Raw genomic sequence first — 113,451 nt, forward strand, 5'->3', positions numbered from 1 at the left:
GCTGAGCTGATCAACCCGCGCAAAGGTTCACCGACCAGTTATATCGCCAAATACGTGAGCAAGAATATCGACGGGCGCGGACTGTCGGATGAAATCAGCGCCGAAACCGGCAAGTCACTGCGCGACAGCGCGGAGAACGTGGGCGCATGGGCGTCACTTCATCGTGTTCAGCAGTTCCGCTTCTTTGGCATTCCTGGCCGCCAGGCTTACCGGGAACTACGCCTGCTTGCCGGTCAGGCGCTGAGAAATCAGAGCGATAAAAAAGCCGGTGCGCCGGTGCTTGAAAACGCGCAGCTGGACGCCGTGCTGGCCGCTGCAGATGTGGGCTGCTTTGCCACCTACATCATGAAACAGGGCGGCGTGCTTGTTCCGCGCAAACATCACATTGTCAGAACCGCTTACGAGCTTAACGATGAGCCTACCCCTTACGGCGATCACGGCACCCGCATTTATGGCATCTGGTCCCCGTTAGTGGCGGGCCGCATCTGCACGCACGCAACGAAATGGAAAATGGTCCGTAAGGCCGTTGACGTTCAGGAGGCGACAGCCGACCAGGGCGCTTGCGCCCCTTGGACTCGTGGCAATAACTGTCCCCCTGATGAAAAACTGTACATTTCAGGGGGCAATCCGGTATCTGTTGAACCTATAGAACTAGGTGAAACGCCTCTGTATGTCCCGGCAGACTTCGACAATATGACCAGAAAACAGCGCCGGGATCTGCTCGCGCGTCTTCGGGTGGTTAAGCCGCGCCAGAAGAAGAGTTATAAGCAGGTAATTGGCGATGTTCAGCAGGCTGATCTTGTTGCAGAGCTGAAAACGAGGGGCTTTACCGGTGAAGATACTGAAACAAATCTGCTTCTGTGCGGAGGCAGTCTCAATTCAGGCGCGGGGATGCGCATTTTTTACCAGAACGGACGGCTGCAGGAAGATGATAAATGGAGTCAATGGATCTGAACTAAGAAAGCTGCCATAAGCGAAGCCGTTAGTCAGGAGAAAGCAAGCCTTTATCTAATCAAAATAACAGGTTGGCACCACTAAAAACCTTACATTTCGTTTTCAGATTAGGTCCGATTGAATGAAAAAACATTTCACATTTCGTAACGCATCTAATACTGTATGGTTATACAGTCTTTAGAGTAAAGGGAGGGTTAGATGGACACTCAAGATTTGGCACCGATAAACCGCAAGATGGCTTGCGTTCAGTTCATTGCTGAGGTGTCGCTTATAGCGAATTGCAAGCCATCTGACATGAAATTAGCGATGAGTATCATCGCTGAGTTAGCGCATTCGAGCTGTGAAAAAGTCCCTGACGACGAGATTTTTTACGCTGCGGAATAGCATGAGTCCACAGCCAAGCATATTGATAACGTTGCTGGCGACAAAATTTATTTTTGGCGCTGGCAAGGTTGAACAACGAGTACCGCGAGGCGTTAGGCTATGGCCGGAAGCGATTCGAATTACCAGGTAGTTTACCGGGGCGAAAGCCTGACTGATTATGCGCCTGGCGGATTAGTTTTCTTTCAGCGGCCTAAAGAGAACGGTGGCGGCTTCTGGTTAGGCCGGACTTATGATGGTGTCTTCTGGCTTGAGATTTCTGCCCCTGTCTCTCTTTCGCAGGGTCTGCTTTATCTGCAGGCGCTACAAAATTCTGTCGCGGCCGATACAAAAATCACTGAGCCAGATAACAACCTGCCCCTGTTCTGACTCTTTGCAGGTGAGTGCATGTCTATGCTGCATGAATCCGCATGATCCCAAAAGGATCGTTTACCCTTTGGCCCGCCAGAACTGGCGGGCTTTTGTTTAGGTCATGCAGGTGCATGAAAACCACTCCATAAAGCGGGCAGGCGTGGCGGGGCTACGAGCGCGCGCAAAGATGTAATTTTTTATTGCTTGTTGTTATTTCTTTATGCAATTAGAATCCTCCGATTCAAAAACATAAGGATATCTCATGGAAATCATCACTCACGTTATTAGTTTCTTAGCTGGCGCTGGTGTTAGCTGGGCCTTAACTTTCACTATTTATAGTTACAAACTGAAATTAGTTAATATGAATCAAAACTCACCTACTCAAAACGATAACAAGGTTAAAAACGGTAGTGTTGTAGGTAGAGATCAAACTAATTCTCATTGAGGGAGTGATGAATGTGTTTAGCAAGCCCACGCAATCTAATAACCGTGTTCAAAACGGAAGCGTCGTTGGAAGAGATCAAAAAAATTACAATACCCATATCTATCGTAGCCCCAACCGAAGCTTGGAAAGACTTTATGGTAGGCTTTCAGAGGAAGTAGAAGTACAAGAAGGCGGAAATCTTGAGTTTAGCGATAAACTAAAACATTACTTCGCAAGCGATACCAATCCTGACGTTAGAGGTTTGGAAAGCAAACTTAATGATAGTCAAAGGGATGATTTGTTATTTTTCGCTCAAGATTTAAAAGAGAAAGCTTTTAAGCTTATTCTTAAAAGCCAATCTTCAAAGACAGCTCAGGAGATATATGCCATAATTTTAGATAAAATTCACACTGACTTTATGTTAAAGGTCAGGCCGTTAATTCAGTGTGATGAAGATCGGAATGTGGTTGATGAAAAAATATCATTAATGCTCGAAAGTATTAGTGATATGTTAGGCGATAATTTGCTAGAATTAACTGAGAAGGATCTTTTAGGTCTTCTTTATTTTCTCGGTGGTAATTGCCATGTAAGGTGGGACAAATGTTAGTATATCATCCAGCTTATGATGCATATCATTGCCTTTTTAGAATGATGTCAATCATTGAAAGGGTTGATGAAGTAGAAATAGACAAATTAAAAATGCTCGATTTCTATATTTTATTCCCATCTTTATTAAAATTAGTAAGAATGCCTAGGCAGTTTATTAAGGTAAAAAAGGATGCGGAAAGGATTAGAAATGAATATCATGACCCACTTAATCCTGTCGTGACCTTTAAAGATATGAAGCATATACAAGAGGCGGCTATAAAATGCATGCTAGCTGCTGGATACATTGATGCTGAATTTTACGGTGAAGGCGTTGTCAAACGTTCAAGTAAAATAATACCTTTAAATTTAAAGTCAAAAATGGACGAATTTATTAAGGATAGAGAACCTTTCTCTTCTTTCATAATTAAAAAGTTAGCCAAATTTCACCTAGTCGGCCCCGATGGATTGAAATCAAGAACACAATTAATGGAATATCGATATGACATATCTTAAACCCACTCTAATTGTCAATGAATTGGCAGTATTTCAAAACGGTCATGTAGCTTATAAATGCACTTTTCATAAAGGTGTTAACATTATTCGTGGTCGTAATAGTTCGGGGAAAACGACAATCATGGATATGCTGGCTTTTTCTTTGGGTGCTGAAAATATCAGATGGAAACCGCAAGCATTAAAGTGCACCATGACCTTGGTCGAGGTTTTATTAAATGACAATATTGTATGCTTGAAGCGTGAAATCTCTGCAGATCCATTAAGACCAATGTATATTTTTTGGGGCGGCATGGATAAGGCTTTAAATGCTGGGGTACATGATTGGGAACTATATCCTTTCAAAAGATCTGAAAACAAAATTAGCTTCACACAAGCTATATTTAATGCTCTTGATCTCCCTTTGGCACAAGGTGCAGGCTCATCGAATCTAACATTGCATCAGGTCCTGCGTGTGCTTTACGCCGATCAGCCTTCAGTTCATAGTCCTATATTTAGATTCGACAAGTTTGATAATGCTTTAACCCGCGAAACAGTTGGTGGTTATCTCTGTGGAGTTTATAATGATGAACTCTATAATGCGCAACTTGAGCTAAGAGAAACTGATACAGAGTTATCTAAAAAGGTATCAGAACTCAAGAGTATATTTAATGTTCTTGGACGTTCAGGACATGCGCCTGACATGCAAGGAATTGATGCCAGAATAGCAGAACTTACTGATCTCAGAGAAATTGAAAGTAAAAAAATAATCAATAGCAATAAAATAGAAGTAAAAAAAGAAGATAATTCTTTATCTGATTTAAGAGGTCAGCTTAATTCTGCCAAAACAGAATATTCAGATGTTAAAAGCAAAATACAATCTTTGGAATTTGAAATATCAGATTCTGAACTATTTATTCAAGAGCTTGAAGAAAGATTAAAAAACCTTGAGCAGTCTGGAGAGACTCGTGGTGTATTTGACAGCATGCATTTTGAGTTTTGCCCTAGTTGCCTTACAAAAATTAGTTCTCTAAATGAAAAGCATAGCTGTCATTTATGCAAATCAGAAGAACAAGATGACAAAGCCAGCAATCAACTTTTACGCATGAAAAATGAACTGGCGCTGCAAGTTCGTGAATCTAACCAATTAATGGTCAGAAGGCGCGAACAATTAGTCAAGCTCAAAAGAGAATTGCCATCATTAGAAAGCACTTTGAAAAGACTGGAGCAAGAGTTTTTCCAGAAGTCTAGTTATTGGGAATCTCCAATTGAAGCTGCAGTAGGTGAAATTTATCGTAGAATTGGCAGTTTAGATGAAGAAATTAAAACTGCATATGAAAATAAAAAACTAATAGTGGTAATTAATGAACTTCAAGAGCAGCGCGATAATCTTCAAAAAGAAAAAAACAGATTAGATGATTTAATTAAGCTTTATGAAAAGAATGAAGAAAGACTTAAAGAAAGTATCTATTCTTCAATTAGCAACATCACCAAAGAGTTGTTGCAGGAAGATTTACCATTGCAACGAGAATTCATTGATCCTGAAAATGTGGAATTTAGTTTTACAGATAACGCAGTATATGTGAACGGGAGCAGGAATTTCTCCGAAAGCTCGGCAGTGGTTCTTCGTCATATATTCCACTTAGCATTGCTTTCTGCGAGTATTGAACATCCTTCGATGAGATTACCAAGATTTTTAATGTTAGATGGTATTGATGACGGTGGTATGGAGAAAAGCAGAAGCCATAACTTGCAGGATGTTATTATTCGCGAATGTTCTCATTTTGAATGTGATTATCAATTGATTTTTGCAACCTCTGAGATTAACCCCAAATATCAAGAGAGCGAGTATGTTGTAGGTGAATATTATGAGCCAGGTGTAAATTACTCTTTAAAAGTCATGGCCTAAAAGAAGGCCGGGATTACCGGCCTTAATTAGACTAAATCATATGGTGAAAATTTAATAACATCTTCTCCCAACCATTCATTCAGCTCTTCAAAGCGCCTTTGCAATGGGATGAGCTCGTTGCGCACAAACACTTTGCTGGCCTTTTCAATGTCACCGAACCCGCCCGTGTTGCTGGGGATAATCCCCATCAGTTGAGGCGGCACGCGATGTACGGCCAGCATGTCATCGCGGCTCACGTTTTTGATGTTCAGGAATTCATCCTTCGCCGCCACCTCAGACAGCGGGATGATCTGGATGCCGTCCTTTTTCCCGTTCGGGCTGTACATAAACAGGTTACGGAAGTTGCCAGGGCCCTTAGCGCATTTCATGGCGCCGCGGATATTGTCCACGTCCTGCTGGCTCTGCGCCGGGTCGGTCATATACATGATAAAACCCGCATGGCTGCCGTTGAGGTAATACTTGCGGCGGAACAGCGTAGCCGACTCGTTCAGCAGCGCCGACGGGATGGCAGACAGGTAGCCCGGCAGGCCGTAAATCTCCTGATTGATGTCCGGCTCCATCAGGTGGAAGACACTGCCCTTCTCAAACTCATATGGCTCCGTGTTGATGCCATAGTGCGCATACCAGTAGGTATCAAGGTCCAGGCCGCGCCGGGTGAACTTCGCCAGCGACGGCTCCAGCTTCAGCACGTTACCGAGACGGCTGGTCCGCTTCTCCAGGTAGGCATTGCCGAAAATAAGATAATCCAGCGCAAAGCGGCTGAACGCCTGCTGACTCAGCAGCGGGTGCGGGATAAAGGTACTTGCCAGAATATTACACTTAACGCTGATGGGTGAGCTGTGATGCACTGCGGCGCGAAACGTGCGCGCCAGCCCGTCAACGCTCACGGGCGGTTCATACCAGCGATCATTGATAACGCACTCCACGTAGTCCAGCAGTTCGCGGCGGTCCAGCACCGGGATCGGGTCGCCAAAGGTAAACACCTCCGACGCTGCCCCGCTGGTCATGTTATCCGGCTGCGGCACGGGCTGCGTGCGGGTGCGGTTCCTGCGTTTGCTCATCAGTAAATCTCCACAATGTTCTGCGTGTGTGCCGCCTGTCCCTGCAGCGGCTCGTTTGCCAGCGCGTGCATGGTCGCCCAGGCCAAATCGCCGTGGCTGACTTCCTCGCTGCGGCTGGTTTCATAGGTCGGACGGTTGCCGCTGGCCGTGGTGGCCTTGCGGATAGACATAAACGACTGCGCAATGTCGAGGTGGCTGGCGTCAAACTCCAGCCGCCCGCTGGCGATGGTGTCGTAAGCCTTCAGCACCAGGGCGTTCTTCACGTTGGGGTTATATACAAACTCTTTTACCTGCGGGAAAAACGTTTTGACGTTCTCATACACGCCCAGCCCGACGCCGGTGGAGTCGATGCCGATATAGGTGACGTTATACTGCTGCGTCAGCGTCCTGATGGCGTCAGCCTGCGCCCGGAAGTCCATCCCGCGCCACTGGTGACGCTCAAGGATGCGGAACTTACCGCCCGGCACGGCGGGCGGCGCCATGACCACGCACCCGGCGCTGTCGCCGTTCTGCGTGCCCTTCGCCGGGTCATAGCCGATCCAGACTTCCTTCCAGCCAAACGGGCGCAGTGCCAGCGCCTCAAAGTCGGTCCAGACTTCCCAGCTGTCCACCATGCACTTCTGCAGCATGGCCAGCTGGAAGACCGACGCCAGATCGTCCATAAAGACGCACATCAGCAGGTTCTGGTAATCCTCCGGGCTGTAGCGCGTGCGCAGCTGCTCCAGGTCAAACAGGTCACAGCCGCCACGCACCGCATCTTCAACGGTGACGATCTGGCGAAACTGACCGTCTTCACAGAGGCGGCCGGCGGCCAGTGACTGATGGCTGAGGTCGATATCAACCCGGTCCGCTTTGGCCCGGCCTTTGTTGAACTGCGAACCGGACCAGAACGGATAGGCGCTGTGGGTGAGGCTGGAGGGCGTGGAAAAGTATGTTTCGCGCCATTTCTTGTGCAGCGCCATGCCGGACGCCACTTTCTGCAGTTCCTGAAACTTGGGAATCCAGAAATATTCATCCAGGTAAAGATTGCCGTGATAGCTCTGCGCGGTGCGGGCGTTGGTGCCTAAGAAGTACAGGCACGCGCCGTTACTTAGCGTCATCGGATCGCCCTTCAGGTCTACGTCAACCTCGCGGGCAAATTCGATAATGTACTGTTTAAAGACGTGCGCCTGCGCCTTACTGGCCGACAGGAAAATCTGATTGCGCCCGGTGGTCAGCGCATCGATCAGCGCCTCGCGGGCAAAAAAGAATGTCGCCCCGATCTGGCGCGACTTCAGCAGGTTGCGGACCGAATATTTATTTCCGGCCTCCCACCACTGGCGCTGGTAGCCGAACATCGAGCCGTGGAAAACTTCCTGCAGCTTCTCGATCTGTTCGTCGCTGAACAGATTCTTTTCTGGGGGCTTGCGCGGGCCTTTGTTCCGGTTCTCCACGTTGGGGTTAAGGTCCGCTTCGTTGCCGCCGTTGCTAAACTTACCGATCCGGGCGTGGCGCTCAGACTGGCGCGCCAGCAGGTCAATTTCTTTAAAGTCTTTCCCTTCCTTCTGCTCCTTCATGATGAGCTGGCAGTAACGTGCGGCGGTGGTCAGCTGCATCTGATCCAGCGGGCCGTAGTCGCCCCACTTATCGCGCTTCTTCCAGCTGTGAACGGTTGCGGGTTTTTCTCCCAGCATTTCAGCAATGCGGGCGATGCGGTATCCCTGAAAGTACAGCAGTAAAGCCTGCCTGCGGGGATCGAGGTCGTCGGGGGCGGGTGTCATGTTCATGCAGCCAAAATACGGCCCCGCCGCCACCTTTTCTGCTGCCCCTCATTGTGTGGTTTCCCGCACAACGTCCGCGCGTTGTTTCGATACCCCTGCCGCCGCAAACATAGGGCCTCACAGAGTTTTACTGACCGGAGCCTGGACAATGGCAAAGAAAGCAAAGCGTTTTCGTATCGGGGTGGAAGGTGCCACCACGGACGGGCGCACCATCGAGCGCAGCTGGCTTGAACAGATGGCGGCAAATTACAGCCCTGAGCTGTACACCGCCGTGATCAACATGGAGCACATCAAGGGCTATACGCCTGACAGCCCGTTTCGCCGCTTTGGTGTGGTAGAAGCGCTGGACGCAGAAGAAATCAGCGACGGCCCGCTGAAGGGCAGGCTGGGGCTGTATGCCGTGATTAACCCGACGGATGAACTGGTCACGCTGACCGGTGCCATGCAGAAAACCTTCACCTCTATGGAAATCCGCCCGGAGTTTGCGGACACCGGCGCGGCCTATCTGATTGGCCTGGCCGTGACCGACGATCCGGCCAGCCTCGGCACCGAAATGCTGCAGTTCAGCACCAGCGCCGGGGCGAACCCGCTGGCAAACCGCAAGCAGCATCCTGACAACGTTTTCTCTGCCGCTGAGGAAACCCTGATCGAGTTTGAGGACGTGGCAGACGAAAAGCCCGCCCTGTTTGCCCGCATAAAGGCGATGTTCAGCAGACAGCAGCAGACCGACGCGGCCCGCTTCAGCGACGTGCATCAGGCCGTGGAGCTGATTGCCACGGAGCAGCAGGACCTGAGCGCGCGCCTTGAAACGGCACTGAGCGAACAGGCTGACAGCCTGAAATCACATTTCAGCAGTGCGCTGGGTGAGGAAGTGCTGAAGCGCGAACAGCTGCAGGCGGACTTCACCGAACTGCAGCAGCAGCTGAGCCGGGAAGATGGCCGCCAGCAGGTCCGCCCGCGCACGCCGGGTAACGGCAGCGGCGGCGAAGTGCGCACCGACTGCTGATACAGCGGCGGCAAACCTTTTTAACGAACAGAGAAAGCAGAGCGATGAAAAATACTACCCGTTTTAAGCTGAATGCTTACATGTCGGTGCTGGCAGAAATCAACAAGATTGACCTGTCCGCGCTGAACAGCAAATTCACCATTGAGCCGTCCGTGTCGCAGACGCTGGAAAGCAAAATTCAGGAGTCGTCCGCGTTCCTGCAGGCCATCAACATCATGCCGGTCAGTGAGCAGAGCGGTGAACGGCTGGGGCTGGGGATCGGCACCACCATTGCGGGCACCACCGACACCACCCAGCAAGAGCGCGAACCGACCGACCCGACTTACATCGACGGCGACGGCTACAAATGCACGCAGACCAACTTTGACACGGCGCTGCCTTATTCAAAGCTGGACATGTGGGCGAAGTTCAGCGATTTCCAGGTGCGCATCCGTGACGCCATCGTGAAGCGTCAGGCGCTGGACCGCATCATGATCGGCTTCAACGGCCTGAAGCGTGAGAAAACCTCCAACCGCGTGCAGAACCCACTGCTGCAGGACGTGAATATCGGCTGGCTGGAGAAAATCCGCCAGGAAAAACCGGCGCAGGTGCTGGGCCAGCACATCGGTGACGACGGCAAAGTGGTATCGGACAAAATCACCGTCGGGATCGGCGGCCTGTTCCGTAACCTGGACGCGGTGGTGATGGGCGCGGTGTCAGAAAAAATCGGCGTGCAGTACCAGGACGACACCGAACTGGTGGTGATCTGCGGACGCCAGCTGCTGGCTGACAAGTATTTCCCGCTGGTCAATCAGAGCCAGCCAAACACCGAAGCACTGGCCGCTGATCTGATCATCAGCCAGAAGCGCATCGGTGGCCTGCAGGCGGTGCGCGCGCCTTACTTCCCGGCCAATGCGCTGCTGATCACCCGCCTGGATAACCTGTCCATCTACTGGCAGGAAGAGACGCGTCGCCGTTCCATCATCGACAACCCGAAACGTGACCGCATCGAAAACCTTGAGTCGGTTAACGAGGCCTACGTGGTCGAGGACTACGACTGCACCTGCCTGGTGGAAAACATCGAGCTGCTGGAGCAGGAGCCGGAAAAAGCGCCGGGTGAGATGAGCGACGCGGAAATCGCACGTATCGCCGCCGTAGCGGCCAGCGTGGTCAAGTCCATGAGCGGCTCGGACAGTTCAGCCGCCAGCGCGGAAACCACGCAGACCGGTGATGCCGGTGATGGCAGCAAAGGCGGAGCGTAACCCGTGACCAACCCTTTCCGCGCGCATACGCGCTTTATTCAGGCACAGGAGGCCGCCCGGTCGGGCGGCAGTGGCCGCAGCACAAAGAGCTATGACCTGATGCTGCTCCAGCTGAACGAAGACCGCCGCCGCCTAAAGGGCATTCAGTCCAACGTCCGTAAGGCCGAAATCAAGGTGGAGGTGCTGCCGAAGTACGCCGCCTGGGCTGAGGGCGTGCTGAGTGCTGACGGCGCGCAGCAGGACGACGTGATGATGTACGTGATGCTCTGGCGCGTTGACGCCGGTGACTATGCCGGTGCGCTCGCGATTGGTCGCCATGCGCTGAAGCACGGCTGGACGATGCCGCTGGGACACCGCACCACCGCAACGGTGCTGGCTGAAGAAATTGCCGACGCGGCAAAGGCCGCCGTGCTGGCGAAGACGCCGTTTGATCCGGCCCTGCTGCTGGAGGCGCTGGAAGCTGTGGACGCACACGACATGCCCGATCAGTCACGCGCCCGTCTGCACAAGTCCATCGGCTGGGTGCTGACGGAAAGCAGCCCGGCGTCCGCGCTGAACCATCTGAAGCGCGCCCTGCAGCTGGACGAGAAGTGCGGCGTTAAAAAAGACATTGAACAGCTGGAGCGGAAGATCCGCAACGCCAGCTGATAACCGGACGTGCCCACGCGCGGGGCGGCACGGGGTGGCGACAGGCAGCGCCGCATCAAAACCCCGTCCACCGCCCACCTATTCAGGAGAAACAGAACGATGGAATTTATCGCGCCACAGAAGGCGACGGGAACGCCGGACATTATCCCCAACAACTCATTCTGGCCCGACGTTGATCTGGCGAAGTTCCGCAGCGTCATGCGCGTTGACGGCACCGTGACGCCGGAGCGTCTGCGGCAGGTGGTACTGACCGCGATGGCGGAGGTTAACGCGGAGCTTTACCCGTGGCGTGAGCGGCAGGAGCTGGCCGGGCGTAACAGTCTGGCCGACGTTCCGGCGGAGCGTCTGGCCGGTGTGAGCGTGCGGCTGCATCACTATGAAAATGCGGTGTGGTGCTGGACCCGCGCGGTGCTGAACGAGCGTTATCAGGATTTTGACGCCACCGCTGCCGCAGCGAAGCGCGGCGAAGAACTGAATGATGCCAGCGGCGATCTCTGGCGTGATGCGCGCTGGGCCGTCAGCCGCGTGCAGGACATGCCGCACTGCACCGTGGAGCTTATCTGATGAAGGTGCGTGCGCAGCAGTATGACACGGTGGACGCACTCTGCTGGCGTCACTGCGGGCGCACGCAGGGCATGACGGAACAGGTGCTGCAGGCAAATCCGGGGCTGGCGGAGCACGGTCCCCTCTTACCGCACGGGCTGGAAGTGGAGCTGCCGGACGTGACAGCGACGGCCACCGTCCAGGCCGTCCAGCTTTGGGACTGAATCATGTGGGAAAAAATCAGCACCTTTATGACCTGGTGTATTGCGGTGGTGATGGCGTGGCTGGGCGGCATGGACCTGAAAGACGTGTCCACCGTGGCCGGTGTGCTTATCGGCCTGCTGATGGCGCTCATCAGTTGGTACTACAAACACAAAACCTACCAGCTGCTGGCAAGCGGGCGCATTACGCGGAGGGAGTATGAATCTGCAGACCGTTAAACGCTGCGCCGTGGGCGTGGTGCTGGCACTGGCTGCCACGATGCCCGGTTTTCAGCAGTTGCACACCTCTGTGGAGGGGCTGCGGCTGATTGCCGATTATGAGGGCTGCCGCCTGCAGCCGTACCAGTGCAGCGCGGGAAAGTGGACCGACGGGATCGGCAACACGTCCGGCGTGGTGCCGGGTAAATCCATCACGGAGCGGCAGGCGGCGGGGAATTTCATCACCAACGTGTTGCGCACTGAGGCGGCACTGGCGCGCTGCGTGGCGGTTTCCATGCCGCAGCAGGTTTATGACGCGCTGGTGTCGCTGGCGTTCAACGTGGGAACCGGCAACGTGTGCGGCTCCACGATGGTGGCGCTACTGAAAAAGGGTAAATGGCGCGAGGCGTGTTATCAGCTGCCGCGCTGGGTGTACGTGAAAGGCGTCTTTAATCAGGGGCTGGATAACCGGCGCGGGCGTGAACTGGCATGGTGCCTTAAAGGAGTCTGAGATGCAGATGGTAAAAAAATGGTGGTTTACGGCGTTACTCACCGTCCTGCTGACGCTGGTCAGTATCAATAATGGCAGCTTTGCGGGCTATCCGCTGGCGGCCCTGCTCTGGGCGGAGTTTATAGCCTGGGCTTTCATCGGTTTTTCCGGGCTGTGCTGCGCCGCCACGCTGACCGGCGGAGAGCGTAAGCGGACGTTTGCCTGGCTGCTGAGGTTTGCGCAGCTGGCTGACCGCGTGCCGCTCAGGTGGTATCACCGCGTGATCGTCGCTCTGGTGATGTGGACAGCAGGATGGCAGCTGGCGGTTCTCATGAGCATGAATGCTCTGTTTTATCGCTGGATGATCAGGCCAGAGCTGAAGCGGGTAGCGGCATGACGCGCGCACTGGCGGCCATCGTGCTGATCCTGCTGGTATTCGCTGGCGTGCAGTCTTACCGGCTGAGCAGCGCCCACGGCAGGATCGATGCGCAGCAGACCACCATTGCGGGCCAGGGCAAAAAGCTGAGCCAGAAAAACAGCCAGCTGATCGCCCTTAACATTCTGACGCAGACCAGCAGCCAGGCGCAGACGCAGCTTTACGCCGCCGCCGAACGCAACGGCCAGCTGCTGCGCGACCGGCAGCGAAAGATTGAGGAGCTGAAACGTGAAAATGAAGACCTGCGCCGCTGGGCTGATGCCGCTCTGCCTGATCCTGTTGTCCGGCTGCGCCAGCGACCGGCCCTCTCAGGAGGTGAATCTTACCGTGAGTGGCTGTCCGAAAATCACCCGCTGCCAGCTGGACCCGGCAGCACCGCGCACTAACGGCGACCTTGTGGCCCTGCTGGACGAAACGGAAGCCGCCTGGGCGGCGTGTGCCGGTAAGGTTGATACCATCATCAGCTGTCAGGAAAAAGACGATGAACAAGCCGCAGTCCTTACGCAGCGCCCTGAATAAGTCGGTCCCTTATGTGGCCGACAACCCGGACCGCCTGCACCTGTTCGTGGACAGCGGGCAGGTGGTTGCCACGTCTGCCCCGTCCCTGTCGTGGGAATATCGCTACACGCTGAACGTGGTGATCACCGACTTCACCGGCGATCAGAACCTGCTGATGGCCCCGGTGCTGTTGTGGCTGCGGGAAAACCAGCCCGACGCGCTGCAGAACAGCGAAGAGCGCGAAAAGCTGTTTTCGTTTGAGGTGGATATTCTGGCAAACGACCGCTGTGACATCAGCATGGATCTGAAACTGACAGAGCGCATTGTGGCAACGACGGTGGATGGTAAAACCAGCATTGAGGCGGTGCCGGAACCGGACGTGCCGGAGGAAGTCTGGACGGTGAAACGTGGCTGAACTGCATGAAGTGGATGCCTGGCTGGCGGCGCTGCTGTCGCAGCTGGAACCGGCGGCACGGAAAAAGATGCTGCGCGAGGTGGCGCGCGACGTGCGCCGGATTCAGCAGGCAAACATCACCGCGCAGCGTTCCCCGGACGGCACCGCATGGGAACCGCGCCGCGTAACAGCCCGCAGCAAAAAGGGGCGCATCCGTCGCGGCATGTTCGCAAAAATGAAAACGGCAAAGTATCTGAAGGCGCAGGCGAGCACAGACGCCGCAGAGGTGGCCTTTGTTCCGGCGGTACAGAAGCTGGCCCGCGTCCATCACTACGGCCTGCGGGACCGGGTAAGCCGTCACGGCCCGGTGGTGAAATATGCGGAACGTCCGCTGCTGGGCGTGAATGACGATGTAGAAAGTATGGTGCGACAGATACTTCTGAGATTTTTAAATGACTAAAGTCTTTCTAAAAAACTGCGTGCTTTCCCATGATTAATTTCATCCTGTATTGCTCTTCCCGCCCCATCAGCCGAAGGGTAAATATCAGCCGCACTGAAGCCAGCTTTATAAAGTAAGCGGAAAGCCTCAGAGGCTTCAGTAACAGGCAGTGTATACTTAAAAAATATTGGGTGACATAGGTCAGAGGTTAATTCATGCAAGCTGGTTATAGTCGTATTTCCACCTCTTTTCCCATTATTCGGGTGTATAGTAAAAAGGCCGTACTGTGCAGCAAGATGTGGGCTTATCGAGCCTGCAGAAGTGTGAATTTTTATTTGAGAATGTAGCCCTAGCTGTTCAGTATTCAAAGCCCATAAAGCCAGCTTACTTTCCTTATTCCACTCGCGGTGATTGGCTAAGCACGAGCTTACAGCGAAATATAAAGCTGTATATGCGAGTCGCGTCCAGTCCAATAACCTTGTAGGAACGCCATGATGTTGAGCCATTGCCATTAAATCTAATAACTCTGGGTTAGGCCATAATGACGGATTGATGAACCATTTACTTTGGTTATCTAAATCTAAGTTAAGACTTCGAAAAGATTGACTGTCACCGGGAATACTTACTCCTATCCGATCACAGGCTTTAACGAAAGAGTTTAATAATAAAAGTTCATTTGCCACGATGTCGTTTGACTTAGGTTCCCCTCCCATAAAAATACGAGCTGAAAAATCTCTGAGCACAGATGGTATTAAACCCCATGTCGCGTCAGCTTGCCCCCTGTAAACAATATCATCAACACAATTAGGATCAATTTTTTGAGTTGGGGAGAGTGCATCCCAAAGTTTTTTTGCGTCATTAAATTCACGCAATTCATAAGTGCTGTAGTTTCGCTTTTCCATCTGCATAGCCTCATCAAAAAAGCCTTTGTATCAGATGCCACACAAATACTCACGATCCCTTTTACCTGTGACTAATGCCAGTCTTTAGACATGAACGAAAAACTCACCGAAATCATGCGCCTTATCACCAACCTGATCCGCACCGGCACCGTGTCCGAAGTGGACCCGGTGAACTGGCTGTGCCGGGTGAAAACGGGCGACCTTGAAACCAACTGGATTAACTGGCTCACTCTGCGCGCCGGTAGCACCCGCACATGGTGGCAGCCCACCGTCGGGGAACAGGTTGTGCTGCTGAGCCTGGGCGGCAATCTTGAAACCGCGTTTGCGCTGCCCGCCATTTATTCCGAAGCCTTCCCGCCGCCCGACTATTCAGAAGACGGCACCACCACCGTGTTTAAGGACGGCGGCTGGTTCCAGTACGAGCCGGAAAGCGGCCAGCTGCTGATAAAAAATATCAAAAGCGTGCGCATTGAGGCGGCAGATGGCATTCAGCTGATAACCGACGCGCTGGGGATAGAAGCCAGCCAGACGCGGATCAACAGTGACACCACGATGAACGGCGACGTGACGCAGGGTGGCGGCAAGATGAGTTCAAATGGCGTGATTGCTGACAAGCACGCACACGACAAAGTGAAAGCCGGTGGCGACATTTCAGGAGAACCAGTGTGATGTATCTCGGCATGAACCGCGACACCGGCAAAGCCATTACCGACATCGATCACATACGGCAGAGCATACGCGACATCCTGATCACCCCGGAAGGCAGCCGCCTTGCCCGGCGTGATTACGGTTCGATGTTGTCCGCGATGATTGACTGGCCGCAGAACGATGCCACCAAACTGCAAGTAATGGCTGCCACCTATACCGCACTGAGCCGCTGGGAGCCACGCATCCGGCTGGCCTCGGTAAACATCACGCGCAATGCGGACGGCTCTATGCAGGTAGATCTGACCGGCCAGCGTGATGACGGTTCGGCGGTTGCTATGTCTGTGCCAGTGGGGGTGAACAGTGGCGGTAATTGATCTTTCCCAGCTGCCTGCGCCGCAGATTATTGAGGTGCCGGACTTTGAAATGCTGCTGGCAGAGCGTAAAGAGGCGCTGATTGCGCTTTATCCGGCGGATGAACAGGCCGCCATGCGCCGCGTGCTGGCGCTGGAGTCCGATCCGATTGTTAAAAGCCTGCAGGAGAGCGTCTACCGGGAAATTCTGCTGCGCCAGCGCATTAATGAGGCGGCGCAGGCGGTGATGGTGGCTTACGCCATTGGCAGCGATCTGGACCAGATGGCCGCCCGCAATAATGTGCAGCGCCTCACCGTTACCCCTGCGAACCCCGACGCGGTGCCGCCGGTGGATGCGGTAATGGAGTCAGACGACGCGCTGCGCGTGCGCGTGCCGGAGGCGTTTGAGGGGCTGAGCGTGGCCGGACCAACGGGCGCGTATGAGTTTCACGCTAAAAGCGCCGATGGCCGGGTGCAGGACGTGTCCGCCATCAGTCCGTCACCGGCGACGGTGCTGATCACCGTCCTGAGCCGTGAGGGCGACGGAACGGCGGCAGCGGATTTGCTGACTACAGTGGACACCGCGCTGAACGCAGACAGCGTGCGCCCGGTGGCCGACCGCGTGACAGTTCAGGGGGCGACCATCCGCAGCTACAGCGTGAAGGCCAGGCTGCACCTGTTCGACGGCGTGGCCGCCGGTCCCTGCCTTGAGGCGGCAAATGCGAAGCTGGCCGATTACCTGACCGAGCAGAAAAAGCTGGGCCGCAGCGTGCGGCGTGAGTCTTACGGGGCGGTGATGCGCGTGGCCGGTGTGGACTGGGTGGAAATCACCGAACCGGCGCAGGACATCATCATGGACCGCACGCAGGCAGGCTACTGCACCGGCACGGATGTGTCCGTAGCGGGCGATCAGGGGGTGACATGAGCAACAGCAGCCTGATGCCACCCGGTTCGTCTGCGCTTGAGCGCCGCCTGGCAGAAGCCTGCAGCGGCATTTCCGGGCTGAGCGTGCCGCTGCGCGACTTATGGAACCCGGCCACCTGCCCGGTGAGTTTTCTGCCCTATCTGGCGTGGGCGTTTTCAGTAGACCGCTGGGACGAAAGCTGGGCGGAAAGCGTCAAGCGGCAGGTGGTCGGCGATGCGTTTTACATTCATCAGCACAAGGGCACCATCAGCGCCATCCGCCGCGTGGTGGAGCCTTTCGGCTTCCTGATCCGCGTGACCGAGTGGTGGAAAACCAGTGAGCTGCCCGGCACGTTCCGGCTGGACATCGGCGTGCAGGACCAGGGCATAACCGAAGAAACCTATCAGGAACTGGAGCGGCTGATCAGCGATGCCAAACCCTGCAGCCGTCACTTGCTGGGGATGTCCATCAATTTGCAGGTCAGTGGCGAAACGCGGATAGCGGCGGCCAGCTATGACGGTGATGACCTGACCGTTTACCCGTACACCCCGGAACTTATCTCCGTCAGCGGCGCATTCTATGGCGGCGCGGCGGTTCACGTTATTGACCTGATGGAAGTGGGACCATGACACAAAAATACTATGCGATTGTAACCAGCCAGGGCGCCGCAAAGATTGCCAATGCTGCCGCGCTCGGCACAAAACTGAATATTACCCATATGGCAGTGGGTGACGGTGGCGGTACGCTGCCGACGCCGAATGCCAGCCAGACAAAGCTGGTTAACGAGGTGCGCCTCGCGGCTATCAACACATTAAGCGTAGATCCTGCGAATGCTAACCAGGTTATTGCCGAACAGGTGATCCCGGAAAATGAAGGTGGATTCTGGATCAGGGAGATGGGCCTGTTTGACGCCGATGGAACACTGATTGCGGTATGTAACACGCCGGAAACCTACAAGCCCGCGCTGCAGGAAGGCAGTGGCCGCACGCAGACCGTGCGCATGATCCTTATTGTGAACAGTACTGACGCGATTACCCTGAAAATTGACCCGTCCGTGGTGCTGGCAACGCGGCAGTACGCTGATAGTAAGGTCAGTCAGGCGGTGATCGAGGTCAGGCAGTACGCTGACGATCTGATGGCTAAACATCTTGCCGCCGCTGACCCGCACAAGCAGTACGCGCCAAAAGAAAGCCCGGTATTCACTGGCACGCCAAAAGCGCCTACGCCCGCCACGGGTAACAGTTCAACGCTGCTTGCCACAACGGCTTTTGTGCAGGCCGCTATTGCGCAGCTGGTAGCATCTTCCCCGGAGGCGCTGGACACGCTGAACGAACTGGCGGCGGCGCTGGGTAACGATCCGAATTTTGCCACCACAATGACCAATCAGCTTGCGGCGCGCGCGCTGCTTGCGGGTAACGTTAATCAGCAGTTTTCTGTCAAAGACGCCTCCGCAGATGGACATGCAGTTAATCGCGGGCAAATGAACACTGCACTGGCTTTGCGCGCCCTGCTGGGCGGTTCGGCATCCCAAAAGTTCCTTGTGATGAGTGCGCCCACGGATGGCAGCGCCGCCGTGCCGGTTTCGCTGCTGAATGACGGACTGAGTAAAAAAGCCAACGTAAATGGCAATGACCAGACAGATTTTTATGTGCGCAATAACGGCGAAACAAACGCCGCTGTAAGCAATGCCCGCCTGAGTTACGTTCTGGGAGGCTATGCCTATAAGGGCGGTGACGCTGGTCAGGGTTTTGCCGTGGCGGGCGGTACAGGAGCAAACAGCGCCGTTGCTTACGGGCAGTTTCAGGCGGGCACTAACGGAAACGGCGCATGGATTAAGCTGCCGAACGGCGCGCAGTGGTGCCGTCAGAACCTGAGTATACCGGCAAAGACCAACGTCATCTGGACATACCCGGCAGGCTTTACGGCCCCGCCGGCCATATTCATAACCGGCATCAACGGCGATCCGGCGGTATGGTCAACGGGCGTTGGCGCGGGCAACGCCGGTATCTATAACAACAACGATTCGGCCCTTAACGTTAACCTTCTGGCTATCTGGTGATGAGCATGAGTGAACATGATAAGTTTTCAGCTGAGCCGCGTGAGGCGGACCAGGTTCAGCCTTTTGAGAATCGTTACTTTGTATCGGTTAACGCAGAGCAGTACGTTGACGCCATGATGATTGCCTTCAGCCAGGCCGATGCGGAGAACTATTCAGCCATGGAGCTGGCAGAGCTGACGCTGGCGCAGTTTGAATCTGTCGGGCAGGATTCCCAGCTTATCAATGGCGAGATTGTGAAGGGCATGCCCATGATTGCTGAACTCAGCACGCAGGCGAAGCAGGCCATCCTTAACGCACGTCTGCGCGAAGCTGCGCAAAAAGTGCAGGTGCTGCAGGATGCAGTTGATCTTGAAATGGCAACGGATGAGGAAAAGACGCAGCTGACGGCATGGAGAAAATACCGCGTAATGCTGAGTCGTGCAGATGCGGATACTCAATCGCCGGAAGAATGGCCGCAGCCGCCAGGCTGACAGCGACAGCGCCCGGAGGGGCGCTTTTTTTCAGCCTTACCTTGTGTGATTCGCCACACAATGCCCGACGGGTGCGCCCGCCCCCGCGACCTTTCACCATAGCGGAACCCCTTCACAGGAGAACCGCCACATGGCAGATGATTATCACCACGGCGTGCGCGTTGAGGAAATCAACGAGGGCACCCGAACTATTACTACCGTCAGCACCGCGATTGTGGGGCTGGTCTGCACCGGCGACGACGCCGACGCGGCCACCTTCCCGCTGAACCGCCCGGTGCTGTTAACCGACGTACACACCGCCAGCGGCAAAGCCGGGGAATCCGGCACGCTGGCCCGCTCACTGGACGCCATTGCGGATCAGTCGAAACCCGTCACCGTCGTTGTGCGCGTGCCGCAGGGCGAAACCGAAGCGGAAACCACCGCCAACATTATCGGCGGCGTGACCGACGGCCAGCGCACCGGCATGAAGGCGTTGCTGGCTGCGCAGTCCGTCTGTGGCGTAAAGCCCCGCATTCTGGGCGTACCGGGCCACGACACAAAAGCCGTTGCCACCGAGCTGCTGAGCGTGGCGCAGGATCTGCGCGGCTTTGCCTACCTGTCCGCGTACGGATGTAAAAGCGTTGAAGAGGCGATTGCCTACCGTGCCAACTTCAGCCAGCGCGAAGGGATGCTGATCTGGCCTGACTTCATCAGCTTTGACACCGTGCTGAAGGCGGACGCGACGGCCTACGCCACCGCCCGCGCGCTGGGGCTGCGCGCCAAAATTGACGAGCAGACCGGCTGGCATAAGTCCCTGTCAAACGTGGGCGTGAATGGCGTCACCGGCATTTCAAAAGATGTCTTCTGGGACCTGCAGAACCCGGCCACCGATGCGGGCCTGCTGAACCAGAACGACATCACCACGCTGATCCGTAAAGACGGCTTCCGCTTCTGGGGTTCCCGCTGCCTCAGTGATGACGCGCTGTTTCAGTTTGAGTGCTACACCCGCACCGCACAGGTGCTGATGGACACGATGGCAGAAGCGCAGATGTGGAGTGTTGACGGTGCGCTGAACCCGTCGCTGGCCCGCGACATCATCGAGAGCATTCGCGCGAAGCTGCGCAGCCTGGTGAATCAGGGCTATCTGATTGGCGCGGACTGCTGGCTGGATGAAAGCGTGAACGATAAGGACACGCTGAAGGCGGGCAAGCTGCTGATTGATTACGACTACACGCCGGTGCCCCCACTGGAAAACCTGCTGCTGCGTCAGCGCATCACTGACCAGTATCTGGTCGATTTCAGCAGCCGCGTCAGCGCGTAAGGAGACGGAAAGATGGCATTACCCCGCAAACTCAAGCACCTGAACGTGTTCAACGCAGGCAACAACTGGCAGGGGCTGGTTGAGTCCGTGACGCTGCCGAAAGTTACCCGCAAGTTTGAAAAGTATCGCGGCGGCGGCATGGCCGGTGCGGTGGATATCGACATGGGCCTGGACGACGGCGCGCTGGATACGGAGTTCACCGTGGGTGGCACCGAAGCGCTGCTGTTTAAGCAGCTTGGCACCGAAACCGTGGACGGCATTCAGCTGCGCTTTACCGGCTCCATTCAGCGCGACGACACCGGCGAAGTGCAGGCGGTCGAGCTGGTCACGCGCGGACGCTATAAGGAGCTGGACTCAGGCGAATGGAAAACCGGCGAATCCAGTACCACCAAAGTGTCGGCAACCAACAGCTACGCAAAGCTGACCATCAACGGTGAAGTGGTTTACGAGATCGACATCGTGAACATGCTCCACATCGTGGACGGTAAGGACCTGATGGAAGCGCACCGCAACGCGCTGGGCCTGTAATCACACCGGCAGGCGCTGCGCCTGCCGCTTATCTCTCTTATTAAACGGAATCGCATCATGACAGACAAAACTGCACCAAACGAAAAGGCCGTCGAGCTGGACACCCCGATCCTGCGCGGCAAAACCGAAATCACCTCCGTCACCGTGCGCAAGCCGCAGTCCGGCGCGCTGCGCGGCACCCGCCTGCAGGCATTGCTGGACATGGACGTGAACGCACTGATCACCGTGCTGCCGCGCATCACCACCCCGGCGCTGACCACGGCGGAAATTAACGAAATGGACCCCGCAGATCTGGTGAGCCTGTCGGTAGAGGTGGTCACTTTTTTGCTGAAGAAGTCGGTCCTGTCGGATTTAGCGACGGCCTGACGGTAGACGATCTGGTGGCGGACATTGCCACCGTCTTTCACTGGCCGCCCTCCGTTACCGAATCCATGACGCTGACCGAGGTGCTGGAGTGGCGGCACAAAGCAATCCTGCGACATGGGGCCAGCGATGAGTGATAAAAATCTGCGTCTGCAGGTCGTGCTGGGCGCGGTCGATAAGCTGACGCGCCCCTTCCGCATCGCCCGAGACAGCACCCGTGAGCTGGCTGGCACGCTGCGCGACACCCGCAACACCCTGAAAGAGCTGGACGCGCAGGCCGGGCGTATTGACGGCTTTCGTAAAACCCGCTCACAACTTGCCATCACCGCTAACAATCTCAAGGCCGCCCGCGAAGAAGCGGCGCGGCTGGCCGTGCAGTTTACGGAAACAAACAGGCCCACAGCTGCACAGGCCCGCGTGCTGGAGCAGGCAAAAAAACGCGCCAGCCAGCTGCAGCAGACTTACAACGGGCTGCGCCTGTCGGTGCAGCGTCAGCGTGAGGCGCTGGGCGCTGCCGGTATCGACACGAAGAAACTGAGTCAGGCACAGCGCGAGCTTAAAAGTCAGGCTGACGAGGCGCGCGCCGCGATTGACCGGCAGCAGCTGTCGCTTAAAAAGCTGGGAGAACGGCAGGCAAAGCTGAGCGCGGCACGTGAGCGATATTCCCGTTCGCTTGAGGTACGCGACCGCGTGGCCGGTGCCGGTGCGGCAACGTCTGCCGCCGGGCTGGCAATGATTGCGCCCGTTGCCGCCGCCGTAAATTCATCAGCAGACATGGAAGACGCCATGAAGGGCGTGGCAAAGCAGGTTAACGGACTGCGCGACGACAAAGGAAATCGTACAAAACAGTTCTATGACATGCAGGCCGCCATCAAGGCCGCCAGTGAGCAGCTGCCGATGGAAAACGGCGCGATTGACTACGCCGCGCTGGTTGAGGGCGGCGCGCGCATGGGTGTGACCAACCAGAACGATTCTTACGAGGATCAGAAGCGTGATTTGCTGGCCTTTGCCACCACGGCGGCGAAAGCGTCAACCGCGTTTGAGCTGCCCGCCGGTGAGCTGGCCGAAGGGCTGGGCAAGATTGCGGAGCTGTATAAAATCCCCACGCGCAACATCGAGCAGTTGGGCGACGCGCTGAACTACCTGGACGATAACGCCATGTCCAAAGGTGCAGACATCATCGACGTGCTGCAGCGTATGGGCGGCGTGGCCGACAGAATGAACTTCCGTCAGGTAGCGGCGCTGGGTTCCACCTTCCTGACGCTGGGGGCCACCTCTGAGATTGCGGCCAGTTCTGCTAATGCCATGGTGCGCGAACTGTCTATAGCCACGATGCAGAGTAACCGGTTTATGGACGGCATGGACCTGCTGAAGCTGGACCCGGCAAAGATTGAAAAGCAGATGACCACGGACGCGATGGGCACCATCATGCGCGTGCTGGAAAAGGTTAAAAAGCTGCCGGACAGCAAGAGAGTGCCCGCGCTGACGATGCTCTTTGGCAAGGAGTTCGGCCCTGCAGCGGCAAAGCTTGTCAATAACATGCCAGAGCTGCGCCGCCAGCTGGCGCTGACGCAGGGGGATGCCGCAAAGGGTTCGATGCAGAAGGAGTCTGACATCAATAAGGACTCGCTTTCTGCGCAGTGGATGCTGACTAAAACCGGCGTTTCCAACACCATGAGTGGCCTGGGCGATTCGCTGCGAACGCCGCTGATGGACATCATGAATCTGGTGAAGAAAGTCACCGGCATGACCCGCCGCTGGGTGGAAAACAATAAGGAGCTTGCAGGAGCACTGGTTAAGGCTGCTGCAGTCATATCAGTAATTGTGCTGGCGCTGGGTACGCTCATGATCGGCCTTGCAGCTGTGCTGGGGCCGATGGCGCTGCTGTGGCTCAGCTTTAACGTGCTGGGGATAAAAGCGTTCAGCGCATTCGGATTAATAAAAAGCGCCATCGGCATAGTGGGTAAAAGTGTGCTGTGGCTGGGGCGGCTGATGTTCGCAAACCCGATCCTGGCCGTTATCGGACTGATTGCCACCGGGGCGCTGCTTATCTGGCAGAACTGGGACACGCTAGGCCCGAAACTTGCCGCGCTGTGGGATGGTATCAGCACAAAGGTCAGCAGTGTCTGGACCGCGATCCGCACCTACATCACCACCAAATGGGATGAGATTGTTTCCGATGCGAAAGCGTTGCCCGCGCGTTTTCAGGAGGCGGGTTCACAGATGATTGACGGTCTGATGGCGGGCATCAGTCAGAAGTGGGACGCCATCAAAAACAAGCTGTCTTCACTGACCGACTACCTGCCGGACTTTCTGAAGCCTGGCGGCGATAAGTCCGGCGCACCGCAGCTGCCGCGACCGGCAACAGTAAAAGCAGGTAGTGGTGTATCCCTGCCGCCGGGCGGATTCCCCGGATTTGCGGGCATGTACGACAGCGGCGGCTTTATTCCGTCCGGCCAGTTCGGCGTGGCTGGTGAGAACGGGCCGGAGCTGGTTAGCGGTCCGGCGAACGTGACCAGCCGCCGGAGCACTGCACGGCTGGCAGCACTGGCGGCGCTGACGCTGGGTGGTGCCGGAGCGACGGCGGAAGCGAAGCCGCTGCACCCGCTCAGTCTGCCGGTACAGGCGTACCGGCAGGAAGCACCGCGCATGAGTGGCATCGCTACACAGGGAGCTGCACCGCAGATTCACGCCTCCTTCACCATCGTGCAGCAGCCGGGGCAGAGCCAGCAGGATCTGGTTGATGAAGTGATGCGCAGGCTTAAAGCAGAACAGAGTAAGGCTGAGGCGCGGGAGCGCAGCAGCTACCGCGACAGAGGGGGATTTGACGAATGATGATGACGCTGGGCTTATTTGTTTTCATGCTGAAAACGGTTCCCTATCAGGAGCTGCAGTATCAGCGCAGCTGGCGCTTTCCCTCAAACAGCCGCGTGGGCTTCAGGCCGTCGCTGCAGTTTTTAGGCCCGGACAACGACACGCTGACCCTTTCCGGCGTGCTGCTGCCAGAGATTACCGGCGGAAAGCTGTCGCTGTTCGCGCTGGAGCAGATTGCGGAGCTGGGCCGCGCCTGGCCGCTGATTGAAGGAAGCGGAACGATTTACGGCATGTTCGTGATCGAAAGCCTTAATCAGACTAAAGCAGAATTCTTCAGCAGCGGCGTGTGCCGCCGCATTGAATTCACGCTGACGCTGAAGCGCACCGATGAATCGCTGGGTGAGATGTTTGGCAGTCTCAGCGATCAGCTGTCTGCGATGCAGGGCGCAGCAGCCAGCGCCGCCGGTAAGCTGGGCGCGGCTGCAGGAGGGTTATTCTCATGATGTTCAGCCCTTGGATTAACGGCCAGCAGAACTCCCCCGCATTCCGCCTGACAATGGACGGGGCAGACATCACGCAGAAGCTGGAAAAGCGTCTGCTGAGCCTGACGCTCACGGACAACCGGGGCTTTGAGGCGGACCAGCTGGACATCGAGCTGGACGACGCGGACGGCCAGCTGCAGCTGCCGCGCAGGGGCGTCATGCTCTCACTGTCGCTGGGCTGGCAGGGAGAGGCGCTTTTTCCGAAAGGCAGCTATACGGTAGACGAAATCGAGCACAGCGGCACGCCTGATCGGCTGACACTGCGGGCACGCAGCGCGGACTTCCGACAGACGCTTAACACGAAGCGGGAGAAGTCCTGGCACAAAACCACTGCGGGCGAAATTGTCCGGGACATCGCCGGGCGCCATAAGCTGAAGGCGGCAATGGGGGAAGACATGGCGGCAACAGAAATTGACCACCTTGATCAGACCAACGAATCAGACGCCAGCTTTGTGATGCGCCTGGCTAAACAGTGTGGCGCGGTGGCCTGCGTCAAGGACGGTAATCTGCTGTTTATCCGGCAGGGCCAGGGTAAAACGGCAAGCGGTAAGGCGCTGCCGGTGATCACTCTTCAGCGCAGGGACGGGGACAGCCACCGCTTCACCGTGGCGGACCGCGACGCTTATACCGGCGTTATCGCCAGCTGGCTGCACACACGCGAACCGACAAAGAAGCCGGTGGCGAAGGTGAAGCGCAGGAGACGTAAAGCCCCGGTTAAGAAGAAAAAGGAACCGGAAGCGAAGCAGGGGGATTACCTGATCGGCACAGATGAAAACGTGCTGGTTTTAAGCCGCACTTATGCGAACCGGGGCAATGCAGAAAGGGCAGCCAAAATGCAGTGGGAGCGCCTGCAGCGTGGTGTGGCAACCTTCTCGATCCAGCTGGCGAAAGGACGCGCTGAGCTTTACACGGAAATGCCGGTCAGAGTGAGCGGCTTCAAACAGCAGATAGATGAAGGGGAATGGATCATTACAACGCTGACGCACAGCCTGAGCGCGGACAGCGGATATATTACTAATATTGAACTCGAAGTAAAAATCGAGGACTCCACATTGCAATAGCAATATTAATTATCCTTTTGGATAATATGAAGGTATGATCAAGCTAAATAATCAACAGGGCGAATCCTAAATGATGAATTGTCCAAAGTGCTCTCATGCTGCACACACTCGTAGCAGTGTTGTGCTCTCTGAGAACACAAAAGAACGTTACAATCAGTGCCAGAACATAAACTGCGGATGTACTTTCAAATCACTGGAAACCGTAACAGATATAATTATGTGTCCAGGCAGAGTAAATCCAGTACCGCCCCACCCTGCCCGTGGAGGCCATAAAAAATCCCAAGGCCAACTCTGGCTCTAACCCGCTTCGGCGGGTTTTTTAATGCCTACGACTGACTACAAGAATAAACCTGCGTAGCCAATCCGTGGACAAGGCACATAAAAAAGGGGCTGGCATCACGCCAACCCCTTGTTTGCTATTAACTTTTAGATGTCGCGTTAGCGATACCTTAGTTAAGACGCTCTTTAATACGAGCAGACTTACCAGTACGCTCACGCAGGTAGTACAGTTTGGCTTTACGCACAGCGCCACGACGTTTAACAGCGATGCTGTCAATAACCGGCGAGTGAGTCTGGAATACACGCTCAACGCCTTCGCCGTTAGAAATTTTGCGAACAGTGAATGCAGAGTGCAGACCGCGGTTACGAATAGCGATAACCACGCCCTCGAATGCCTGCAGACGTTTTTTAGAACCTTCAACGACCCATACTTTCACTTCCACGGAATCACCCGGGCGGAAGGAAGGTACGTCCTGTTTCATCTGCTCTTGTTCAAGTTGCTTGATAATGTTGCTCATAATTAAATCTCATATCCTGGGTAAACTGATAGTCGGGGAAGATTACTCTTCCGCATCATCGTTTTGTTGCTGCTGATGTTCACGCTTGAACTCATTCAGCAACCTTGCTTGCTCTTCAGTCAGAGCCAGGTTTTCCAGAAGTTCAGGTCTTCTCAGCCAGGTACGGCCTAGCGACTGCTTCAGACGCCAGCGGCGAATATCGGCATGGTTGCCTGACAGTAATACTGCCGGAACCTCCATGCCCTCTAACACTTCAGGTCGGGTATAGTGCGGACAATCCAGCAAACCGTCCGAGAACGAATCCTCATCGGCTGACGCCTGTTTGCCAAGTACGCCGGGAATAAACCGGGCGACTGAGTCAATCATCGCCATTGCCGGCAGTTCCCCGCCGCTGAGAACGTAATCACCGATTGACCACTCTTCGTCAATTTCGGTCTGGATTACGCGCTCATCAATACCTTCATAACGGCCGCAGACAAGAATTAACTTGTTGCATGCCGCCAGTTCACAAACGCCCTGTTGGTCCAGTTTGCGACCCTGAGGTGAAAGATAAATCACCCTGGCACCTTCACCTGCCGCTGCTTTCGCTGCGGAGATGGCATCCCGTAAGGGTTGTACCATCATCAGCATCCCCGGTCCGCCACCGTAAGGACGGTCGTCCACGGTACGGTGCCGGTCGTGCGTGAAGTCACGCGGACTCCAGCTCTGAATGCTGAGCAGACCGTTTTTTACAGCCCGGCCAGTTACCCCGTAATCGGTAATAGCGCGAAACATTTCTGGAAACAGGCTAATAACACCAATCCACATTGTATTCGCCGTTACGTTACCGTTCGATTCGGAGATCAAAAACCAGGATCCCAATCTACCTCAATGACGCCAGTAGAGAGATCGACTTTCCTGATAACCTGTTCATCAAGAAACGGAATTAACCGCTCCTGAACACCGAATGCATCTTTCAGGTTTGCCTTAACGACGAGAACGTCGTTCGAGCCGGTTTCCATCATATCGATGACTTTACCCATCTCGTAGCCTTCGAGGTTAACCACCTGGCAGCCCATAAGGTCTTTCCAGTAGTAATCGCCCTCTTCCAGCGATGGCAACTGCGTCGAGTCAACCTGAATTTCGCAATTGGTTAACTGAGCCGCCGCATCCCGATCGTCAATGCCTTTGACTTTGATGATCAGGTCCTGATTGTGGTGCTTCCAACTTTCCAGTTCGACCTGCTGCCATTTACCGGCGCGCTGGATGAACCAGGGTTGGTAGTCGAAGATGCTTTCAGCGTCTTCAGTGGAGGAAAACACTTTGAGCCAGCCGCGAATACCGTAGGCGGCTCCCATCTTACCCAATACGATTGGGTTAACAGGAGGCTGTGCGGCAAGTTGTCTGCTCATGCTCACCACCGTGACAGATTAAGCTGCTTTCTTTGCTTCTTTGACCAGCGCGTTAACGCGATCAGAAAGCGTTGCGCCCTGGCCAACCCAGTGCTCGATACGATCCATATCAAGACGCAGTGCTTCAGCCTGACCAGATGCGATCGGGTTGAAGAAACCAACGCGCTCGATGAAACGACCGTTGCGTGCATTGCGGCTGTCAGTGACGACGACCTGATAGAACGGACGCTTTTTAGCGCCGTGACGTGCCAAACGAATTGTTACCATAACATCCTCTTCAGTTAATAAAACACCCGGCCCCCATCGAGGAACGGGGTCCGGGTGCTATATAAAAAGCCCGAAAATTTTACTCATTTTGGCGCAAAAAGCAACCTAAACCGCGTCCTTCCAGGCTTTTTTGTGGAACACTTAGCGACCAGGGAAACCTGGCGGCATCATACCTTTCATGCCGCGCATCATTTTCGCCATGCCGCCCTTCTTCATTTTCTTCATCATGCGCTGCATGTCGTCGAACTGCTTCAATAAGCGGTTAACGTCCTGCACCTGCATGCCCGAGCCGTTCGCGATGCGACGCTTGCGCGAGCCTTTAATGATTTCCGGCTTCTCGCGCTCTTTGCGGGTCATCGAGTTGATGATCGCCTCCATGCGCACCAGCACCTTGTCATCCATCTGTGACTTCACATTGTCAGGCAGCTGCCCCATACCGGGCAGTTTCCCCATCAGGCTGGCCATGCCGCCCATGTTGCGCATCTGCTTCAGCTGCTCAAGGAAGTCATTAAGATCAAACCCGTCACCGGTCTTGAGCTTCTTCGCCAGCTTCTCAGCCTGATCGCGGTCAACCTTGCTTTCGATATCTTCGATCAGAGAGAGAACGTCGCCCATGCCGAGGATGCGTGACGCGATACGGTCCGGATAGAACGGCTCAAGCGCATCGGTCTTCTCACCGACACCCATAAATTTAATCGGCTTGCCGGTGATGTGACGAATCGACAGCGCCGCACCGCCGCGGGCATCACCGTCGACTTTGGTCAGGATAACCCCGGTCAGCGGCAGCGCTTCGTTAAAGGCTTTTGCGGTGTTTGCCGCATCCTGACCGGTCATGGCATCGACCACAAACAGGGTTTCTACCGGCTTAACCGCGGCATGCACCTGCTTGATCTCTTCCATCATCGCTTCGTCGACGTGCAGACGACCGGCGGTATCCACCAGCAGAACGTCGTAGAACTTCAGACGCGCTTCGCGCAGCGCATTGTTAACGATGTCGACCGGCTTCTGGCTGAGATCGGAGGGGCAGAAATCCACGCCGACCTGCTGAGCCAGGGTTTCCAGCTGTTTGATCGCCGCCGGGCGATAGACGTCGGCAGAGACCACCAGCACTTTCTTTTTATGCTTTTCGCGCAGGAATTTACCCAGCTTACCGACGCTGGTGGTTTTACCGGCACCCTGAAGGCCCGCCATCAGCACGACCGCAGGCGGCTGAGCGGCCAGGTCCAGCGCATTGTTTTCCGCACCCATCGCCGCAACCAGCTCGTTACGAACGATTTTGATAAACTCCTGACCCGGCGTCAGGCTTTTGTTCACATCATGGCCGACCGCGCTCTCTTTCACACGGTTGATGAAGTCACGCACCACCGGCAGCGCAACGTCGGCTTCAAGCAGCGCCATGCGCACTTCACGCAGGGTCTCTTTAATGTTCTCTTCAGTCAGCCTTCCGCGGCCACTGATGTTTCGCAGGGTTTGCGACAAACGATCGGTTAAATTATCAAACATGGTCTCTCACTTAAAAAGATCGCGAGGCGCCTGATCGGCAGAATGCGGCGGATTATAACACGAAGCCCCGGCGATCTCTGCAATTGCCCCTCAGATCGTTTGGAGCCTGCTCCGGCTGGCGCTATACTGCCTTTTTCCTTATCTGACTGAACCTGAAAGGATCTATGTTCGTTTTCGCGATAGTGGCGCTGTTCGCCTACTCCTTAAGCCTTGCCCTGATCATTCCCAGCCTGCTGAAGCGTCATGGCGGCTGGCGGCGAATGGCGATGATCTCTGCCTGTGTGGCGCTGATCACCCATGCGGTTGCCCTGCAGCAACGCATCTTCGCCATTGATAGCGGACAGAACTTAAGCCTGCTCAATATTGGCTCGCTGGTCAGCCTGCTGATCTGCGCCATCATGACCATCGTGGCGTCACGCAATCGTGGCTGGCTGCTGCTGCCGATCGTCTACAGCTTCGCGCTGATTAACCTCGCCTTCGCCACCTTTGTTCCCAATGCGTTCATCACGCATCTGGAAACCACGCCGGGCATGATGATCCACATTGGCCTGTCGCTGTTCGCCTATGCGACGCTGATTATCGCCGCGCTCTATGCGCTGCAGCTGGCATGGATCGACTACCAGCTGAAAAACAAGCGCCTGGCTTTTACGCAGGATATGCCGCCGCTGCTGACCATCGAACGTAAGATGTTTCACATCACCCAGGTGGGCGTCGTGCTGCTGACGCTGGTGCTCTGCACCGGGCTGTTCTATATGCAGGATCTCTTCAGCGCTGAAAACGTCGATAAAGCCGTTCTCTCAATCATCGCGTGGTTTGTTTATATCGTTTTGCTCTGGGGGCACTATCATGAAGGGTGGCGTGGTCGCCGCGTCGTCTGGTTTAACTGCAGCGGTGCGGTGCTGTTAACCATGGCCTACTTCGGCAGTCGCATCCTCCAGCATCTGCTTGTCCCTGTCTCTCGTTAAAAAGGAAGTTCTGCGTTGGAACATGTTTCAACCACCACGCTGATTATCATTCTCTGCGTCATGGTACTGGTTTCTGCCTGGTTTGCCGGGTCGGAAACCGGGATGATGACCCTTAATCGCTATAAGCTGCGCCATCAGGTCAAGAACGGCAGCCGTGCCGCACGCCGGGTTGAAAAACTCCTGCGTCGTCCTGATCGTCTGCTCAGCCTGGTCCTGATTGGCAATAACCTCGTTAATATTTTAGCTTCCGCACTGGCCACCATTGTCGGCATGCGCCTGCACGGCGACGAAGGGGTCGCGATCGCCACCGGTATCCTGACCTTTGTGGTGCTGGTCTTCGCTGAGGTGCTGCCGAAAACCGTGGCCGCCCTCTACCCTGAACGGGTCGCCTTTCCCAGCAGCCTGCTGCTGGTGCCGATGCAATACATCATGCTGCCGCTGGTCTGGCTGCTCAACTCGATTACCCGTCTGCTGATGAGAATGGTGGGTATCCGCACCGAGGGAGCCATCAGCTCGGCGCTGAGCAAGGAGGAGCTGCGCACCATCGTCTATGAGTCGCGGAGTCTGATGTCACGCCGTAACCAGGATATGCTGCTGTCGGTGCTCGACCTGGAGAAGGTCAGCGTGGATGACATCATGGTGCCGCGTAACGAGATTGTGGGCATCAACATTAACGATGACTGGAAATCCGTGGTGCGTCAGCTGAGCCACTCCCCGCATGGCCGCATTGTGCTGTTTCGCGACTCGCTGGATGACTGCGTCGGTATGCTGCGGGTGCGCGAAGCCTGGCGCATGATGACCGAGAAAAAAGAGTTCACCAAAGAGACCCTGCTGCGCGCCGCCGATGAGACCTACTACATCCCGGAAGGCACGCCGCTCAACACCCAGCTGGTGAAGTTTCAGCGCAACAAAAAGAAAGCGGGCCTGGTGGTGGATGAGTATGGCGACATCAAGGGACTGGTGACCATCGAAGACATTCTGGAAGAGATCGTGGGTGACTTCACCACCTCAATGTCACCGTCGCTGGCCGAAGAAGTGATGCCGCAGAATGATGGCTCGGTCCTGATTGAAGGCAGCGCAAACGTGCGCGAAATTAATAAAGCCTTTAACTGGCATCTGCCGGAGCAGGAGGCGCGCACCATCAACGGCATGCTGCTGGAAGCGCTGGAGGAGATCCCGGCTATCGCCACCCGGGTGCAGATCGGCCACTACAACGTCGATATTCTCGACGTGCAGGACAATATGATTAAGCAGGTGCGCATCACGCCGAAGACACCGCTGAAGAAATCGGTCGGTTCCTGAAGCCAAAAAAAACGCCGCAATCGTCATGATGCGGCGTTTTTTATTGCGGAATCGCGAACTAGATCTGCAGAGCTTTCAGCTTTTCGGCTGGCAGTTTCAGATCCTCGTTGCGGTTGACGCCAATCTCATGCGCCAGCACATTGCGGGCGATCTGCTGCGCTTCATCCAGTGAGTGCAGCTTGTAGCTGCCACACTGGTATTCATTCAGTTCCGGGATCTGGTTCTGATCTTTTACTTTCAGAACGTCTTCCATCGCCCCTTTCCACGCTTTTGCGACGCGCTGCTCGTCCGGTGTACCAATCAGGCTCATGTAGAAGCCGGTGCGGCAGCCCATTGGCGAGATATCAACAATCTCCACACCGTCACCGTTCAGGTGATCACGCATGAAGCCGGCAAACAGATGCTCCAGCGTATGGATGCCACGCTCGGTGAGGATATCAATGTTCGGGCGGCAAAAACGCAGGTCAAAAACGGTAATCGTATCGCCATGCGGAGTCTTCATGGTTTTGGCAACGCGAACGGCCGGTGCGCCCATGATAGTGTGATCAACGGTAAAACTGTCCAGTAGTGGCATACGTCACCTCCTGTTCTGAGAATTTTTTTTAAAACGATGAAACTTTTCTGTTCGCCCAACGTCTGAATATATGAAAGACGCGCATTTGTTATCATCATCATCCCTGACAACAGAGATGTTAATTTGGCCACATTGATGTGGCCTTTTTCTTTTCTACCCTTCCCGGCTCGCCAGATACGCTTCAAAATCCAGCTTATCGCTCGCTTCCAGCTGCTGCTGTGCCGCGACTGATTCCTGCGCCTGACGCGTGAAATCGTCTTCCGTCAGGACTTCCAGCGGCTCTTCACAGAGCAGATGCGCATACTGTTCTGCCAGTGCTACGCCGGTGCCGGTAACACCGTTGTCCTTCATCGCCTGAAGGATACGCGCCGAGTAGGTTAGCTCAGGATCGTCAAACGATGCTACCAGTTGATCGCAGACCTGCTGATATTCCGTGCTGTCCTGATTGTGACTGTCTAAGACTTCAGCAACGCGGCGCAGATCGGCAAACAGGGTTTTACCCACTTCGACCAGCGAATGTTCCGCTTCGCCACAGCCCACCGCAATTTTCTGCCCCGGTTTACGCCCTTCCAGCACGACCCGGTTCCAGTTTTTACGGGTACACTGCAGCTCATCCGCGCTCATTTCCGGCGCGTCGGCCAGCGTACACCAGATCAGGAACAGGTCGAGGAAGCGAACCTGATTCTCATCGACTCCAATGGCAGAGAACGGGTTGATATCCAGCGAACGCACTTCGATATACTCAATCCCGCCACGCAGTAGCGCATCAGACGGCGCTTCACCCGAGCGCGTCACGCGCTTCGGCCGGATCGGCGCATAGAGTTCGTTTTCAATCTGCAGCACGTTGGTATTCAGCTGCAGCCAGTTGCCGTCTGCATCTTTTGTTCCCATCGCCGCATACTCTTCGGAGGGCGTCCTGATCGCTTTCTTCAGCGCCGTGACATAGCCTTCCAGTGAGTTAAAGGTGATACCGAGCGCGCTTTGCGACTTATTGGTATAGCCCAGATCGCTCAGACGCAGCGAGGTGGCGTAGGGCAGCCACATCGTGTCTTTGTCATTGGTTTCAAACGGCAGCGCGCTCTCACGGCCCTGCAGGAAGCTGGAGCTGATGGCCGGTGATGCGCCAAACAGATAGGGGATCACCCAGCCGAAGCGATAATAGTTACGGATCAGGCGCAGATAGCCCGCGGAGATCGTCTCTTTTCCGCTTTCCTGATCTTTCACGTCAGCCCACTCCTGCCAGAACGAGAGCGGCAGCGAGAAGTTATAGTGAATGCCGGAGATGGTCTGCATCAGCGCGCCGTAGCGGTTTTTCAGCCCTTCGCGGTAGAGCGTTTTCATCTGCCCGATATTGGAGGTGCCATACTGCGCCAGCTCGATATTATCGGCATCGTCGATCACACAGGGCATACTGAACGGCCACATGCGCTCATCGCCCAGTTCGCGGGCAACGTGACGATGGATATCACGCAGAAATGCCAGCATATGATCAATGCTGTGGTCGACGGGCGTGATAAATTCCAGCAACGTTTCGGCGAAATCGGTGGTGATCCAGTCATGTTTCAGCGCCGACCCCAGAGAGTCCGGGTGGCCGCTTTTTGCCAGTTCGCCATTTGCCTGCACACGCAGCGTTTCACGCTCGATGCCACGGCCAATACCTTTAAGGGCATTGGGATGCGCCTCCAGCCAGGAGAGCGCTTTAGATACGTCCGGGATCACATTCCCCCCCGCTGTGATAATAATTTATTTTTGTTCAGCATAATGTTAACCGTAGCCTCGAATCTGTGCGAATCAATGCCACCATTCCAGCCCCTGTAATGTGGCAGTCGCGATAACGATATAACGCAGTGTCTTGCCGACAGCGAGAAACAGCATCGCGGGCAGCCAGGCGAAACGTAACCAGCCTGCGAGCACGCAGAGCAGATCACCTATCACCGGCAGCCAGCTGAATAACAGTGCTGCGGGTCCCAGTCGGTGCAACCACGTCATTGCTGTGTCATGCCATCGCCCCTGACGTTTTAACGGCAGTAAGCGACCAATAATAATGTTGGTTAAGCCGCCCAGGGTGTTTCCCAGTGATGCGGCCAAAAGCAACCCGTAAACTGATGTCTTTTTTGCTATCAGAAATGCGATCAGTAGTGCTTCTGAACTTCCTGGCAGGAGCGTTGCACTTAAAAAGCTACTGCCGAACATCGAGGCCAGGGTGAAGATGTCACTCACAGTAAACGGACATCCACCACGGCCATGCCTGCTGCTTTTGCTGCCTGGATACCAAAATCGGCATCCTCAAACACCACACAGCGTGCCGGTGCCACGCCCAGTAATTCGGCGCAGCGTAAAAAGGTTTCCGGCTCGGGTTTGTGATGTTTTACGTCGTCAGCACCGACCACGGCCGAAAACAGCGCACGCACACCCAGCTGCGTCAGTAACGCCTCTGCCATGCTATGTTCGCTTCCGGTCCCTACCGCCATCGGACGACGCCCGTGATACGCTTTTGCCACCTCCAGCAGAGGCAGCGGTGTCACGTTGTCCAGCAGCATCGCTTTCACTGCCGCTGTTTTTTCTGCGGCGAGAAGACGGGGGTCGAGTGACGACTGATTGGACTCAATGATGAACTGCGCAAGCCGCCAGGCGGGCGCGCCATTGAATTCGATGATACGGGCTTCATCCAGCGTCAATCCATAACGCGCCAGTACCTGACGCCACGCTTTTCGATGGGTTGGCTCGGTATCCAGAATGGTGCCGTCCATATCGAAAATCAGGGCGTCATATTGATCGTACATTGTCACTCCGGACGTTCACCAAACGAGACATTACTTTAGCCTAATGTGGACAGGTTGTCGCCAGGGTGGATGAACAGCAAATGCTTTGAAAGCATTAACAATTTTTCTTTTCAGATAAAGGTGATCGTCTGCGCCCAGCCATAACAGTACGAATTTGCAGCGATTTTTTGACAATCTTTTCAGCGCCGCACGCCATAAGACGGGCAGGAAGAGCAAAACCAGATAGGTTATCGCAGCAGGCAGGCGTCATTATCCGCTTAAGTCCGGGTGATGGATCAATGGCAGCCATCGGGGAGAAAAGCCCTGCCGGCAAAGCCAGTGGGAAGCTGAGTGAGAGAGATTTCAGGTTATCTCTGCGACGCTGGCTGCGCATGATATTGCGGCTGGAAAGCCGGTCTGTAGCTCAGGCGCTGAGACGGCATGGTGCACCGGGTATGACTGAAAGCAGAATGACTCAGCCTGCGCTTCGCCCTGCGGGCCGTTGCTGATGCAACGTTATCCTCCTGAGTGCTACCTGAACGCGGATTGCGTTATGACCCACTGAGGGGGTGATCATAAGGGAGAATATGGTGCATCCAGGAGGATGACTCCGCTTACGCTTCGCCCTGCGGGCCGTTGCTGACGCAACGTTATCCTCCTTAGCACGATCTGAACGCGGATTGCGTTATGACACACTGAGGGGCTGATCATAAGGGAGAATATGGTGCATCCAGGAGGATGACTCCGCTTACGCTTCGCCCTGCGGGCCGTTGCTGACGCAACGTTATCCTCCTTAGCGCGATCTGAACGCGGATTGCGTTATGACACACTGAGGGGCTGATCATAAGGGAGAATATGGTGCATCCAGGAGGATGACTCCGCTTACGCTTCGCCCTGCGGGCCGTTGCTGACGCAACGTTATCCTCCTTAGCGCGATCTGAACGCGGATTGCGTTATGACACACTGAGGGGCTGATCATAAGGGAGAATATGGTGCATCCAGGAGGATTCGAACCTCCGACCGCTCGGTTCGTAGCCGAGTACTCTATCCAGCTGAGCTATGGATGCATTGAGGGGTGTAGCTTTTTATGGACTGACAGAAAGTAATCTGAGGATGATACGAAGAATGGTGCATCCAGGAGGATTCGAACCTCCGACCGCTCGGTTCGTAGCCGAGTACTCTATCCAGCTGAGCTATGGATGCATTGAGGGTGTAACTTTTTATGGACTGACAGAAACCAACCTGAGGATGATACGAAGAATGGTGCATCCAGGAGGATTCGAACCTCCGACCGCTCGGTTCGTAGCCGAGTACTCTATCCAGCTGAGCTATGGATGCATAAATCAAATTCTTGTACAACGCAGGGTGCTGACTACTCACCATGAAGGAATTGCTAGTTCGCTTTGTTTCTTTCTTTTCGATGGTGCATCCAGGAGGATGACTCAGCTTACGCTTCGCCCTGTGGCGCCGTTGCTGATGCAACGTTATCCTCCTTAGTGCGGTCTTAACGCGAATGCGTTATGTCACACTGAGGCACTTCGCCATACCCGAAAATATGGTGCATCCAGGAGGATTCGAACCTCCGACCGCTCGGTTCGTAGCCGAGTACTCTATCCAGCTGAGCTATGGATGCATCGAAAATGGCGGTGAGGGAGGGATTCGAACCCTCGATACAGCTTTTGACCGTATACTCCCTTAGCAGGGGAGCGCCTTCAGCCTCTCGGCCACCTCACCTTACGCTTTCTTTCGAACCGTGCTTCTGAACTTGTTTCTGCTCATCGGCACTGCGTGGCGCACATATTACTTTCCCGGACTTTTAAGTCAAACAATTTTTCCAAAACTTTTTTCGATTGCACAAATCACACACAATCGGGACAAAATGACGGCAAAAAGAGTGAATTATCAACACTGAAAGCAGGTCGTGTTGGCAAAAATGCGACGTGAAGAGGAGAAGGAAAGGCAGGAATTTTGCAGAAAGCGGTAGCGCCTCGCACAGGTGCGAGGCGCTGAATCCGTTAAACGCTGGTTTGTTGCGTTTTTTCAGCCTGGATGCGCTGATAGATCTCTTCGCGATGCACAGAAACCTCTTTCGGCGCGTTAACCCCTATACGAACCTGGTTACCCTTCACACCCAGTACCGTTACAGTTACCTCATCACCGATCATGAGGGTTTCACCAACTCGACGAGTTAGAATAAGCATTCTTTGCTCCTTGAAAGATTAAAAGAGTCGGGCTTGTACAGGCACCCGGCATTATCCATCATTTAACGCTGCACATTGGCTGTGAGAATGACACCTATGCGCATCGATGCGCCAATACATTCTGCTGATAGTTAGTTTAGCCGAAATACACTACATCAACCTGACTTTGTCATTTGCTGCTCTGGCACTGTATTAAAAAGCGCCGGAACCGGGGTTCTGACGCTTCATACAATGCTTTATTCTATTTCATTACAGGCGGCTGTTGACCCAGCTCTCTACCCCTGCCAGAGCGCCTTTAAGCGCCTCAGCATCATTACCACCCGCTTGCGCCATGTCAGGACGACCACCGCCCTTCCCGCCCACCTGCTGGGCCAGACCGGCAATCAGTTCGCCCGCTTTAACGCGGTCAGTCAGATCTTTGGTCACGCCCGCAATCAGCGACACTTTGCCGTCTGCCACGGTTGCCAGCACGATAATCGCAGACCCCAGTTGATTCTTGAGATCGTCCACCATGGTACGCAACATTTTAGGTTCGACATTGCTGAGCTCACTGACCAGCAGTTTCGCGCCCTTCACATCAACAGCCTGGCTGCTCAGTGAAGCACTCTCCTGCGCGGCCTGTTGATCGCGCAGTTGCTGCAACTCTTTCTCCAGCGCACGGACATGATCGACCAGACCACGCACCTTCTCGTTCAGATTGCTGCTGTTCGCTTTGACCAGCTGCGCCAGATCGTGCAGCTGGCTGCTCTGCGCATTGACCTGGGCCAGCGCAGCTTCACCGGTAATCGCTTCAATACGACGAATACCGGCCGCTGTGCCTGATTCAGCCTGAATGCGGAACAGACCAATATCACCGGTCCGTGCAGCATGGGTTCCCCCGCACAGCTCAACAGAGAAATCACCCATAGTCAGAACACGTACGCGCTGGTCATATTTCTCGCCAAACAAAGCCATCGCACCTTTAGACTTCGCCGCGTCGAGATCCATCACTTCCGTTTCTACCGGCAGGTTGCGGCGGATCTGTGCATTGACAATATCTTCGACCCGGCGAATCTCCTGAGGTTTCATCGCTTCGAAGTGCGAGAAGTCAAAACGCAGATATTTGTCGTTAACCAGTGAGCCTTTCTGAGCCACATGTTCGCCCAGAACCTGACGCAATGCGGCGTGTAATAAGTGGGTCGCAGAGTGGTTCAGGCGGATACGCGCACGACGTGCCGCATCGACCTGCGCCTCAAGGCGATCACCGATACGCAACTGCCCTGCGGCCAGCTTACCGACATGACCGATGGCCTGACCATATTTTTGTGTGTCCTGAACGCTAAATTCAGCATTCTTCCCTTTCAGCAACCCGGTATCGCCAACCTGACCACCCGACTCACCATAGAAGGGGGTTTCATCCAGCACAACGACGGCATCCTGACCGGCGGTCACTTCATCCACCGCCTCGCCAGCAACATAGAGCGCTTTCACCGTGGCCGCTAAATCAAGCTGCTCGTAACCTTCAAAGGAAGAGGCCGCGTCAATGCGGATTACATTGCTGTAGTCTGCGCCGAAGCCACTCGCTTCACGCGCGCGCTGGCGCTGCTGATCCATCGCCTGCTCAAAGCCCGCTTCGTCGATTTTCAGGTTACGTTCGCGGCAGACATCCGCCGTCAAATCAGCCGGGAAGCCAAAGGTGTCGTAGAGACGGAAGACGATTTCGCCATCCAGCGTGTCGCCCTGCAGTTTTTCCAGCTCGTCATCCAGCAGCGCCAGTCCGCGTTCCAGCGTACGGGCAAACTGATCCTCTTCGCTTTTCAGCACCTGCTCAACCTGAGCCTGCTGACGCTGCAGCTCTTCACCCGCGGCACCCATAACCTCGATCAGCGGCGCAACCAGCTTGTAGAAGAATGCCTCTTTGGCGCCCAGCATGTTGCCATGACGCACCGCACGACGAATGATACGACGCAGCACGTAGCCACGGTTCTCGTTCGACGGGATTACGCCATCCGCAATCAGGAATGCGCAGGAGCGGATATGGTCAGCAATCACGCGCAGTGATTTATTGCTGAGATCGGTCGCGCCGGTCACCTTCGCGACAGCCTGAATCAGTTTCTGGAACAGGTCGATTTCATAGTTTGAGTTGACGTGTTGCAGAACGGCGGAGATACGCTCAAGGCCCATTCCGGTATCAACCGACGGTTTTGGCAGCGGCAGCATGGTGCCATCCGCCTGACGGTTGAACTGCATAAAGACGATGTTCCAGATCTCGATGTAGCGATCGCCATCCTCTTCCGGGCTGCCTGGCGGGCCACCCCAGATGTGATCGCCATGATCGTAGAAAATCTCGCTGCACGGGCCACAAGGGCCGGTGTCGCCCATCTGCCAGAAGTTATCTGACGCGTAGGCGCTGCCTTTGTTGTCGCCAATGCGAATGATGCGCTCACGCGGCACACCAATTTCGTTCGCCCAGATATCAAAGGCTTCATCATCGGTTTCATAAACCGTCACCCACAGGCGCTCTTTTGGCAGGCTGAACCACTGTTCGCTCGTCAGCAGTTCCCAGGCAAAACCAATCGCCTCTCTCTTGAAGTAATCACCAAAGCTGAAGTTACCCAGCATTTCGAAGAAGGTGTGGTGGCGGGCGGTGTAACCGACGTTTTCAAGATCGTTGTGTTTACCCCCTGCGCGAACGCAGCGTTGCGACGTGGTCGCACGGGTATAGTCACGTTTGTCCTGACCGAGGAACACATCTTTAAACTGGTTCATCCCGGCGTTAGTAAACAACAACGTTGGATCGTTATTCGGTACGAGGGAGCTGCTGGTTACAACCTCATGTCCCTTGCTATGAAAAAAGTCGAGAAACGCCTGACGGATCTCAGCAGTGCTCTTGCTCATATATGTCCTGGAATCACGCTAACGAACGTTCCCTCCGATCGGCGCAGCCACTTTTCGTGGTGCCTGACCAGAGGAACAAAAAGTGGGAATAAGATAAAATTTCTTCAGTGGGAAGTAAAATTACATCGGCTTTTAGTCATCAAAATTTCTGAAAACAGACTGGATATCCTCGCTCTTAAAGCCCTTCGATTGCAGATAGCGCAGCACTTTCGCTTTCTCTTTCCACTCAGTGGGTAGCGGATGGCCAAATTTTCTCTCCGCCATCTGTGCCGCTCTCGCCGCCCAGTCAACCTCTGTCTCCTCCATCGCGAGGTCAATCGCCTCGCGATCAATACCTTTCTGGGCCAGCTCAAGGCGCACGCGCTGTGATCCCAGACCTTTGCGGCTTCGGCTCTGAATAAAACGTTCGGTAAAACGTTCGTCGTTCAGCCAGCCACTCTCCTGACACCAGTCCAGCACCTGCTCCAGCAGATCGTCGGGGATAATTTCGGGCTCTTTCTTTTGTGCCCATGCGGCACGCTGAGCAGACTGTTGCAGCTTACGCGCCAGTTCGGCACGGCTGTGATCGCGCTGACCCAGAATGCGCATCGCGCGGTCAAGCAGGCGGGAGTAAGAGACGACGTCAGGTTGAGCCTGAGGCTGTGAAGATTCAGTCATACTGCGCTCCTTGTACAAACAGAGAGGAGATTATGGCGACAGAACAGGACAGAGGAAAGGCGGAAAAGGACACTGAGGAGGCAAAAACAGCGGGAGAGGCTTTCGCCTCTCCCGCTGTTGTGATTAGAAGTCTTCGTTCGCTTCGCTTTCGGCGTTTTCGATGTCAGCAGATTTATCCGCTGCCACTTTTTCATCCGCGCCGTTGAGCAGCATCTCACGCAGCTTCATATCAATCTCGTTTGCCACAGCAGCATTCTCTTTCAGGAAGTTGCTCGCATTCGATTTACCCTGACCAATCTTGTCGCCGTTGTAGCTGTACCACGCACCCGCTTTTTCGATCAGCTTGTGCTTGACGCCCAGGTCAACCAGCTCGCCATAGGTGTTGATCCCTTCGCCATACATGATCTGGAACTCAGCCTGTTTAAATGGCGCAGCGATTTTGTTTTTCACCACTTTCACGCGGGTTTCACTGCCGACCACGTTATCGCCCTCTTTAATCGCACCGATACGGCGGATATCGAGACGGACAGAGGCGTAAAATTTCAGTGCGTTACCACCGGTAGTAGTTTCCGGGTTACCGAACATCACACCAATTTTCATTCGGATCTGGTTGATGAAGATCAGCAGGGTGTTTGACTGCTTCAGGTTACCCGCCAGTTTACGCATCGCCTGGCTCATCATACGTGCCGCGAGGCCCATGTGTGAGTCACCGATTTCACCTTCGATTTCCGCTTTCGGCGTCAGCGCAGCAACGGAGTCGACGATGATGACGTCAACGGCACCGGAACGCGCCAGAGCATCACAGATTTCCAGCGCCTGTTCACCGGTATCGGGCTGTGAGCAGAGCAGGTTTTCGATATCCACGCCCAGCTTCTTGGCGTAGACCGGATCCAGCGCATGTTCCGCATCGATAAAGGCGCAGGTTTTACCCTTACGCTGTGCCGCCGCAATGACCTGCAGGGTCAGCGTGGTTTTACCGGAAGACTCCGGTCCGTAGATCTCAACGATACGGCCCATTGGCAGACCGCCAGCCCCTAACGCGATATCCAGCGACAGCGAACCGGTCGAGATGGTTTCCACATCCATTGAGCGGTCTTCACCCAAGCGCATGATGGAACCTTTACCAAATTGTTTCTCAATCTGGCCCAGCGCGGCAGCTAAAGCCTTCTGTTTGTTTTCATCAATCGCCATTTCAACTCCTAATCAAGCCGGGTAAACACGCACTCAGTTGGTGCCTGCACTCTTTCTGTTGCCGACAATTATACTGTATAGTCATACAGTATCAAGTTTAATTTGTCAGAAATTCGCCATACAGTGTCTGCAGGGCCCACGCCACCGACTGGCGGCGGACGGCATCACGATCGCCGCTGAAATGCTGCAGAAAAGTCAACACGTTATCCTGCGGCCCGGCAAAGCCAAACCACACCGTACCTACCGGTTTTTCTGCACTGCCGCCATCCGGGCCGGCAATGCCGCTGACCGAGATTGCGTAGTCGGCACGGGCAGCCTCGCGGGCCCCCAGCGCCATCTCGCGCACCACCACTTCACTGACTGCGCCAGCCTGTTCCAGCGACGCCGCCTGAACGTTTACCAGCTGCTGTTTCGCCTCATTACTGTAGGTCACAAACCCGCGTTCGAACCAGGCGGAACTGCCGCTGATATCGGTAAACACCTTGGCAATCCATCCGCCTGTACAGGATTCCGCACAGGTGACAGTGGCATTGCGCTGCTTCAGTTGCTCCCCTATCCGGGCGCTGAGCGCCTGCAATTGCTGATCGTCCATTGCATCTCTCCGTTTAGCTGTGGGTTGAAGGTGGTGCAGAAAGCGCACTTTTTCAAGGTCATCCGCCACGATTGCGCTATTTTTGCGGCAGACTTTCCACCGCGCTTACCGTTTTTTCACCGCAATCATAAAAAGACGCGGAAAGGCGAGCAGAACCTGGCCATCCGCCTGAGCAGGATAGGCGGTGACAAGACGCTGATGATAATCGGCCAGAAAGGCGCGCTGTCCGGCCTCATCCAGGCTCGCCAGAAATGGTCTGAGGCCGGTGGCCCGCAGCCAGCTGATAATCGCCTGCGCATCGGCCATGACGTGATAATAGGTGGTGCGCCAGATATCGACCTCACAACCCGCCTGCGTCAGCAGATCGTAATAGTCACCCGCGGAGAGCAGCTGCGTGCACTCAGCGGCCTCTGCGTTGATCAGTGGCCGCCAGCGCGCTGATGCCGCCACCTCGCGCATCAGCCGATGCGAAGGCTCCTGCAGATTATCCGGCATCTGCACGGCCAGCACACCGCCGGGTGCCAGCTGAGCAACCAGATGAGGGAATAGCGTGGAGTGATTATCCAGCCATTGCAGTGAAGCGTTGGCATAAACCACCTGCTGCGGGGCATCCGCCTGCCAGCTACGGATATCGGCCTGAACAAAGCGACACCGCGGCAGGCGCTCTCTGGCCTGCGTCAGCATCGTCGCTGAACTGTCGAGCCCGGTGATCTGTGCCAGCGGCCAGGCGTCAGTAAGCAGTTCAGTGCTGTTACCCGGCCCGCATCCCAGATCGGTAACCCGCTCGACCTGCTCCATCGTGATGCGCGCCAGCAACTCCCGGGCCGGACGGGTTCGTTCCGCTTCAAATTTACGATACAGCACGGGATCCCACTCTTTCATCATGACCTCTCACCAGGTTATCAGAGACATCTGCTTAGTCAGACGGATGAAAAGCGAAAAAGTGCAGACCTTTACCGATTATCGTGGCGTTACGGCGCGGGAAAGAGAGAGGGGCTGCACGGCAGGCGGGATGACTGGAACTAAAACCGTACTGAACACAGCGGGCGCGTCCCTGCCCCCCCCGATCTCAGTTCTTTTTCACAAACTCAGACTTCAGTTTCATCGGGCCAAAACCGTCGATTTTACAATCGATGTTGTGATCGCCTTCGACCAGACGAATACTTTTCACTTTGGTGCCAATCTTCAGCGATGAGGAGCTGCCCTTCACCTTGAGATCTTTAATCACCGTTACGCTGTCGCCATCTGCCAGCAGATTGCCGTTGGCATCACGCACTTCCAGTGTGGCGTTGCTGTTGTCGCCTTCTCCCGCGGTCCAGATATGACCGCAGGAGGGGCAGTTAAGGTTATCGCCATCTTGCCAGGTGTAATCGGCGTGACAGGCTGGGCAGGCAGGTAAAGACATAACGACTCCGGAAGTATCAGCGGCGCGGTGGCCTGAAAAAGGGCGTCATCATATAACCTTACAGTTAATAAGGACAGCCTTTATAACAGACCGCCCTGCCGTGCCTTGCTCACCGCCTCGCCCAGCTGCCACACCGCCATCGCATAATGGGTGCTGTGGTTGTAGCGGGTGATCACGTAGAAATTGGGTAAGCCGTACCAGTACTGATAGCTGGTGCCCAGATCGAGGCGCAGCAGGCTGACCTGATCGTTTCCATCCAGCGAACCCTGCGGTGACAGGCCGGAAGCCGCCAGCATGCTCACGCTGTAGCGGGTTTTAAAGCCATCTTCCAGCATCGGCGCCTGGCCGCTGGCCGGAACCGCCACATTTTCGCCGCTGCGCCAGCCATGCTTCTGGAAGTAGTGCGCCACACTGCCAATGGCGTCCACCGGATCCCACAGGTTGGCATGACCGTCGCCGTTGAAATCAACCGCATAGTCATTGTAGGAAGAGGGCATAAACTGACCGTAGCCCATTGCCCCGGCAAACGAGCCTTTCAGCGCCAGCGGATCATCCTGCTCTTTACGCGACATCAGCAGAAAGGTCTCCAGCTCGCTGCTGAAGTAGGCGGCGCGGCGCGGATAGTTAAACGATAAGGTCGCCAGCGCATCCAGAATGCGGGTTTTGCCCATCACACGACCCCAGCGGGTTTCCACGCCGATGATGCCGACAATAATTTCCGGCGGTACCCCATAGACCTGCTGCGCGCGTTGCAGCGCATCCTGATACTGATTCCAGAATGCCACGCCGTTCTGCACGTTGTCCGGGGTGATGAACTTGTTGCGATAGCGGATCCAGGCGCCGTTAGGACCCGGCGCAGGCGTGTAGCTCGGCGCCTGACGATCCATCAGCCGCAGCACGTAATCCAGTCGTTTTGCCTGCCCGATGATGTTGTGCAGCTGCTGACGATCAAAGTCATGCTTCTCCACCATCTTATCGATGAACTGTTCGGCTGCCGGATTACCGGCGAAGTCACCAGACATCGCCTGTCCGCTGTGCGCCGGCTGCAGTAAAAAACCGCCCTGCGGTGCAGGCAGCATCTTCTGCTGTGAAGGAACTTCAGGTTTGCTGCTGCAGGAAGCCAGAAGCGGAATAAACGCAAGAAGGGCTAACTTGAAACGCATCGGTTATCCATAAACGAGGGGTGAATTCAGATGCGCTAATAGTAGACGTTCAGGACCATGACATACAGGTCAAAATCTTAAAAAAACGTCAATGAGGGGAGCGGTCACGATGGCCGCGGGGGAGGGTTTTTCCCGCGGCCAGGCTGCGTTTAGCGGCGGTTTCGCACCAGCTGATAGCGGCGGGTCAGATACTCAACCGGCGCGCTCCAGATGTGCACCAGGCGGCAGAACGGAAAGAGCAGGAACAGCGTCATTCCCAGCACCATGTGGATGCGATAGATCAGCGCCACCCCGTCCAGATGCTGAGACGCACCCGCGTGGAACGTCACCACCGCCTGCGCCCAGCCCACCAGCTTCATCATTTCACTGCCGTCCGGATGCTGAGCGGAAAAAGGGATGGTCAGCAGGCCCAGCGTGGCCTGCGCCACCAGCAGTGTGATGATCAGAATGTCACCGACGCTGCTGGTGGCGCGCACCCGGGGATTGGTCAGCCGGCGCTTCAGCAGCAGCGCCCCACCCGCCAGGGTCATTGCACCGAACAGGCCACCGGCGATCATCGCCAGCTTCTGCTTCACATCGATCGGCAGAAAGGATTCATACATCCAGTGCGGCGTCAGCATCCCGACGGCATGACCAAAGAAGATACCGATGATGCCGATGTGGAAGAGGTTGGAGGCGAGGCGCATCCCCTTCTTGTCCAGCATCTGGCTGGAACCGGCGCGCCAGCTGTACTGCCCGTAGTCATAGCGCAGCCAGCTTCCCACCAGGAAGACCGTCCCGGCGAGATAGGGGTAAATATCGAAGAAGAAGGTGTTGATAAAATTCATGCTGATTCTCCAGTGGTACGCGCCGTGGCCGCGGCGATATCCAGATACTGCGGCGTGACCGCAGCGGCGAAGCGACGCTGATGCATCGCCTGCTGCGCCGGGACACAGCCCTGTTCGCCGAGAAATTTAATCTGCTCCTCTTCCCAGACGGCATCGAGCGCCGCCGGGGTGTCGTCGCGTGCCTCCTGCGCTACCTGCGGTTTCAGCGCCGCAGCATCCACTGCGCTGCCGGAGAGCGCCAGCAATGCCGCGAAAAGGTCGGCGTAAGGACTCTGTCGCGCCTCAAGGCGGGCGGTCAGCAGTGCCAGAATCGGTACGATGTCATCCAGCCCCTGACGGGCGTCCTCATCGCTTTTGCAGGCGAGATACTCAAGGTAAAGCGGCAGATAGTCGGGCAGCTCTTTGCTGTCCAGCTCCAGACCGTCGGCGCGATACTGTTCCAGCAGATCGACCATCGCCTGACCGCGGTCGCGTGACTCCCCGTGCACATGTTCAAACAGCAGCAGCGAGGTGGCGCGGCCGCGATCGAACAGTTCGCAGTAGTCAGCCTGCACGTCGAGCAGAGGCCGGGCGCAGAGCTGCTGAATAAAGTCTGCCAGCCGTGCGCGCTGCGGCTCGCTGAGTTCGCAGGCGCTATCCAGCGCCTCCGTCAGGTCGCGGGCGTGGGTAAAGAGCGCCTCGTCCGGGTAGTCGAGCAGGCGCGACACAATACGCAGCGTGATCATGAGGCATCCTCCGGGCGCGTCGTCTTCTTACCGATGTCGATAGCATCAATACGGCGGCTGTTGAACAGGTTAAATTTGCTGTCGCTGCCGCGGCAGCCATCGCCAAAGCTGAAGCCGCAGCCCTTGCTTTCCGGGAAGGCTTCGCCTGCCAGTTCGCGATGGCTGGAGGGCACCACAAAGCGATCCTCATAGTTTGCGATCGCCAGATAGCGGTACATCTCCTGCGCCTGTGCTTCGGTCAGGCCGACCTGCTCCAGCGCCCGGATATCCCGCTCTCCCTCCACGCTTTCCGCGCGCTTGTAGTGACGCATCGCCAGCATCCGCTTCAGCGCCATCAGCACCGGCGCGGTGTCACCGGCGGTCAGCAGATTCGCCAGATACTCAACCGGAATCCGCAGGCTTTCTACATCCGGCAGCACGCCGGTGTGCGCCAGCGCGCCGCCATCTGCCGCCGACTGAATCGGTGACAACGGGGGCACATACCAGACCATCGGCAGCGTACGGTATTCAGGATGCAGCGGCAGCGCCAGCTTCCACTCCATCGCCATTTTGTAGACCGGCGAGCGTTGCGCCGCATCGATCACGCTCTGCGCGACGCCATCTTTCAGCGCCTGGGCGATCACCACCGGATCGTTGGGATCAAGGAAGATATCCAGCTGGCTCTGATAGAGATCCTTCTCGTTTTTCGCAGCGGCCGCCTGTTCGATCCGGTCGGCGTCATAAAGCAGCACACCGAGATAACGGATCCGGCCGACACAGGTTTCCGAGCAGACGGTGGGCTGACCCGCCTCGATACGCGGATAACAGAAAATACATTTTTCTGATTTGCCGCTTTTCCAGTTGAAGTAGATTTTCTTGTAGGGACAGCCGGTCAGGCACATCCGCCAGCCGCGACATTTATCCTGATCGATCAGTACGATGCCATCTTCGCCGCGCTTGTAGATTGCGCCGCTCGGACAGGTCGCCACGCACGCCGGGTTAAGACAGTGCTCACACAGGCGCGGCAGATACATCATGAAGGTGTGCTCGAACTGGCCGTAGATCTCCTTCTGGATGTTGTCGAAGTTCCTGTCCTGCGAGCGCTTGGCAAACTCGCCGCCGAGGATCTCTTCCCAGTTCGGGCCGTTCTCGATCTTTTTCATCCGCTGACCGGTGATCAGCGAGCGCGGGCGGGCGATCGGCTGATGTTTACCGGCGGGTGCCGTGTGCAGATGCTGATAGTCAAAATCAAAGGGTTCATAGTAGTCATCCAGCGCAGGCACGTCAGGGTTGGCGAAGATCTTCGACAGCAGGCCGACGCGGCTGCCCATGCGCGGCTCCAGCCTGCCGTTGATCTTACGGATCCAGCCGCCCTTCCACTTCTGCTGATCTTCCCAGGCGTGCGGATAGCCGACGCCCGGCTTGCTTTCCACATTGTTAAACCAGGCATATTCCATGCCTTCGCGGCTGGTCCAGACGTTTTTACAGGTTACCGAGCAGGTGTGGCAGCCGATACATTTGTCGAGGTTCAGCACCATGCCGACCTGTGAACGAATTTTCATGGTTTTACCTCCTGCTGGCTGCCCTGGCAGGCATCGTTGCCCTCGCCATCTAACCAGTTAACGTTGTTCATTTTTCTTACCACCACAAACTCATCGCGGTTAGAGCCGACGGTGCCGTAGTAGTTAAAGCCCCAGGAGAGCTGCGCATAGCCGCCGATCATATGCGTCGGTTTCGGGCAGGTACGCGTCACCGAGTTATGGATCCCGCCGCGCTGGCTGGTGATCTCCGAGCCGGGGATATTCACGATGCGCTCCTGCGCGTGGTACATCATGGTCATTCCGGCCGGAATACGCTGGCTCACCACCGCGCGGGCGGTCAGCGCCCCGTTGGCGTTGAACGCCTCGATCCAGTCGTTGTCCGCAATGCCCAGTTCGCGGGCGTCATCTTCACTCATCCAGACGATCGGTCCGCCGCGCGACAGCGTCAGCATCAGCAGGTTGTCGCTGTAGGTTGAGTGAATGCCCCACTTCTGGTGTGGCGTCAGGAAGTTCAGCGCTTTCTCCGGGTTACCGTTGGGTTTGCTGTTCAGTAACGGTTTCGCCGCGCGGGTATCGACAGGCGGACGATAGACCATCAGGCTCTCGCCAAAGGCGCGCATCCACTCATGATCCTGATAGAGCTGCTGACGGCCGCTCAGCGTACGCCACGGGATCAGCTCATGGACGTTGGTGTAGCAGGCGTTATAGGAGACATGCTCATCTTCCAGACCAGACCAGGTCGGGCTGGAGATAATTTTGCGCGGCTGCGCCTGGATGTCGCGGAAGCGGATCTTCTCATCTTCCTTGTTCAGCGCCAGATGGGTGTGATCGCGGCCGGTGATCTCGCCCAGCGCCTGCCAGGCTTTTACCGCCACCTGCCCATTGGTTTCCGGGGCCAGCGCCAGAATCACCTCTGCCGCATCAATTGCCGTGTCGATATTGGGCTGACCCGCTGCCGGGCCTGCCGCTTTGACATAATTGAGCTGCTTGAGGAAATCGACCTCTTTGCAGGTGTTCCAGCTGATACCTTTGCCGCCGTTACCCTGGGTTTCCAGCAGGGGTCCCAGGGAGGTGAAGCGTTCCCAGGTCGCCGGATAGTCGCGCTCCACCACCATGATGTGTGGTGCGGTTTTGCCGGGGATCAGGTCACACTCGCCCTTTTTCCACTCTTTTGCGTCAAACGGCTGCGCCAGCTCCGCAGGCGAGTCATGCAATACCGGCAGCGTGACGACATCGGTTTCCACCCCCAGATGGCCCGGGCAGAGATCGGAGAACGCTCTGGCGATGCCTTTATAGATCTCCCAGTCACTTTTCGACTCCCACGCCGGATCAACAGCGGCTGACAGCGGATGAATAAACGGATGCATGTCCGAAGTATTCATGTCGTCCTTTTCATACCAGGTCGCAGTGGGCAGCACGACATCGGAGTAGAGGCAGGTACTCGACATACGGAAGTCGAGGGTGACCACCAGATCGAGTTTGCCTTCGGCCCCCTGCTCCTGCCACTCCACCTCTTCCGGCTTCTCGCGGCCCTGCTGGCCTAAGTCTTTACCCTGAATGCCATTTTCAGTGCCCAGCAGATACTTCAGCATGTACTCATGGCCTTTACCTGACGAGCCAAGCAGGTTGGAGCGCCAGACAAACAGGTTACGCGGGAAGTTCTGTGGATCGTCCGGCTGCTCGGCCGCAAAACGTACGGTGCCCTGCTTCAGGCTCTCTACGGTGTACGCCAGCGGCGACTGTCCGGCCGCTTTCGCCCGTGCCGCGATGTGCAGCGGGTTGACGTTAAGCTGTGGCGCGGAGGGCAGCCAGCCCATGCGTTCGGAACGAACGTTGAAGTCGATCAGGCTGCCGGTGTAGCGGCGCTTATCCGCCAGCGGTGACAGCAGCTCCTCTGTCGCCAGGGTTTCATAGCGCCACTGGCTGGAGTGGTTATAGAAGAAGGAGGTGCTGTTCATCTGGCGCGGCGGACGCTGCCAGTCGAGGCCAAAGGCCAGCGGCGTCCAGCCGGTCTGCGGACGCAGTTTCTCCTGGCCGACATAGTGCGCCCAGCCACCGCCGCTCTGACCGACACAGCCGCAGAAGATCAGCATGTTCATCAGGCCACGGTAGTTCATGTCCATGTGATACCAGTGGTTCATACCGGCACCGACAATGATCATCGAACGACCGCGGGTCTTTTCGGCGTTTTCGGCGAATTCGCGGGCAATGCGGATAATGTTCTGACGGGAGACGCCGGTGATCTGCTCGGCCCAGGCCGGGGTATAGGCCTTGATCTCATCGTAGCTCTGCGCGCAGCTGGCATCCTCCAGGCCGCGATCCAGGCCGTAGTTGGCCAGCGTCAGGTCGTAGACGCTGGTGACCAGCGCCTCACTGCCATCCGCCAGCTGCAGCCGTTTCACCGGCAGCTTATGCCGCAGAATCTCATCCAGGGCAACGCTGTTGAAATGCTCGCGGGTGATGCCGCCAAAGTAGGGGAAACCGACCTCAACCACCTCGTCGTGGCTGCCGAGCAGGCTGAGCTGCAGCTCCACTTCCTGCTGTGTCAGGCCATCGCGCTGCTCCAGATTCCATTTGCCCTTCTCGCCCCAGCGGAAGCCGATAGAGCCCTGCGGCGCAACCAGTTCACCGGTCGCCTGGTTCAGCGCCACGGTTTTCCATTCCGGGTTATTTTCCTGACCGAGTCCATCCACCAGATCGCTGGCGCGCAGCTGACGGCCTGCGGCATAGTAGCCTCCCTCACGCGGCTCCAGCAGCACCAGCATCGGCATGTCGGTATAGCGGCGCACGTAGTCGCGGAAATAGGTGACTTCACGGTCAAGATGAAACTCTTTCAGCATGACGTGGCCCATTGCCAGCGCCATCGCGCTGTCGGTGCCCTGCTTCGGATTCAGCCACTGGTCGCACAGCTTGGCGACTTCGGCATAGTCCGGCGTGATCGCCACGGTTTTGGTGCCTTTGTAGCGCACCTCCGTAAAGAAGTGCGCATCCGGGGTACGGGTCTGCGGCACGTTTGAACCCCAGGCCATGATATAGGAGGAGTTATACCAGTCGGCCGACTCCGGCACGTCGGTCTGCTCACCCCAGGTCATGGGTGACGCAGGTGGCAGATCGCAATACCAGTCGTAGAAGCTCAGGCAGGTGCCGCCAATCAGAGAGAGGTAGCGCGCGCCTGCGGCGTAAGAGACCATCGACATCGCCGGGATGGGCGAAAAGCCCATGATGCGGTCCGGGCCAAAGGTCTTCGCGGTGCAGATGTTGGCGGCGGCGATCATCTCGTTGACCTCCTGCCAGCTGGAGCGGACAAAGCCTCCGCGTCCCCGCGCCTGTTTGTAGCTGCGGGCTTTCTCCGGGTTGCTGATGATGGACGCCCAGGCGTCAACCGGATCGCGGTGCTGCGCTTTTGCTTCCCGCCATAGCTGGATTAGCTTCTTACGCATCAGCGGATATTTCAGGCGGTTCGCGCTGTAGAGATACCAGGAGTAGCTGGCTCCGCGTGGACAGCCACGGGGTTCATGATTGGGCAGATCGGGCCGGGTGCGCGGATAGTCGGTCTGCTGGGTCTCCCAGGTGACCAGTCCGTTTTTCACATAGATTTTCCAGCTGCATGAGCCGGTGCAGTTCACGCCGTGGGTTGAGCGCACGATTTTATCGTGCTGCCAGCGGCTGCGGTAACCCTCTTCCCAGTCGCGGTTACTGTTGAGCGTCTGGCCGTGCTGGCCGGAAAAGGGCTCGGCCAGCTGTTTGAAATAACGAAATCGATCAAGAAACTTGCTCATCCGGAATACTCCTGAAGGCCTGGTATGACATTGCTGACTCTGTATCTGTCGCGACACAGAAAGGAAAATGGTGCCGGTGCGCCACACCGGCCTTGTTGTTATCAGGCGCGCGCTTTTCGCCCGTAAACCAGCCAGGTCACCGCGATGCAGCAGAGATAGAAGACCAGGAAGATTTTCATTGCGCCGGCAGGTGAGCCGGTCATAGCGAGCGACAGGCCAAAGGTCTGCGGGATAAAGAAGCCGCCCAGCGCACCGATCGCAGAGATAAAGCCCAGCGCCGCCGAGGTCTCGGTTGCCGCTTCACGCTGAGCCAGCGCATCGTCACCGCCTTCGGCTTTGATGCGTTCCAGCGTCAGTTTGCGGAAGATGACCGCAATCATCTGATAGGTAGAGCCGCTGCCCAGACCGGAGGTCAGGAACAGGCCCATAAAAATGGCGAAAAAGGCGATGAACGAGCCTTCGTGTCCGTCACCCGGCAGCGTCAGGAACAGCAGCGCGGCAAACAGCGCCATCAGCACGTAGTTGATCAGGGTGACGCGCGTACCACCAAAACGGTCAGAAATGATGCCGCCTGCGGAACGCGCCAGCGCGCCGATAAACGGCCCGAAAAAGGCGTAATGCATGATCACCACGCCAGGGAACTGGGTTTTGGTCAGCATGGCAAAACCGGCAGAAAAGCCGATAAAGGATCCGAACGTCGCCAGATAGAGCAGCGCCATCACCCACAGGTGCGGCCGTTTCAGCACTGGCAGCTGTTCACGCAGCGAAGATTTCGCCGCCGCCAGATCGTTCATGCCAAACCAGGCCGCGAGTGTGCCGACCGCCAGGAACGGCACCCAGATCCAGGCGGCGTTTTCCAGCCAGATACTCTCACCGGCGACGGTAGCGTGGCCTTTATCCGCAAACGCAAAAATCGCGCAGGAGATCGCCAGCGGTGCGACGAACTGCATCACGCTGACGCCGAGGTTGCCCAGCCCGCCGTTGATGCCCAGCGCGCCGCCCTGATGGGCTTTGGGGAAGAAGAAACTGATGTTACCCATGCTGGAGGCGAAGTTTGCGCCGCCGAAGCCGCACAGCAGGGCAATTACCATAAACGTTGCGAAGGAGGTCTGACTGTCCTGCACGGCGAAGCCGAGCCACAGGCAGGGGATGATCAGGATACCGGTACTGAAAGCGGTCCAGCGGCGTCCGCCGAAGATGGGAATGACGAAAGAGTAAGGCACCCGCAGCAGCGCCCCGGAGACAGAAGGCAGCGCGGTCAGCAAAAAGAGCTGTTCTGTGCTGAAGTTAAAGCCAACTTTATTCAGGTTAACCGCAACGGTGCTGAACAGCATCCAGACGCAGAAGCCCAGCAGCAGGCAGAACACAGAAATCCACAGATTACGGCTGGCGATACGTTTACCACGCGCCTGCCAGAACGCTTCATTTTCCGGCTGCCAGTCCTGAATTAAGGCGCCGCGCGTCGGGGTTTGCAAAGGGGCGGATTGGGTCATAACTCTCTCATCAGCAGAATAATAATTGTGCATATCCTGCGTATACGGCCTGGCGGCTTGCTTGATACAAATCAACGGCAGAGCAGGTTGCCCGCGCACGGCCGCTCCGGCTCATCCCGGTTAAGTAGCAGTCAGAAAAGCGATAACCCTTATAAATCATAAGGTTTAAACACACCTGACAGTGCTGTCCGCGAAAAGAGGGTCAGATGGAAATAAAGGAGTAGTCCTTTGGGGGTATGTGGCCTCCCTGCTTCCCCGTTAAAATAGGCCTCGTCGTCTGCGCGACGCTGGCGGTCTGACAGAAACAGGAGAGATTGTGACGGCTGAGAAATACACGCTCTTATTGATTGACGATCATCCCATGCTGCGTAGCGGGCTGAAGCAGCTGATGGCACTGGATCCGCGACTGCAGGTGGTGGCCGAAGCCGGTAACGGCACCGAGGGGCTGGCGCTGGCTCAGCAGCACGATCCTGACCTGATCCTGCTCGATCTCAACATGCCCGGTCTGAACGGTCTGGATGTCCTGACGCAGTTACGCGAAATGGCCCTGTCCGGTCGGGTGGTGGTGTTCAGCGTCTCAGATAACGAGGAGGATGTCGTCAGCGCACTGAAGCGCGGCGCTGACGGATATCTGCTGAAAGATATGGAGCCGGAAGCCCTGCTGAAAGCCCTGTATCAGGCGGCGGCCGGTCAGATTGTCCTGAGTGAAGCGCTGACGCCGATTCTGGTTGCCCGACTGCGTGAAGCGCAGCCTGCGCGGCCGCGCGACATCAGTCAGCTGACCCGGCGTGAACGGGACATTCTGCAACTGATCAGTGACGGGATGACGAACAAAGCCATTGCCCGCAAACTGGCGATCAGCGAAAGCACCGTCAAGGTTCACGTCAAATACCTGCTGAAGAAGATGAACCTCAAATCCCGGCTCGAAGCCGCTGTCTGGGCGTTGCAGAACGGGCTGCACTGACCGGGACCACGCCCTGAAGCAATCCTGTGGCGGTCTGGCCCGCTGAATGGCGGCATAAACCGCGAGCCGTCTCGCAGCAATCGCGCAGGGAGGTGAAAACCGCGACTTTTCTGTCGCCAGCCGCCGCCACATTTGCCAGGATGCCTGTCAGGTTTCACCCGGTCAGGATCGCAGCACCGCGTCAGGCTGGCATATGCCCTGCCCTATTCGTTATCATCGGGTCATCCTGCGCGCCGACGCTAATCCCTTTCGGTTTCATGGGCGTTGACCGCCAGAACTTTACCGCAGCAAAGATGAGTTAAAACCTTATGCAAGAGCCAACCGAAAAGGACTTTCCTTCTCATACGCCAATGATGCAGCAGTACCTGCGCCTCAAGGCAGAGCATCCTGACATTCTGCTGTTTTACCGGATGGGTGACTTCTACGAGCTGTTTTATGACGACGCTAAGCGCGCCTCACAACTGCTGGAGATCTCACTCACCAAACGCGGTGCATCCGCAGGTGAACCGATTCCGATGGCTGGTGTGCCCCATCATGCGGTTGAAGGCTATCTGGCTAAGCTGGTGCAGCTGGGTGAATCGGTTGCCATCTGCGAACAGATCGGCGATCCGGCGCTGAGCAAAGGGCCGGTTGAGCGCAAAGTGGTGCGCATCGTGACCCCCGGCACTATCAGTGATGAGGCGCTGTTGCAGGAGCGGCATGACAATCTGCTGGCGGCGATTGTGCAGAGCCCGCGCGGTTTTGGCTACGCCACTCTGGACATCAGTTCAGGCCGCTTTCGCCTGAGCGAACCCGCCGATGCCGAAACCATGGCGGCCGAGCTGCAGCGCACCAATCCCGCGGAGCTGCTCTACCCCGAAGATTTTCAGGCGATGTCACTGATCGACCAGCGACGCGGCCTGCGCCGCCGTCCGCTGTGGGAGTTTGAGATCGATACCGCGCGTCAGCAGCTTAATCTGCAGTTCGGCACCCGCGATCTTAACGGCTTCGGCGTGGAGAGTGCGCACCTGGGACTGAGCGCGGCGGGCTGCCTGTTGCAGTATGCCAAAGATACGCAGCGCACCACGCTGCCCCATATCCGCTCACTCAGCATGGAGCGGCAGCAGGACAGCATTATCATGGATGCCGCCACCCGCCGTAATCTGGAGATCACTCAGAACATGGCAGGCGGCACCGACAATACCCTGGCGGCCGTGCTGGATAAAACGGTCACGCCAATGGGAAGCCGGATGCTGAAGCGCTGGCTGCATATGCCGCTGCGTGATGTGGAGACGATCACCCAGCGCCAGGCGTCGATTGCCGAGCTGCAGAACCTCAGCGAAGCACTGCAACCGGTGCTGCGTCAGGTTGGCGACCTGGAGCGTATTCTGGCTCGTCTGGCTCTGCGCACCGCCCGCCCGCGCGATCTGGCCCGTATGCGTCACGCTTTCCAGCAATTGCCGGAACTTAACCGGCTGCTGGCCGATGTGCAGGCTCCTCTGCTGCAGAAGCTGCGTACCCGCATGGGCGAGTTTGCCGCACTGCGCGAGATGCTGGAGCAGGCGGTTATCGAGTCACCGCCGGTGCTGATCCGCGACGGCGGCGTAATTGCCCCCGGCTACAACGCGGAGCTGGATGAGTGGCGCGCGCTGGCCGATGGTGCCACCGACTACCTCGACAGGCTGGAGGTCCGTGAGCGCGAGAAGCTGGGGCTGGATACCCTGAAGGTCGGATTTAACGGCGTACACGGCTATTACATCCAGGTCAGCCGCGGGCAGAGCCATCAGGTTCCGATGCACTATGTACGCCGTCAGACGCTGAAAAATGCCGAGCGCTACATCATTCCGGAACTCAAGGAGTATGAAGACAAAGTCCTCACCTCCAAAGGCAAAGCCCTGTCGCTGGAAAAAAGTCTCTATGAGGCGCTGTTCGACCAGCTGCTGCCCCATCTTGAAGATCTGCAGCTGAGTGCAGCGGCGCTGGCTGAGCTGGATGTGCTAAGCAACCTGGCGGAACGCGCCTGGACGCTTAACTATTGCCGTCCGGTATTACAGGATAAAGCCGGGATTAAAATCAGCGGCGGTCGCCATCCTGTGGTTGAACAGGTGCTGAAAGAGCCGTTTATTGCCAACCCGCTGTCGCTGGCGCCTCAGCGCAGGATGCTGATTATTACCGGGCCCAATATGGGCGGTAAAAGTACCTATATGCGGCAGGCGGCGCTGATTGCGCTGATGGCCTGGACGGGAAGTTTTGTGCCCGCCGATGAGGCGCTGATTGGCCCGCTGGACCGCATCTTTACCCGCGTCGGGGCGGCTGATGACCTGGCCTCCGGCCGTTCGACCTTTATGGTAGAGATGACGGAAACCGCCAACATCCTGCACAACGCCACCGAAAACAGTTTGGTGCTGATGGATGAGATTGGCCGTGGCACCTCAACCTATGACGGTCTGTCGCTGGCCTGGGCCTGCGCCGAGAACCTGGCCAACCGCATCAAGGCCATGACGCTGTTTGCTACGCACTACTTTGAGCTGACCACCCTGCCGGAAAAAATGGAGGGCGTCGTCAACGTCCATCTGGATGCCGTCGAGCATGGAGAGACGATCGCCTTTATGCACAGCGTACAGGATGGCGCGGCGAGTAAGAGCTATGGTCTGGCCGTGGCCGCGCTGGCTGGCGTGCCCAAAGAGGTGATTAAGCGGGCGCGGAACAAGCTGAAGGAGCTGGAAACGGTGTCCGGCCACGCCGCGTCCTCGACCGTGGATGGGTCTCAGCTGCCGCTGCTGGTTGAGGAGACATCGCCTGCCGTAGAGGCGCTGGAAGCACTGGACCCGGATACGCTGACACCGCGTCAGGCTCTCGACTGGATTTACCGTCTTAAGTCGCTGGTCTGACACTCTGCCGCGCCGCCATGCGGTGCGGTTCTTCCCTGCTTTCCGCCTTCCGATCACGTCTCACTTTTCCGCAGGCATAAAAAAAGCGGTGGTTTTCACCACCGCTTTTCGCGTCAGTCAGCCGAATGGCTTAGTGACGATTATTCACGAAAGAGTGCTTCAATGTTGAGGCCCTGCGCCTGCAGGATTTCGCGCAGACGGCGCAAACCTTCAACCTGAATCTGACGTACACGCTCGCGGGTTAAGCCGATTTCACGACCCACATCCTCCAGCGTTGCAGCTTCATAGCCTAACAGGCCGAAGCGACGTGCCAGCACTTCACGCTGCTTGGCGTTCAGTTCGAACAGCCATTTGACGATGCTTTGTTTCATATCATCGTCCTGCGTGGTGTCTTCCGGGCCGTTGTCTTTTTCATCGGCCAGAATATCCAGCAGCGCTTTCTCAGAATCTCCGCCTAACGGCGTATCGACTGAGGTGATGCGTTCGTTGAGACGCAACATGCGGCTTACATCATCAACCGGTTTATCCAGCTGCTCAGCGATCTCTTCCGCACTCGGCTCATGGTCAAGCTTGTGGGAAAGTTCACGCGCAGTACGCAGATAAACATTCAGTTCTTTCACGATGTGAATCGGCAGACGAATGGTACGGGTTTGATTCATGATCGCCCGTTCAATAGTCTGACGAATCCACCAGGTGGCATACGTTGAAAAACGGAACCCGCGCTCCGGGTCAAATTTCTCAACGGCGCGAATCAGACCGAGGTTACCTTCTTCAATCAGGTCCAGCAGGGCTAAACCACGATTGCTGTAACGACGGGCGATTTTTACCACCAGGCGTAAGTTACTTTCAATCATACGGCGACGGGAAGGGATATCACCCCGCAATGCACGGCGAGCGAAGAACACTTCTTCCTCTGCCGTTAACAACGGAGAATAGCCAATCTCCCCAAGATAGAGCTGCGTCGCATCTAAGACACGCTGCGTCGCACCCTGTGATAGCAACTCTTCTTCCGCTACGTCGCTATCACTGGCTTCGTTTTCAACGAGAGCCTTCTCGTCAAAAATTTCAGCTCCGTTCTCATCGAATTCCGCGTTCTCATGTAACTCGTTTACTTTCAGCGTATTCTGGCTCATAAGCGGCTCCTACCCGTGATTCCAGGGCAGAACATAAAGCTGTTGTGTTCTGCCGGATTATCGCTGCGGTAAATAACGCAACGGGTTTACGGATTTCCCCTTGTAACGAATTTCAAAATGTAATCTGACTGAACTGGTTCCGGTGCTACCCATGGTAGCGATCTTTTGCCCCGCCTTAACTTCCTGTTGTTCCCGGACCAGCATTGTATCGTTGTGGGCGTAGGCGCTCAGGTAATCATCATTGTGTTTAATGATGATTAAATTACCGTAACCCCGGAGTGCGTTACCTGCGTACACCACGCGTCCTGAAGCCGTGGCAACCACAGATTGTCCGCGTGTCCCGGCGATATCGATGCCTTTATTGCCACCTTCGGCGGCAGAGAAGTTATCGATAATCTTCCCATCAGTCGGCCAGCGCCAGCTTCCGACCGGCGTTGAACTGTTGGTTGTGCTGCTAACCGTAGGGGGTGCGGTAATCACTGGAGCTGTTGTCGTTGCAACATTTGCTCCTTTCGAAGGCAACAGTTTGCTGCCACCCGAAGTTCCCGAATCATCAGAATACGTAATAACAGGTTGCTGTGCAACAGCAGGAGATTTAATTTGTGGTGCCGCCGGAACCCCGCCCTGCGTTGCATCAGCAGCGGTAATGGAATTTCCACCGGTAATCGGCTGGCCCGACCCATTTCCAATCTGTAAAGTCTGTCCGACATTCAGGCTGTATGGCGCAGGAACGTTGTTGCGCTGGGCTAAATCGCGGAAATCGTTGCCGGTAATCCAGGCAATGTAAAACAATGTGTCTCCGCGCTTAACGGTATAAGTTTCACCGGAGTAGCTACCCTTGGGAATATTCTGGTAACTGCGGTTGTACACTATACGGCCATTCTGCGTCTCAACATTATTGCTGGCACTAATCATTCCACCGCTGGCTGGGGCAGATGCTGAATTTCTGCTTAACATTTGTCCCTGAGTGGGTGCGGCAGGAATACCACCCGAAACCTGGCCTCCGCCCGACTGGCTATTCAGCATGCCGCCATCATCGCCGACGCGACTGATGGGCGCCTGAGAATTGTCGCCAGAGCTGCATCCTGCCAGCCAGAAACCTACCAGTGAAAGAGCCGCCAGACGGCGTAACTGAAAAAGTGTGCTTCCCGTGCTCATTAATCCCCCGTGATGGCAGCGCTGTTCTGTGTGTTTCACTGTACCTGCCAGCAGAATGCTCTGCATGGCGCGGTAAAATCTGCGTTTTTATTGAATAAACCGGATAGTAACAACATCAGCTACGTGGTGCCATGAAACAGTTGTGAAGAAATACGTAGAAGGTCAGGCCAGATCGCCCTGTACCAGAGGCACAAAACGCACCGGCTCGATGATCTCCTCCACGACATCTTCACCCTGACGACGCAGGCGCTTCAGTACCTGCTGATCCTCGCCAACCGGCAGCACCATAATGCCGCCTTCTGCCAGTTGTGCTATCAGCGCAATCGGAATTTCCGGCGGTGCCGCCGTGACGATAATGGCATCGAACGGGCCACGCGACGGCCAGCCCTGCCAGCCATCGCCGTGGCGGGTGGAGACATTATGCAGATCCAGCTGCTTGAGACGGCGTTTAGCCTGCCACTGCAGCCCTTTAATGCGCTCCACGGAATAGACGTGATCGACCAGATGGGCCAGAATCGCCGTCTGATAGCCGGAGCCGGTGCCAATCTCCAGCACCCGCGAATGCGGATTTAGCGCCAGCAGTGCGGTCATTCGCGCCACCATATAGGGCTGAGAAATCGTCTGTCCGGAGCCGATAGGCAGAGCAACATTGTCCCAGGCTTTGTGCTCAAACGCCTCGTCGATAAAACGCTCACGCGGCACGTCACTCATGGCCTTCAGCAGATTTTCATCGTCGATGCCCTGCTGACGCAGTTGTGACAGCAATGTCTCGATACGCCGGTTCACCATGCCAGGTTTACCTCAGCTTTGGTCAGCCAGTCGCTGAGCACATCCTGCGCGCTGTGCGCCGTTAAGTCGACGTGCAGCGCGGTGACAGACACGTAGCCCTGATCCACGGCGGCGAAATCCGTATCCGGCCCCGCATCCAGCTGTTCGCCGGGCGGGCCAATCCAGTAGAGGGTATTGCCGCGCGGATCCTGCTGGGCAATCACCTGATCGGCAGGATGACGGCTGCCGCAGCGCGTAACGCGGATGCCTTTAAGCTCTGCCAGTGGCAAATCGGGAACGTTGATATTGAGAATACGGCCCGTGCGCAGCGGTTCATGGGTCAGCGCCCTGAGGATGGCGCAGACCACCGCCGCCGCCGTCGCGTAGTGCTCGTGGCCGTTCAGCGACACCGCAATGGCCGGTAAGCCAAGATGCCGCCCCTCCATCGCGGCCGCCACCGTGCCGGAGTAGATCACATCATCACCCAGATTGGGACCGGCGTTAATGCCTGACACCACAATATCGGGACGCGGCTGCATCAGTGCATTCACCCCCAGATAGACACAATCGGTCGGCGTGCCCATCTGAACCGCGATATCGCCGTTTTCATGGGTAAAGGTGCGCAGAGGCGTTTCCAGGGTTAATGAGTTCGAGGCACCGCTTCGGTTACGATCGGGGGCAACCACCTGCACGTCAGCAATCTGCCGCAGGGCTTTCGCCAGAGTCTGAATCCCTGGCGCATGAATGCCGTCATCGTTGCTGAGCAATATCCGCATTTCGTTCTGACCTTTTTTTATTCGACTGGTCGCTGTAACTGAACCTGTCTGAACGGCATGGCGACAGGTGGGACATGGACAGCGATTTTTGCATTCTAGCGAGGCACGCGAGGAAGTGGTAGGCGTAAATCACAGGACGACGGGGGTTTGCCGCAACATTACCCACACAGCGGGTCAGGTTGCGGCAATGCTTATTCATCAGGCTGGTCGGGCGAGTCCGCGTAAGTCAGCAGTTCCCGGACAACGCTGGTGGCAAAGCTGCCGGCGGGCAGCCAGAACGCCAGCGCCAGTGTCGCCGCATCCTGCCAGTGCCACTGCATATCGCGCGGCACCACCAGCATCGCGCGGCGTGCGGCGTCCACTTTCTCGCGTTCGAGCAGTCCGGTCAGCAGCGTGGCATCCGCCAGTGCCTGCTGTTCAAAGGCCAGCGCCTCCGCCTGCGGGCCTGGCTCGCCCCGCCCCGGCAGCGGCGCGGTAATGCGCAGCTCATGCTGGTTGACCCGGCGCTGCGACTCAGCCAGCTCATCGGGCTGGGCGACAAACCAGCTGCCGCGCCCGGTCAGCTGCAGTGCATCGCCGTTGAGCACCTGAGTCAGTCCACCCTGCTGCTGCAGACGTGCGCTGGTCACCTGATTAAACAGCGCACTGCGCGCGACAGAGAGCATCAGGCTGCGTTTGTTGCGGTCGCGCAGGGTGATCTCATTGCGCGCCCACTTCTGCGCCATCGCGAGATTGTTACCACCGCGACCAAAACGCTGCTCACCGAAATAGTTCGGCACGCCCGCCGCGCAGATCTGCGCCAGCCGGGTTTCAACGGCATCACGGTCGCTGATTTCACGAATGACCAGCCGGAAGGCGTTGCCTGCCAGCGCACCGATGCGCAGCTTACGCTTGTGACGTACCGCCTGCAGAATCTCTACGCCTTCCAGCGCGAAACCGCGCAGATCGGGCATGGTATTGCCTGGCAGACGAAAACAGAGTGTCTGCTCTGTTACCGCGTGGCGGTCTTTCATTCCGGCATAGCTGAGATCGCGCGCAGGTACGCCAAGATATTTTGCCAGCGCTTCCGCCACGAAGCGGGTGTTAGCCCCCACTTTCCGGATGCGCACCAGCAGATGCTCACCTTCCCCATCCGGGCCATAACCCAGATCTTCCACCACCACAAAGTCTTCCGGCTTCGCCTTGATGACGCCAGAGGCGGCGGGCGCACCGTGCAGGTAAGTCAGATTCATTGGCTGTCTGCTTTCAACAGTAAGGCCACCGCCTCGCAGGCGATCCCTTCACCGCGCCCGGTAAAGCCCAGCTTTTCGGTGGTGGTGGCTTTCACGTTGACCGCATCCATATGGCAGCCCAGATCTTCTGCAATATTGATTCGCATCTGCGGCACATGCGGCAGCATTTTAGGTGCCTGCGCGATAATCGTGACGTCCACATTGCCGATGCGATAGCCTTTGGCTTCGATACGACGCCAGGCCTCGCGCAGCAGGCCCCGGCTGTCCGCGCCTTTAAAGGCGGGATCGGTGTCGGGAAACAGTTTGCCGATATCGCCCATCGCGACGGCCCCCAGCAGAGCGTCAGTGAGCGCATGCAGCGCCACATCACCATCCGAATGGGCGATAAAACCGTGCTCAAATGGGATCCGCACACCGCCAATCACTAACGGACCTTCTCCGCCAAAGGCGTGAACGTCAAAACCGTGACCGATACGCATCATGCGCTCTCCTTTAATTGAATCTGACTGAGATAAAATGCCGCCAGCGCCAGATCTTCTGGCCGGGTGACTTTGATGTTATCGCTGCGTCCGCTGACCAGCAGCGGATGGTAGCCACAGTACTCCAGCGCCGAGGCTTCATCGGTGATGGTGGCACCTTCGGCCAGCGCCCGCGTCAGGCAGGCGGTAAGCAGCGCATGCGGGAAGAACTGCGGCGTTAAGGCGTGCCAGAGGTCATCGCGTTCCACCGTGTGGGCGACCGCCGCTTTGCCCGGCTCGCCCCGTTTCATGGTGTCGCGCACCGGCGCGGCCAGAATGCCGCCGACGTGACTCTGCTGACGCACATTCAGCAGTTGCTGAAGATCGTCGGGATGCAGGCAGGGACGCGCGGCGTCATGGACCAGCACCCACGCGGAACCCTGAGCGGCCTGTAAGCCAGCCAGCACCGATTCAGCACGCGTCTCACCGCCCGTCACCCGGAGCACACGCGGATCCTGGGCCAGCGGCAGTGAACTGAAGTACTGATCGTCGGGGCTGAGGGCGACAATAACCTGTCGGATAGCAGGATGGGAAAACAGACGGGCAATGCTGTGTTCCAGAAGGGTGTGCTGACCAATCGTCAGATACTGCTTCGGACAGGTTGCCTGCATGCGGCTGCCGATCCCGGCAGCGGGCACCACGGCAATCACATCCGCAAGGGAGGCCAGAGTGTTCATGTTTTATCGTTGTTGGTTTTGCGCAGAGAGTTGCGCGTTGCGTTTGTTCTGGTCAGGCACCAGACGATAGAAAGTCTCACCGGGCTTAATCATGCCCAGTTCATTGCGTGCACGCTCCTCGATCGCTTCCGAGCCGCCATTGAGATCGTCAATTTCGGCAAACAGCTGATCGTTGCGCGATTTCAGTTTGGCATTGTTTGCCTGTTGCACCGCGACATCATCATTGACGCGCGTATAGTCATGGATGCCATTTTTCCCCAGCCACAACGAATATTGCAGCCAGCCAAGCAGCACCAGTAACAGTAACGTCAGTTTTCCCATCCCGCCCCCTAAAAACGGCCCAATCATCCCATAACTTTGCACAGGACTCCACACCAGCGGCGAAAATGGCGCGCTTTGCGCTGTGTCTGCGCAAAATATGAATCAGTGCCGATTCTTAGGGAAAAGATTTGTAACCTGCCGATGCGTTTGCACATCAGTGCAGGCGGAGAGAGGGCTTACCAGCCGGAGAGAAAAGAGAACATCAGCCAGAAGAGCGTGACCACGATAATCACCGTGGCGAGCGCAGCCCAGAGCCACTGACCGCTGAGCAGCGTGTTCAGTGCAATACCTGTGACCACGGCGACCGGCAGCAGCGCCAGAAAGAATGGCCAGGTATAAAGAAAGAAAAACAGCGTGTTAGAGCCGAACAGCAGGAAAGGGATCGCCAGCGCGCACCAGTAAGCGAGAAAGCCGATCACGCCGCCCGGCAGCAATGAGCGCGGCTCATCACGGGAGGCGTCATCTTTACGGGCGAGCATTGGGGTAATGTTCTGCATAGGCATCCTGTTGGAGCGAGGGCGGCAAATCAGAAGCGATCTGCCGCTGTCTCTTCAGGATCTGATGATATCGCGGTCGCGCAGCAGGTCTAACAATTGGGCCGCCAGTTTTGTAACCAATTGTTCGCCATCCAGCTGGATTTCCGGGCGGTCCGGCGCCTCATACACGCTGTCGATTCCGGTGAAATTACGCAGCTCGCCGGCACGCGCTTTCCGGTACAACCCTTTGGGATCGCGCGCTTCACACACCGCCAGCGGCGTATCGACAAACACCTCGATAAACTGCCCCGGTTCCAGCAGATCGCGCACCATCTGCCGCTCGGCGCGATGCGGCGAGATAAAGGCCGTCAGCACTACCAGCCCGGCATCCACCATCAGTTTCGCCACTTCGCCGACCCGCCGGATATTCTCTTTGCGGTCATCATCGCTGAAACCGAGGTCACGGCAGAGGCCGTGACGCACGTTATCACCGTCCAGCAGATAGGTGCTGACGCCGATGCGATGCAGCGCCTGCTCCAGCGCGCCCGCAACGGTCGATTTACCCGAGCCAGACAGCCCGGTAAACCACAGCACCACCCCCTGATGGCCATGCTGCTGCTCGCGTGAGGCGCGGGTCACCGGATGATCATGCCACACCACGTTCTCATCATGCACGGCCATTACTGACCGCCCAGCAGATCACGCGCATTCCAGTGCGGGAAGTGGCGGCGCACCAGCGCATTCAGTTCCAGTTCAAAGGCGCTGAACTCACCGCTGTTAACCGGCGCATCCAGGTGCGGCTGATGGATCATGCCAGCCCCGACGGTGACGTTGCTCAGGCGATCGACAAAGATCATGCCGCCGGTTACCGGGTTCTGCTGATAGCTGTCGAGCACCATCGGCTCATCAAAGGTGATCTCAACGCGACCGATGCCGTTCAGCGGCAGCGCATCGACCTGATGTGTCTCCAGCGAGTTGATCTCAACCTGATGCAGCACCTTTTCCACCCGGCCACGGCTCTTCTTACCGGCGATTTTCAGGTCGTAGCTCTGACCGGCCTGCAGCGGCTGCTCTGCCATCCAGACCACGTCAACGCTGGCCGACTGAACCGCCGTCAGCGTTTCACCAGCGTCAACCAGCAGATCGCCGCGGCTGATATCAATCTCATCCTGCAGCACCAGCGTGATCGCCTCGCCAGCGCCCGCTTCCTGCAGATCGCCATCAAAGGTGACGATGCGCGCAACGGTGGACTCGACGCCGGAAGGCAGCACTTTCACACGCTGTCCCACCTGCACGCTGCCCGACGCCAGCGTACCGGCATAGCCACGGAAATCCAGGTTCGGACGGTTGACGTACTGCACCGGGAAACGCATTGGCTGATGATCGACGACGCGCTTCAGCTCCACGGTTTCCAGCACATCCAGCAGCGTCGGGCCGCTGTACCACGGCATGGTCTGGCTGGCAGAGGCGACGTTGTCCCCTTCCAGCGCCGACATCGGCACAAAGCGGATGTCGAGATCCTCCGGCAACTGGGCCGCAAAATCGAGGTAATCCTGTTTGATCTGTTCGAAGCGTTCCTGGCTGTACTCCACCAGATCCATCTTGTTGATCGCCACGACCAGATGTTTGATCCCCAGCAGCGTCGAGATAAAGCTGTGACGGCGGGTCTGATCCAGCACGCCTTTGCGCGCGTCGATCAGCAGGATCGCCAGGTCACAGGTTGAAGCGCCGGTCGCCATGTTACGGGTGTACTGCTCGTGGCCCGGCGTGTCGGCGATGATAAATTTACGCTTTTCGGTTGAGAAGTAGCGGTAGGCCACATCGATGGTAATGCCCTGCTCACGCTCCGCCTGCAGGCCATCCACCAGCAGTGCCAGATCCAGCTTCTCACCCTGGGTGCCGTGACGCTTGCTGTCGTTGTGCAGCGAGGAGAGCTGATCTTCATAGATCTGACGGGTGTCATGCAGCAGACGACCGATCAGGGTACTTTTTCCATCGTCCACGCTGCCGCAGGTCAGAAAACGCAGCAGGCTTTTGTGTTGCTGCGCGGTCAGCCAGGCTTCAACGCCGCCCTGGTCGGCAATCTGTTGTGCAATTACGGTATTCATCTGGCGTCTCCTTAGAAATAACCCTGACGTTTTTTCAGTTCCATCGAACCGGACTGATCGCGATCGATCACGCGGCCCTGACGCTCGCTGGTGGTGGAAACCAGCATCTCTTCGATGATCTCCGGCAGCGTCTGCGCCTCCGACTCTACGGCGCCGGTCAGCGGCCAGCAGCCCAGCGTACGAAAACGCACCATCCGTTCGGTGATCTCCTCGCCCGGCTGCAGGTTGATGCGATCGTCATCGATCATCATCAGCATGCCATCACGCTCCAGCACCGGACGCGGTGCGGCGAGATAGAGCGGCACGATCTCGATGTTTTCCAGGAAGATGTACTGCCAGATATCCAGTTCGGTCCAGTTCGACAGCGGGAAGACGCGAATGCTTTCGCCTTTGTTGATCTGACCGTTGTAGTTGTGCCACAGCTCAGGACGCTGGTTTTTCGGGTCCCAGCGGTGGAAACGGTCGCGGAAGGAGTAGATACGCTCTTTCGCGCGAGACTTCTCTTCGTCACGACGTGCGCCGCCAAAGGCCGCATCAAAACCATATTTGTTCAGCGCCTGCTTCAGCCCTTCGGTCTTCATGATGTCCGTGTGTTTGGCACTGCCGTGGACAAAGGGGTTGATCCCCATCGCCACGCCTTCCGGGTTGCGGTGAACCAGCAGCTCTGCGCCCATCGCCTTCACGGTGCGGTCACGGAATTCGTACATTTCACGGAATTTCCAGCCGGTATCCACATGCAGCAGCGGGAATGGCAGCGTGCCGGGGTAGAAGGCTTTGCGCGCCAGATGCAGCATGACGGACGAATCTTTACCGATGGAATACATCATCACCGGATTGCTGAACTCCGCCGCCACTTCGCGAATGATATGGATACTCTCCGCCTCCAGCTGACGCAGATGAGTGAGTCGTTTTTGGTCCATGATTTTCCCTCAAGCCAGATTGACAACGGCGGACTCGCGAGTCCCCTGCTGTGCCGAATGTTTAAACCAGGCGAGTTGCCCGTGCAGATTGACCACCTCTCCAATCACCAGCAGCGCCGGAGTGGGTGCTGAGGCGGCCAGCGCCTCAAGTTGTTCTAAGGTGCCGGTCAGCACCTGCTGATCCTGGCGGGTACCGCGGCTGATGACCGCTACCGGCGTGGATGGCGCACGACCGTGCGTGATTAACGCTTCGCTGATCGCGGCCGCCTTCACGGTACCCATATAGATCGCCAGCGTCTGACGCGCACGCGCCAGCGATGGCCAGTCGATGTCATGCCCGTCCGGGCGGCAGTGACCGGTGATAAACATTACGCTCTGCGCGTAGTCGCGATGCGTCAGCGGAATACCGGCATAGGCCGTTGCGCCTGCGGCGGCCGTAACGCCCGGCACCACCTGGAAGGGAACACCCGCCTGCTGTGCCGCCTGCAGCTCTTCGCCACCGCGGCCAAAGATAAAGGGATCTCCCCCCTTGAGCCGCACGACCCGCTTACCCTTAAGCGCCAGGGAAACCAGCAGCTGGTTGATCTCGTCCTGCGGCAGCGTATGGGCGCTGGCGCGTTTGCCGACGCAGATGCGGTCGGCATCGCGGCGCACCAGATCCAGCACCTCTTCACTGACCAGATGGTCATACAGCACCACGTCGGCCAGCTGCATCACCTGCAGCCCGCGCAGCGTCAGCAGGCCGCTGTCGCCCGGGCCCGCGCCCACCAGGAAGATCTCGCCCTGACGGGTGGGTTCGGCCTGAAGTTCACGATCCAGCGTCTGTTTCGCCTCTTCCACATTGCCGGCGGACATCTGGCTGGCAAACTGCCCCTCAAAGGCGCGTTCCCAGAAGCGGCGACGGTCAGACATGCGGCTGAAGCGCTGTTTGACCTTATCGCGCCAGAGTCCGGCCACCTCCGCCATCTGTCCCAGACTGGCGGGCAGCAGCGTTTCGATTTTTTCGCGCAGCATACGGGCCAGCACCGGTGCGGTGCCGCTGGAGGAGATCGCCACCACCAGTGGTGAGCGGTCAACAATCGAAGGGAAGATAAAGGTGCATTTCGGCTGGTCATCGACCACGTTGACCAGCTTATGCCGCGCATTAGCGGCTTCGAAAACCCGGGTATTGAGTGCGTTATCGTCGGTGGCGGCAATCACCAGAAAGACGTTATCCAGCTGGGCCGGATCAAATTCTGTCGCCACCCACTCCAGCGCCTGCTCATCCAGCAGTGCCTGCAGTTCAGGGCAGAGCTCACGGGACGCGATCTGAATATGCGCGCGCGCGCGGCGCAGCAGTTCAATTTTACGCGCCGCAATATCTCCACCGCCGACAACCAGAACCGGGCGGCCAGAGAGATCGGCAAAAAGAGGCAGATAGTTCACGTTAACCCTGATGTTTTAACTTTGTATTAACGGGACTATACGTCGCGGGGTTCAGGCAGATGAAATTACGAATTGGAATGAGTAGTTACCGAATGGAATAAAGCCCCCGCAAAGCACAGAACAAATTGATCTTAAGAGATGAAATTTAATGGCTTTTTCGTGAAACAGTTCACAGATTCAGGCGCCCCGGCGCCTGGCCAAAAGCAGATAAGTGCCAGCAGTAATAGCACGCCGTGCTGAGCGGCGGCCTCAGCGCCCGAATCCACTCACCAGATAGCGGAACAAAAGGAGTATAATGCGTCCGGCGTGACGGGCCGTGACCCGCACACAGCACGGCTCCCGGATAACGAAAAAAAAGGATGCACTATGTTTTGTTCCCTCCGCTTGAGGGTAGCGACAGTTTTGTTTGGCGCACTCATTTCTCCGCTGGCGCTGGCGCTGCCAGCCGGTCAGTTTGCCGAGCAGCAGGTCCGGCACATCGCCACCCTCTTCCCCGGCCGGATGAGCGGCAGCCCGGCGGAGCTGATGGCAGCGGACTATCTGCAGCAGCAATTCTCCGCACTGGGTTATCAGACTAATACCCGGCAGTTCAACACCGGCTACAGGTGGCAGGAGGATGACGGCACGCAGCGCTGGCATAAGCTCACGGCCACCTCGGTCATTGCCGCACGCGCAGGCAGCGTGCCGCAGGAAATCCTGATCGTGGCGCATCTCGATACCTGGACGCCGCAAAACAGCAGTCAGGCCCGCCGTAACCTGGGCGGCTTACGCCTGCAGGGTGTCGACGATAACGCCTCGGGCCTGGGGGTGATGCTGGAGCTGGCCCAGCAGCTGAGCCATAAACCGCTGCACTACGGCATACGCTTTGTGGCGCTGAGCGCCGGGGAGTCGGACCTGCACGGTATGGACGATTATGTTGCGCGGATGAGCGCGCGTGAAAAGAAAAACACGCTGCTGGTGATCGATCTGAACAGCCTGATCACCGGCGATCATCTCTATTTCAACAGCGGCATGAACACGCCACGCGTCGTGCGCAAGCAGACCAGCGAACGCGCGCTGGTGCTGGCGCGTCAGCAGGGTATCCCGGCGGCCAGCTATCAGATCAGCCACAACGATTTTAAAGGCCCGAATGCCTTTGACCGGGCGGGCTTCCCGTTGATGGATGTGACCGCCAGCAACCGGGCGCTGGGTAACAAAGATGGCGGTATACAGCGTCATCGCAGCCGTCACTTTCCGGATGGCGTCACCCGTCATCAGACCGATCTGGATAACCTGAGCTATCTTGACCGCTGGCTGCCGGGCCAGATAGCGTTGCGAACCCGCGACAGCGTGCGCGTGCTGCTGCCGCTGATCAGCGAACTGGCCAACCCCAAAGTGTAAGGATCTGACATGTACGTGGTCTTTCTGAACTATGTTCGTCCGGTTGAGGAGGTGGAAGCCCTGCTGGCCCCCCATATTGACTGGCTTGACCGCTATTTTGCGGCAGAGGTGTTTATCGCGGCAGGCCGCAAAGATCCGCGCACCGGCGGTATGCTGCTGGTCAGGGATATCGAACGGGAGCGGCTGGATGCGATTCTGGCGGAAGATCCGTTTGTCGCCGTGGCGCAGTATGAGGTGACGAAGGTTAATGTGACCCGGTCAGCGGACGCCTTTGCCGCACTAAGCGGAATTTAGCGGCGAACGGCCATGCGTCGGGCGCAGGGCCGTTCAGGGCTTCTCTCCCGTAGCGGGAGAGAAGCGCAGCATCACCCTTCGTGCAGGCCGCACTCGCGTTTCAGCCCGAAGAAGCGCGTCTCCTCCTCTGCCATACCCGGTTCCCACTTGCGGGTGGTATGGGTATCGCCCACGGAGAGATAGCCCTCATCCCACAGCGGATGGTACTTCAGCTTGTGCTGCTCCAGATACTGATGAATCTGACGGTTGTCCCAGTCGATGATCGGCAGCAGCTTAAAGACGCCACGCTGCACGCCCAGCACCGGCAGATTGGCCCGGCTGCCGGACTGATCGCGGCGTAAGCCGGCAAACCAGGTCTGCGCACCCAGCGTCTCCAGCGCGCGGTTCATCGGCTCAACCTTGTTGATCTCGTTATATTTCTCAATCCCCTCTACGCCCTGCTCCCACAGTTTGCCGTAGCGCGCTTCCTGCCAGGCCGGTGAGGTGTCGGCGCGGAAAACTTTGAGGTTGAGATTGAGCTGGTCGGCCAGCTCATCAATAAAACGATAGGTCTCCGGGAAGAGATAGCCAGTGTCCGTCAGGATCACCGGGATATTGGGCTGCTGACGCGTCACCAGATGCAGCGACACCGCGGCCTGAATCCCGAAGCTGGACGAGAGCACATAGGCACCCGGCAGATTCTCCAGCGCCCAGCTGACCCGCTCTTCCGCTGAGGCTTTCTCCAGCTGCGCATTGGTCGCGGCCAGCGCCATTGCGCGCTGGACCTTAGACATCGCATTCAGTGCGGCGAGGTCGGGCTGACTCATTTTGCTTCCTCCCAGAAATCGCGTGCCGGGTCCAGCACCGGCGCAACAATGCCTGCGCGGATGGTGAAGTCACCAAAGCCTTCCGCGGCCTGGCGTTCGGTGGCCCAGCGTCCCACCAGCTCATCAATGGTGGCGAGAATTTCGCTTTCGTTAATGTTTTCCCGATACATACGGGGGATGCGCGTCCCGATGCGGTTACCGCCCAGGTGCAGGTTGTAACGCCCCGGCGCTTTACCCACCAGGCCCAGCTCTGCCAGCATGGCACGGCCACAGCCGTTAGGACAACCGGTGACGCGTAACACAATGTGCTCATCACCCACACCATGCGCATGCATAATCTCTTCGACTTTGGTCACGAACGCAGGCAGGAAGCGCTCAGCTTCCGCCATCGCCAGCGGACAGGTCGGGAAGGCCACACAGGCCATGGAGTTTTCACGCTGCGGCGTCACCTGCTCCATCAGACCATGTTCACGGGCAATCGCTTCAATCGTCGCTTTTTCACTTTCCGGCACGCCTGCCACAATCAGGTTCTGGTTGGCGGTCAGGCGGAAATCGCCCTGATGGATTTTCGCAATTTCCGCAATCCCGCTTTTCAGCGGACGGCCCGGATAGTCGAGCAGGCGGCCGTTTTCGATAAACAGCGTCAGGTGCCATTTATTGTCGATGCCTTTAATCCAGCCAATGCGATCGCCACGGGTGGTGAACTCATAGGGGCGGATCGGTTCAAAGGTCACGCCTGCGCGCTTCTCGACTTCCGCTTTAAAGGTTTCGACGCCAACGCGCTCCAGAGTGTATTTGGTCTTAGCGTTTTTACGATCGGTACGGTTACCCCAGTCGCGCTGCGTCGTGACGACCGCGGCGGCCACATCCAGGATCTTCTCTGCCGGGAAGTAGCCAAACTCACTGGCGGTGCGGGCATACGTAGCTTTGTTGCCGTGCTCAATTGACAGCCCGCCACCGACCAGCAGGTTAAAGCCTGTCAGCCTGCCCTGCTCGGCCACGGCGACAAAGTTCAGATCGTTGGCGTGCAGATCCACATCGTTATGCGGCGGGATCACGACGGTCGTTTTGAATTTACGCGGCAGATAAGTTTCGCCGAGGATCGGCTCCTCATCGGTGGTCGCGACTTTTTCCTGATCCCACCAGATCTCCGCATAGGCGCGGGTGCGCGGCAGCAGATGCTCAGAGAGCTTCTTCGCCCACTCATACGCTTCCTGATGCAGCTCTGACTCCACCGGGTTTGAGGTACAGAGCACGTTACGGTTCACGTCGTTGGCGGTCGCCAGCGCATCCAGCCCCACTTCGTGCAGCATCTGGTGCGTCGGCTTCACGTTCTTCTTCAGAATACCGTGGAACTGAAAGGTCTGACGGTTCGTCAGACGGATGCTGCCATAAATCGTTTTATCGGTGGCGAATTTGTCGATAGCCAGCCACTGCGTTGGCGTAATGATGCCGCCCGGCAGACGGCAGCGCAGCATCATGGCGTGACGCGGCTCCAGCTTCTGCTCAGCGCGCTCGGCACGGATATCGCGGTCATCCTGCTGGTACATGCCGTGAAAACGGATTAGCAGGAAGTTATCGCCGGTAAAGCCGCCGGTCAGGCCCTCTTCCAGATCTTCTTTAATAGTGCCACGCAGATAGTTGCTCTGCTTCTTCAGACGCTCGGCATCTGACAGTTTGCCTTCTACAACCAGCGGTCCAGGGTGTTTATCGCTCATTAGTAAACGTCTCGCTGATAACGGCGCTCAATGCGCAGCTCACTTAAAAATTCGTCGGCCGCTTCACGATCCATTCCGCCGTGTTCGACCACCACATCCAGCAGTGCCTGCTCGACGTCTTTTGCCATACGATTTGCGTCACCGCATACGTAAAGGTGTGCGCCCTCTTCAATCCAGCGCCACACTTCCGCCCCTTTCGCGCGGATCTTATCCTGAACGTAAATCTTTTCGGCCTGATCGCGTGACCAGGCGAGGTCGATGTGGGTCAGCAGACCATCCTTCACATATTTCTGCCACTCCACCTGATAGAGGAAGTCCTCCGTGAAGTGCGGATTACCAAAGAATAGCCAGTTTTTACCGCTGGCACCGTCGTTGTCGCGCTGCTGCATAAAGGCGCGGAACGGGGCGATGCCGGTGCCCGGGCCGATCATGATCACGGGTGCATCCGGATTGGCTGGCAGGCGGAAATTGTCGTTGTGTTCGATAAAGACGCGGACCTCGCCCTCTTCTTCGATGCGATCGGCCAGCCAGGTGGAGGCCCCGCCGCCGCGCTGACGACCTTCGATATCGAAGCGAACGGCACCGACGGTGATGTGCACTTCGCTGTCGGTTTCCGCCTGGGATGAGGCGATAGAGTAGAGTCGCGGCGTCAGCGGACGCAGCAGCGTGGTCAGCTGTTCAGCGGTAAGTTCAGCCGGGGCCAGACGCACCATATCCACGATCGGATAGCGCTGCGCATACTGCTGCAGGCGCGCTTTATCATCCACCAGCGACAGCAGCTCCGCATCTTTCGACAGCTGAGCATACTGCGCTACGATCTGTGCGGTGTTCACCGTCAGTTCAAAATGTTTCTGCAGCGCCTCTGCCAGCGGCAGCGTGACACCATTCACCGCGACCGGCTCATCGCCTTTCAGCCAGACCAGTTCCAGCAGTTCGCTGACCAGCGCCGCATCGTTTTCATACCAGACGCCCAGCGCATCGCCAGGCTGGTAGCGCAGACCCGAGTCGCCCAGATCGATTTCGATATGGCGCACATCTTTGTCGGAATCACGGCCGGTGATCTTCTGGTTCACCGCCAGGCTTGCGCTGAGCGGTGACTCTTTGCTGTAAGGGCTGGTGGTGACTTCGTTGACGCTGCCTGCGGCGGTCGCCGTCGCCTGGGCGGGCGATTCGGCGGGCACCCGCTGTTTCAGGATCGCCGTCAGCGCGCTGCGCCAGGCGATGGCCTGATCCGCATACTCGACATCGGCATCGACCCGATCCAGCAGACGCTCGGCGCCCAGCTCGGCCAGGCGGCTGTCGAAATCCTTGCCTGCCTGACTGAAGAATTCGTAGGAGGTATCACCCAGGCCAAAGACGGCAAAGGCCGCACCCTCCATTTTTGGTGCCTTCTTCGACATCAGGAATTTATGCAGCGCCACCGCCTCTTCCGGCGGCTCGCCTTCACCCTGGGTGGAGGTCACGACGACCAGCAGCTTCTCCTGGCCAATCTGTTTGAACTTGTAATCCCCGGCATTCACCAGGCTGACGTTCAGCTTCGCGGCCAGCAGGTCATCGCGCAGCTGCTCAGCCAGTCGGCGGGCATTGCCCGTCTGCGAGGCGGAGAGCAGCGTAATGGCTGGCGCTTCGACCGCGGCGGGTGGAGGGCTGGCGACGGCGCTGCCCGGGGTCTGTTCCACCCGGCCCCAGAAATAGCCTGACAGCCACGCCAGTTGAGTCGGGGAATAATCTGTCGTCGCCGCCTGTAAGCGGGCGAGTTGTTCCGGGGAGAGCGGAAGCATTGAACCAGGTGCCTGAGTCGTCATCGCGTAAAAAATTCCAGTATCAGAAGTCCGGACCGTAAATGGCGGAAGAGTACGTAGGTTACCGGGCTGTATATTAGCGATTAAATACACCTTCGACATATCAAATAACCAAAATGACTAAGTGGTTTTCCAGATAGGCCTAATCGCTAAAAGTGGTAATTAAAGCGGTGATATATCAGTTAATTAGCTGGGCACCCGCAGGCGGTGCGGCGGGAAAAGAGACGCTTTGTGCTATGCGGGTGCGAAAAAAGCGCTAATCAGGTAGAATCCAGCGGTTTTTAAATGTCTGAGAACCACTATGTCTACCACCCTGTTTAAAGAGTTCCAGTTCGAAGCCGCGCACCATTTACCGAATGTGCCGGCCGGACACAAATGTGGCCGTCTGCACGGTCACTCGTTCCTGGTTCGTCTGGAGATCACCGGCGAAGTGGATGCGCATACCGGCTGGGTAATGGATTTTGCTGAATTAAAAGCGGCGTTTAAGCCGGTCTATGATCGGCTGGATCACTACTACCTGAATGAGATTCCCGGCCTGGAAAATCCCACCAGCGAAGTGCTGGCCAGATGGATCTGGGATCAGATGAAGCCGCAGCTGCCGCTGTTAACCGCGGTTATGATCAAAGAAACCTGCACTGCAGGCTGCGTTTACCGCGGCTAACCCTGTCGGATCGAAGTTTTCGATCCGACACGTCCCCTCTCCGCTTCCGCTCACCTTAGGTTTAGCTCCCCGGCGCGCTGCCGCAGGGTCAGGCAATATTGAGATATTTGTGGGTCTGCATCGACAGACGCCAGTTGCGGGCAATGCAGGTTTCAATGCAGAGCCGGGTGGCATCCTCTTTGCGGCTGATCGGCTGTAACGCGATGATGCGCGCTTTGGCATCCTTGACGCCTGCCAGCAGCTGATCCAGCGCTTCCACATCCCGCTCGCGGGCGACCGGATGTTTGATCTCATCGGCCCGGCTCAGCGCCTGATCCAGCACGTCGTAGCCACCGCGCATGTTGACCTTTGGCGAGACGGTCACCCAGGTCTGTTCGGAACAGTGGATCGCATGCGTGCCGCTGGTTTCGATCTGACACTGAAAACCCTGCTCTTCCAGGGCTGTGGTCAACGGACGCAGGTCGTAGATCGCCGGTTCACCGCCGGTGATGACCACATGCCGGGCCGTCCAGCCCTGCTCTGCGATGGCGCGCAGCAGCGTCGTCGCGTCGGCGTCGCCCCAGGCATCGCTTTCCACCGTTTTAATCAGAATATCGCCCAGCGACGTTTCCCGATCTGCCCGCTTTTCCCAGGTATGTTTGGTATCGCACCAGCTGCAGCCTACCGGGCATCCCTGCAGGCGAATGAAGATAGCAGGCACGCCGGTGTAATAGCCTTCGCCCTGCAGCGTCTGGAACATTTCGTTAATCGGGTAGAACATTATTTACTCACCTGGAGAAATCGGGGCGCTGATTATGGCAGATTTGCCGCGCAGCTCAACCACGCGTCGTGCTTTTTCTCTGCGCCGGGCAGAACAGAGAAAGGCGCGTTAAGACGGCGGACAGGCGCAATGCGCAGCGGAGGGAGAGGCGTTCTGCGCAGGGAACTGGGCGGGCGGGCAGAGAGGCCGCGTCTGGCCGTTGGCTGAGGGCGTTCTTCTCTGCATCATTACCGCCGCCAACAAAAAGCCCCGCACGGGGCGGGGCTTTCAGCATCTGTGATGCCGCGTGAAGCGACATCAGCAGGGGTCATTACTGACCTTTAACTTCTTTCAGACCGTTGAATGGCGCTTTAGAACCCAGCGCTTCTTCGATACGGATCAGCTGGTTGTACTTGGCAACACGGTCAGAACGGCTCATTGAACCGGTTTTGATCTGGCCTGCAGCCGTACCGACCGCCAGGTCAGCGATGGTCGCATCTTCGGTTTCGCCTGAACGGTGAGAGATCACAGCGGTGTAGCCTGCATCTTTCGCCATTTTGATCGCAGCCAGGGTTTCGGTCAGAGAACCGATCTGGTTGAACTTGATCAGGATGGAGTTAGCGATACCTTTTTCGATACCTTCTTTCAGGATTTTGGTGTTGGTGACGAACAGGTCGTCACCCACCAGCTGGATTTTGTCGCCCAGAACTTTGGTCTGGTAGGCGAAGCCATCCCAGTCAGATTCGTCCAGGCCATCTTCGATAGAGACGATCGGATACTGTTTAGTCAGATCTTCCAGGAAGTGGGTGAACTCTTCTGAAGTGAAAGCTTTACCGCCTTCACCGGCCAGAACGTATTTGCCATCTTTGTAGAACTCAGATGCCGCACAGTCCATCGCCAGGGTGATATCTTTGCCCAGCTCGTAGCCTGCAGCTTTTACCGCTTCTGCGATAACGGCCAGCGCTTCGGCGTTGGAACCCAGGTTTGGCGCGTAGCCACCTTCGTCACCAACAGCGGTGCTCATGCCTTTGCTTTTCAGCACTTTTGCCAGGTTGTGGAACACTTCAGAACCCATGCGGATGGCTTCTTTCACGTTTGCCGCGCCAACCGGCTGGATCATGAACTCCTGGATGTCGACGTTGTTGTCGGCATGTTCGCCGCCGTTGATGATGTTCATCATTGGCAGTGGCATAGAGTATTTGCCTGGGGTGCCGTTCAGTTCAGCGATGTGCTCATACAGCGCCTGGCCTTTAGAGGCTGCAGCGGCTTTCGCGGCGGCCAGTGAAACGGCCAGAATGGCGTTAGCACCGAAGTTAGATTTGTTCTCAGTACCGTCCAGGTCGATCATGATCTTATCGATGTTCGCCTGATCTTTCGCGTCTTTGCCTTTTACCGCTTCAGCAATCGGACCGTTTACTGCAGCAACGGCTTTAGTTACGCCTTTGCCCAGGAAACGTGATTTGTCACCGTCACGCAGTTCCAGCGCTTCGCGTGAACCGGTAGAGGCACCTGATGGCGCAGCGGCCAAGCCAACAAAACCGCCTTCCAGATGCACTTCAGCTTCAACAGTCGGGTTACCACGTGAGTCGATAATTTCGCGACCGATGACTTTTACGATTTTGGACATTACGATTTTCCTCAGTACAAGTTAGTCAATCCTAAGACAAGCAACGCGCGAAAAGTTCGCGCGCTGCCTGTGAAACTTACTTCGCTAAACGCTTCTGATGCTCATGCGCGGCTTTCACAAAGCCGGCAAACAACGGATGGCCATCGCGTGGGGTCGAGGTAAACTCCGGGTGGAACTGGCAGGCTACAAACCAAGGGTGGTTCGGGATCTCAATGATCTCGACCAGCTGATCGTCGCCAGAACGACCCGCCACACGCAGACCGGCTGCTTCAATCTGCTTTAACAGCATATTGTTGACTTCATAGCGGTGACGATGGCGCTCAACGATGGTATCAGAGCCGTAGAGCTGGCGAACCTGGCTGCCCGGCGTTAACTGACACTGCTGGCTGCCCAGACGCATGGTGCCGCCCAGATCGCTCTGCTCGCTGCGGACTTCGACGTTGCCATCTTCGTCACGCCATTCGGTGATTAACGCCACCACCGGGTATTTACAGTCTGGCACAAATTCCGTGGAGTTGGCGCCCGGCATCCCGGCGACGTTGCGGGCGAACTCCATCAGCGCGACCTGCATGCCCAGGCAGATGCCGAGGTAAGGCACGTTGTTTTCACGGGCGTACTGCGCGGTCATCAGCTTGCCTTCCACCCCACGGTAACCGAAGCCACCCGGGATCAGAATCGCATCCAGATCTTTCAGTAATTCGACACCGCGTGATTCAACATCCTGCGAATCGATCAGCTTGATGTTGACGGTCACCCGGTTTTTCAGGCCGCCATGCTTCAGCGCTTCAATCACAGATTTGTAGGCGTCAGGCAGCTCAACATATTTGCCCACCATACCGATGGTGACTTCACCGCCCGGATTGGCTTCTTCGTAAATCACCTGCTCCCACTCGGCCAGGTTGGCTTCCGGTGCGTTCAGATTGAAACGCTTGCAGATGTAGTCATCCAGGCCCTGTGATTTCAGCATGCCTGGGATCTTGTAGATGGAATCCACGTCTTTCAGCGAGATTACCGCTTTTTCAGGGACGTTACAGAACAGGGCGATTTTGGCGCGTTCGTTGGCCGGAACGGCACGATCGGAACGGCAAATCAGCACGTCAGGCTGGATACCAATCGACAGCAGCTCTTTTACCGAGTGCTGGGTCGGTTTGGTTTTCACTTCACCCGCCGCCGCCATGTAAGGCACCAGTGTCAGGTGCATATACATTGTGTGTTCGCGACCCACATCAACGGCCATCTGGCGAATCGCTTCCAGGAACGGCAGCGATTCGATATCCCCTACCGTGCCGCCGATTTCGACCAGCACCACATCATGACCTTCGCCGCCTTCAATGATGCGCTCTTTAATGGCGTTGGTGATGTGCGGGATAACCTGAATGGTGGCGCCCAGATAGTCGCCACGACGCTCTTTGCGCAGGACTTCGGAGTAGATGCGGCCAGTGGTGAAGTTGTTACGGCGCGACATTTTGGTACGGATGAAGCGCTCATAGTGACCCAAATCCAGATCGGTTTCGGCGCCGTCGTCGGTGACGAACACTTCACCGTGCTGTGTCGGGCTCATGGTGCCTGGATCCACGTTGATATACGGGTCCAGCTTCATGATGGTCACGTTCAGACCACGGGCTTCGAGAATGGCTGCGAGGGAGGCTGCGGCAATGCCTTTACCCAGAGAGGAAACGACCCCGCCGGTCACAAAAATATAATTCGTTGTCATGCTGAACCTGAGAGTTTAGGTTTAAAGACGGTGGAATAACCAGGACGGGAAAACAGTATACTGGAAACCGCTATCAGCCACAATTGATGAATCACAGCCATCCTCCAACGCATTGCTACGGCTAACATAGCGGATAGCCGTTGCCTAAATGTTGACGTGCGTCACAAAGTTGCCTCCGCGCTGAATCGAGTAAGCGCGAACGGCGACTTTATGCACAGCGCTGGAATAATCAGCGCTTCTCGTCTGATTTCACCTGCTGCCAGGCGGCTTCCATCTGCTCCAGCGTGGCGCCCGGCATCGCCAGCCCCTGGGCTACGATGATCGCCTCGACCTGGCGGAAGCGGCGCTCAAATTTGTCGTTGGCTTTCTGCAGCGCGGTTTCCGCTTTACTGCCCAGATGCCGCGACAGGTTAACGGTCGCGAACAGCAGGTCGCCGATCTCCTCCTCCAGCTTCTCACTGTCCACCACGCTCTGCTGCGCCTCGTGCATCACCTCATCGATCTCTTCATGCACCTTCGCCACCACCGGCCCCAGCGTGCTCCAGTCGAAGCCGACGTTGTGGCAGCGTTTCTGAATCTTGTGGGCGCGCATCAGCGCGGGCAACGCTTTCGGGATATCGTCCAGCGCCGAGTGCTGGGCTTTGTCCGCCCGTTCAGCGGTTTTAATCGCTTCCCAGTTTTTCAGCACCTCATTGCTGGTTTCAGCCATGGCATCGCCGAAGATGTGCGGATGACGGCGCTCCAGCTTGTCGCTGATGGCGTGACAGATATCTTCAAAGTTGAAGCGATCCTGTTCGTTCGCCATCTGCGCATAGAACACCACCTGAAACAGCAGATCGCCCAGCTCACCGCGCAGATCGTCAAAATCTTCGCGCTGAATGGCATCCAGCACTTCATAGGTCTCTTCCAGCGTGTAGGGGGCGATGGAGGCGAAGGTCTGTTCGCGATCCCACGGACAGCCCTGCTGCGGGTCGCGCAGGGTTTTCATGATGCCAAGCAGGCGATCAATAGCGTTCATTTCAGGCGGGTCCTTAACGTGTCAGATCGGGGGCGAAGCGCGAGGCGGCGAGAGCCGGACGCTGAATCGCGTCCGGCTCTCAGGCAGAGCAGATAACACCCGCGCAACCTCGTCCAGCCGGTTGCTCCGCTGGCTGCCACTCAGTGCAGGCGACGGGCGTCAATGATATCAGAGACCTGATTCAGGCGCGCAAGCACCCGCCCCAGGACCTGATGGTTGTAGATCTCGATATCCATGTCGATGGTCGCCAGCTGCTTGCGGGTATCGCTGCGGCTTGAGACGCCCAGAACATTGACTTTCTCGTTGGCGAGAATCGTCGTGATATCGCGCAGCAGACCGCTGCGATCGTTGGCGGTGACGCGCACCACCAGCGAGTAGCCGCTGGAGTAGCTTTCGCCCCACACCGCATCGACAATACGCTCCGGTGCATGGGAGATAAGCTCCGCCAGCTGGTCACAGTCGGCGCGGTGAATTGAGATCCCGCGCCCCTGGGTGATAAAACCGACGATGTCATCACCGGGGATCGGCTGGCAGCAGCGGGCGATGTGGTGCATCAGATTGCCCACGCCCTCTACCACGACACGCCCGCTCTCTTTGCGGGCCGAAGGGGTATGCGCTTTCTGGGTCAGCTGACGCAACGCTTCGCGATCTTCCTCTTCGGCGCTTGGCTTGTTCAGCTTCGCCTGCAGGAAGTTGACCATCTGGTTCAGGCGGATATCGCCGCCGCCGATCGCCGCCAGCAGCTCCTCCAGCGAGGTCACGTTGTAGCGCGGCAGCAGCAGTTTTTCCGCTTCGCGCAGGCTGATATCCAGCTGATTCAGTTCGTTGTCCAGAATCTGACGGCCGGCGACAATGTTTTTGTCGCGATCCTGCTTGCGGAACCAGTTATGGATCTTCGACCGCCCACGGCTGGTGGTGATATAGCCCAGATTCGGATTGAGCCAGTCGCGGCTTGGATTCGGCTGCTTTTGCGTGATGACTTCGACCTGGTCGCCCATCTGCAACTGATAGGTGAACGGTACGATGCGGCCACCGATTTTTGCACCGATGCAGCGGTGCCCGATGTCGCTGTGAATGTGGTAGGCAAAGTCGAGCGGGGTCGATCCCGCCGGCAGATCCACCACGTCGCCTTTCGGGGTAAAGACGTAGACCCGGTCATCAAACACCTGACTGCGGACCTCTTCCAGCAGCTCGCCGGAGTCGGCCATCTCCTCCTGCCAGCTGATAAGCTTACGCAGCCAGGCGATCCGCTCTTCGTGACCGGCGGCGCCGCGCGCGCTGCTGGAGGTCGGCCCCTCTTTATATTTCCAGTGCGCCGCCACGCCCAGTTCGGCATCTTCATGCATCTGGCGGGTACGGATCTGGATCTCCACCGTTTTGCCCTGCGGTCCTAACACCACGGTGTGGATCGACTGATAGCCATTGGGCTTCGGGTTGGCGACGTAGTCGTCGAACTCGCTCGGCAGATGGCGATAGAGCGTATGCACCGTACCCAGCGCGCCGTAGCAATCCTGCAGGCGGTCAGCCACGATGCGCACCGCCCGCACGTCAAACAGCTCGTCGAAGGCCAGCGACTTCTTCTGCATCTTGCGCCAGATGCTGTAGATATGTTTCGGACGGCCATAGACTTCGGCGCGGACGCCCTCTTTGGCCATCTCTTTACGCAGGTTATTGACGAAGTTTTCGATGTACTGCTCACGGTCGATCCGCCGCTCATGCAGGAGCTTCGCGATGCGCTTATATTCGTCGGGATGGAGGTAACGGAAGCAGTAATCTTCCAGCTCCCATTTGAGCTGGCCGATCCCCAGCCGGTTAGCCAGGGGCGCATAGATATTGGTGCTCTCTTTGGCGGCCAGCACCCGCTCATCTTCCGGCGCATCTTTCATTTCGCGCAGGTTCATGATGCGTTCGGCCAGCTTCAGCACCACGCAGCGGAAATCTTCCACCATCGCCAGCAGCATACGGCGGACATTATCCACCTGTTCAGACGCCATGGAGTCGTTATGGATGGCTTTCAGCTGACGGATAGCGTCCATGTCGCGCACGCCATGGACCAGCGAGACGATGCCTTTGCCGACGGCAGTTTCCAGCTCCTCTTCACTGACCACTTCATCGTTAGCCAGCGGGAAGATCAGCGCCGCACAGAGGCTTTCGATATCCATGCTGAGCATCGAGAGGATTTCTACCATCTCAATACCGCGCCACAGCAGCAGCGACTGATCGGGATGGTCCTGCGTCTGCGCTTCGCAGTAGCGCCAGGTCTCAGCAAGGCGTTGACATGATTGCGGGTTGGCAATACCGAGACTGGCGATCCACTGGTCGAGGGCGAAATCCCCCTCAGTATTTAAATGCGCACTTCTGACCGCAACCATAACCTCTCCTGCACAACGACATACATCGCTTATGTTTTTCTGAACAGCACCATGGATTCGAGATGGCGGGTATGTGGGAACATATCCAGCATCGCGACCCTTTCCAATTGGTAGCCCGCCGACAGCAATGTCTGGCTGTCACGGGCGAGCGTTGTCGGATTACACGAAACATAGACCACGCGTTCTGGTGCAAGTTTAACCACATGCGCCATTACGCCCGCAGCCCCGGCGCGTGCCGGATCGAGTAATACCTTGTTAAATCCCTGTGCCGCCCACGGCTGGCGCGACACTTCTTCTTCCAGGTTATGCTGAAAGAAACTGACATTTTTAAGATTATTCAAATCAGCATTATACGCTGCCTGCCGCACTAATGCTGCAATCCCCTCCACACCTACGACATTTTGTACGAAGATTCCTATAGGAAGTGTGAAGTTTCCCATACCGCAAAAGAGATCCAGCACCCGGTCTTGCGGCTGCAGATCGAGCCAGCTTATGGCCGTCGCCACCATCTGCTGATTCACGCCATCGTTAACCTGAATAAAATCCTGTGGACTAAAGGTTAGCTTAAGCTGATGCGCATGATAAAACGGCGTGGTCGCCTGTAACGCGGTCAGCGTTTCATCGCCCGCGTCCAGGAACAGCATCAGCTGGTGCTCATGCGAAAAGCGTTCCAGTTTTTCACGATCGTCCGCATGGAGCGCATCAAGATGGCGCAGGATCATCAGCGGGCCATTGTCCGCCAGCACCAGCTCCACATGACCGAGCCGCCGCACCGCCCGCAGCCCGCTAAGGCAGTGGTGCAGCGGAACCAGTAATGCCTCAAGTTCGGGCACCAGAACGGGGCAATGCTGCACATCGACCAGATCGTTGCTGGACGCCTGACGGAATCCCATCTGCAACCGCTGCGCCTTGTTGTGCCACTGCAGGCCCAGCCGGGCGCGGCGGCGATAGCCCCAGGGCGCCCCGGCGATCACCTCATCGACCGGTACTTCCCGGGCGGCGGCCTGGCTCAGCATCCGGCTCAGCGCCTGAACCTTGCTCTGCTGCTGGAGCGCCACCTCCGCATGTTGCTGCTGGCAGCCGCCGCAGCGTTCATAGTGCGGACAGGGCGGCGTCACACGCGCCGGGCTGCGGCTGAGCAGTTGTGTCACTTTCGCCCGGGCAAATTGACGTTTATCCTCTGTCAGCGTGACCTCCGCCTGTTCACCCGGCAGAGCGCCCGTGACAAACAGGGCTTTGCCCTTGTGGCGCGCCACGCCCTGCCCGAACGGGTCGAGCTCATCGATGGTGACGGTGATGCGCTGTTGCGTCGTCGCGCGCTGTTTTGCAACGTAAAATTGCGCCATAGTGTTCTTCTTTCTCTTTATCGATACGGCCTGCAGAGTGTCACCGACAGCCTGCACAGGGACGTTAATGCCGGAGTAGCCAGGCGACTATTATGACCAAATACAGCCTGCGGGCGCGAATGATGATTTTAATTCTGGCACCTGTGCTGATGGTTGGCCTGCTGCTCAGCTCATTTTTTGTGGTGCACCGCTACAATGAGCTACAGCGTCAGGTTATTGATGCCGGAGCCAACATCATCGAACCGCTGGCAATCTCCAGCGAATACAGCATGACCTGGCACAACCGGGATGCCATGCGTGAACTGGTCAGCCTGCTGCACCGCCGCCATTCGGGGATCGTCCGGGCGATTTCGGTGTTTGATAACCATAATCAGCTCTACGCCACCTCCAATCACAAGCAGAACCTCAGCCTGCAGCAGCAGTCTGATATCCGCACGCTAACCGATGATGTCTCGATGGAGCGTCACGGCACTCTGCTGATTCTGCGCACCCCGATTACCAGCGAGCGCTACGACGCGGATGAGTTACCCGATGAAGATGCCAAACCCTCAGGCAATCCGCTGGGCTATGTGGCGATAGAGCTGGACCTGCAGTCTGTGCGCCTCCAGCAGTATAAAGAGGTGTTTGTCGCCACGCTGATGCTGCTCTTCTGTCTCTGTCTCGCAATGCTGTTTGCCTATCGCCTGATGCGCGACGTCACGGGGCCGATCCGCAATATGGTCACCACCGTTGACCGCATCCGGCGCGGCCAGCTTGACAGCCGCGTAGAGGGCTACATGCTGGGTGAACTCAGTATTCTGAAGAACGGCATTAATGCGATGGCGATGTCGCTGACCGCCTATCACGAGGAGATGCAGCACAATATCGACCAGGCGACTTACGATCTGCGGGAAACGCTGGAGCAGCTGGAGATTCAGAACGTGGAGCTGGATCTGGCGAAGAAGCGCGCTCAGGAAGCGGCGCGCATCAAGTCGGAGTTTCTGGCCAATATGTCGCATGAGCTGCGAACGCCGCTGAACGGGGTACTGGGCTTTACCCGGCAGATGCTGAAAACCCAGCTGCGCGCGACCCAGCGCGACTACATGCAGACCATAGAACGCTCGGCCAATAATCTGCTCAGTATTATTAACGACGTGCTCGACTTTTCGAAACTGGAGGCGGGCAAGCTGATGCTGGAGGCGATCCCCTTCCCGCTGCGCGCCACGCTGGATGAAACCCTGGTGCTGCTCGCACCTTCGGCGCATGAAAAGGGGCTGGAGCTGACGGTAGTCTGCGACAGCAGCGTGCCGGATAACGTGATTGGTGATGCGCTGCGCCTGCAGCAGATCCTGATTAACCTGATCGGCAACGCGATTAAATTTACCGAACAGGGGTATGTGGGCCTGCGCGTCGGGCAGCGTGTGATCACCCAGTCGCGGGTCGAGCTGGAGATCCAGGTGGAGGACAGCGGCATCGGCATCTCTGAGCAGCAGCAGACGCAGCTGTTCCAGGCGTTCCGTCAGGCGGATGCCAGCATTTCACGCCGCCACGGCGGAACCGGGCTGGGGCTGGTCATCACGCAGAAACTGGTGCGGGAGATGGGCGGCGATATCACCTTCAGCAGCCAGCCGGATCAGGGATCGACCTTTGTAATTCGTGTGCAGCTCGATCTCAACCCGAATGCGCCGGGTATGCCTCGCGTGCTGGACGCGCTGTCGCATGCGCGCATCGCCTATGTAGAGGCGGACGCTATCGTAGCCAGTGCGGCGCTGGAGATGCTGAGCGCCACACCGCTGCAGATCGACTACAGCGAAACGCTGGAGGGATTAAAAGAGGCGCACTATCCGCTGCTGCTGATGGCGATGCCGGTCGATGTCAGCCAGCCTGAACTGCTCAGTGAGAGAAGGATCAATGCGGTGCTGGAGCGGGCAGATAACGTACTGATGGCGCTGCCGAGTCCGATGATGCTGCTGGCCGATGAGCTGAAAGTGCGCGGCATTGATGGCTGCATCGCGAAGCCGATCTCCCTGACGCGCCTGCTGCCCATGTTGCTGGATCTGCATACCCGTCAGATGAGCGAACTGCCGCTCTCTCCCCGTCTGCCGCTGACGGTGATGGCGGTGGATGATAACCCCGCCAACCTCAAGCTGATTGGCGCGCTGCTGGAGGAGCAGGTGCAGAATATCCTGCTGTGCAGCAACGCCGAACACGCCATCCGGGAAGCCCGTCAGCATGCGCTGGATGTCATCCTGATGGATATTCAGATGCCTGACATCGATGGCATCCGCGCCAGCGAAATCATCCGCACCCTGCCGCATCACGCCAGTACGCCTATCGTGGCGGTCACCGCCCATGCCATTGATGGCGAACGCGAGCAGTTAATCAAAGCGGGCATGAACGACTATCTTGCTAAACCCATCGATGAGAGCAAGTTAAGACAGCTGCTGGCGCGCTATACGCCGCCGCCGGTCGTACCTGTGCCGGAGCTGCCGGCCATATTACCGACGCTGGACTGGCAACTGGCGCTGCGACAGGCGGCCAATAAGCCTGATCTGGCGCGCGATCTGCTGCGTATGCTGCTGGAGTTTTTACCGGAAGTGCATGCGAAGATCGCGCAGTTTATGGCGGACAATGACGTCAGCGCCCTGCGCGAGATCATTCACAAACTGCATGGCAGTGCCAGCTACAGCGGCGTGCCGCGCATGAAGCAGCTTTGTCACCAGCTGGAGAGAGAGCTGCCTGAGGTCAGCGATATCGTGGCGCTGGAACCGGAACTGCTGGAGTTGCAGGATGAGATGGAGAACGTCGCCAGAGAGGCCCGGCAGCTGCTGGGAATAGCGTAAGGCCGGGTACGTTCGGGGCCGCAGACGCGGCCCCGTTCCCCTGCGGAAGAGAACTCAGGCTCTGTCGAGCTGCACGCTGAGACCCGCAGCTGCAGAGAGGCCGGACGGCGCAGAGAGGGCATGAAAGCCGGCCAGCTTCAGCGTAGCCGCCACATTACGCGACGTCATCTCGACGTTCTTTCCGGCGCTGGCGAGCGCCTCATCCAGCGTACAGATGCTGTAGAGCACGCTGAAGACCGCATCAATGCCGTGCTGATGCACCACTCCCACATCCGCCGTCAGACTTCCCGCGATGCCAATGACCGGTTTATCAAACCGCTTTGCAACCCTGGCGACCCCGATCGGCACCTTGCCATTGATACTCTGGCTGTCGATACGCCCCTCTCCGGTGATCACCAGGTCGGCATCTTTCACCTGCTCCGCCAGCCCCAGCGCCTCCGTGACAATCTCAATGCCACGCCGCAGCTCCGCGTGACAGAAGGCGTGCAGCGCGGCCCCCATTCCGCCCGCTGCGCCGCCGCCCGGAATCGTCAGTACATCGATATCGAGGTCGCGCTGGATGATCGCGGCGTAGTGGCCCAGCGCCTGATCGAGCTGCTGCACCAGCGCCGGTGTCGCCCCCTTCTGCGGACCGAATATCGCCGAGGCGCCCTCTTTGCCGGTCAGCGGATTGGTCACGTCGCAGGCCACCTCAATGCGGCAGCGCTGAAGGCGGGCGTCGAGCGCATCGATATCGATACTGGCAAGCCGGGCTAGCGCCCCGCCACCGTAGCCGATTTGCTGACCACTGGCATCCAGCAGCCGCGCGCCCAGCGCCTGCATCATTCCGGCACCACCATCATTGGTGGCGCTGCCGCCGATCCCGATAATGATGTGATCGACCCCTTTATCCAGCGCATGTCTGATCAGCTCACCGGTTCCGAAGGAGGTGGTGATCAGCGGATCGCGCTGGCAGGCAGGCACCCGTTCCAGCCCACTGGCGGCGGCCATTTCGATATAGGCCGTTGACTCATCGCCGGAGAGCCCATAAAAGGCATCAACCTGGGTGCCCAGCGGCCCGGTCACCTTCAGCCTGACGATCTTTCCCTTCGTCGCCGCCACCATCGCTTCTACCGTGCCTTCGCCACCGTCGGCGAGCGGTATTTTCACGTAATGCGCATCGGGGAAGATGTCACGGAAACCCGCTTCAATCGCCGATGCCACATCCAGGGCGGATAAACTCTCTTTATATGAATCCGGTGCGATTACGATTTTCATAGGCAATCCGAGCACTGTTGAGTAATTGAAACGGCTCTGAACCAGTCCGGTTCCGGGAAACCGGCACCAGGTTTTAGCGGGCGATTTCAACCTTCGCTAACTTCTCATAATAGCAGGCCAGCGCACTGTGGTCGGCGTTACCCTGACCGTCGTTACGCAGCGCCTGCATCATCTCCATCACTGCCGCCGTCAGCGGCAGATGCGCGCCGATGCCGTGCGAGGTATCAAGGGCGTTCGCCAGATCCTTGATATGCAGATCGATGCGGAAGCCGGGTTTGAAGTTGCGATCCATCACCATCGGCGCTTTGGCATCCAGCACCGTGCTGCCCGCCAGCCCGCCACGGATCGCCTGATAGACCAGATCCGGATTAACCCCGGCTTTGGTCGCCAGCGACAGGGCTTCGGACATCGCCGCAATATTCAGCGCCACGATCACCTGATTAGCCAGTTTCGTGACGTTGCCTGCGCCGATATCACCGGTGTGGACAACCGAGCCCGCCATCGCTTTCATGATGTCGTAGCACTGATCAAACACCGCTTTATCGCCGCCGACCATGACCGAGAGCGTGCCCTCAATCGCTTTGGGTTCACCACCACTGACCGGCGCATCCAGCATTTTGATCTGCTTTTCTGCCAGCGCATCGTGCACTTCCCGGCTCGCCAGCGGCGCAATCGAACTCATGTCGATCACCACCAGGCCCGGCTTCGCGCCCTCAATAATGCCCTCTTTTCCCAGACAGACCTCTTTAACCTGCGGCGAGTTGGGCACCATGGTAATCACCACGTCGCACTGTTCTGCCACCTCTCTGGGCGATTTCGCGACGGTCGCACCCAGCGCCGTCAGCTCCGCTTCGTTGCTGGCATTGTGGTCCCGTACCACCAGCGCATATCCGGCTTTCAGCAGGTTTTTACTCATGGGTTTGCCCATAATGCCCAGGCCGATAAATCCAATCTTCATTGCGTTTCCCCTTAATGAATTAGCGCTTAAATTTGTCGCACAGCGCCTGCGAGGCGTTGCGGAACATTCCGACGTCGCTGCCGACCGCCACAAAGGTGGCACCCCACTCCAGATAGCGACGCGCGTCCGCCTCCACCGGTGCCAGAATGCCGCTCGGCTTACCGGCCGCGCTGGCGCGCTCAAAAATGTGTTTAATGACTTTCAGCACCTCAGGATGCGCGGGCTGGCCGAGGTAGCCCAGCGCGGCCGAGAGATCGCCCGGCCCGACAAAAATCCCGTCGACGCCCTCTACCGCCGCGATGGCATCTATGTTGTCCACCGCCTGCTGGGTTTCGATCTGCACCAGCACCGTGATGTTGTCATTGATCTGCTGGTTATAGTCGGGCAGCGTGCCGTACATGTTGCTGCGGTGGGAGACCGAGACACCGCGGATACCGGCGGGCGGATAGCGGGTTGACGCAACGGCTCGCTGCGCCTCCTCCTGGGTTTCGACAAAGGGCACCAGAAGGTTGCTAAAGCCGATATCCAGCAGACGCTTGATGATCACCGGCTCATTGCAGGGCGGACGCACTACGGCGGCGCTCTGGCTGCCTTTCAGCGCCATCAGCTGCGGCACAAAGGTCGTAATATCGTTGGGCGCATGTTCGCCATCGAGTACCAGCCAGTCAAAACCGGCCAGCCCCAGAATTTCCGTCGAAATCGGACTGGCCAGCGCGCACCAGCTGCCGATCAGGGTGTCGCCCGCTAACAGGCGGCGGCGAAATCCATTGGCCCAGGCTGCATTACTCATGTTTCAACTCCTGTGACAGGGCTTCGCAGCGGAAGCCCGGAAGATTAACGAACCAGGCACGGGCGCTTGTTATCGAAAGTCCATCCCGGTACCAGAAACTGCATCGCTTCGGCATCATTGCGCGCGCCTAATCCCTGCTTCTGATAGAGCGCGTTGGCCTGCATGACCTGATCCATATCCAGCTCGACGCCAAGACCCGGCTTCTGCGGCACCTGCACCATGCCGCCTTTAATCTGGAACGGCTCTCTGGTGAGGCGCTGGTTGCCCTCCTGCCAGATCCAGTGCGTATCAATGGCGGTAATCGCACCCGGCGCGGCCGCGGCCACATGGGTAAACATCGCCAGCGAAATGTCGAAGTGGTTATTCGAGTGGGAGCCCCAGGTCAGACCGAAGTCGTGGCACATCTGCGCCACCCTCACCGAGCCCTGCATGGTCCAGAAGTGCGGATCGGCCAGCGGAATGTCTACCGACTGCAGCGACAGGGTGTGGCCCATCTGTCGCCAGTCGGTGGCGATCATATTGGTCGCGGTCGGCAGGCCGGTGGCGCGGCGAAACTCCGCCATCACTTCTCGCCCTGAGTAGCCCTGCTCGGCACCACAGGGATCTTCCGCGTAGGCCAGCACATCTTTGAGCTGTTTGCCGAGGATGATCGCCTCGTTGAGTGACCAGGCGCCGTTGGGGTCGAGCGTAATCCGTGCTTCAGGGAAACGCTTCGCCAGCGCCGTCACCGCTTCCGCCTCTTCGCCGCCGCGCAATACGCCGCCTTTCAGCTTGAAGTCGTTAAAGCCATATTTCTCATAAGCCGCTTCCGCCAGGCGCACCACCGCATCCGGCGTAAGCGCCTCTTCGTGGCGCAGCCGGTACCAGTCGCACGGATCGTCTGGCTGGCTCTGATAAGAGAGCGACGTCTTCGTGCGGTCGCCGATATAGAACAGATAGCCGAGCATCTCAACGCGGTCGCGCTGCTGCCCGTCGCCGAGCAGTGAAGCGACGTTGACGCCCAGGTGCTGGCCCAGCAGGTCAAGCAGCGCCGCTTCAATGCCGGTCACTACGTGGATCGTGGTGCGTAAATCGAAGGTCTGGTTGCCGCGCCCGCCGGCATCGCGGTCAGCAAAGGTGGTGCGCACCAGACTGAGGGTATTTTTGTACTCGCCCAGCGTCTTGCCGATCACCAGCGCCGCGGCATCCTCCAGCGTCTGACGAATTTTTTCACCGCCCGGGATTTCACCGACGCCGGTGTGTCCGGCGTTATCCTTAATGATCACGATGTTGCGGGTAAAGAATGGCGAGTGCGCACCGCTGAGGTTAAGCAGCATGCTGTCGTAGCCTGCCACCGGGATTACCTGCATGGCGGTCACTTTCGGTGTTGAACTCATCTCCTGCTCCTTATGCTGTTTTGCGGCCAAATGCCGGGCGCTTGCGATCAAACGTCCAGCCCGGGACCAGATACTGCATTGCCGTTGCATCGTTACGCGCCCCGGCGGGCAGAGCGTGATAAAGCTGGCTGGCTTTCTTCACCTGATCCCAGTCAAGTTCGACACCCAGACCCGGTGCCTCCGGCACGGCAATCTTGCCGTTGCGAATCTGCAGCGGATTTTTCGTCAGGCGCTGGTCGCCCTCCTGCCAGATCCAGTGTGTATCAATCGCCGTCGGGTTGCCCGGCGCGGCGGCGCCGACATGGGTAAACATCGCCAGCGAAATATCGAAATGATTGTTGGAGTGGCAGCCCCAGGTCAGCCCCCACTCATCGCACAGCTGAGCCACACGGACCGCCCCACTGAGCGTCCAGAAGTGGGGATCGGCCAGCGGAATATCGACCGCATTCAGCATCACCGCGTGGTTCATCTCACGCCAGTTGGTGGCGATCATGTTGGTGGCGACCGGCAGACCGGTGGCGCGCCGGAACTCCGCCATTACTTCACGTCCCGAATAGCCCGCTTCCGCGCCGCAGGGATCTTCGGCGTAGCTCAGCACATCCTGCATCCCCTTGCAGAGTGCTATCGCCTCATCCAGCCGCCAGGCGCCGTTGGGATCGACCGTGATGCGGGCGTCGGGGAAGCGCTGTTTCAGCGCCGCCGCCGTCGCGATCTCCTGCTCACCCGGCAGCACGCCGCCCTTGAGCTTGAAGTCTCTGAAGCCATACTTATCCTGTGCCGCCTCGGCCAGCCTGACGACGGCCTCGCTGGTCAGCGCCTCCTGATGACGCAGGTGATACCAGTCGTGCGTAGCCTGCTCTCCTGACTGATAGGGCAGATCGGTTTTGCGGCGGTCGCCGAGATAGAACAGATAGCCCAGCACCCTGACCTCATCCCGCTGTTTGCCCGGCCCCAGCAGCTCGGCCACCGGCACGCCCAGGCATTGTCCCAGCAGGTCGAGCAGCGCCGCTTCCAGCGCAGCGACCGCATTGACCCGCAGCTCAAAAGTCCAGGCGCCGTTGCCAAAGGTAGTGAAATCAGCCGACTGATTGCCCTGATGGACCTGCTGCACCAGACGATTCATCCGGGCGATCTGCTGACCTTTTACCTGCGGAATGGCCGCCACCAGCGTCTGATAGATGGTGTCGCCGCCGGGCGCTTCACCGACGCCGGTGTGCCCGGCACTGTCGGTGAGCACCACCAGATTGCGGGTGAAGCAGGCGTTGTGTGCGCCACCAATGTTGAGCAGCATGCTGTCATAACCCGCGACCGGAATAACCTGCATCTCCGTGATTACCGGTGAGCTTTGTGTGTTCATGAGGCGTCCTTACCGGTCCAGGGTTTCAGTTCGACACGTCTGATATCACCGGCGATCACCAGGAAGCTGAATGCGGCGACAAAGGCATGAATACCGACGTAGAGCAGCGCCCCTTCAAAGGATCCGCTGGTGGCGATGATGTAGCCGATGGCGATAGGCGTCACGATGCCGGAGAAGTTACCGAACATATTGAACAGACCGCCGCTCAGGCCGCTGATCTCTTTCGGTGCCGTATCCGCCATCACCGCCCAGCCCAGCGCGCCAATGCCTTTGCCAAAGAACGCCAGTGCCATAAAGAACACCACCATCCATTCAGTGTCGGTGTAGTTACACATCACCATCGAAATAGAGAGCAGCATACCCAGCACGATGGGGGTTTTACGCGCAATATTCAGCGAGCCGGTTTTACGCATCAGCCAGTCGGAGATCACCCCGCCCAGCACGCCGCCGAGGAAGCCGCACACCGCCGGCACGGAGGCCACGAAGCCCGCTTTGAGGATCGACATGCCGCGCGCCTGCACCAGATAGACCGGGAACCAGGTGATAAAGAAGTAAGTTAAGGCGTTAACACAGTACTGACCGAGGTAGATCCCAAGCATCATGCGCGAAGTGAGCAGCTGCTTGATCTGGAACCACTTTTCACCCCAGCTGACTTTGCGGGTCTCTTTTCTGGCGTCCATATTGATCAGAGCCCCGCCCTGCTCCATGTACTCCAGTTCCGCTTTATTGACGCCAGGGTGATCGTTGGGATCGTGGATCACTTTCAGCCAGATAAAACTGAGGATGATGCCCAGACCACCCATAAACCAGAACACATGCGCCCAGCCCACTTCGGAAACCAGCCAGCCCATGATGGGTGCGAAGATTACGGTGGCGAAGTATTGAGCCGAGTTGAAGATCGCCACCGCCGTGCCGCGCTCCTGCGCCGGAAACCAGGCTGCCACGATGCGACTGTTGCCGGGGAAGGAGGGCGCTTCGGCCAGACCGACCAGGAAACGCAGGATAAACAGCGACATAATGATGCCAAAGCCGCTGAAGATATCGACGAAGCCCTGCAGCAGGGTGAACAGCGACCAGGTGAAGATGCTCCAGAAATAGACCCGTTTTGAGCCGAAGCGGTCGAGCAGCCAGCCGCCCGGGATCTGACCGATCACATAGGCCCATGAGAAGGCAGAGAAGATGTAGCCGAGTCCGACTGAATCCAGGCCGATATCTTTCGACATCGCCGAACCGGCAATGGAAATGGTGGCGCGGTCACCGTAGTTGAATGAGGTGACGATAAACAACATCACCACAATCCAGTAGCGGGCATTGGTGCGTTTCTGCACCGTTTCCGCGGTCTGGCTGAAACTATTCATGATGCACTCCTGAAATATAGCGTGAGCTACATTCGCTCTGACTGCATACACATCGCGTTGGGTATCAGAGAGAAGTTGGGTTAAACACGGCGATCTTTTTGTTCTGGCAAACCTTTATTTATCCATCCGGCGTCTGGCGGGTGCGGCGAGATAAACGCTCTGCCGCCTTTTCCGGGTGGGTAATACGTCGTGACAGATAACCTGACTTTGGCTAACGGGACTCAGTATAAGAACAGCCTGCGGCCAGCACATTGGCGCATTGCCCTGGAATGGCGAAGGTGTTGAAGGGATTATCTTGCGAATGCACAAAAGCCTGCGGGATGGCTCACGAAAGCGCGTTTTTCCGGGTCGATCGGTGCCTCCGGCGACGCTTTCCCCTGCTGTTTGTGAGGGTCTTCACTTGCTTTTGGATAAGCGACCCAAAACGGCGGAAGGATTCGCCTTAATGGTGGACATTTGCACAATGCGCGCCCCGGCCCTGCTCCTTATACTAAAGCTGGCAAACCCCCGTGTGACAGGTCAAATCATTACAGCGTGCCGCATCACGCCGGCGCGACAGAGGCAAGGTAAGCGATGAATCTCAAAACAGATGAACGACCGCTCTATATCAAAGTCCATGAGCACGACAATGTGGCCATTGTGGTGAACAGTCTGGGTCTGCCCGCCGGAACCCGGTTTGCTGACGGGCTGACGCTGACGGAACATGTGCCCCAGGGCCACAAAGTGGCGCTGAGTGCGATTCGTCAGGGCGAGGCGATCCTGCGTTATGGCGAAGTGATTGGCTATGCCCTGCGGGATATCGCTCAGGGGAGCTGGATTGATGAGTCGCTGGTCGCACTGCCGGACGCCCCGCCGCTGGCCAGCCTGCCATTAGCCACGCAGGTACCGCCCGAGCTGCCGCCGCTGGAGGGCTATACCTTCGAGGGCTACCGCAATGCGGATGGCAGCGTCGGCACACGCAATCTGCTCGGCATCACAACCAGCGTTCACTGCGTGGCGGGCGTGGTCGATCATGTTGTACAGATTATCGAGCGGGAGCTGCTGCCGCGTTATCCCAATGTAGATGGCGTGGTTGCCCTGAATCACCTCTATGGTTGCGGCGTCGCGATCAACGCGCCTGCGGCGGTAGTGCCGATTCGCACCATTCACAACCTGGCGCTGAATGCGAATTTTGGCGGCGAAGTGATGGTCGTCGGCCTGGGCTGTGAGAAGTTACAGCCGGAGCGTCTGCTGACCGGCACCGCTGACGTGCAGGCGATCTCACTGGACGACAGGGACATCGTGCGTTTGCAGGATGAAAAGCTGGTGGGGTTCGGTGCGATGGTGCAGGAGATCCTGCAGGTCGCGGAGCGGCATCTCCAGCGGCTGAATCAGCGCCAGCGCGAAACCTGCCCTGCGGCTGATCTGATTGTCGGCATGCAGTGTGGCGGCAGCGATGCGTTCTCTGGCGTGACGGCCAACCCGGCGGTGGGCTTCGCCTCCGATCTGCTGGTGCGCTGTGGCGCGACGGTGATGTTCTCGGAAGTCACCGAAGTTCGCGATGCGATTCATCTGCTGACGCCGCGCGTCATTAATCAGGAGGTCGGTAAGCGCTTACTGGAGGAGATGGCCTGGTATGATGACTATCTCGACCAGGGGCAGACCGATCGCAGTGCTAACCCGTCGCCGGGCAATAAAAAGGGCGGGCTGGCCAACGTGGTGGAAAAGGCGCTTGGCTCAATCGCCAAGTCAGGCCGCAGCGCCATTGTCGAAGTGCTCTCCCCCGGTCAGCGACCTACGCGACGTGGATTAATCTATGCAGCGACCCCCGCCAGCGATTTTGTCTGCGGCACGCAGCAGCTGGCCTCCGGCATCACCCTGCAGGTCTTTACCACGGGCCGCGGAACGCCTTATGGTCTGGCAGCGATCCCGGTGATCAAGATGGCAACGCGAAATGCTCTGGCCGAACGCTGGCACGATCTGATGGATATCAATGCCGGGACGATTGCTACCGGTGAAGAGAGTATTGAACAGGTGGGCTGGCGACTGTTTGAACTGATCCTGGATATCGCCAGCGGCCGGAAGCAGACCTGGTCCGATCGCTGGGGGATCCGCAATCAGCTGGCGGTATTTAATCCGGCCCCGGTCACCTGATCCTATAGCGTCCGGGCCAGGCTTATCTGCGGGCCTTTCAGCCGCGATAAGCCTGGCGGCGGCGTCAGAGCTGTGCGCCCCAGGCCTCAACCCAGGGCGAGGTGACGGTTTCCGGCTCCGGATTTTCCGTGGCGTCCACCAGCAGTGTCTCACCGACCCGCTGTGCGCCCTGCTCCTGCAGCAGCGCATCGAAGGCTTTGCCCGCGCCACAAAAATGGTCATAGCTGCTGTCACCCAGCGCAATCACGCCATAGCGCAGCGCAGGCTGATGCCCCAGCTTATCTTTTATCGCGTGGAACAGCCCTGAAAGGGTGTCGGGGAAATCGCCCTGACCGGTGGTTGAGGTGATGATCAACGCTACATCGCTGGTATACGCCTGCCAGTCGGCCAGCGTCGGATCGTCAAACAGCGTCACGCTGTGACCCTGCTGCTGCAGAATCGGCTCCGCCTCTTCGGCCGCCAGCAGCGCATTGCCATATACCGTGCCTACAAAAATGCCAATCTTTGCCATCTGCTTTCTCCCTTATTCTGAAACCTTATCCTCGCCTGGCGCGGCGGCAAACTCAACCCGCGGCACCTCCGGCAGCGTATCCTGCCAGCCAAACTGGCTCATCAGATTCTGCCAGACGCTATCCAGCCCGGCGCGTATCAGCAAAGGTTCACCGGTTACCGGATGGGTCAGCGCCAGGCTGCTGGCGTGCAGCATCAGCCGGTTCGCGCCAAAGTGCTGCGCGGCGCCCCGGTTCTGCCGCAGATCGCCGTGCGCCGAATCGCCAATAATCGGATGGCGCAGGTGTGACATGTGGCGACGCAGCTGATGCTTGCGGCCGGTGCGGGGTGAGAGTTCGACCAGGCTATAACGCGAAGTGGGATAACGGCCAATGCCGACCGGCATCTCGGCGGTTGCCAGGGCCTGATAATCGGTGATCGCCGACTGGGCGGCAAGCGGTTCGCTGGCGTGCCTGTCCGCAATCCTGTCACGCTCTTCCACCAGCGGATAGTCGAGCGTCCCGCTGCTCTCCAGCCAGCCGCGCAGAACGGCGTGGTAAGTTTTCTGCATCTGATGCTGTTCAAACTGCTGGGACAGCAGCCGACCCACTTCGCTGGAGAGCCCCATCAGCAGCACGCCTGACGTCGGTTTATCCAGCCGATGCGCGGTAAAGACATGCTGGCCGATTTGATCGCGCACGGTCTGCATCACAAACACCGTTTCATGCCGATCCAGCCAGCTGCGATGAACCAGCCAGCCGCTGGGTTTGTTGACCGCCACCAGCCACTCATCCTGATAGACTATTTCCAGCATCAGTGAGCCGCATCCTGGAGTAGTAGATCGAGCTGACGCAGGGTCAGCAGCAGCGGCGCAATACCCGGCTGGTCAGGCATCAGCACCACTTCATAATAGGGGGCAACGGCAAAGTTCTGCGGTAACGGATGCCGCGCCGCAATCAGGGCATGCATCCGTGGGACCAGCACCCACTGGAGCCACTGCAGCGGCTCCAGCGTATCCATACAGAAGGGTTCACGGCTGTCGAGTGCGCCTTCCGGCGGCGGCGTACTCTGCCAGAGTTGATATTCACGCATCACCGCTTCCAGCTGTTCCAGCCGTTGCGTAATCAATTGTTCAGGCGTCATGCGCCACCTCCAGCAAGCCGTCAAAAATGGGCGGCAAGCATATCACTAGTTGGCACAGGCACAAAAAAAGGGAGCACTGTATAAACAGTGCTCCCGGTTCGTTTGCAGCTATCCCGCTACGTTAGTGCTCCCTGCTCTTCCATGACAACTTGTCCCGTGCGAACTCCTGTCGCGCATCGTCCTGATGTATCCTTAGCATCCTGGCCCACCACCTCTTCTGAGGGGCTCTCATTCTCCATCCTGGAGGTGTCCCTGACTCAATCCTGAGCGATCCTGTTTCATCCTGAAACCTTCCGTGTGCCGTAAGCTCCGTTACGTTCCTGCCTCATGGCTTATCATCGTCCTGACGAACCCGTTTCCTGAGCATCCTGCAGCGAGAAACATTTTGACAGAACGCGTAAAGCGCACAAGGGACTTATGGCAAAACTTTACGAAATGTGCGGTGCAAATTCAGATAATCGCCATTAAGTTTATGATTCACAATATTTTTACATTCTGGCCTTCCGGATGTCTCATGAACGATATGGCGATCTCTTACAGTATATGTAAGAGATCTCGCACAAACGCAGCGGCAAATCACTGCGAGTCAGTTGATAACCAGTTGTAATGACTTAAGAAATATCTCAAGGCTTTCGGCTACTACGGTGCGCTGTTTACGCCCCGGCTGTTCCAGAATTACTTCGCCTGTCAGATTCGAGACCGAGACGATCTCCTCCTCTGAATCAGTGGTGGCAATAAACAGCGTCGGCGACTGTCTGAGACGGCGCTGCATCACCAGATGCCCAATCAGATTCTCCTGCAACCGCAGAAAATCCTCTTCACTCCAGACCTGTAACAGAGTCAGCGACTGCTCACCCAGCGTGGCCCGCATGTCGCCCGCCAGTTGCGTGGTGTAGAACGCCGTGATCGACGGCTGAAGCTGAAGATCGATGGCACGCTCAATGGCCTCCAGCGTGGGCGGCAGCGTGAACGGCTGCGGCTGCCAGAGGACCTGCTGCCCGCGATCTTCCAGCGCGCAGGGCGACGGCACACCATAGAGATCGCTGCTGGCCGGTGCATGGCCGGTCTGCTGAAGCCAGTGCTGGCAGTAGCGCTGGGTAAAGTCGCGCAACGCGGCGGCAGTTTGCTGCATCATTCATATTCTCACTTCTGATGGGTTACACTTAGCCACTTTGATTAATTTTGGTGGTAACCGCAATGACTACTCACGAACAGGATCAGGCACTCAGCAACCTGACGCTGGGCAAACCCACAGCCTATCACGATCGCTATGACAATGGCTTACTGCAGGCGGTGCCGCGCAGCCTGAACCGTGAACCCCTTGGCCTGTTTCCCGACAGCCTGCCCTTCACCGGCGCCGATATCTGGACGCTGTATGAGCTGTCGTGGCTTAACAGCAAAGGGCTGCCGCAGGTCGCTGTGGGTGAAGTGGTGCTGGATGCGCAGAGCCGTAATCTTATCGAATCCAAGAGTTTCAAACTCTACCTGAACAGCTTCAACCAGACCCGCTTTGCCGACTGGGGTGAAGTCCGTCAGACGCTGGAGCGCGACCTGAGCGCCTGCGCAGAGGGAGAAGTGCAGGTTGCGCTGTTCCGGCTCAGTGAGGTGGAAGGACAGCCAATCGGGCACTTTGAGGGCCGCTGTATTGATGAGCAGGATATCACCATCGAGGATTATCGCTTCAATGCTGACTATCTCGCCAATGCCGCAGGCAGTGAAATCGTTGAAGAGACGCTGGTCAGTCATCTGCTCAAATCTAACTGCCTGATCACGAACCAGCCCGACTGGGGTTCGGTGATGATCCGCTACTCAGGCCCGCGCATCGATCGTGAGGCCCTGCTGCGCTACCTGATCTCATTCCGCCAGCACAATGAGTTCCATGAGCAGTGCGTCGAGCGCATCTTCAATGATGTGATGCGCTTCTGTCATCCGGACGCCCTGACGGTATATGCGCGCTACACGCGCCGGGGCGGGCTGGATATCAACCCGTGGCGCACCAATGTGCCCTTCACGCCCGGCTTTTCACGGCTGGTTCGTCAGTAGTTTGCGAGTTTTCTCGCAGGCTGCGTGATGCGCGCGCAGTTCCGCTTGAGCTGTGCGGGCTGACAAGGCTACTCTGGTGATGGCGGCAACCCATGGATGCCGCCCCGGGATTTTCGTCACTGCCGTTGCAGTGCCAACACGCACCCAGGCGGGTGTAAAGGAGCTCATTTGATTACCCACATCAGCCCTCTTGGCTCAATGGATCTGCTCTCGCAGCTGGAAGTCGATATGCTTAAGCGCACAGCCAGCAGCGACCTTTACCAGCTGTTTCGCAATTGCTCTCTGGCCGTGCTTAACTCCGGCAGCCAGACTGACAGCAGCCACGAACTGCTCTCCCGCTTTGAAAATTTCGACATCAATGTGCTGCGCCAGGAGCGCGGCGTTAAACTGGAGCTGATCAATCCGCCGGAAGAGGCGTTCGTGGATGGCCGCATTATCCGCTCGCTGCAGGCGAACCTGTTTGCCGTACTGCGTGACATCCTGTTTGTCAGCGGACAGCTCACCATGCCGGGGCGGCTTACCGCAGCCGAAGAGAACGATTCGGTCACGATCACTAACACCGTCTTTTCCATTCTGCGCAATGCGCGGGCACTGCATATCGGCGAAGATCCCAACACGGTGGTCTGCTGGGGCGGTCACTCCATCAACGCCGTTGAGTATCAGTACTGCCGCAACGTCGGAACGCAGCTCGGTCTGCGTGAACTGAACATCTGTACCGGCTGCGGGCCAGGTGTGATGGAAGCGCCAATGAAAGGGGCCGCGGTCGGCCATGCCCAGCAACGCTACCGTGACAGCCGCTTTATCGGCCTGACCGAACCTTCAATCATTGCCGCGGAACCACCAAACCCACTGGTGAACGAGCTGATCATCATGCCGGACATCGAAAAACGTCTGGAAGCGTTCGTACGCATCGCGCATGGCATCATCATTTTCCCGGGCGGCGTCGGCACCGCAGAAGAGCTGCTCTATCTGCTGGGCATCCTGATGAATCCGCAGAACAACGACCAGCTGCTGCCGCTGATTCTGACCGGCCCCGAAGAGAGCGCCGACTACTTCCGCGTGCTGGATGATTTCATCGTCAACACCCTGGGCGAACAGGCTCGTAAGCATTATCAGATCATCATCAACGATGCGGCGGAAGTGGCGCGTCTGATGAAGAAAGCGATGCCGCAGGTCAAAGAGAATCGTCGCGAAACCGGTGATGCGTATAGCTTTAACTGGTCGATTCGCATTGAACCCGATCTGCAGGTGCCGTTCCTTCCGACCCACGAGAATATGGCCAACCTTAATCTCTATACCAATCAGGCACCTGAAAAGCTGGCTGCCGACCTGCGTCGCGCCTTCTCAGGCATCGTCGCCGGTAACGTTAAAGAGATGGGGATCCGCGAGATCCGTGAAAAGGGCCGCTACAAGCTGCATGGCGATCCCGACATCATGCATCGGATGGATGAGCTGCTACAGGGATTTGTGGCGCAGCAACGTATGAAACTGCCCGGCACCGCCTACATCCCCTGCTACGAAATTATCAAATAAATCAGGAGGCAGCCTCCGGGCTGCCCATACGCTCATGGCTTTTCATCTTGTTATTATTGATGCCCTGAATCTGATTCGCCGTCTGCACGCCGTTCAGGGTTCGCCCTGCGTGGACGGCTGTGTGGCCGCGCTGCGTCAGGTGCTGGGTCACACGCGACCGACTCACGCGGTCGCCGTGTTTGATGGCGAAGCGCGTCATCAGGGCTGGCGTCATCAGCTGCTGCCCGATTACAAAAGCGGACGTCCCCCTATGCCTGATGACCTGCAGGCGGAAATTCCGGCGTTGCAGGAAGCGTTTCGCGTGGCCGGCGTCAGCTGCTGGATCGCCGGCGACGATGAGGCGGATGACCTCGCGGCCACGCTGGCGGTGAAAATGGCCCAGGCGGGACATCAGGCCACCATTGTTTCCACGGACAAAGGATACTGTCAGTTGCTGGCTCCCGACATCCGTATCCGCGACTACTTTCAGAAACGGTGGCTCGACCTGCCCTTTATCGAAGCGGAGTTTGGCGTGGCCCCGGAGCGACTGCCCGACTACTGGGGACTCTGCGGGATCAGCAGCAGCAAGATCCCCGGCATCGCCGGTATCGGCCCGAAAAGCGCGAAACAGCTGCTGGCAGAGTTTCACACGCTTGAGGGGATTTATCAGCAACTGGCGCGGGTGCCTGCAAAGTGGCGGGAAAAGATTGCGGAAGGTCAGCGGATAGCGGAGATCAGCCGCGAGGTCGCAACGCTGAAGCGGGATCTGGTGTTACAGGGAAACCTGAATACGCTGCGTTATACCGGCTGAGTGCGGCTGCACTCAGCCCGGTGATTAACGTTCGTCGCGCCGACCACCCATCGCGGCCCAGATCCGGCGTACATGCACCGTTACCTCTTCGCGGTCGTGATAGAGCTGGCGGGCGCGGATCTGCACGTTGATGCCCTCGCTATCAAAGCGTTCCTGCATCATCGCCAGATTCTGCGTCACCTCTTCGTAACGCTTCTTCATCGGCAGCTTCAGGTTGAAGATCGCCTCACGGCACCAGCCATTCACCAGCCAGTCGGTCATCAGGTTAGCCACGCGCACCGGCTTCTCCACCATGTCACACACCAGCCAGCTGATGTTGTTACGGGGTGGCCGGTATTTGAAGCCATCGGCCTTTTCGTGCATCACCTGGCCGGTATCCATCAGGCTCGGCGCCATTGGCCCGTTGTCCACCGCATAGACCATCATGCTGCGCTGAACCAGCTGATAGGTCCAGCCGCCCGGACAGGCCCCGAGATCCACCGCGTACATGCCGCTGGCTAAACGCTCATCCCATTCATCCTCCGGGATAAAGACGTGAAACGCCTCTTCCAGCTTCAGCGTGGAGCGACTTGGCGCATCGGCGGGAAACTTAAGCCGGGGGATCCCCATGTACAGCGGTGAACTGTTTTCGCGGAAGGAGTAGCCGACATAACAGGTGCCCGGCGCAATGAAGAACACATGCACCACCGGGCGTTTCGGGCTCTCATAATTGAGCAGGATCTTGCCTTCGCGCAGTGCGGCACGCAGCGGAACGGTGAACTTACGACAGAATTTCGTCAGCTCTTTGGCTTCGTTGGTGTCCGGCACCTCAACACGCAGCTCGCCCCCCTTCTCCACCACACCGGTCAGCATGCCGACAATCGGGGTGATTCGATCTTCCTGCGGCAGATCACGCAGCAGTTCGCCGACGACCAGCATCTGCCGGGCGAAAATCAGCTCATCAAACGGCAGTTCCCGCGCCAGCCGCTCGGCATCTTCGAACTGGTAGCACTCAAACAGCACATAACCGGCGTCATCTTTGACCCGTGGAAAGCCGTAGATCTCGCGTTCAGCGGCTCTGGCGCTGATCTCTGCTGCACACTCTTTTTCAAAACCGGGACGACAATAGAGTAAAACTTTATTCATGGCGTTCTGCCTTTCGTTTAAGACGCAGCGCGCCAATCAACATCAATACCCAACCGGCGAGGAAACAGACTCCGCCCACTGGCGTGATAAAAACCCAAAACTTCAGATGTGACAGCGCCAGACAGTAGAGGCTGCCACTGAACAACACGGTGCCGAGCGCCATCAGCGCACTGCTCCAGTAAAACCAGATATTAGCGCGACGTAACATCGCGGCTCCCAGCCCCATCACGGCTAAAGTGTGATAAGCCTGATATTCCAGCCCGGTATGGATCCAGGCCATTTCAGCTGCGCCAAGCGATCGACTCAGCACATGGGCACCAAATGCGCCAAACGCCACCAGCAGAAACCCGCTGATCGCGGCAAAAATAAACATGGCACGACTGGACATTCACCGTTCCTCTGGATGCTTTTGCATCATAATGCAATTAAATCAAGATGTTATTGTTGGTAACGAAAGCGGAATTTTTCTTGTTCTGTTGCGGCTTTTGCCAGGATCCACTGTCGGAAGGCGGCTATTTTACCCAGTTCTGCCTGACTGTCATGACAAACCAGATAAAAAGCGTTTTTACTGACCAGCACATCGTTAAACGGGCAGATTAAGCGCCCGGCCTCGATCTCACTCTGCGCCATCACATTATTCGCCAGCGCCACCCCCTGACCATGAATCGCCGCCTGCAGCACCATCGCGCTGTGGCTGAAGATTGGCCCCTGCTGCACATTGATATGCTGCAGCCCCAGCTGACGAATATAGGATTGCCAGTCCCGCCGCGAGGCGTCATGCAGCAGGGTAAAGCGTGACAGATCCATCGGCGTTTTCAGCGGATTATCGCCGGTCATCAGCGTCGGGGAACAGACCGGCAGCAGATATTCGGCATAGAGTTTTTCGACCCGCAGTCCTGGCCAGTTACCGCGCCCATAGAAAATCGCCACATCGACATCGTCGGCCAGCTTCTCTTCATCGCGGTCCACGGCCTGGATGCGCACGTCGATTCCCGGATAAGCCATATTAAAGCTGGAGAGGCGAGGCACCAGCCACTGAATGGCGAAACTCGGCAGCAGACTGACGGTCAGTGCACCCTTGGCACTGCGCGCCTGCAGTTTGCGCGTCGCTTCATTAATGGCGGAGAAGATCTCTTTGATATCGAGATAGTAGCTTTGTCCTTCCTCGGTCAGTAACAGCGAACGATTCCTCCGGCGAAACAGCTTTAACCCCAGAAAATCCTCCAGAGATTTAATCTGATGGCTTACAGCAGCCTGGGTGACAAACAGCTCTTCAGCGGCTTTGGTAAAGCTTAAATGGCGTGCGGCTGCGTCAAAAACACGCAGTGCGTTAAGGGGAGGAAGGCGTTTCGACATGGTTTTCCGTATCCGGCGCGACGAAAAATACGCAGGCTTATACAAAGCGTTTACGTATTAGAATTTTTAATCCGAGGCATTATAATTTGTCCGTTGAGGAACCACCAGCAAATACCTATAGTTGCCGCACTTCCAGAGCCGGAACGAAAAGTTTTTAGATTTGTGAGTGAGTTCGCAGATTTTCTGAAAGCTTTTGGCTTGTGGTCGTGATGTTGTGTTTGCAATTTTTGATCCGACGATTGCGGATCGAACTCTTAATTCCTGTAGATTTACCCTGTCTGTCCATAGTGATTTTAAATAGCACCGCAAATTGCGGTGCTTTTTTTTTGCTCTTACTGGCCTGATTCAACCATTTCTTTGACGTCAGAGCGGTTGATCTGCTGCTCGTTGCCATTCGCATCTTTATAGCTGATCATACCGGTGTCATTATCGACCTTCGGCTTGCCGGCAGCCACGATAGTGCGGCCATCATTGGTATGCATAACGTAGTTGCTTGAACAGGCGCTCAGGGTGAAAGCCAGAGTACATACGGCCAGTACTGCGGTAAGTTTATTCATCTGCTATCTCCTTGTAGATTGATTGCATTAAACCGCCCGCGTTACGCTAATCAGAGGCAGCCGAAAAGTGAGATCGACTACGAAACGTTGCGTCGTTATGCGGGTCTGGTTTAAACCTTGCAATATTCAGCATAACGCGCTTTTTCAGCTTTGCCATACGCAGACCATTCTTTCAGTTTGGTCCTAATTATTCTCATAATGGACCCGGCATGACCGCATTTAATCCCACCGCTTTTCGCCAGCAGTTTCCCGCGCTCACTGACGCCGGGGTGTATCTCGACAGCGCAGCTACCACGCTGAAACCCCACGCCGTCATTGAGAGTACACAGCAGTTTTACAGCCTCAGCGCCGGCACGGTGCATCGCAGCCAGTTCGCTGCCGCCAGGGACCTGACGCAGCGCTATGAACAGGCGCGCAGTCAGGTGGCCCGCTGGCTTAATGCCGCTGACGATCGTGAAATTGTCTGGACGCGCGGCACCACCGAAGCGATAAATCTGGTGGCCAACAGCTGGCTGCGGCCGCGCCTGCAGCCGGGTGATGAGATCGTGGTCAGCGAAGCCGAGCATCATGCCAATCTGGTTCCGTGGCTGATGGCCGCCAGGGCCTGCGGTGCCCGCGTCGTAAAATGGCCGTTAGGTCCGGATCGCCTGCCGGATATCAGCCAGTTACCTGCCCTGCTTAACAGCCGGACGCGGCTGCTGGCGGTGGGTCAGATGTCGAACGTCACCGGCGGCTGTCCCGATCTTGGTCAGGCGATCGCGCTGGCTCATGGCGTGGGAGCGAAAGTCATGGTCGATGGCGCGCAGGGTGTGGTGCATTGCCCGCCGGATCTCCAGGCGCTCGACATCGACTTTTACGCCTTCTCCGCCCATAAGATTTACGGCCCGATGGGGACTGGCGCGCTTTATGGCAAAGCGGAACTGCTGGAGGCGATGGCGTCGTGGCAGGGGGGCGGCAAAATGGTGACTCAGGTTGATTTCAGTGACTTCACCCCGCAGCCGGTGCCCTGGCGTTTTGAAGCGGGCACGCCAAATGTGGCGGGCGTCGTGGGATTGAGTGCCGCGCTGAGCTGGCTGTCGCAGTACGATCTGCCGCAGGCTGAATGCTGGAGTCAGCGGCTCGCCACTCAGGCTGAGCAACAGCTGGCGGAACTGCCTGGCTTTCGCAGTTTCCGCTGTGGCAACGCCAGCCTGCTGGCGTTTGAGTTTGACGGTCTGCACCACAGCGATCTGGTGACGCTGCTGGCGGAACAGGGCATCGCCCTGCGCGCCGGTCAGCACTGTGCGCAGCCGCTGATGGCGGCACTGGGCGTCAGTGGAACGCTGCGCGCCTCTTTTGCCCCCTATAATAATCTGCAGGATGTTGATGCGCTGGTGCATGCCATGAAGCGCGCCATTTCGCTGTTATCGGAGTTTTAGCAATGAGTTCATCGCCGTTAGCGCCACACCCGTTTGGCGCAGAGATCACTGTCGCTACGCTGAAGGAGAGCTTTGGTCGCTTTCATCAGTGGGAAGATCGTTATCGCCAGCTGATTCAGCTGGGCCGTCAGTTGCCCGCGCTGCCAGAGGAACTGAAGCGCCCGGAGATTGAACTGAGCGGGTGTGAGAACCGGGTCTGGCTGGGCAGCCAGCGACAGGAGGCGGGTACGCTGCACTTCTATGGCGACAGCGAAGGACGGATTGTGCGTGGCCTGCTGGCGGTGCTGCTGACTGCCGTTGAGGGTCAGACGCCACAGCAGCTGCTGGCCAGCGATCCCCTGCAACTTTTTGATGAACTGGGTCTGCGCGCCCAGCTCAGCGCGTCACGCAGCAGCGGCCTGCAGGCGCTGGCCGCCGCGGTAGAGCACGCCGCGCGTCAGGCGCTGGCGACGTCCTGACGCGCGGCGCGCGCCAGAAACTTCTTCAGCGCATGCGAAACGGCCACAAAGCCAAAGGTGGCGGTGACCATGGTGGCGGCGCCGAAACCGGATGCGCAATCCATTCGCTTCGGTCCCTCTGCCGTGCTGCGTGAGGCACAGACGCTGCCATCGGCCTGCGGATAGACCAGCGCCTCGGTGGAGAAAACGCAGTCGATGCCCAGTTTACCCTTACTGTTTTTTATCACGCCCAGGCTCCTGAGCCGTTCGCGCAGCTTCGCCGCCAGCGGATCCTGAATGGTCTTTGCCAGATCCGCGACCTGGATCTGCGTTGGATCAATCTGACCACCCGCGCCACCGGTGGTGATCAGCGGGATCTTATTCCGGCGACACCAGGCGATCAGGGCCGCTTTAGGCCGCACGCTGTCAATAGCATCGATCACATAATCAAAACCGGCAGCCATCAGGTCTGCGGTGTTCTCTGGCGTAATAAAATCATCAATGCAGATCACCTCACAATCAGGATTGATGGCACGCAACCGCTCTGCCATGACCTCTGTTTTGGCCTTGCCGACATTGCCCTGCAGCGCATGCAGCTGACGGTTGGTATTGGTGATACAGACATCATCCATATCAATCAGGGTGATTTTACCAATCCCGGTGCGTACCAGCGCCTCCGCCGCCCAGGAGCCGACGCCGCCGATTCCGATGACGCAGAAGTGGGCGTCAGCAAACCGTTGCAGCGCATCCTGACCATAGAGACGCGCCGTGCCGCCAAAGCGCTGATGCCAGGCGTCATTTAACACTTTCATAGTTGAACCTGTAACGTCGTGCGGGCCCGCAGGCCCGCAGAGAAGAAATTAGTTAGCGCCGAGGAGCAGTGAACCATTATTACCGTTTTGCGGGCTGGAGAACAGCGGCTGTCCGGCACCCGGCGCGGCTTTCAGTACCCAGACGCGGCCATAGTGATTATAGAAGCCCGCCAGATGCGCGGCATCGGGACCGATACCCTGATAGATATCAAAGTGCTGTCCTTTAATCGCGCCGCCTACGTCCAGGGCCACCATCAGGCGCATCTCATATTTACCGTTGAACTTGCCCTTCTCATTGAGCTGTGGCACCTCCGCCAGCAGTACCGTGCCCGGTGGAATGATGGAGCGGTCAGAGGCGACAGAGGCTTTCGCCACCAGCGGCACCGCGCTGGCGCCGCGTACCGGCGTAAAAGGCTCAGCTTTAAAGAAGACGAATGACGGGTTGGTTTCCAGCAGTGCGCGCACTTCCTGAGGCGAGTGCTCCTGCGCCCACTGACGGATCGCCTGCATCGACATATCTTCGCGCTTTACTTCGCCGCGGTCGATCAGCTCTTTACCGATACTATGGTATCCCCAGCCATTTTTACCGGCGTAACCAAAGAAGGTCATCGGGCGGCCGTCGCCAAAATCGACATAACCACTGCCCTGCACATCCATCATGAAGTTATCAATCAGCGAGTTGCTGTAGGCAATAACGTAGCGGTCATCGAGTGCGCCACTGTAGATAGAGGCGCGGCTCGGTAATTTTTCACCCCGTTTACGTGGTGGCATCCGATAGATTGGGTACTGGAATTCACCCTGACGGGTGTAACGCGCTTCCACTACCGGCGTGTAGTAGCCGGTAAACTGCACGTTACCGTAGTTGTCCGTGCCCTCCATCTGCCAGGCATTCAGGCCATACTGACGAAGCTGTCGGGTATCAGCCCCCGCCATCAGCCAGCTCTCAATCGCACTGTAGGTGCCACTCTGACGGCCATAGAGCGCCGATGAGGCGGACTGGATCTGGCGTACCTGCTCACCAAAGTCCCGGCCGTTTACCGGTGCGCCTTTGGCATTGGGCTGATTCACCAGCGCCAGCGGCTGTTCCAGTTTGCCATCTTTATATTGCTGACCGCGATCGGTCGGTTTAGAGCTACAGGCCGCCAGCAGCGTGATCAACGTGCCAGTGAGTGCATACTTCACCCAATGTAATTTCATTCTCTTCTCTTTTTATAACTGTTCGCCCCGCGACGATAGCAAAGCCCCCGGCAGAATGAAATGCATCCGCTTTCACGCTGTGCGGATCAGTTCAATAATTAATCAGATGGGCGGTTCCTTCAGCAACTGGCTGTTAATTTAGCTTTTATCTGTAAAAAGGGGTTGCATCAATCAGCGCGGAGAGTATAGTGCGCTTCCACGGACGCGGGGTGGAGCAGCCTGGTAGCTCGTCGGGCTCATAACCCGAAGGTCGTCGGTTCAAATCCGGCCCCCGCAACCAATACTTCTGAGGCAGTTTTCAGAAGTCACAATGTGAAAAGTCGCAATGCGCAATACGGACGCGGGGTGGAGCAGCCTGGTAGCTCGTCGGGCTCATAACCCGAAGGTCGTCGGTTCAAATCCGGCCCCCGCAACCAACACTTCTGACGCCGTTTTCAGAAGTCACAATGTGAAGTCAGTATGATACGGACGCGGGGTGGAGCAGCCTGGTAGCTCGTCGGGCTCATAACCCGAAGGTCGTCGGTTCAAATCCGGCCCCCGCAACCAATCATTTAAACACCTGAAAGGGTGTTTTTTTGTTTCTGGCGTTCCCGAATCCTCTTTTGCGCCCCCTCCGCCCTGAAAAGCGTGCGGATAGCCCGGGCTATCCGCCTTGCATTACCGATGGGCCAGCGCCGCCCCACTCTCTACATAGGCTTTGATGCCATCCAGAATCGCCTGGGCTACCTGATGCTGATAGCGGGTGGTTCGCAGTTTACGCTCCTCCTCCACATTACTGATAAAGGCCGTTTCAACCAGAATGGAAGGAATGTCCGGCGCTTTGAGCACCGCAAATCCGGCTTGATCCACCGTGCGTTTATGCAGGTGGTTGATGCGCCCCATGCGATGCAGCACCTCTTTACCGAACTTCAGGCTGTCGTGGATCGTCTGCCGCTGCACCATATCGAACATGGTGTGGTCGAGATAGCGGTCACCGCTTTTGCTGACGCCGCCTATCAGGTCTGATTCGTTCTGCGTCTGCGCCAGGAAGCGGGCGGCTGCGGAGGTCGCCCCGCTGGTGGACAAGGCGAACACCGAGGATCCCCGCGCCGCGCGGCTGGTAAACGCATCCGCATGAATAGAGACAAAAAGATCGGCGCGCTGCTTGCGGGCTTTGGCAACCCTGACCCGCAGCGGAATAAAGACATCTTCGTTGCGCGTCATGTAGGCTTTCATGTTGGGCTGTTTGTCGATCAGCGCTTTCAGTCGCCGGCCAATCTTCAGCACAATATCCTTCTCGCGGGTCTTATATTTGCCGTGCGCGCCAGGATCTTCGCCGCCGTGGCCGGGATCGATCATGATGATAATCGGCCGGTCGCGTCCCGCTTTGCCCGGCAGAGGAGCCTGTACCCCTTCATCTTTCTCCAGATCGCCCTGGTTGTAATCTTTCAGCAGCGCCAGCAGCGGATCATCTTCCACATGATCCTGGCTCGGATAGAGGTCAACCACCAGCCGGTGATTGATCCCGGCGACCGGTGCCAGGTTAAAGATTTTCGGCGCGACGTTGCGCTTCAGCTCCAGTACCACGCGCACCGTGTTGCTGTCGAACTGGCCGACGCGGGCATTTTTGATAAAGGGATCGTCGACCCGGACCTGCTTATCCACCCCTTTCAGGACCGGATTAAGGTGCAGGCCCTGGATATCGATCACCAGGCGATCGGGATTTGTCAGGGCAAACTGTTTGTACTTCAGTGCAACGCTGGACTCCAGCGTCATCCGTGAATAGGTGGATGAGGGCCAGATCCGCACGGCCACAATGTGGTTTTTGGCCGCCAGCCCCGTGCGGCTGACGCTTAACAGCAGTAAGGCGCCTGTCCCCTGTAAGAATCGTCTGCGTGAAAAATGGGAATTACCGTCTGACATGCCGCTCCAGCTGCTGTGTTATGTCTGAAAATGCGCCAGTTAATAAAATGGCGGCGAAAACTTTATCCAATCCGCAGCATGATGTCACCCCGGAAACCCTAAATAATGCAGGCTGTTAGCGGCTTTGACACCCGAAAAAACGTAAATTTTCGTCAGGATAAAGGCTTGCAAAATCGCCTGTAAAAGCATAAAAATACATAAAATACGAATAAACATTCATTGAGGGTTGGCCGTGAAGGAACGTAGTACCGAGCTGGTTCAGGGTTTTCGCCATACCGTTCCCTATATCAATGCCCACCGTGGCAAAACCTTTGTCATCATGCTGGGTGGCGAAGCGATTGAGCATGAGAACTTCTCTGGCATCGTCAACGATATCGGCCTGCTGCACAGCCTGGGCATCCGGCTGGTGGTGGTCTATGGTGCGCGGCCGCAGATTGATGCCAGCCTCGCTCAGCAGCAGCTGGAGCCGGTTTATCACAAGTTCACAAGGGTCACCGACGCACAGTCCCTGGAGCTGGTGAAGCAGGCGGCTGGCCGGTTGCAGCTGGATATCACCGCCCGCCTCTCAATGAGCCTTAACAATACACCGCTGCAGGGCGCGCATATCAATGTCGTCAGCGGCAACTTCATTATTTCACAGCCGCTGGGCGTGGATGATGGCGTGGATTACTGCCACAGCGGGCGTATCCGTCGTATCGATGAAGAGGCGATTCATCGCCAGCTGGATAACGGCGCCATTGTGCTGCTGGGCCCGGTGGCGGTTTCCGTGACCGGTGAGAGCTTTAATCTGACCTCCGAAGAGGTAGCTACCCAGCTGGCCATTAAGCTCAAAGCGGAAAAGATGATCGGCTTCTGCTCTGAACAGGGGGTGCTGGACAGTGACGGCGAAATTATCTCCGAGCTGTTCCCGAATGACGCCCAGGCCCGAATCGACGAGATTGAAAAAGAGGGTGATTATCTCTCCGGCACCGTTCGTTTCCTGCGTGGCGCAGTAAAAGCGTGCCGCAGTGGCGTGCGCCGCAGCCACCTGATCAGTTATCAGGAAGATGGTGCGCTACTGCAGGAGCTCTTCTCCCGCGACGGTATCGGCACGCAGATCGTGATGGAGTCGGCAGAGCAGATCCGCCGCGCCAACATCAATGATATCGGCGGTATTCTCGAACTGATCCGTCCGCTGGAGCAGCAGGGTATTCTGGTGCGTCGCTCCCGCGAGCAGTTGGAGATGGAGATCGACAAGTTCACCATCATTCAGCGCGATAATCTGACCATCGCCTGCGCCGCGCTCTATCCGTTTATGGATGAGAAGATTGGCGAGATGGCCTGTGTGGCCGTGCATCCGGACTATCGCAGCTCATCCCGGGGTGAGATGCTATTGCAGCGCGTAGCGTTGCAGGCGAAGCAGATGGGGCTGGAAAAACTGTTTGTGCTAACCACCCGCAGCATCCACTGGTTCCAGGAGCGCGGCTTTACCCCGGTCGATATCGAGTCACTGCCGGAGAGTAAAAAAGAGATGTATAACTATCAGCGCCGTTCAAAAGTGCTGATGGCCGACCTTACCTGAGGCTCAGAGTAATCAACAGGCGGCTTACCGGCCGCCTGTTCCCTGCCCTTCTCAGCCGCCTGCGCCCAGGCGCTCGACCAGACCGCTGCGTCGCTGCGTCTGCAGCTGAACCGCACGCTGAAACACCCCCGGCTCGCTGTAGATCGTCAGCTGCCGACGTGCGCGGGTGATCGCGGTGTAGACCAGTTCCCGCGTCAGCACCGGCAGAAACTGCGTCGGCATCACCAGCGCGGTGTGGTCAAACTCCGATC

111 protein-coding genes, 8 tRNA genes and 2 pseudogenes (2 of these 121 only partly in view) are annotated in these 113,451 nt (G+C 57.2%); 51 read left to right on the top strand and 70 right to left on the bottom strand.

The window, feature by feature from the left end; genetic code table 11:
* The 7 genes from AB1748_RS16070 to AB1748_RS16100 all read left to right on the top strand — a co-directional run.
* Positions 1-954, top strand: partial view of a replication endonuclease gene (locus tag AB1748_RS16070; protein ID WP_367395751.1) — the 3' portion only. The gene continues 1,416 nt to the left of window position 1, outside the view; 954 of the gene's 2,370 nt are visible here — the last part of the coding sequence; its start codon lies off the left edge, out of view; it ends in the stop codon at positions 952-954.
* A gap of 198 nt (positions 955-1,152) precedes the next feature.
* Complete coding sequence (locus AB1748_RS16075; protein ID WP_337014162.1) at positions 1,153-1,338, top strand: hypothetical protein; 186 nt, start codon at positions 1,153-1,155, stop codon at positions 1,336-1,338.
* A 99-nt stretch (positions 1,339-1,437) separates the two neighbouring features.
* Positions 1,438-1,704, top strand: coding sequence for a hypothetical protein (locus AB1748_RS16080; RefSeq protein ID WP_367395752.1), 267 nt, complete (start codon positions 1,438-1,440; stop codon positions 1,702-1,704).
* A 244-nt stretch (positions 1,705-1,948) separates the two neighbouring features.
* Positions 1,949-2,131 carry a hypothetical protein gene (locus AB1748_RS16085; protein ID WP_367395753.1) on the top strand — a complete coding sequence of 61 codons (183 nt, stop codon included), beginning with the start codon at positions 1,949-1,951 and terminating at the stop codon, positions 2,129-2,131.
* Positions 2,132-2,144: 13 nt separating this feature from the next.
* A complete protein-coding gene (locus AB1748_RS16090) occupies positions 2,145-2,717 on the top strand; it encodes an ABC-three component system protein (RefSeq protein ID WP_367395754.1) in 573 nt (190 codons plus the stop codon).
* Positions 2,711-3,211, top strand: a complete 501-nt coding sequence (locus AB1748_RS16095; RefSeq protein WP_367395755.1) for an ABC-three component system middle component 5 — start codon at positions 2,711-2,713, stop codon at positions 3,209-3,211. Before AB1748_RS16090 ends, AB1748_RS16095 begins: the two co-directional genes overlap by 7 nt.
* On the top strand, positions 3,198-5,096 hold the full coding sequence (locus AB1748_RS16100; protein WP_367395756.1) for an AAA family ATPase: 1,899 nt from the start codon (positions 3,198-3,200) through the stop codon (positions 5,094-5,096). The genes AB1748_RS16095 and AB1748_RS16100 overlap by 14 nt, the downstream gene beginning before the upstream one ends.
* Positions 5,097-5,122: 26 nt before the next feature.
* On the opposite strand, the gene AB1748_RS16105 is transcribed toward AB1748_RS16100, so the two are convergent.
* Both AB1748_RS16105 and AB1748_RS16110 read right to left on the bottom strand, forming a co-directional pair.
* Positions 5,123-6,157, bottom strand: coding sequence for a phage portal protein (locus AB1748_RS16105; RefSeq protein WP_367395757.1), 1,035 nt, complete (start codon positions 6,155-6,157; stop codon positions 5,123-5,125).
* Positions 6,157-7,923, bottom strand: a complete 1,767-nt coding sequence (locus AB1748_RS16110) for a terminase ATPase subunit family protein (RefSeq protein WP_367395758.1) — start codon at positions 7,921-7,923, stop codon at positions 6,157-6,159. The genes AB1748_RS16105 and AB1748_RS16110 overlap by 1 nt, the downstream gene beginning before the upstream one ends.
* Before the next feature lie 142 nt (positions 7,924-8,065).
* Here AB1748_RS16110 and AB1748_RS16115 point away from each other — a divergent pair, with 142 nt between their 5' ends.
* The 12 genes from AB1748_RS16115 to AB1748_RS16170 all read left to right on the top strand — a co-directional run bounded on the left by AB1748_RS16115 (position 8,066) and on the right by AB1748_RS16170 (position 14,052).
* Positions 8,066-8,923 (top strand): GPO family capsid scaffolding protein, encoded by an 858-nt coding sequence (locus AB1748_RS16115; RefSeq protein ID WP_367395759.1) that lies wholly within the window; start codon positions 8,066-8,068, stop codon positions 8,921-8,923.
* A gap of 44 nt (positions 8,924-8,967) precedes the next feature.
* On the top strand, positions 8,968-10,164 hold the full coding sequence (locus tag AB1748_RS16120; protein WP_367395760.1) for a phage major capsid protein, P2 family: 1,197 nt from the start codon (positions 8,968-8,970) through the stop codon (positions 10,162-10,164).
* Between the two features lie 3 nt (positions 10,165-10,167).
* Complete coding sequence (gene gpM / locus AB1748_RS16125; protein ID WP_367395761.1) at positions 10,168-10,812, top strand: phage terminase small subunit; 645 nt, start codon at positions 10,168-10,170, stop codon at positions 10,810-10,812.
* 99 nt (positions 10,813-10,911) lie between these two features.
* On the top strand, positions 10,912-11,376 hold the full coding sequence (locus AB1748_RS16130) for a head completion/stabilization protein (RefSeq protein WP_367395762.1): 465 nt from the start codon (positions 10,912-10,914) through the stop codon (positions 11,374-11,376).
* The gene (locus AB1748_RS16135) at positions 11,376-11,579 is read left to right on the top strand and encodes a tail protein X (protein WP_367395763.1); all 204 of its coding nucleotides are present in this window, start codon (positions 11,376-11,378) and stop codon (positions 11,577-11,579) included. Before AB1748_RS16130 ends, AB1748_RS16135 begins: the two co-directional genes overlap by 1 nt.
* Positions 11,580-11,582: 3 nt before the next feature.
* The gene (locus AB1748_RS16140; protein WP_367395764.1) at positions 11,583-11,795 is read left to right on the top strand and encodes an HP1 family phage holin; all 213 of its coding nucleotides are present in this window, start codon (positions 11,583-11,585) and stop codon (positions 11,793-11,795) included.
* Entirely contained in the window at positions 11,776-12,285 is a 510-nt protein-coding gene (locus tag AB1748_RS16145) for a lysozyme (protein WP_211727612.1), read from the top strand. The genes AB1748_RS16140 and AB1748_RS16145 overlap by 20 nt, the downstream gene beginning before the upstream one ends.
* Before the next feature lies 1 nt (position 12,286).
* Entirely contained in the window at positions 12,287-12,661 is a 375-nt protein-coding gene (locus AB1748_RS16150; RefSeq protein ID WP_367395765.1) for a DNZ54_00345 family protein, read from the top strand.
* Complete coding sequence (gene lysB, locus AB1748_RS16155) at positions 12,658-13,086, top strand: Rz-like lysis system protein LysB (RefSeq protein ID WP_192810375.1); 429 nt, start codon at positions 12,658-12,660, stop codon at positions 13,084-13,086. The genes AB1748_RS16150 and lysB overlap by 4 nt, the downstream gene beginning before the upstream one ends.
* On the top strand, positions 12,980-13,219 hold the full coding sequence (lysC, locus tag AB1748_RS16160; protein ID WP_367395766.1) for an Rz1-like lysis system protein LysC: 240 nt from the start codon (positions 12,980-12,982) through the stop codon (positions 13,217-13,219). Before lysB ends, lysC begins: the two co-directional genes overlap by 107 nt.
* Positions 13,182-13,613: a phage tail protein gene (locus AB1748_RS16165; RefSeq protein ID WP_367395767.1), complete on the top strand. Its 432-nt coding sequence runs from the start codon at positions 13,182-13,184 to the stop codon at positions 13,611-13,613. The genes lysC and AB1748_RS16165 overlap by 38 nt, the downstream gene beginning before the upstream one ends.
* Positions 13,606-14,052, top strand: a complete 447-nt coding sequence (locus AB1748_RS16170; protein ID WP_367395768.1) for a phage virion morphogenesis protein — start codon at positions 13,606-13,608, stop codon at positions 14,050-14,052. The genes AB1748_RS16165 and AB1748_RS16170 overlap by 8 nt, the downstream gene beginning before the upstream one ends.
* Here the strand turns inward: AB1748_RS16170 and AB1748_RS16175 are convergent.
* Positions 14,049-14,933 (bottom strand): FRG domain-containing protein, encoded by an 885-nt coding sequence (locus tag AB1748_RS16175; RefSeq protein WP_367395769.1) that lies wholly within the window; start codon positions 14,931-14,933, stop codon positions 14,049-14,051. The two genes, AB1748_RS16170 and AB1748_RS16175, sit on opposite strands and share 4 nt — an antisense overlap.
* A gap of 90 nt (positions 14,934-15,023) precedes the next feature.
* Between AB1748_RS16175 and AB1748_RS16180 the strand changes: the two genes are divergently transcribed.
* The 14 genes from AB1748_RS16180 to AB1748_RS16245 all read left to right on the top strand — a co-directional run bounded on the left by AB1748_RS16180 (position 15,024) and on the right by AB1748_RS16245 (position 26,273).
* Positions 15,024-15,602: a phage baseplate assembly protein V gene (locus AB1748_RS16180; protein WP_367395770.1), complete on the top strand. Its 579-nt coding sequence runs from the start codon at positions 15,024-15,026 to the stop codon at positions 15,600-15,602.
* Positions 15,602-15,955, top strand: a complete 354-nt coding sequence (locus AB1748_RS16185; RefSeq protein WP_367396353.1) for a GPW/gp25 family protein — start codon at positions 15,602-15,604, stop codon at positions 15,953-15,955. The genes AB1748_RS16180 and AB1748_RS16185 overlap by 1 nt, the downstream gene beginning before the upstream one ends.
* Complete coding sequence (locus AB1748_RS16190) at positions 15,942-16,856, top strand: baseplate J/gp47 family protein (protein ID WP_367395771.1); 915 nt, start codon at positions 15,942-15,944, stop codon at positions 16,854-16,856. The genes AB1748_RS16185 and AB1748_RS16190 overlap by 14 nt, the downstream gene beginning before the upstream one ends.
* Positions 16,853-17,464 (top strand): phage tail protein I, encoded by a 612-nt coding sequence (locus AB1748_RS16195; RefSeq protein ID WP_367395772.1) that lies wholly within the window; start codon positions 16,853-16,855, stop codon positions 17,462-17,464. Before AB1748_RS16190 ends, AB1748_RS16195 begins: the two co-directional genes overlap by 4 nt.
* On the top strand, positions 17,461-18,894 hold the full coding sequence (locus AB1748_RS16200) for a phage tail protein (RefSeq protein ID WP_367395773.1): 1,434 nt from the start codon (positions 17,461-17,463) through the stop codon (positions 18,892-18,894). The genes AB1748_RS16195 and AB1748_RS16200 overlap by 4 nt, the downstream gene beginning before the upstream one ends.
* Before the next feature lie 5 nt (positions 18,895-18,899).
* Complete coding sequence (locus tag AB1748_RS16205; RefSeq protein WP_367395774.1) at positions 18,900-19,364, top strand: tail fiber assembly protein; 465 nt, start codon at positions 18,900-18,902, stop codon at positions 19,362-19,364.
* A gap of 130 nt (positions 19,365-19,494) precedes the next feature.
* Complete coding sequence (locus AB1748_RS16210; protein WP_367395775.1) at positions 19,495-20,664, top strand: phage tail sheath protein; 1,170 nt, start codon at positions 19,495-19,497, stop codon at positions 20,662-20,664.
* 12 nt (positions 20,665-20,676) lie between these two features.
* Positions 20,677-21,192: a phage major tail tube protein gene (locus AB1748_RS16215; protein WP_367395776.1), complete on the top strand. Its 516-nt coding sequence runs from the start codon at positions 20,677-20,679 to the stop codon at positions 21,190-21,192.
* A 57-nt stretch (positions 21,193-21,249) separates the two neighbouring features.
* Positions 21,250-21,558: a phage tail assembly protein gene (locus AB1748_RS16220; protein ID WP_245116041.1), complete on the top strand. Its 309-nt coding sequence runs from the start codon at positions 21,250-21,252 to the stop codon at positions 21,556-21,558.
* 14 nt (positions 21,559-21,572) lie between these two features.
* Entirely contained in the window at positions 21,573-21,692 is a 120-nt protein-coding gene (locus AB1748_RS16225) for a GpE family phage tail protein (RefSeq protein ID WP_009086867.1), read from the top strand.
* A complete protein-coding gene (locus tag AB1748_RS16230) occupies positions 21,685-24,390 on the top strand; it encodes a phage tail tape measure protein (RefSeq protein ID WP_367395777.1) in 2,706 nt (901 codons plus the stop codon). Before AB1748_RS16225 ends, AB1748_RS16230 begins: the two co-directional genes overlap by 8 nt.
* Positions 24,387-24,872: a phage tail protein gene (locus tag AB1748_RS16235; RefSeq protein WP_367395778.1), complete on the top strand. Its 486-nt coding sequence runs from the start codon at positions 24,387-24,389 to the stop codon at positions 24,870-24,872. Before AB1748_RS16230 ends, AB1748_RS16235 begins: the two co-directional genes overlap by 4 nt.
* On the top strand, positions 24,869-25,972 hold the full coding sequence (locus tag AB1748_RS16240; RefSeq protein WP_367395779.1) for a phage late control D family protein: 1,104 nt from the start codon (positions 24,869-24,871) through the stop codon (positions 25,970-25,972). Before AB1748_RS16235 ends, AB1748_RS16240 begins: the two co-directional genes overlap by 4 nt.
* 70 nt (positions 25,973-26,042) lie before the next feature.
* Positions 26,043-26,273, top strand: coding sequence for an ogr/Delta-like zinc finger family protein (locus AB1748_RS16245; protein WP_367395780.1), 231 nt, complete (start codon positions 26,043-26,045; stop codon positions 26,271-26,273).
* Positions 26,274-26,421: 148 nt separating this feature from the next.
* Here the strand turns inward: AB1748_RS16245 and rplS are convergent, their stop codons facing one another.
* The 5 genes from rplS to ffh all read right to left on the bottom strand — a co-directional run bounded on the left by rplS (position 26,422) and on the right by ffh (position 29,930).
* Positions 26,422-26,769, bottom strand: coding sequence for a 50S ribosomal protein L19 (rplS, locus tag AB1748_RS16250; RefSeq protein WP_111141453.1), 348 nt, complete (start codon positions 26,767-26,769; stop codon positions 26,422-26,424).
* Positions 26,770-26,811: 42 nt separating this feature from the next.
* Positions 26,812-27,576 carry a tRNA (guanosine(37)-N1)-methyltransferase TrmD gene (gene trmD / locus AB1748_RS16255; protein ID WP_111141452.1) on the bottom strand — a complete coding sequence of 255 codons (765 nt, stop codon included), beginning with the start codon at positions 27,574-27,576 and terminating at the stop codon, positions 26,812-26,814.
* Between the two features lie 35 nt (positions 27,577-27,611).
* Positions 27,612-28,160 carry a ribosome maturation factor RimM gene (gene rimM, locus AB1748_RS16260; RefSeq protein ID WP_111141451.1) on the bottom strand — a complete coding sequence of 183 codons (549 nt, stop codon included), beginning with the start codon at positions 28,158-28,160 and terminating at the stop codon, positions 27,612-27,614.
* Between the two features lie 18 nt (positions 28,161-28,178).
* Positions 28,179-28,427: a 30S ribosomal protein S16 gene (gene rpsP, locus AB1748_RS16265; protein WP_111141450.1), complete on the bottom strand. Its 249-nt coding sequence runs from the start codon at positions 28,425-28,427 to the stop codon at positions 28,179-28,181.
* A 141-nt stretch (positions 28,428-28,568) separates the two neighbouring features.
* Complete coding sequence (gene ffh / locus AB1748_RS16270; protein ID WP_367395781.1) at positions 28,569-29,930, bottom strand: signal recognition particle protein; 1,362 nt, start codon at positions 29,928-29,930, stop codon at positions 28,569-28,571.
* Positions 29,931-30,094: 164 nt separating this feature from the next.
* On the opposite strand from ffh, the gene AB1748_RS16275 reads away from it, so the two are divergent.
* Positions 30,095-30,895 carry an inner membrane protein YpjD gene (locus tag AB1748_RS16275; protein WP_111141448.1) on the top strand — a complete coding sequence of 267 codons (801 nt, stop codon included), beginning with the start codon at positions 30,095-30,097 and terminating at the stop codon, positions 30,893-30,895.
* 15 nt (positions 30,896-30,910) lie between these two features.
* On the top strand, positions 30,911-32,197 hold the full coding sequence (locus AB1748_RS16280; protein ID WP_111141447.1) for an HlyC/CorC family transporter: 1,287 nt from the start codon (positions 30,911-30,913) through the stop codon (positions 32,195-32,197).
* 58 nt (positions 32,198-32,255) lie between these two features.
* On the opposite strand, the gene luxS is transcribed toward AB1748_RS16280, so the two are convergent.
* The 22 genes and pseudogenes from luxS to AB1748_RS16390 form a co-directional block, all read right to left on the bottom strand.
* Complete coding sequence (gene luxS, locus AB1748_RS16285; RefSeq protein WP_293770320.1) at positions 32,256-32,771, bottom strand: S-ribosylhomocysteine lyase; 516 nt, start codon at positions 32,769-32,771, stop codon at positions 32,256-32,258.
* A 153-nt stretch (positions 32,772-32,924) separates the two neighbouring features.
* Positions 32,925-34,531: pseudogene (gene gshA / locus AB1748_RS16290) on the bottom strand (glutamate--cysteine ligase).
* Positions 34,532-34,562: 31 nt separating this feature from the next.
* The gene (locus AB1748_RS16295; RefSeq protein ID WP_199560057.1) at positions 34,563-34,964 is read right to left on the bottom strand and encodes a YqaA family protein; all 402 of its coding nucleotides are present in this window, start codon (positions 34,962-34,964) and stop codon (positions 34,563-34,565) included.
* A gap of 23 nt (positions 34,965-34,987) precedes the next feature.
* On the bottom strand, positions 34,988-35,554 hold the full coding sequence (gene yqaB, locus AB1748_RS16300; protein ID WP_111142232.1) for a fructose-1-phosphate/6-phosphogluconate phosphatase: 567 nt from the start codon (positions 35,552-35,554) through the stop codon (positions 34,988-34,990).
* A gap of 969 nt (positions 35,555-36,523) precedes the next feature.
* Positions 36,524-36,600, bottom strand: a tRNA-Arg gene (locus tag AB1748_RS16305).
* A 59-nt stretch (positions 36,601-36,659) separates the two neighbouring features.
* Positions 36,660-36,736, bottom strand: a tRNA-Arg gene (locus AB1748_RS16310).
* Positions 36,737-36,794: 58 nt separating this feature from the next.
* Positions 36,795-36,871: transfer RNA gene (locus AB1748_RS16315), tRNA-Arg, on the bottom strand.
* Positions 36,872-37,089: 218 nt separating this feature from the next.
* Positions 37,090-37,166 (bottom strand) — tRNA-Arg (locus AB1748_RS16320).
* 8 nt (positions 37,167-37,174) lie between these two features.
* Positions 37,175-37,267 (bottom strand) — tRNA-Ser (locus tag AB1748_RS16325).
* A gap of 281 nt (positions 37,268-37,548) precedes the next feature.
* Positions 37,549-37,734 carry a carbon storage regulator CsrA gene (gene csrA, locus AB1748_RS16330; protein WP_008927091.1) on the bottom strand — a complete coding sequence of 62 codons (186 nt, stop codon included), beginning with the start codon at positions 37,732-37,734 and terminating at the stop codon, positions 37,549-37,551.
* Positions 37,735-37,983: 249 nt separating this feature from the next.
* Complete coding sequence (alaS, locus tag AB1748_RS16335) at positions 37,984-40,611, bottom strand: alanine--tRNA ligase (protein ID WP_367395782.1); 2,628 nt, start codon at positions 40,609-40,611, stop codon at positions 37,984-37,986.
* A 132-nt stretch (positions 40,612-40,743) separates the two neighbouring features.
* Entirely contained in the window at positions 40,744-41,268 is a 525-nt protein-coding gene (locus AB1748_RS16340) for a regulatory protein RecX (protein ID WP_111141435.1), read from the bottom strand.
* Between the two features lie 123 nt (positions 41,269-41,391).
* On the bottom strand, positions 41,392-42,459 hold the full coding sequence (recA, locus tag AB1748_RS16345; protein ID WP_111141436.1) for a recombinase RecA: 1,068 nt from the start codon (positions 42,457-42,459) through the stop codon (positions 41,392-41,394).
* A 97-nt stretch (positions 42,460-42,556) separates the two neighbouring features.
* On the bottom strand, positions 42,557-43,051 hold the full coding sequence (gene pncC / locus AB1748_RS16350) for a nicotinamide-nucleotide amidase (protein WP_111141437.1): 495 nt from the start codon (positions 43,049-43,051) through the stop codon (positions 42,557-42,559).
* Between the two features lie 105 nt (positions 43,052-43,156).
* On the bottom strand, positions 43,157-43,933 hold the full coding sequence (tam, locus tag AB1748_RS16355) for a trans-aconitate 2-methyltransferase (RefSeq protein ID WP_367396354.1): 777 nt from the start codon (positions 43,931-43,933) through the stop codon (positions 43,157-43,159).
* Between the two features lie 187 nt (positions 43,934-44,120).
* Complete coding sequence (locus AB1748_RS16360) at positions 44,121-44,456, bottom strand: zinc ribbon domain-containing protein YjdM (RefSeq protein WP_367395783.1); 336 nt, start codon at positions 44,454-44,456, stop codon at positions 44,121-44,123.
* Between the two features lie 80 nt (positions 44,457-44,536).
* The gene (mltB, locus tag AB1748_RS16365; RefSeq protein ID WP_111141439.1) at positions 44,537-45,619 is read right to left on the bottom strand and encodes a lytic murein transglycosylase B; all 1,083 of its coding nucleotides are present in this window, start codon (positions 45,617-45,619) and stop codon (positions 44,537-44,539) included.
* Positions 45,620-45,768: 149 nt separating this feature from the next.
* Positions 45,769-46,446, bottom strand: a complete 678-nt coding sequence (gene narI, locus AB1748_RS16370; protein ID WP_111141440.1) for a respiratory nitrate reductase subunit gamma — start codon at positions 46,444-46,446, stop codon at positions 45,769-45,771.
* Complete coding sequence (gene narJ / locus AB1748_RS16375; RefSeq protein WP_111141441.1) at positions 46,443-47,171, bottom strand: nitrate reductase molybdenum cofactor assembly chaperone; 729 nt, start codon at positions 47,169-47,171, stop codon at positions 46,443-46,445. Before narJ ends, narI begins: the two co-directional genes overlap by 4 nt.
* Complete coding sequence (gene narH, locus AB1748_RS16380) at positions 47,168-48,712, bottom strand: nitrate reductase subunit beta (RefSeq protein ID WP_111141442.1); 1,545 nt, start codon at positions 48,710-48,712, stop codon at positions 47,168-47,170. Before narH ends, narJ begins: the two co-directional genes overlap by 4 nt.
* The gene (locus AB1748_RS16385; protein WP_367395784.1) at positions 48,709-52,470 is read right to left on the bottom strand and encodes a nitrate reductase subunit alpha; all 3,762 of its coding nucleotides are present in this window, start codon (positions 52,468-52,470) and stop codon (positions 48,709-48,711) included. The genes narH and AB1748_RS16385 overlap by 4 nt, the downstream gene beginning before the upstream one ends.
* 101 nt (positions 52,471-52,571) lie before the next feature.
* A complete protein-coding gene (locus tag AB1748_RS16390; protein ID WP_293770335.1) occupies positions 52,572-53,963 on the bottom strand; it encodes a NarK family nitrate/nitrite MFS transporter in 1,392 nt (463 codons plus the stop codon).
* A 316-nt stretch (positions 53,964-54,279) separates the two neighbouring features.
* On the opposite strand from AB1748_RS16390, the gene narL reads away from it, so the two are divergent.
* Both narL and mutS read left to right on the top strand, forming a co-directional pair.
* Entirely contained in the window at positions 54,280-54,927 is a 648-nt protein-coding gene (narL, locus tag AB1748_RS16395) for a two-component system response regulator NarL (protein WP_111142182.1), read from the top strand.
* Positions 54,928-55,235: 308 nt separating this feature from the next.
* Positions 55,236-57,797, top strand: a complete 2,562-nt coding sequence (mutS, locus tag AB1748_RS16400; RefSeq protein ID WP_367395785.1) for a DNA mismatch repair protein MutS — start codon at positions 55,236-55,238, stop codon at positions 57,795-57,797.
* Positions 57,798-57,937: 140 nt separating this feature from the next.
* On the opposite strand, the gene rpoS is transcribed toward mutS, so the two are convergent.
* From rpoS to cysG, 13 genes are all read right to left on the bottom strand, one after another.
* On the bottom strand, positions 57,938-58,930 hold the full coding sequence (rpoS, locus tag AB1748_RS16405; protein WP_009086923.1) for an RNA polymerase sigma factor RpoS: 993 nt from the start codon (positions 58,928-58,930) through the stop codon (positions 57,938-57,940).
* 57 nt (positions 58,931-58,987) lie between these two features.
* Positions 58,988-60,088, bottom strand: a complete 1,101-nt coding sequence (gene nlpD / locus AB1748_RS16410; RefSeq protein ID WP_367395786.1) for a murein hydrolase activator NlpD — start codon at positions 60,086-60,088, stop codon at positions 58,988-58,990.
* Between the two features lie 162 nt (positions 60,089-60,250).
* Positions 60,251-60,877, bottom strand: a complete 627-nt coding sequence (locus AB1748_RS16415) for a protein-L-isoaspartate(D-aspartate) O-methyltransferase (RefSeq protein ID WP_293770342.1) — start codon at positions 60,875-60,877, stop codon at positions 60,251-60,253.
* Positions 60,871-61,632 (bottom strand): 5'/3'-nucleotidase SurE, encoded by a 762-nt coding sequence (gene surE / locus AB1748_RS16420; protein WP_367395787.1) that lies wholly within the window; start codon positions 61,630-61,632, stop codon positions 60,871-60,873. The genes AB1748_RS16415 and surE overlap by 7 nt, the downstream gene beginning before the upstream one ends.
* Before the next feature lie 191 nt (positions 61,633-61,823).
* Positions 61,824-62,864, bottom strand: a complete 1,041-nt coding sequence (truD, locus tag AB1748_RS16425) for a tRNA pseudouridine(13) synthase TruD (RefSeq protein WP_111141647.1) — start codon at positions 62,862-62,864, stop codon at positions 61,824-61,826.
* Positions 62,861-63,343 (bottom strand): 2-C-methyl-D-erythritol 2,4-cyclodiphosphate synthase, encoded by a 483-nt coding sequence (gene ispF / locus AB1748_RS16430; protein WP_293770465.1) that lies wholly within the window; start codon positions 63,341-63,343, stop codon positions 62,861-62,863. Before ispF ends, truD begins: the two co-directional genes overlap by 4 nt.
* Complete coding sequence (gene ispD, locus AB1748_RS16435; protein WP_111141645.1) at positions 63,343-64,059, bottom strand: 2-C-methyl-D-erythritol 4-phosphate cytidylyltransferase; 717 nt, start codon at positions 64,057-64,059, stop codon at positions 63,343-63,345. Before ispD ends, ispF begins: the two co-directional genes overlap by 1 nt.
* Positions 64,060-64,062: 3 nt before the next feature.
* Entirely contained in the window at positions 64,063-64,380 is a 318-nt protein-coding gene (gene ftsB, locus AB1748_RS16440) for a cell division protein FtsB (protein WP_111141653.1), read from the bottom strand.
* Between the two features lie 176 nt (positions 64,381-64,556).
* Entirely contained in the window at positions 64,557-64,877 is a 321-nt protein-coding gene (locus AB1748_RS16445) for a DUF3561 family protein (protein WP_111141643.1), read from the bottom strand.
* 54 nt (positions 64,878-64,931) lie between these two features.
* Complete coding sequence (gene cysC / locus AB1748_RS16450) at positions 64,932-65,537, bottom strand: adenylyl-sulfate kinase (RefSeq protein WP_111141641.1); 606 nt, start codon at positions 65,535-65,537, stop codon at positions 64,932-64,934.
* Positions 65,537-66,964: a sulfate adenylyltransferase subunit CysN gene (cysN, locus tag AB1748_RS16455; protein ID WP_111141639.1), complete on the bottom strand. Its 1,428-nt coding sequence runs from the start codon at positions 66,962-66,964 to the stop codon at positions 65,537-65,539. Before cysN ends, cysC begins: the two co-directional genes overlap by 1 nt.
* 11 nt (positions 66,965-66,975) lie before the next feature.
* Positions 66,976-67,884: a sulfate adenylyltransferase subunit CysD gene (cysD, locus tag AB1748_RS16460; protein ID WP_111141637.1), complete on the bottom strand. Its 909-nt coding sequence runs from the start codon at positions 67,882-67,884 to the stop codon at positions 66,976-66,978.
* A gap of 9 nt (positions 67,885-67,893) precedes the next feature.
* Positions 67,894-69,309: a siroheme synthase CysG gene (gene cysG, locus AB1748_RS16465; RefSeq protein WP_111141635.1), complete on the bottom strand. Its 1,416-nt coding sequence runs from the start codon at positions 69,307-69,309 to the stop codon at positions 67,894-67,896.
* Positions 69,310-69,675: 366 nt separating this feature from the next.
* On the opposite strand from cysG, the gene AB1748_RS16470 reads away from it, so the two are divergent.
* Both AB1748_RS16470 and AB1748_RS16475 read left to right on the top strand, forming a co-directional pair.
* Complete coding sequence (locus AB1748_RS16470; protein WP_367395788.1) at positions 69,676-70,689, top strand: aminopeptidase; 1,014 nt, start codon at positions 69,676-69,678, stop codon at positions 70,687-70,689.
* A 9-nt stretch (positions 70,690-70,698) separates the two neighbouring features.
* Entirely contained in the window at positions 70,699-70,983 is a 285-nt protein-coding gene (locus AB1748_RS16475) for a YciI family protein (protein ID WP_111141631.1), read from the top strand.
* A 71-nt stretch (positions 70,984-71,054) separates the two neighbouring features.
* On the opposite strand, the gene AB1748_RS16480 is transcribed toward AB1748_RS16475, so the two are convergent.
* Genes AB1748_RS16480 through cysJ form a run of 3 tightly spaced genes read right to left on the bottom strand, consistent with a single transcriptional unit; the run spans position 71,055 to position 75,312 of the window.
* Entirely contained in the window at positions 71,055-71,789 is a 735-nt protein-coding gene (locus tag AB1748_RS16480; protein ID WP_293770354.1) for a phosphoadenylyl-sulfate reductase, read from the bottom strand.
* A complete protein-coding gene (gene cysI / locus AB1748_RS16485) occupies positions 71,786-73,507 on the bottom strand; it encodes an assimilatory sulfite reductase (NADPH) hemoprotein subunit (protein WP_111141627.1) in 1,722 nt (573 codons plus the stop codon). Before cysI ends, AB1748_RS16480 begins: the two co-directional genes overlap by 4 nt.
* Positions 73,507-75,312, bottom strand: coding sequence for an NADPH-dependent assimilatory sulfite reductase flavoprotein subunit (gene cysJ, locus AB1748_RS16490; protein ID WP_111141625.1), 1,806 nt, complete (start codon positions 75,310-75,312; stop codon positions 73,507-73,509). Before cysJ ends, cysI begins: the two co-directional genes overlap by 1 nt.
* A 298-nt stretch (positions 75,313-75,610) precedes the next feature.
* Between cysJ and queD the strand changes: the two genes are divergently transcribed.
* Positions 75,611-75,970 carry a 6-carboxytetrahydropterin synthase QueD gene (queD, locus tag AB1748_RS16495; protein ID WP_128086326.1) on the top strand — a complete coding sequence of 120 codons (360 nt, stop codon included), beginning with the start codon at positions 75,611-75,613 and terminating at the stop codon, positions 75,968-75,970.
* A gap of 88 nt (positions 75,971-76,058) precedes the next feature.
* On the opposite strand, the gene queE is transcribed toward queD, so the two are convergent.
* The 6 genes from queE to rlmD all read right to left on the bottom strand — a co-directional run bounded on the left by queE (position 76,059) and on the right by rlmD (position 84,786).
* Entirely contained in the window at positions 76,059-76,730 is a 672-nt protein-coding gene (gene queE, locus AB1748_RS16500; protein WP_293770360.1) for a 7-carboxy-7-deazaguanine synthase QueE, read from the bottom strand.
* A 310-nt stretch (positions 76,731-77,040) separates the two neighbouring features.
* On the bottom strand, positions 77,041-78,336 hold the full coding sequence (eno, locus tag AB1748_RS16505; protein WP_111141425.1) for a phosphopyruvate hydratase: 1,296 nt from the start codon (positions 78,334-78,336) through the stop codon (positions 77,041-77,043).
* 76 nt (positions 78,337-78,412) lie between these two features.
* On the bottom strand, positions 78,413-80,050 hold the full coding sequence (pyrG, locus tag AB1748_RS16510; RefSeq protein WP_010248572.1) for a glutamine hydrolyzing CTP synthase: 1,638 nt from the start codon (positions 80,048-80,050) through the stop codon (positions 78,413-78,415).
* A 229-nt stretch (positions 80,051-80,279) separates the two neighbouring features.
* A complete protein-coding gene (gene mazG, locus AB1748_RS16515) occupies positions 80,280-81,068 on the bottom strand; it encodes a nucleoside triphosphate pyrophosphohydrolase (RefSeq protein ID WP_367395789.1) in 789 nt (262 codons plus the stop codon).
* 140 nt (positions 81,069-81,208) lie between these two features.
* Entirely contained in the window at positions 81,209-83,440 is a 2,232-nt protein-coding gene (gene relA, locus AB1748_RS16520) for a GTP diphosphokinase (protein ID WP_111141427.1), read from the bottom strand.
* Positions 83,441-83,469: 29 nt separating this feature from the next.
* Positions 83,470-84,786 (bottom strand): 23S rRNA (uracil(1939)-C(5))-methyltransferase RlmD, encoded by a 1,317-nt coding sequence (gene rlmD, locus AB1748_RS16525; RefSeq protein ID WP_111141428.1) that lies wholly within the window; start codon positions 84,784-84,786, stop codon positions 83,470-83,472.
* Between the two features lie 92 nt (positions 84,787-84,878).
* Between rlmD and barA the strand changes: the two genes are divergently transcribed.
* The gene (barA, locus tag AB1748_RS16530) at positions 84,879-87,608 is read left to right on the top strand and encodes a two-component sensor histidine kinase BarA (RefSeq protein ID WP_367395790.1); all 2,730 of its coding nucleotides are present in this window, start codon (positions 84,879-84,881) and stop codon (positions 87,606-87,608) included.
* A 120-nt stretch (positions 87,609-87,728) separates the two neighbouring features.
* Here barA and AB1748_RS16535 read toward each other — a convergent pair.
* The 6 genes and pseudogenes from AB1748_RS16535 to AB1748_RS16560 form a co-directional block, all read right to left on the bottom strand.
* Positions 87,729-88,865, bottom strand: a pseudogene (locus AB1748_RS16535) (glycerate kinase); the annotation flags it as partial.
* Between the two features lie 73 nt (positions 88,866-88,938).
* On the bottom strand, positions 88,939-89,823 hold the full coding sequence (garR, locus tag AB1748_RS16540; RefSeq protein WP_111141430.1) for a 2-hydroxy-3-oxopropionate reductase: 885 nt from the start codon (positions 89,821-89,823) through the stop codon (positions 88,939-88,941).
* 19 nt (positions 89,824-89,842) lie between these two features.
* On the bottom strand, positions 89,843-90,613 hold the full coding sequence (gene garL, locus AB1748_RS16545; RefSeq protein ID WP_111141431.1) for a 2-dehydro-3-deoxyglucarate aldolase: 771 nt from the start codon (positions 90,611-90,613) through the stop codon (positions 89,843-89,845).
* Positions 90,614-90,657: 44 nt separating this feature from the next.
* Positions 90,658-91,989, bottom strand: coding sequence for a glucarate dehydratase (gene gudD / locus AB1748_RS16550; protein WP_111141432.1), 1,332 nt, complete (start codon positions 91,987-91,989; stop codon positions 90,658-90,660).
* Between the two features lie 10 nt (positions 91,990-91,999).
* A complete protein-coding gene (locus AB1748_RS16555; protein WP_367395791.1) occupies positions 92,000-93,346 on the bottom strand; it encodes an enolase C-terminal domain-like protein in 1,347 nt (448 codons plus the stop codon).
* A complete protein-coding gene (locus AB1748_RS16560) occupies positions 93,343-94,704 on the bottom strand; it encodes an MFS transporter (RefSeq protein WP_111141903.1) in 1,362 nt (453 codons plus the stop codon). Before AB1748_RS16560 ends, AB1748_RS16555 begins: the two co-directional genes overlap by 4 nt.
* Before the next feature lie 573 nt (positions 94,705-95,277).
* Here AB1748_RS16560 and garD point away from each other — a divergent pair.
* Positions 95,278-96,837 (top strand): galactarate dehydratase, encoded by a 1,560-nt coding sequence (garD, locus tag AB1748_RS16565; protein WP_111141905.1) that lies wholly within the window; start codon positions 95,278-95,280, stop codon positions 96,835-96,837.
* A gap of 64 nt (positions 96,838-96,901) precedes the next feature.
* Here the strand turns inward: garD and AB1748_RS16570 are convergent, their stop codons facing one another.
* The 4 genes from AB1748_RS16570 to syd all read right to left on the bottom strand — a co-directional run bounded on the left by AB1748_RS16570 (position 96,902) and on the right by syd (position 99,604).
* Positions 96,902-97,348, bottom strand: a complete 447-nt coding sequence (locus AB1748_RS16570) for a flavodoxin (RefSeq protein ID WP_111141907.1) — start codon at positions 97,346-97,348, stop codon at positions 96,902-96,904.
* A 12-nt stretch (positions 97,349-97,360) separates the two neighbouring features.
* Positions 97,361-98,140: a tRNA pseudouridine(65) synthase TruC gene (gene truC / locus AB1748_RS16575; RefSeq protein ID WP_111141909.1), complete on the bottom strand. Its 780-nt coding sequence runs from the start codon at positions 98,138-98,140 to the stop codon at positions 97,361-97,363.
* Entirely contained in the window at positions 98,140-98,469 is a 330-nt protein-coding gene (locus AB1748_RS16580) for a YqcC family protein (RefSeq protein ID WP_111141911.1), read from the bottom strand. The genes truC and AB1748_RS16580 overlap by 1 nt, the downstream gene beginning before the upstream one ends.
* Positions 98,470-99,055: 586 nt before the next feature.
* The gene (gene syd / locus AB1748_RS16585; protein ID WP_367395792.1) at positions 99,056-99,604 is read right to left on the bottom strand and encodes a SecY-interacting protein; all 549 of its coding nucleotides are present in this window, start codon (positions 99,602-99,604) and stop codon (positions 99,056-99,058) included.
* A 62-nt stretch (positions 99,605-99,666) separates the two neighbouring features.
* Between syd and queF the strand changes: the two genes are divergently transcribed.
* From queF to xni, 3 genes are all read left to right on the top strand, one after another.
* Positions 99,667-100,512 (top strand): NADPH-dependent 7-cyano-7-deazaguanine reductase QueF, encoded by an 846-nt coding sequence (queF, locus tag AB1748_RS16590; RefSeq protein ID WP_111141915.1) that lies wholly within the window; start codon positions 99,667-99,669, stop codon positions 100,510-100,512.
* 168 nt (positions 100,513-100,680) lie between these two features.
* Positions 100,681-102,045, top strand: coding sequence for a nucleotide 5'-monophosphate nucleosidase PpnN (ppnN, locus tag AB1748_RS16595; RefSeq protein WP_111141917.1), 1,365 nt, complete (start codon positions 100,681-100,683; stop codon positions 102,043-102,045).
* A 34-nt stretch (positions 102,046-102,079) separates the two neighbouring features.
* Complete coding sequence (gene xni / locus AB1748_RS16600) at positions 102,080-102,835, top strand: flap endonuclease Xni (protein WP_111141919.1); 756 nt, start codon at positions 102,080-102,082, stop codon at positions 102,833-102,835.
* 24 nt (positions 102,836-102,859) lie between these two features.
* On the opposite strand, the gene rlmM is transcribed toward xni, so the two are convergent.
* From rlmM to AB1748_RS16620, 4 genes are all read right to left on the bottom strand, one after another.
* On the bottom strand, positions 102,860-103,960 hold the full coding sequence (gene rlmM, locus AB1748_RS16605; RefSeq protein WP_111141921.1) for a 23S rRNA (cytidine(2498)-2'-O)-methyltransferase RlmM: 1,101 nt from the start codon (positions 103,958-103,960) through the stop codon (positions 102,860-102,862).
* Positions 103,953-104,348: a DUF423 domain-containing protein gene (locus AB1748_RS16610; protein WP_111141923.1), complete on the bottom strand. Its 396-nt coding sequence runs from the start codon at positions 104,346-104,348 to the stop codon at positions 103,953-103,955. Before AB1748_RS16610 ends, rlmM begins: the two co-directional genes overlap by 8 nt.
* 50 nt (positions 104,349-104,398) lie before the next feature.
* Positions 104,399-105,316: a transcriptional regulator GcvA gene (locus AB1748_RS16615; protein WP_293770386.1), complete on the bottom strand. Its 918-nt coding sequence runs from the start codon at positions 105,314-105,316 to the stop codon at positions 104,399-104,401.
* Between the two features lie 332 nt (positions 105,317-105,648).
* Positions 105,649-105,873, bottom strand: a complete 225-nt coding sequence (locus AB1748_RS16620; RefSeq protein ID WP_111140820.1) for a YgdI/YgdR family lipoprotein — start codon at positions 105,871-105,873, stop codon at positions 105,649-105,651.
* A 209-nt stretch (positions 105,874-106,082) separates the two neighbouring features.
* Between AB1748_RS16620 and csdA the strand changes: the two genes are divergently transcribed.
* Positions 106,083-107,291, top strand: coding sequence for a cysteine desulfurase CsdA (gene csdA, locus AB1748_RS16625; protein ID WP_367395793.1), 1,209 nt, complete (start codon positions 106,083-106,085; stop codon positions 107,289-107,291).
* Between the two features lie 2 nt (positions 107,292-107,293).
* A complete protein-coding gene (gene csdE, locus AB1748_RS16630) occupies positions 107,294-107,749 on the top strand; it encodes a cysteine desulfurase sulfur acceptor subunit CsdE (protein ID WP_111140822.1) in 456 nt (151 codons plus the stop codon).
* Here csdE and tcdA read toward each other — a convergent pair.
* Positions 107,728-108,540, bottom strand: a complete 813-nt coding sequence (gene tcdA / locus AB1748_RS16635) for a tRNA cyclic N6-threonylcarbamoyladenosine(37) synthase TcdA (protein ID WP_293770392.1) — start codon at positions 108,538-108,540, stop codon at positions 107,728-107,730. The genes csdE and tcdA overlap by 22 nt on opposite strands.
* 48 nt (positions 108,541-108,588) lie before the next feature.
* On the bottom strand, positions 108,589-109,737 hold the full coding sequence (mltA, locus tag AB1748_RS16640) for a murein transglycosylase A (protein WP_111140824.1): 1,149 nt from the start codon (positions 109,735-109,737) through the stop codon (positions 108,589-108,591).
* Positions 109,738-109,940: 203 nt separating this feature from the next.
* Between mltA and AB1748_RS16645 the strand changes: the two genes are divergently transcribed.
* The 3 genes from AB1748_RS16645 (at position 109,941) to AB1748_RS16655 (ending at position 110,283) form a co-directional block, all read left to right on the top strand.
* Positions 109,941-110,017 (top strand) — tRNA-Met (locus tag AB1748_RS16645).
* A 59-nt stretch (positions 110,018-110,076) separates the two neighbouring features.
* Positions 110,077-110,153 (top strand) — tRNA-Met (locus AB1748_RS16650).
* A gap of 53 nt (positions 110,154-110,206) precedes the next feature.
* Positions 110,207-110,283, top strand: a tRNA-Met gene (locus tag AB1748_RS16655).
* 111 nt (positions 110,284-110,394) lie between these two features.
* Here AB1748_RS16655 and amiC read toward each other — a convergent pair.
* A complete protein-coding gene (amiC, locus tag AB1748_RS16660; protein WP_111140825.1) occupies positions 110,395-111,639 on the bottom strand; it encodes an N-acetylmuramoyl-L-alanine amidase AmiC in 1,245 nt (414 codons plus the stop codon).
* A gap of 232 nt (positions 111,640-111,871) precedes the next feature.
* On the opposite strand from amiC, the gene argA reads away from it, so the two are divergent.
* Positions 111,872-113,200 (top strand): amino-acid N-acetyltransferase, encoded by a 1,329-nt coding sequence (gene argA / locus AB1748_RS16665; RefSeq protein WP_111140826.1) that lies wholly within the window; start codon positions 111,872-111,874, stop codon positions 113,198-113,200.
* Between the two features lie 51 nt (positions 113,201-113,251).
* Here argA and recD read toward each other — a convergent pair whose 3' ends face one another.
* Positions 113,252-113,451, bottom strand: partial view of an exodeoxyribonuclease V subunit alpha gene (gene recD / locus AB1748_RS16670; protein ID WP_111140827.1) — the end only. The gene runs 1,642 nt beyond the window's last position; the window shows 200 of its 1,842 coding nt (coding positions 1,643-1,842); its start codon lies off the right edge, out of view; it ends in the stop codon at positions 113,252-113,254.

Origin of the sequence: Pantoea sp. Ep11b (genome assembly GCF_040783975.1) — a bacterium.
Taxonomy (GTDB): domain Bacteria; phylum Pseudomonadota; class Gammaproteobacteria; order Enterobacterales; family Enterobacteriaceae; genus Pantoea.

Excerpts from the sequence above, each read along its gene's own strand:
- AB1748_RS16085 (WP_367395753.1), top strand. The coding sequence starts at position 1,949 with ATGGAAATCATCACTCACGTTATTAGTTTCTTAGCTGGCGCTGGTGTT.
- mltB (WP_111141439.1), bottom strand. The coding sequence starts at position 45,619 with ATGCGTTTCAAGTTAGCCCTTCTTGCGTTTATTCCGCTTCTGGCTTCC.
- mutS (WP_367395785.1), top strand. The coding sequence starts at position 55,236 with ATGCAAGAGCCAACCGAAAAGGACTTTCCTTCTCATACGCCAATGATG.
- garD (WP_111141905.1), top strand. The coding sequence starts at position 95,278 with ATGAATCTCAAAACAGATGAACGACCGCTCTATATCAAAGTCCATGAG.
- mltA (WP_111140824.1), bottom strand. The coding sequence starts at position 109,737 with ATGAAATTACATTGGGTGAAGTATGCACTCACTGGCACGTTGATCACG.
- AB1748_RS16180 (WP_367395770.1), top strand. The coding sequence starts at position 15,024 with ATGAACGAAAAACTCACCGAAATCATGCGCCTTATCACCAACCTGATC.
- AB1748_RS16555 (WP_367395791.1), bottom strand. The coding sequence starts at position 93,346 with ATGAACACACAAAGCTCACCGGTAATCACGGAGATGCAGGTTATTCCG.
- rimM (WP_111141451.1), bottom strand. The coding sequence starts at position 28,160 with ATGAGCAGACAACTTGCCGCACAGCCTCCTGTTAACCCAATCGTATTG.
- pyrG (WP_010248572.1), bottom strand. The coding sequence starts at position 80,050 with ATGACAACGAATTATATTTTTGTGACCGGCGGGGTCGTTTCCTCTCTG.
- AB1748_RS16570 (WP_111141907.1), bottom strand. The coding sequence starts at position 97,348 with ATGGCAAAGATTGGCATTTTTGTAGGCACGGTATATGGCAATGCGCTG.
- tam (WP_367396354.1), bottom strand. The coding sequence starts at position 43,933 with ATGAAAGAGTGGGATCCCGTGCTGTATCGTAAATTTGAAGCGGAACGA.
- lysB (WP_192810375.1), top strand. The coding sequence starts at position 12,658 with ATGACGCGCGCACTGGCGGCCATCGTGCTGATCCTGCTGGTATTCGCT.
- rlmM (WP_111141921.1), bottom strand. The coding sequence starts at position 103,960 with ATGAATAAAGTTTTACTCTATTGTCGTCCCGGTTTTGAAAAAGAGTGT.
- AB1748_RS16140 (WP_367395764.1), top strand. The coding sequence starts at position 11,583 with ATGTGGGAAAAAATCAGCACCTTTATGACCTGGTGTATTGCGGTGGTG.
- AB1748_RS16135 (WP_367395763.1), top strand. The coding sequence starts at position 11,376 with ATGAAGGTGCGTGCGCAGCAGTATGACACGGTGGACGCACTCTGCTGG.
- AB1748_RS16295 (WP_199560057.1), bottom strand. The coding sequence starts at position 34,964 with ATGTTCGGCAGTAGCTTTTTAAGTGCAACGCTCCTGCCAGGAAGTTCA.
- AB1748_RS16095 (WP_367395755.1), top strand. The coding sequence starts at position 2,711 with ATGTTAGTATATCATCCAGCTTATGATGCATATCATTGCCTTTTTAGA.
- gudD (WP_111141432.1), bottom strand. The coding sequence starts at position 91,989 with ATGAGTTCAACACCGAAAGTGACCGCCATGCAGGTAATCCCGGTGGCA.
- narH (WP_111141442.1), bottom strand. The coding sequence starts at position 48,712 with ATGAAAATTCGTTCACAGGTCGGCATGGTGCTGAACCTCGACAAATGT.
- eno (WP_111141425.1), bottom strand. The coding sequence starts at position 78,336 with ATGTCCAAAATCGTAAAAGTCATCGGTCGCGAAATTATCGACTCACGT.
- AB1748_RS16130 (WP_367395762.1), top strand. The coding sequence starts at position 10,912 with ATGGAATTTATCGCGCCACAGAAGGCGACGGGAACGCCGGACATTATC.
- AB1748_RS16210 (WP_367395775.1), top strand. The coding sequence starts at position 19,495 with ATGGCAGATGATTATCACCACGGCGTGCGCGTTGAGGAAATCAACGAG.
- truC (WP_111141909.1), bottom strand. The coding sequence starts at position 98,140 with ATGCTGGAAATAGTCTATCAGGATGAGTGGCTGGTGGCGGTCAACAAA.
- amiC (WP_111140825.1), bottom strand. The coding sequence starts at position 111,639 with ATGTCAGACGGTAATTCCCATTTTTCACGCAGACGATTCTTACAGGGG.
- AB1748_RS16175 (WP_367395769.1), bottom strand. The coding sequence starts at position 14,933 with ATGGAAAAGCGAAACTACAGCACTTATGAATTGCGTGAATTTAATGAC.
- csdA (WP_367395793.1), top strand. The coding sequence starts at position 106,083 with ATGACCGCATTTAATCCCACCGCTTTTCGCCAGCAGTTTCCCGCGCTC.
- AB1748_RS16620 (WP_111140820.1), bottom strand. The coding sequence starts at position 105,873 with ATGAATAAACTTACCGCAGTACTGGCCGTATGTACTCTGGCTTTCACC.
- AB1748_RS16195 (WP_367395772.1), top strand. The coding sequence starts at position 16,853 with ATGAGCAACAGCAGCCTGATGCCACCCGGTTCGTCTGCGCTTGAGCGC.
- rpsP (WP_111141450.1), bottom strand. The coding sequence starts at position 28,427 with ATGGTAACAATTCGTTTGGCACGTCACGGCGCTAAAAAGCGTCCGTTC.
- AB1748_RS16100 (WP_367395756.1), top strand. The coding sequence starts at position 3,198 with ATGACATATCTTAAACCCACTCTAATTGTCAATGAATTGGCAGTATTT.
- syd (WP_367395792.1), bottom strand. The coding sequence starts at position 99,604 with ATGATGCAGCAAACTGCCGCCGCGTTGCGCGACTTTACCCAGCGCTAC.
- AB1748_RS16390 (WP_293770335.1), bottom strand. The coding sequence starts at position 53,963 with ATGACCCAATCCGCCCCTTTGCAAACCCCGACGCGCGGCGCCTTAATT.
- AB1748_RS16145 (WP_211727612.1), top strand. The coding sequence starts at position 11,776 with ATGAATCTGCAGACCGTTAAACGCTGCGCCGTGGGCGTGGTGCTGGCA.
- AB1748_RS16470 (WP_367395788.1), top strand. The coding sequence starts at position 69,676 with ATGTTTTGTTCCCTCCGCTTGAGGGTAGCGACAGTTTTGTTTGGCGCA.
- AB1748_RS16205 (WP_367395774.1), top strand. The coding sequence starts at position 18,900 with ATGAGTGAACATGATAAGTTTTCAGCTGAGCCGCGTGAGGCGGACCAG.
- rpoS (WP_009086923.1), bottom strand. The coding sequence starts at position 58,930 with ATGAGCCAGAATACGCTGAAAGTAAACGAGTTACATGAGAACGCGGAA.
- queD (WP_128086326.1), top strand. The coding sequence starts at position 75,611 with ATGTCTACCACCCTGTTTAAAGAGTTCCAGTTCGAAGCCGCGCACCAT.
- rlmD (WP_111141428.1), bottom strand. The coding sequence starts at position 84,786 with ATGGCGCAATTTTACGTTGCAAAACAGCGCGCGACGACGCAACAGCGC.
- AB1748_RS16105 (WP_367395757.1), bottom strand. The coding sequence starts at position 6,157 with ATGAGCAAACGCAGGAACCGCACCCGCACGCAGCCCGTGCCGCAGCCG.
- AB1748_RS16580 (WP_111141911.1), bottom strand. The coding sequence starts at position 98,469 with ATGACGCCTGAACAATTGATTACGCAACGGCTGGAACAGCTGGAAGCG.
- truD (WP_111141647.1), bottom strand. The coding sequence starts at position 62,864 with ATGAATCTGACTTACCTGCACGGTGCGCCCGCCGCCTCTGGCGTCATC.
- yqaB (WP_111142232.1), bottom strand. The coding sequence starts at position 35,554 with ATGTACGATCAATATGACGCCCTGATTTTCGATATGGACGGCACCATT.
- AB1748_RS16235 (WP_367395778.1), top strand. The coding sequence starts at position 24,387 with ATGATGATGACGCTGGGCTTATTTGTTTTCATGCTGAAAACGGTTCCC.
- xni (WP_111141919.1), top strand. The coding sequence starts at position 102,080 with ATGGCTTTTCATCTTGTTATTATTGATGCCCTGAATCTGATTCGCCGT.
- rplS (WP_111141453.1), bottom strand. The coding sequence starts at position 26,769 with ATGAGCAACATTATCAAGCAACTTGAACAAGAGCAGATGAAACAGGAC.
- luxS (WP_293770320.1), bottom strand. The coding sequence starts at position 32,771 with ATGCCACTACTGGACAGTTTTACCGTTGATCACACTATCATGGGCGCA.
- AB1748_RS16475 (WP_111141631.1), top strand. The coding sequence starts at position 70,699 with ATGTACGTGGTCTTTCTGAACTATGTTCGTCCGGTTGAGGAGGTGGAA.
- AB1748_RS16385 (WP_367395784.1), bottom strand. The coding sequence starts at position 52,470 with ATGAGCAAGTTTCTTGATCGATTTCGTTATTTCAAACAGCTGGCCGAG.
- relA (WP_111141427.1), bottom strand. The coding sequence starts at position 83,440 with ATGGTTGCGGTCAGAAGTGCGCATTTAAATACTGAGGGGGATTTCGCC.
- queF (WP_111141915.1), top strand. The coding sequence starts at position 99,667 with ATGACTACTCACGAACAGGATCAGGCACTCAGCAACCTGACGCTGGGC.
- AB1748_RS16275 (WP_111141448.1), top strand. The coding sequence starts at position 30,095 with ATGTTCGTTTTCGCGATAGTGGCGCTGTTCGCCTACTCCTTAAGCCTT.
- trmD (WP_111141452.1), bottom strand. The coding sequence starts at position 27,576 with ATGTGGATTGGTGTTATTAGCCTGTTTCCAGAAATGTTTCGCGCTATT.
- cysN (WP_111141639.1), bottom strand. The coding sequence starts at position 66,964 with ATGAATACCGTAATTGCACAACAGATTGCCGACCAGGGCGGCGTTGAA.
- ffh (WP_367395781.1), bottom strand. The coding sequence starts at position 29,930 with ATGTTTGATAATTTAACCGATCGTTTGTCGCAAACCCTGCGAAACATC.
- ftsB (WP_111141653.1), bottom strand. The coding sequence starts at position 64,380 with ATGGGAAAACTGACGTTACTGTTACTGGTGCTGCTTGGCTGGCTGCAA.
- AB1748_RS16185 (WP_367396353.1), top strand. The coding sequence starts at position 15,602 with ATGTATCTCGGCATGAACCGCGACACCGGCAAAGCCATTACCGACATC.
- csrA (WP_008927091.1), bottom strand. The coding sequence starts at position 37,734 with ATGCTTATTCTAACTCGTCGAGTTGGTGAAACCCTCATGATCGGTGAT.
- cysJ (WP_111141625.1), bottom strand. The coding sequence starts at position 75,312 with ATGACGACTCAGGCACCTGGTTCAATGCTTCCGCTCTCCCCGGAACAA.
- AB1748_RS16360 (WP_367395783.1), bottom strand. The coding sequence starts at position 44,456 with ATGTCTTTACCTGCCTGCCCAGCCTGTCACGCCGATTACACCTGGCAA.
- AB1748_RS16615 (WP_293770386.1), bottom strand. The coding sequence starts at position 105,316 with ATGTCGAAACGCCTTCCTCCCCTTAACGCACTGCGTGTTTTTGACGCA.
- AB1748_RS16120 (WP_367395760.1), top strand. The coding sequence starts at position 8,968 with ATGAAAAATACTACCCGTTTTAAGCTGAATGCTTACATGTCGGTGCTG.
- AB1748_RS16245 (WP_367395780.1), top strand. The coding sequence starts at position 26,043 with ATGATGAATTGTCCAAAGTGCTCTCATGCTGCACACACTCGTAGCAGT.
- narI (WP_111141440.1), bottom strand. The coding sequence starts at position 46,446 with ATGAATTTTATCAACACCTTCTTCTTCGATATTTACCCCTATCTCGCC.
- ispD (WP_111141645.1), bottom strand. The coding sequence starts at position 64,059 with ATGAACACTCTGGCCTCCCTTGCGGATGTGATTGCCGTGGTGCCCGCT.
- AB1748_RS16110 (WP_367395758.1), bottom strand. The coding sequence starts at position 7,923 with ATGAACATGACACCCGCCCCCGACGACCTCGATCCCCGCAGGCAGGCT.
- cysC (WP_111141641.1), bottom strand. The coding sequence starts at position 65,537 with ATGGCCGTGCATGATGAGAACGTGGTGTGGCATGATCATCCGGTGACC.
- cysD (WP_111141637.1), bottom strand. The coding sequence starts at position 67,884 with ATGGACCAAAAACGACTCACTCATCTGCGTCAGCTGGAGGCGGAGAGT.
- AB1748_RS16560 (WP_111141903.1), bottom strand. The coding sequence starts at position 94,704 with ATGAATAGTTTCAGCCAGACCGCGGAAACGGTGCAGAAACGCACCAAT.
- AB1748_RS16610 (WP_111141923.1), bottom strand. The coding sequence starts at position 104,348 with ATGTCCAGTCGTGCCATGTTTATTTTTGCCGCGATCAGCGGGTTTCTG.
- AB1748_RS16220 (WP_245116041.1), top strand. The coding sequence starts at position 21,250 with ATGACAGACAAAACTGCACCAAACGAAAAGGCCGTCGAGCTGGACACC.
- AB1748_RS16080 (WP_367395752.1), top strand. The coding sequence starts at position 1,438 with ATGGCCGGAAGCGATTCGAATTACCAGGTAGTTTACCGGGGCGAAAGC.
- AB1748_RS16200 (WP_367395773.1), top strand. The coding sequence starts at position 17,461 with ATGACACAAAAATACTATGCGATTGTAACCAGCCAGGGCGCCGCAAAG.
- tcdA (WP_293770392.1), bottom strand. The coding sequence starts at position 108,540 with ATGAAAGTGTTAAATGACGCCTGGCATCAGCGCTTTGGCGGCACGGCG.
- AB1748_RS16150 (WP_367395765.1), top strand. The coding sequence starts at position 12,287 with ATGCAGATGGTAAAAAAATGGTGGTTTACGGCGTTACTCACCGTCCTG.
- AB1748_RS16075 (WP_337014162.1), top strand. The coding sequence starts at position 1,153 with ATGGACACTCAAGATTTGGCACCGATAAACCGCAAGATGGCTTGCGTT.
- narJ (WP_111141441.1), bottom strand. The coding sequence starts at position 47,171 with ATGATCACGCTGCGTATTGTGTCGCGCCTGCTCGACTACCCGGACGAG.
- AB1748_RS16415 (WP_293770342.1), bottom strand. The coding sequence starts at position 60,877 with ATGGTGAACCGGCGTATCGAGACATTGCTGTCACAACTGCGTCAGCAG.
- AB1748_RS16165 (WP_367395767.1), top strand. The coding sequence starts at position 13,182 with ATGAACAAGCCGCAGTCCTTACGCAGCGCCCTGAATAAGTCGGTCCCT.
- pncC (WP_111141437.1), bottom strand. The coding sequence starts at position 43,051 with ATGGACGATCAGCAATTGCAGGCGCTCAGCGCCCGGATAGGGGAGCAA.
- alaS (WP_367395782.1), bottom strand. The coding sequence starts at position 40,611 with ATGAGCAAGAGCACTGCTGAGATCCGTCAGGCGTTTCTCGACTTTTTT.
- ispF (WP_293770465.1), bottom strand. The coding sequence starts at position 63,343 with ATGCGTATCGGTCACGGTTTTGACGTTCACGCCTTTGGCGGAGAAGGT.
- AB1748_RS16215 (WP_367395776.1), top strand. The coding sequence starts at position 20,677 with ATGGCATTACCCCGCAAACTCAAGCACCTGAACGTGTTCAACGCAGGC.
- cysI (WP_111141627.1), bottom strand. The coding sequence starts at position 73,507 with ATGAGCGATAAACACCCTGGACCGCTGGTTGTAGAAGGCAAACTGTCA.
- AB1748_RS16480 (WP_293770354.1), bottom strand. The coding sequence starts at position 71,789 with ATGAGTCAGCCCGACCTCGCCGCACTGAATGCGATGTCTAAGGTCCAG.
- AB1748_RS16115 (WP_367395759.1), top strand. The coding sequence starts at position 8,066 with ATGGCAAAGAAAGCAAAGCGTTTTCGTATCGGGGTGGAAGGTGCCACC.
- barA (WP_367395790.1), top strand. The coding sequence starts at position 84,879 with ATGACCAAATACAGCCTGCGGGCGCGAATGATGATTTTAATTCTGGCA.
- mazG (WP_367395789.1), bottom strand. The coding sequence starts at position 81,068 with ATGAACGCTATTGATCGCCTGCTTGGCATCATGAAAACCCTGCGCGAC.
- recA (WP_111141436.1), bottom strand. The coding sequence starts at position 42,459 with ATGGCGATTGATGAAAACAAACAGAAGGCTTTAGCTGCCGCGCTGGGC.
- garL (WP_111141431.1), bottom strand. The coding sequence starts at position 90,613 with ATGAGTAATGCAGCCTGGGCCAATGGATTTCGCCGCCGCCTGTTAGCG.
- garR (WP_111141430.1), bottom strand. The coding sequence starts at position 89,823 with ATGAAGATTGGATTTATCGGCCTGGGCATTATGGGCAAACCCATGAGT.
- surE (WP_367395787.1), bottom strand. The coding sequence starts at position 61,632 with ATGCGGATATTGCTCAGCAACGATGACGGCATTCATGCGCCAGGGATT.
- AB1748_RS16340 (WP_111141435.1), bottom strand. The coding sequence starts at position 41,268 with ATGACTGAATCTTCACAGCCTCAGGCTCAACCTGACGTCGTCTCTTAC.
- csdE (WP_111140822.1), top strand. The coding sequence starts at position 107,294 with ATGAGTTCATCGCCGTTAGCGCCACACCCGTTTGGCGCAGAGATCACT.
- AB1748_RS16445 (WP_111141643.1), bottom strand. The coding sequence starts at position 64,877 with ATGCAGAACATTACCCCAATGCTCGCCCGTAAAGATGACGCCTCCCGT.
- nlpD (WP_367395786.1), bottom strand. The coding sequence starts at position 60,088 with ATGAGCACGGGAAGCACACTTTTTCAGTTACGCCGTCTGGCGGCTCTT.
- AB1748_RS16240 (WP_367395779.1), top strand. The coding sequence starts at position 24,869 with ATGATGTTCAGCCCTTGGATTAACGGCCAGCAGAACTCCCCCGCATTC.
- queE (WP_293770360.1), bottom strand. The coding sequence starts at position 76,730 with ATGTTCTACCCGATTAACGAAATGTTCCAGACGCTGCAGGGCGAAGGC.
- AB1748_RS16230 (WP_367395777.1), top strand. The coding sequence starts at position 21,685 with ATGAGTGATAAAAATCTGCGTCTGCAGGTCGTGCTGGGCGCGGTCGAT.